This is a genomic window from Thermocrispum agreste DSM 44070, from assembly GCF_000427905.1.
Taxonomy (GTDB): Bacteria; Actinomycetota; Actinomycetes; order Mycobacteriales; family Pseudonocardiaceae; genus Thermocrispum; species Thermocrispum agreste.
Genome location: NZ_KE386604.1, coordinates 114,330 through 227,354 on the forward strand (window position 1 = coordinate 114,330; position 113,025 = coordinate 227,354).

General features: G+C 69.0%; 105 protein-coding genes, 3 tRNA genes, 3 pseudogenes and 1 riboswitch (2 of these 112 running past the window's edge). Of the genes and pseudogenes, 57 read left to right on the forward strand and 54 right to left on the reverse strand.

The window, feature by feature from the left end:
* Nucleotides 1-10, reverse strand: partial view of a DUF6541 family protein gene (locus tag YWY_RS22260; protein WP_051310318.1) — the 5' end (the start) only. Its footprint begins 1,970 nt before the window's first position; only the first 10 of its 1,980 coding nucleotides appear in the window; it begins with the start codon at nt 8-10; its stop codon lies off the left edge, out of view.
* Between the two features lie 224 nt (nt 11-234).
* On the opposite strand from YWY_RS22260, the gene YWY_RS0115260 reads away from it, so the two are divergent.
* Complete coding sequence (locus YWY_RS0115260) at nt 235-1,065, forward strand: SGNH/GDSL hydrolase family protein (protein ID WP_211227607.1); 831 nt, start codon at nt 235-237, stop codon at nt 1,063-1,065.
* Between the two features lie 89 nt (nt 1,066-1,154).
* Complete coding sequence (locus tag YWY_RS0115265; RefSeq protein WP_028848325.1) at nt 1,155-1,892, forward strand: lysophospholipid acyltransferase family protein; 738 nt, start codon at nt 1,155-1,157, stop codon at nt 1,890-1,892.
* A 623-nt stretch (nt 1,893-2,515) separates the two neighbouring features.
* Here YWY_RS0115265 and YWY_RS0115270 read toward each other — a convergent pair.
* On the reverse strand, nt 2,516-3,328 hold the full coding sequence (locus YWY_RS0115270; protein ID WP_028848326.1) for an HAD family hydrolase: 813 nt from the start codon (nt 3,326-3,328) through the stop codon (nt 2,516-2,518).
* A gap of 116 nt (nt 3,329-3,444) precedes the next feature.
* Here YWY_RS0115270 and YWY_RS0115275 point away from each other — a divergent pair, with 116 nt between their 5' ends.
* A complete protein-coding gene (locus tag YWY_RS0115275) occupies nt 3,445-4,335 on the forward strand; it encodes an LLM class flavin-dependent oxidoreductase (protein ID WP_028848327.1) in 891 nt (296 codons plus the stop codon).
* A 5-nt stretch (nt 4,336-4,340) separates the two neighbouring features.
* Nucleotides 4,341-5,210 carry an alpha/beta fold hydrolase gene (locus YWY_RS22265; protein ID WP_245566741.1) on the forward strand — a complete coding sequence of 290 codons (870 nt, stop codon included), beginning with the start codon at nt 4,341-4,343 and terminating at the stop codon, nt 5,208-5,210.
* A gap of 28 nt (nt 5,211-5,238) precedes the next feature.
* Here the strand turns inward: YWY_RS22265 and YWY_RS0115285 are convergent, their stop codons facing one another.
* Complete coding sequence (locus YWY_RS0115285; protein WP_038045430.1) at nt 5,239-7,161, reverse strand: DUF6541 family protein; 1,923 nt, start codon at nt 7,159-7,161, stop codon at nt 5,239-5,241.
* A gap of 6 nt (nt 7,162-7,167) precedes the next feature.
* Nucleotides 7,168-9,150, reverse strand: a complete 1,983-nt coding sequence (locus YWY_RS0115290) for a DUF6541 family protein (protein WP_028848329.1) — start codon at nt 9,148-9,150, stop codon at nt 7,168-7,170.
* Between the two features lie 313 nt (nt 9,151-9,463).
* Between YWY_RS0115290 and YWY_RS0115295 the strand changes: the two genes are divergently transcribed.
* Nucleotides 9,464-10,000, forward strand: coding sequence for a phosphatase PAP2 family protein (locus YWY_RS0115295; protein WP_028848330.1), 537 nt, complete (start codon nt 9,464-9,466; stop codon nt 9,998-10,000).
* 4 nt (nt 10,001-10,004) lie between these two features.
* Complete coding sequence (locus YWY_RS0115300) at nt 10,005-10,901, forward strand: decaprenyl-phosphate phosphoribosyltransferase (protein ID WP_051310435.1); 897 nt, start codon at nt 10,005-10,007, stop codon at nt 10,899-10,901.
* Nucleotides 10,902-11,025: 124 nt separating this feature from the next.
* On the opposite strand, the gene dprE2 is transcribed toward YWY_RS0115300, so the two are convergent.
* Both dprE2 and dprE1 read right to left on the reverse strand, forming a co-directional pair.
* Nucleotides 11,026-11,781 (reverse strand): decaprenylphospho-beta-D-erythro-pentofuranosid-2-ulose 2-reductase, encoded by a 756-nt coding sequence (gene dprE2 / locus YWY_RS0115305; RefSeq protein ID WP_028848332.1) that lies wholly within the window; start codon nt 11,779-11,781, stop codon nt 11,026-11,028.
* 52 nt (nt 11,782-11,833) lie between these two features.
* Nucleotides 11,834-13,195 (reverse strand): decaprenylphosphoryl-beta-D-ribose oxidase, encoded by a 1,362-nt coding sequence (gene dprE1, locus YWY_RS0115310; RefSeq protein WP_028848333.1) that lies wholly within the window; start codon nt 13,193-13,195, stop codon nt 11,834-11,836.
* A gap of 43 nt (nt 13,196-13,238) precedes the next feature.
* On the opposite strand from dprE1, the gene YWY_RS0115315 reads away from it, so the two are divergent.
* Nucleotides 13,239-13,673, forward strand: coding sequence for a GtrA family protein (locus YWY_RS0115315; RefSeq protein WP_028848334.1), 435 nt, complete (start codon nt 13,239-13,241; stop codon nt 13,671-13,673).
* Nucleotides 13,674-13,798: 125 nt separating this feature from the next.
* Here YWY_RS0115315 and YWY_RS0115320 read toward each other — a convergent pair whose 3' ends face one another.
* The 8 genes and pseudogenes from YWY_RS0115320 to YWY_RS25050 form a co-directional block, all read right to left on the reverse strand.
* Nucleotides 13,799-14,770, reverse strand: coding sequence for a Rieske (2Fe-2S) protein (locus tag YWY_RS0115320; protein WP_028848335.1), 972 nt, complete (start codon nt 14,768-14,770; stop codon nt 13,799-13,801).
* A gap of 217 nt (nt 14,771-14,987) precedes the next feature.
* Complete coding sequence (locus YWY_RS23365) at nt 14,988-15,668, reverse strand: TetR/AcrR family transcriptional regulator (RefSeq protein ID WP_169725259.1); 681 nt, start codon at nt 15,666-15,668, stop codon at nt 14,988-14,990.
* Between the two features lie 71 nt (nt 15,669-15,739).
* Nucleotides 15,740-17,386, reverse strand: coding sequence for a carboxylesterase/lipase family protein (locus tag YWY_RS0115330; protein WP_028848336.1), 1,647 nt, complete (start codon nt 17,384-17,386; stop codon nt 15,740-15,742).
* A gap of 9 nt (nt 17,387-17,395) precedes the next feature.
* A complete protein-coding gene (locus YWY_RS22275) occupies nt 17,396-18,775 on the reverse strand; it encodes an MFS transporter (protein WP_038045432.1) in 1,380 nt (459 codons plus the stop codon).
* 724 nt (nt 18,776-19,499) lie between these two features.
* The gene (locus YWY_RS0115340) at nt 19,500-20,096 is read right to left on the reverse strand and encodes a hypothetical protein (protein WP_028848337.1); all 597 of its coding nucleotides are present in this window, start codon (nt 20,094-20,096) and stop codon (nt 19,500-19,502) included.
* Between the two features lie 111 nt (nt 20,097-20,207).
* A complete protein-coding gene (locus YWY_RS0115345; RefSeq protein ID WP_156899287.1) occupies nt 20,208-20,510 on the reverse strand; it encodes a DUF2510 domain-containing protein in 303 nt (100 codons plus the stop codon).
* A 536-nt stretch (nt 20,511-21,046) separates the two neighbouring features.
* Nucleotides 21,047-21,895 (reverse strand): hypothetical protein, encoded by an 849-nt coding sequence (locus YWY_RS23810; protein ID WP_245566693.1) that lies wholly within the window; start codon nt 21,893-21,895, stop codon nt 21,047-21,049.
* A gap of 15 nt (nt 21,896-21,910) precedes the next feature.
* Nucleotides 21,911-22,132: pseudogene (locus YWY_RS25050) on the reverse strand (DUF2510 domain-containing protein); the annotation flags it as partial.
* An 845-nt stretch (nt 22,133-22,977) separates the two neighbouring features.
* On the opposite strand from YWY_RS25050, the gene YWY_RS24185 reads away from it, so the two are divergent.
* Nucleotides 22,978-23,757 (forward strand): hypothetical protein, encoded by a 780-nt coding sequence (locus YWY_RS24185; RefSeq protein WP_156899289.1) that lies wholly within the window; start codon nt 22,978-22,980, stop codon nt 23,755-23,757.
* Between the two features lie 252 nt (nt 23,758-24,009).
* On the forward strand, nt 24,010-24,438 hold the full coding sequence (locus tag YWY_RS23815; protein ID WP_245566694.1) for a tyrosine-type recombinase/integrase: 429 nt from the start codon (nt 24,010-24,012) through the stop codon (nt 24,436-24,438).
* 69 nt (nt 24,439-24,507) lie between these two features.
* Here YWY_RS23815 and YWY_RS0115360 read toward each other — a convergent pair.
* Nucleotides 24,508-24,583: transfer RNA gene (locus YWY_RS0115360), tRNA-Lys, on the reverse strand.
* Nucleotides 24,584-24,705: 122 nt separating this feature from the next.
* Here YWY_RS0115360 and YWY_RS0115365 point away from each other — a divergent pair.
* From YWY_RS0115365 to YWY_RS0115395, 7 genes are all read left to right on the forward strand, one after another.
* Nucleotides 24,706-25,164 carry an SRPBCC family protein gene (locus YWY_RS0115365; protein ID WP_084609309.1) on the forward strand — a complete coding sequence of 153 codons (459 nt, stop codon included), beginning with the start codon at nt 24,706-24,708 and terminating at the stop codon, nt 25,162-25,164.
* 282 nt (nt 25,165-25,446) lie between these two features.
* On the forward strand, nt 25,447-27,117 hold the full coding sequence (locus tag YWY_RS22285; RefSeq protein WP_211227609.1) for an amidohydrolase family protein: 1,671 nt from the start codon (nt 25,447-25,449) through the stop codon (nt 27,115-27,117).
* A 268-nt stretch (nt 27,118-27,385) separates the two neighbouring features.
* A complete protein-coding gene (locus YWY_RS0115375) occupies nt 27,386-27,616 on the forward strand; it encodes a hypothetical protein (protein ID WP_028848342.1) in 231 nt (76 codons plus the stop codon).
* Nucleotides 27,617-27,690: 74 nt separating this feature from the next.
* The gene (locus YWY_RS0115380; protein WP_245566695.1) at nt 27,691-28,155 is read left to right on the forward strand and encodes a DUF6879 family protein; all 465 of its coding nucleotides are present in this window, start codon (nt 27,691-27,693) and stop codon (nt 28,153-28,155) included.
* Nucleotides 28,118-29,005: a helix-turn-helix domain-containing protein gene (locus YWY_RS0115385; protein ID WP_038045435.1), complete on the forward strand. Its 888-nt coding sequence runs from the start codon at nt 28,118-28,120 to the stop codon at nt 29,003-29,005. The genes YWY_RS0115380 and YWY_RS0115385 overlap by 38 nt, the downstream gene beginning before the upstream one ends.
* 119 nt (nt 29,006-29,124) lie before the next feature.
* Nucleotides 29,125-29,400, forward strand: coding sequence for a hypothetical protein (locus YWY_RS0115390; protein WP_028848345.1), 276 nt, complete (start codon nt 29,125-29,127; stop codon nt 29,398-29,400).
* Entirely contained in the window at nt 29,381-29,800 is a 420-nt protein-coding gene (locus YWY_RS0115395; RefSeq protein WP_169725260.1) for a hypothetical protein, read from the forward strand. The genes YWY_RS0115390 and YWY_RS0115395 overlap by 20 nt, the downstream gene beginning before the upstream one ends.
* Nucleotides 29,801-29,927: 127 nt before the next feature.
* On the opposite strand, the gene YWY_RS0115400 is transcribed toward YWY_RS0115395, so the two are convergent.
* Complete coding sequence (locus YWY_RS0115400; RefSeq protein WP_051310322.1) at nt 29,928-31,454, reverse strand: aldehyde dehydrogenase family protein; 1,527 nt, start codon at nt 31,452-31,454, stop codon at nt 29,928-29,930.
* A gap of 128 nt (nt 31,455-31,582) precedes the next feature.
* On the opposite strand from YWY_RS0115400, the gene YWY_RS0115405 reads away from it, so the two are divergent.
* A complete protein-coding gene (locus tag YWY_RS0115405; protein WP_028848348.1) occupies nt 31,583-32,617 on the forward strand; it encodes a metallophosphoesterase in 1,035 nt (344 codons plus the stop codon).
* Between the two features lie 111 nt (nt 32,618-32,728).
* Nucleotides 32,729-33,340: a TetR/AcrR family transcriptional regulator gene (locus YWY_RS0115410; protein WP_028848349.1), complete on the forward strand. Its 612-nt coding sequence runs from the start codon at nt 32,729-32,731 to the stop codon at nt 33,338-33,340.
* Nucleotides 33,341-33,354: 14 nt separating this feature from the next.
* Here the strand turns inward: YWY_RS0115410 and YWY_RS0115415 are convergent, their stop codons facing one another.
* Nucleotides 33,355-34,131: an ABC transporter permease gene (locus tag YWY_RS0115415; protein ID WP_051310324.1), complete on the reverse strand. Its 777-nt coding sequence runs from the start codon at nt 34,129-34,131 to the stop codon at nt 33,355-33,357.
* A 56-nt stretch (nt 34,132-34,187) separates the two neighbouring features.
* Complete coding sequence (locus YWY_RS0115420; RefSeq protein ID WP_051310325.1) at nt 34,188-35,180, reverse strand: ATP-binding cassette domain-containing protein; 993 nt, start codon at nt 35,178-35,180, stop codon at nt 34,188-34,190.
* A gap of 63 nt (nt 35,181-35,243) precedes the next feature.
* On the opposite strand from YWY_RS0115420, the gene YWY_RS0115425 reads away from it, so the two are divergent.
* Nucleotides 35,244-35,990: a TetR/AcrR family transcriptional regulator gene (locus YWY_RS0115425; RefSeq protein WP_028848352.1), complete on the forward strand. Its 747-nt coding sequence runs from the start codon at nt 35,244-35,246 to the stop codon at nt 35,988-35,990.
* Nucleotides 35,991-36,146: 156 nt separating this feature from the next.
* Here the strand turns inward: YWY_RS0115425 and wzt are convergent, their stop codons facing one another.
* On the reverse strand, nt 36,147-36,935 hold the full coding sequence (gene wzt / locus YWY_RS0115430) for a galactan export ABC transporter ATP-binding subunit Wzt/RfbE (protein WP_028848353.1): 789 nt from the start codon (nt 36,933-36,935) through the stop codon (nt 36,147-36,149).
* A 7-nt stretch (nt 36,936-36,942) separates the two neighbouring features.
* Nucleotides 36,943-37,863: a galactan export ABC transporter permease subunit Wzm/RfbD gene (wzm, locus tag YWY_RS0115435; RefSeq protein WP_245566696.1), complete on the reverse strand. Its 921-nt coding sequence runs from the start codon at nt 37,861-37,863 to the stop codon at nt 36,943-36,945.
* Between the two features lie 110 nt (nt 37,864-37,973).
* On the opposite strand from wzm, the gene YWY_RS22290 reads away from it, so the two are divergent.
* Nucleotides 37,974-39,707, forward strand: a complete 1,734-nt coding sequence (locus tag YWY_RS22290; protein WP_051310326.1) for an acyl-CoA dehydrogenase family protein — start codon at nt 37,974-37,976, stop codon at nt 39,705-39,707.
* Between the two features lie 107 nt (nt 39,708-39,814).
* On the opposite strand, the gene YWY_RS0115445 is transcribed toward YWY_RS22290, so the two are convergent.
* Nucleotides 39,815-40,402 carry a bacterial proteasome activator family protein gene (locus YWY_RS0115445; RefSeq protein ID WP_028848355.1) on the reverse strand — a complete coding sequence of 196 codons (588 nt, stop codon included), beginning with the start codon at nt 40,400-40,402 and terminating at the stop codon, nt 39,815-39,817.
* Nucleotides 40,403-40,573: 171 nt separating this feature from the next.
* On the opposite strand from YWY_RS0115445, the gene YWY_RS0115450 reads away from it, so the two are divergent.
* Complete coding sequence (locus YWY_RS0115450) at nt 40,574-41,773, forward strand: cysteine desulfurase-like protein (protein WP_028848356.1); 1,200 nt, start codon at nt 40,574-40,576, stop codon at nt 41,771-41,773.
* 158 nt (nt 41,774-41,931) lie between these two features.
* Nucleotides 41,932-42,789, forward strand: coding sequence for an EamA family transporter (locus YWY_RS0115455; RefSeq protein WP_028848357.1), 858 nt, complete (start codon nt 41,932-41,934; stop codon nt 42,787-42,789).
* Between the two features lie 6 nt (nt 42,790-42,795).
* On the opposite strand, the gene YWY_RS0115460 is transcribed toward YWY_RS0115455, so the two are convergent.
* A complete protein-coding gene (locus YWY_RS0115460; protein WP_028848358.1) occupies nt 42,796-43,767 on the reverse strand; it encodes an NAD(P)H-quinone oxidoreductase in 972 nt (323 codons plus the stop codon).
* Nucleotides 43,768-43,821: 54 nt separating this feature from the next.
* On the opposite strand from YWY_RS0115460, the gene YWY_RS0115465 reads away from it, so the two are divergent.
* Nucleotides 43,822-44,484, forward strand: coding sequence for a GNAT family N-acetyltransferase (locus tag YWY_RS0115465; protein ID WP_038045438.1), 663 nt, complete (start codon nt 43,822-43,824; stop codon nt 44,482-44,484).
* 104 nt (nt 44,485-44,588) lie between these two features.
* On the forward strand, nt 44,589-46,127 hold the full coding sequence (locus YWY_RS0115470) for a M28 family metallopeptidase (RefSeq protein WP_028848360.1): 1,539 nt from the start codon (nt 44,589-44,591) through the stop codon (nt 46,125-46,127).
* A 482-nt stretch (nt 46,128-46,609) separates the two neighbouring features.
* On the opposite strand, the gene ypfJ is transcribed toward YWY_RS0115470, so the two are convergent.
* The gene (gene ypfJ / locus YWY_RS0115475) at nt 46,610-47,545 is read right to left on the reverse strand and encodes a KPN_02809 family neutral zinc metallopeptidase (protein ID WP_028848361.1); all 936 of its coding nucleotides are present in this window, start codon (nt 47,543-47,545) and stop codon (nt 46,610-46,612) included.
* 515 nt (nt 47,546-48,060) lie between these two features.
* Here ypfJ and YWY_RS0115480 point away from each other — a divergent pair.
* Nucleotides 48,061-48,147: transfer RNA gene (locus YWY_RS0115480), tRNA-Ser, on the forward strand.
* Nucleotides 48,148-48,260: 113 nt separating this feature from the next.
* On the opposite strand, the gene YWY_RS0115485 is transcribed toward YWY_RS0115480, so the two are convergent.
* A complete protein-coding gene (locus tag YWY_RS0115485) occupies nt 48,261-48,734 on the reverse strand; it encodes a nitroreductase family deazaflavin-dependent oxidoreductase (protein WP_211227611.1) in 474 nt (157 codons plus the stop codon).
* 176 nt (nt 48,735-48,910) lie between these two features.
* Here YWY_RS0115485 and YWY_RS22295 point away from each other — a divergent pair, with 176 nt between their 5' ends.
* The 5 genes from YWY_RS22295 to YWY_RS0115510 all read left to right on the forward strand — a co-directional run bounded on the left by YWY_RS22295 (nt 48,911) and on the right by YWY_RS0115510 (nt 54,713).
* On the forward strand, nt 48,911-50,152 hold the full coding sequence (locus YWY_RS22295; protein ID WP_051310328.1) for a glycosyltransferase 87 family protein: 1,242 nt from the start codon (nt 48,911-48,913) through the stop codon (nt 50,150-50,152).
* On the forward strand, nt 50,133-50,786 hold the full coding sequence (locus YWY_RS0115495; protein WP_028848363.1) for a response regulator transcription factor: 654 nt from the start codon (nt 50,133-50,135) through the stop codon (nt 50,784-50,786). Before YWY_RS22295 ends, YWY_RS0115495 begins: the two co-directional genes overlap by 20 nt.
* Before the next feature lie 244 nt (nt 50,787-51,030).
* Entirely contained in the window at nt 51,031-52,368 is a 1,338-nt protein-coding gene (locus YWY_RS0115500; RefSeq protein ID WP_028848364.1) for an Nramp family divalent metal transporter, read from the forward strand.
* A 66-nt stretch (nt 52,369-52,434) separates the two neighbouring features.
* Nucleotides 52,435-53,793, forward strand: coding sequence for a sensor histidine kinase (locus YWY_RS0115505; RefSeq protein WP_245566697.1), 1,359 nt, complete (start codon nt 52,435-52,437; stop codon nt 53,791-53,793).
* The gene (locus YWY_RS0115510; protein ID WP_028848366.1) at nt 53,790-54,713 is read left to right on the forward strand and encodes a TAXI family TRAP transporter solute-binding subunit; all 924 of its coding nucleotides are present in this window, start codon (nt 53,790-53,792) and stop codon (nt 54,711-54,713) included. The genes YWY_RS0115505 and YWY_RS0115510 overlap by 4 nt, the downstream gene beginning before the upstream one ends.
* A gap of 73 nt (nt 54,714-54,786) precedes the next feature.
* Here the strand turns inward: YWY_RS0115510 and YWY_RS22300 are convergent, their stop codons facing one another.
* The 3 genes from YWY_RS22300 to YWY_RS0115525 all read right to left on the reverse strand — a co-directional run bounded on the left by YWY_RS22300 (nt 54,787) and on the right by YWY_RS0115525 (nt 56,367).
* Nucleotides 54,787-55,242, reverse strand: a complete 456-nt coding sequence (locus tag YWY_RS22300; RefSeq protein ID WP_051310329.1) for an acyl-CoA thioesterase — start codon at nt 55,240-55,242, stop codon at nt 54,787-54,789.
* 393 nt (nt 55,243-55,635) lie between these two features.
* Complete coding sequence (locus tag YWY_RS0115520) at nt 55,636-56,001, reverse strand: MmcQ/YjbR family DNA-binding protein (protein WP_028848367.1); 366 nt, start codon at nt 55,999-56,001, stop codon at nt 55,636-55,638.
* A 183-nt stretch (nt 56,002-56,184) separates the two neighbouring features.
* Nucleotides 56,185-56,367, reverse strand: coding sequence for a hypothetical protein (locus YWY_RS0115525; protein ID WP_028848368.1), 183 nt, complete (start codon nt 56,365-56,367; stop codon nt 56,185-56,187).
* Between the two features lie 221 nt (nt 56,368-56,588).
* On the opposite strand from YWY_RS0115525, the gene YWY_RS0115530 reads away from it, so the two are divergent.
* From YWY_RS0115530 to YWY_RS0115555, 6 genes are all read left to right on the forward strand, one after another.
* A complete protein-coding gene (locus tag YWY_RS0115530) occupies nt 56,589-56,792 on the forward strand; it encodes a heavy-metal-associated domain-containing protein (protein ID WP_028848369.1) in 204 nt (67 codons plus the stop codon).
* Nucleotides 56,789-57,751 (forward strand): hypothetical protein, encoded by a 963-nt coding sequence (locus tag YWY_RS0115535; RefSeq protein WP_028848370.1) that lies wholly within the window; start codon nt 56,789-56,791, stop codon nt 57,749-57,751. The genes YWY_RS0115530 and YWY_RS0115535 overlap by 4 nt, the downstream gene beginning before the upstream one ends.
* On the forward strand, nt 57,744-59,966 hold the full coding sequence (locus YWY_RS0115540) for a heavy metal translocating P-type ATPase (protein WP_028848371.1): 2,223 nt from the start codon (nt 57,744-57,746) through the stop codon (nt 59,964-59,966). Before YWY_RS0115535 ends, YWY_RS0115540 begins: the two co-directional genes overlap by 8 nt.
* Nucleotides 59,967-60,079: 113 nt before the next feature.
* On the forward strand, nt 60,080-60,559 hold the full coding sequence (locus tag YWY_RS0115545) for a hypothetical protein (RefSeq protein ID WP_028848372.1): 480 nt from the start codon (nt 60,080-60,082) through the stop codon (nt 60,557-60,559).
* Nucleotides 60,560-60,723: 164 nt separating this feature from the next.
* Nucleotides 60,724-61,314, forward strand: coding sequence for a hypothetical protein (locus tag YWY_RS0115550; protein WP_028848373.1), 591 nt, complete (start codon nt 60,724-60,726; stop codon nt 61,312-61,314).
* Between the two features lie 22 nt (nt 61,315-61,336).
* Nucleotides 61,337-62,035 (forward strand): nucleoside/nucleotide kinase family protein, encoded by a 699-nt coding sequence (locus YWY_RS0115555; protein WP_028848374.1) that lies wholly within the window; start codon nt 61,337-61,339, stop codon nt 62,033-62,035.
* Here YWY_RS0115555 and YWY_RS0115560 read toward each other — a convergent pair.
* The 5 genes from YWY_RS0115560 to YWY_RS0115580 form a co-directional block, all read right to left on the reverse strand.
* The gene (locus YWY_RS0115560) at nt 62,011-62,892 is read right to left on the reverse strand and encodes a PfkB family carbohydrate kinase (protein ID WP_038045442.1); all 882 of its coding nucleotides are present in this window, start codon (nt 62,890-62,892) and stop codon (nt 62,011-62,013) included. The two genes, YWY_RS0115555 and YWY_RS0115560, sit on opposite strands and share 25 nt — an antisense overlap.
* A 16-nt stretch (nt 62,893-62,908) precedes the next feature.
* Complete coding sequence (gene lpdA, locus YWY_RS0115565) at nt 62,909-64,303, reverse strand: dihydrolipoyl dehydrogenase (protein ID WP_028848376.1); 1,395 nt, start codon at nt 64,301-64,303, stop codon at nt 62,909-62,911.
* A 501-nt stretch (nt 64,304-64,804) separates the two neighbouring features.
* Nucleotides 64,805-65,614, reverse strand: coding sequence for a hypothetical protein (locus tag YWY_RS0115570; RefSeq protein ID WP_051310330.1), 810 nt, complete (start codon nt 65,612-65,614; stop codon nt 64,805-64,807).
* A 21-nt stretch (nt 65,615-65,635) separates the two neighbouring features.
* On the reverse strand, nt 65,636-66,523 hold the full coding sequence (locus YWY_RS23375) for a DUF4393 domain-containing protein (protein ID WP_051310331.1): 888 nt from the start codon (nt 66,521-66,523) through the stop codon (nt 65,636-65,638).
* A gap of 1 nt (nt 66,524) precedes the next feature.
* Complete coding sequence (locus YWY_RS0115580) at nt 66,525-67,859, reverse strand: DUF445 domain-containing protein (protein ID WP_245566698.1); 1,335 nt, start codon at nt 67,857-67,859, stop codon at nt 66,525-66,527.
* Nucleotides 67,860-68,089: 230 nt separating this feature from the next.
* Here YWY_RS0115580 and YWY_RS0115585 point away from each other — a divergent pair, with 230 nt between their 5' ends.
* Entirely contained in the window at nt 68,090-68,947 is an 858-nt protein-coding gene (locus tag YWY_RS0115585) for an exodeoxyribonuclease III (protein WP_028848379.1), read from the forward strand.
* A 64-nt stretch (nt 68,948-69,011) separates the two neighbouring features.
* On the opposite strand, the gene YWY_RS0115590 is transcribed toward YWY_RS0115585, so the two are convergent.
* Nucleotides 69,012-70,205: a Vgb family protein gene (locus YWY_RS0115590; protein WP_156899293.1), complete on the reverse strand. Its 1,194-nt coding sequence runs from the start codon at nt 70,203-70,205 to the stop codon at nt 69,012-69,014.
* Between the two features lie 183 nt (nt 70,206-70,388).
* Here YWY_RS0115590 and YWY_RS22310 point away from each other — a divergent pair, with 183 nt between their 5' ends.
* The 3 genes and pseudogenes from YWY_RS22310 to YWY_RS0115605 all read left to right on the forward strand — a co-directional run bounded on the left by YWY_RS22310 (nt 70,389) and on the right by YWY_RS0115605 (nt 72,827).
* Nucleotides 70,389-71,150, forward strand: coding sequence for a Clp protease N-terminal domain-containing protein (locus YWY_RS22310; protein ID WP_051310332.1), 762 nt, complete (start codon nt 70,389-70,391; stop codon nt 71,148-71,150).
* 141 nt (nt 71,151-71,291) lie between these two features.
* Nucleotides 71,292-72,377: pseudogene (locus tag YWY_RS22315) on the forward strand (aminotransferase class V-fold PLP-dependent enzyme); the annotation flags it as partial.
* A gap of 62 nt (nt 72,378-72,439) precedes the next feature.
* Nucleotides 72,440-72,502: riboswitch (guanidine-III (ykkC-III) riboswitch) on the forward strand.
* Nucleotides 72,503-72,512: 10 nt separating this feature from the next.
* Entirely contained in the window at nt 72,513-72,827 is a 315-nt protein-coding gene (locus YWY_RS0115605; protein ID WP_028848381.1) for a DMT family transporter, read from the forward strand.
* Nucleotides 72,828-72,831: 4 nt separating this feature from the next.
* Here the strand turns inward: YWY_RS0115605 and YWY_RS22320 are convergent, their stop codons facing one another.
* A complete protein-coding gene (locus tag YWY_RS22320) occupies nt 72,832-74,007 on the reverse strand; it encodes a TetR/AcrR family transcriptional regulator (protein ID WP_038045444.1) in 1,176 nt (391 codons plus the stop codon).
* A gap of 208 nt (nt 74,008-74,215) precedes the next feature.
* Here YWY_RS22320 and YWY_RS0115615 point away from each other — a divergent pair, with 208 nt between their 5' ends.
* From YWY_RS0115615 to YWY_RS0115625, 3 genes are all read left to right on the forward strand, one after another.
* Nucleotides 74,216-75,154: an NAD(P)H-dependent flavin oxidoreductase gene (locus YWY_RS0115615; RefSeq protein ID WP_028848382.1), complete on the forward strand. Its 939-nt coding sequence runs from the start codon at nt 74,216-74,218 to the stop codon at nt 75,152-75,154.
* A 35-nt stretch (nt 75,155-75,189) separates the two neighbouring features.
* Nucleotides 75,190-76,761 (forward strand): acyl-CoA synthetase, encoded by a 1,572-nt coding sequence (locus tag YWY_RS0115620; protein WP_028848383.1) that lies wholly within the window; start codon nt 75,190-75,192, stop codon nt 76,759-76,761.
* A gap of 79 nt (nt 76,762-76,840) precedes the next feature.
* Nucleotides 76,841-78,661, forward strand: coding sequence for a CocE/NonD family hydrolase (locus YWY_RS0115625; protein ID WP_028848384.1), 1,821 nt, complete (start codon nt 76,841-76,843; stop codon nt 78,659-78,661).
* 785 nt (nt 78,662-79,446) lie between these two features.
* Here the strand turns inward: YWY_RS0115625 and YWY_RS22325 are convergent.
* Together YWY_RS22325 and YWY_RS22330 are read right to left on the reverse strand one after the other, a co-directional pair.
* Complete coding sequence (locus tag YWY_RS22325; protein ID WP_051310334.1) at nt 79,447-79,869, reverse strand: SsgA family sporulation/cell division regulator; 423 nt, start codon at nt 79,867-79,869, stop codon at nt 79,447-79,449.
* A gap of 347 nt (nt 79,870-80,216) precedes the next feature.
* The gene (locus tag YWY_RS22330) at nt 80,217-81,371 is read right to left on the reverse strand and encodes a methyltransferase domain-containing protein (protein ID WP_156899295.1); all 1,155 of its coding nucleotides are present in this window, start codon (nt 81,369-81,371) and stop codon (nt 80,217-80,219) included.
* A 398-nt stretch (nt 81,372-81,769) separates the two neighbouring features.
* On the opposite strand from YWY_RS22330, the gene YWY_RS0115645 reads away from it, so the two are divergent.
* Nucleotides 81,770-81,859: transfer RNA gene (locus YWY_RS0115645), tRNA-Ser, on the forward strand.
* Nucleotides 81,860-82,477: a GNAT family N-acetyltransferase gene (locus YWY_RS22335; RefSeq protein WP_084609311.1), complete on the forward strand. Its 618-nt coding sequence runs from the start codon at nt 81,860-81,862 to the stop codon at nt 82,475-82,477.
* Between the two features lie 142 nt (nt 82,478-82,619).
* On the opposite strand, the gene YWY_RS0115655 is transcribed toward YWY_RS22335, so the two are convergent.
* The 4 genes from YWY_RS0115655 to ilvD all read right to left on the reverse strand — a co-directional run bounded on the left by YWY_RS0115655 (nt 82,620) and on the right by ilvD (nt 87,503).
* Nucleotides 82,620-83,198, reverse strand: coding sequence for a snapalysin family zinc-dependent metalloprotease (locus YWY_RS0115655; RefSeq protein WP_028848385.1), 579 nt, complete (start codon nt 83,196-83,198; stop codon nt 82,620-82,622).
* A gap of 227 nt (nt 83,199-83,425) precedes the next feature.
* The gene (locus YWY_RS24190; RefSeq protein ID WP_156899297.1) at nt 83,426-83,593 is read right to left on the reverse strand and encodes a hypothetical protein; all 168 of its coding nucleotides are present in this window, start codon (nt 83,591-83,593) and stop codon (nt 83,426-83,428) included.
* Between the two features lie 41 nt (nt 83,594-83,634).
* Nucleotides 83,635-85,488: an endonuclease/exonuclease/phosphatase family protein gene (locus YWY_RS0115665; RefSeq protein WP_051310336.1), complete on the reverse strand. Its 1,854-nt coding sequence runs from the start codon at nt 85,486-85,488 to the stop codon at nt 83,635-83,637.
* A 320-nt stretch (nt 85,489-85,808) separates the two neighbouring features.
* Nucleotides 85,809-87,503, reverse strand: coding sequence for a dihydroxy-acid dehydratase (gene ilvD, locus YWY_RS0115670; RefSeq protein WP_028848387.1), 1,695 nt, complete (start codon nt 87,501-87,503; stop codon nt 85,809-85,811).
* Nucleotides 87,504-87,713: 210 nt separating this feature from the next.
* Between ilvD and YWY_RS22340 the strand changes: the two are divergent.
* Nucleotides 87,714-88,211: pseudogene (locus tag YWY_RS22340) on the forward strand (N-acetyltransferase family protein); the annotation flags it as partial.
* A gap of 51 nt (nt 88,212-88,262) precedes the next feature.
* Here the strand turns inward: YWY_RS22340 and YWY_RS0115680 are convergent.
* On the reverse strand, nt 88,263-88,982 hold the full coding sequence (locus YWY_RS0115680; RefSeq protein WP_028848388.1) for a siderophore-interacting protein: 720 nt from the start codon (nt 88,980-88,982) through the stop codon (nt 88,263-88,265).
* A 41-nt stretch (nt 88,983-89,023) separates the two neighbouring features.
* Nucleotides 89,024-89,653, reverse strand: a complete 630-nt coding sequence (gene mftR, locus YWY_RS22345) for a mycofactocin system transcriptional regulator (RefSeq protein ID WP_038045446.1) — start codon at nt 89,651-89,653, stop codon at nt 89,024-89,026.
* Nucleotides 89,654-89,718: 65 nt separating this feature from the next.
* Here mftR and YWY_RS0115690 point away from each other — a divergent pair, with 65 nt between their 5' ends.
* On the forward strand, nt 89,719-90,522 hold the full coding sequence (locus YWY_RS0115690) for a mycofactocin-coupled SDR family oxidoreductase (RefSeq protein ID WP_028848389.1): 804 nt from the start codon (nt 89,719-89,721) through the stop codon (nt 90,520-90,522).
* The gene (gene mftE, locus YWY_RS0115695) at nt 90,519-91,199 is read left to right on the forward strand and encodes a mycofactocin biosynthesis peptidyl-dipeptidase MftE (protein WP_028848390.1); all 681 of its coding nucleotides are present in this window, start codon (nt 90,519-90,521) and stop codon (nt 91,197-91,199) included. The genes YWY_RS0115690 and mftE overlap by 4 nt, the downstream gene beginning before the upstream one ends.
* 162 nt (nt 91,200-91,361) lie before the next feature.
* Here the strand turns inward: mftE and mftF are convergent, their stop codons facing one another.
* The 8 genes from mftF to YWY_RS0115735 form a co-directional block, all read right to left on the reverse strand.
* A complete protein-coding gene (mftF, locus tag YWY_RS22350; protein ID WP_051310338.1) occupies nt 91,362-92,714 on the reverse strand; it encodes a mycofactocin biosynthesis glycosyltransferase MftF in 1,353 nt (450 codons plus the stop codon).
* Entirely contained in the window at nt 92,714-93,886 is a 1,173-nt protein-coding gene (mftD, locus tag YWY_RS0115705; RefSeq protein WP_028848391.1) for a pre-mycofactocin synthase MftD, read from the reverse strand. The genes mftF and mftD overlap by 1 nt, the downstream gene beginning before the upstream one ends.
* A complete protein-coding gene (gene mftC / locus YWY_RS0115710) occupies nt 93,886-95,103 on the reverse strand; it encodes a mycofactocin radical SAM maturase (RefSeq protein WP_028848392.1) in 1,218 nt (405 codons plus the stop codon). The genes mftD and mftC overlap by 1 nt, the downstream gene beginning before the upstream one ends.
* Nucleotides 95,100-95,393 carry a mycofactocin biosynthesis chaperone MftB gene (gene mftB / locus YWY_RS0115715; RefSeq protein ID WP_028848393.1) on the reverse strand — a complete coding sequence of 98 codons (294 nt, stop codon included), beginning with the start codon at nt 95,391-95,393 and terminating at the stop codon, nt 95,100-95,102. The genes mftC and mftB overlap by 4 nt, the downstream gene beginning before the upstream one ends.
* The gene (gene mftA, locus YWY_RS23820) at nt 95,383-95,517 is read right to left on the reverse strand and encodes a mycofactocin precursor MftA (RefSeq protein WP_084609313.1); all 135 of its coding nucleotides are present in this window, start codon (nt 95,515-95,517) and stop codon (nt 95,383-95,385) included. Before mftA ends, mftB begins: the two co-directional genes overlap by 11 nt.
* A gap of 717 nt (nt 95,518-96,234) precedes the next feature.
* Nucleotides 96,235-96,558, reverse strand: coding sequence for a ferredoxin (fdxA, locus tag YWY_RS0115725; protein ID WP_028848395.1), 324 nt, complete (start codon nt 96,556-96,558; stop codon nt 96,235-96,237).
* The gene (locus tag YWY_RS0115730) at nt 96,555-97,649 is read right to left on the reverse strand and encodes a 2-oxoacid:ferredoxin oxidoreductase subunit beta (RefSeq protein WP_028848396.1); all 1,095 of its coding nucleotides are present in this window, start codon (nt 97,647-97,649) and stop codon (nt 96,555-96,557) included. Before YWY_RS0115730 ends, fdxA begins: the two co-directional genes overlap by 4 nt.
* Nucleotides 97,646-99,580 (reverse strand): 2-oxoacid:acceptor oxidoreductase subunit alpha, encoded by a 1,935-nt coding sequence (locus tag YWY_RS0115735; protein WP_028848397.1) that lies wholly within the window; start codon nt 99,578-99,580, stop codon nt 97,646-97,648. Before YWY_RS0115735 ends, YWY_RS0115730 begins: the two co-directional genes overlap by 4 nt.
* Before the next feature lie 117 nt (nt 99,581-99,697).
* Between YWY_RS0115735 and YWY_RS0115740 the strand changes: the two genes are divergently transcribed.
* From YWY_RS0115740 to YWY_RS0115750, 3 genes are all read left to right on the forward strand, one after another.
* Complete coding sequence (locus tag YWY_RS0115740) at nt 99,698-101,275, forward strand: aldehyde dehydrogenase family protein (RefSeq protein WP_211227615.1); 1,578 nt, start codon at nt 99,698-99,700, stop codon at nt 101,273-101,275.
* 36 nt (nt 101,276-101,311) lie between these two features.
* Complete coding sequence (locus YWY_RS0115745) at nt 101,312-102,139, forward strand: SDR family oxidoreductase (protein ID WP_028848399.1); 828 nt, start codon at nt 101,312-101,314, stop codon at nt 102,137-102,139.
* A gap of 62 nt (nt 102,140-102,201) precedes the next feature.
* Entirely contained in the window at nt 102,202-103,245 is a 1,044-nt protein-coding gene (locus tag YWY_RS0115750) for an LLM class flavin-dependent oxidoreductase (RefSeq protein ID WP_028848400.1), read from the forward strand.
* Nucleotides 103,246-103,320: 75 nt separating this feature from the next.
* Here YWY_RS0115750 and YWY_RS0115755 read toward each other — a convergent pair whose 3' ends face one another.
* From YWY_RS0115755 to YWY_RS0115770, 4 genes are all read right to left on the reverse strand, one after another.
* A complete protein-coding gene (locus YWY_RS0115755) occupies nt 103,321-103,785 on the reverse strand; it encodes a MaoC family dehydratase (protein ID WP_028848401.1) in 465 nt (154 codons plus the stop codon).
* A 71-nt stretch (nt 103,786-103,856) separates the two neighbouring features.
* Entirely contained in the window at nt 103,857-105,122 is a 1,266-nt protein-coding gene (locus tag YWY_RS0115760; RefSeq protein ID WP_156899299.1) for an MFS transporter, read from the reverse strand.
* A 5-nt stretch (nt 105,123-105,127) separates the two neighbouring features.
* On the reverse strand, nt 105,128-106,300 hold the full coding sequence (locus YWY_RS22355) for an NAD(P)/FAD-dependent oxidoreductase (protein WP_051310339.1): 1,173 nt from the start codon (nt 106,298-106,300) through the stop codon (nt 105,128-105,130).
* Nucleotides 106,297-107,571, reverse strand: a complete 1,275-nt coding sequence (locus YWY_RS0115770) for a cytochrome P450 (protein WP_028848403.1) — start codon at nt 107,569-107,571, stop codon at nt 106,297-106,299. Before YWY_RS0115770 ends, YWY_RS22355 begins: the two co-directional genes overlap by 4 nt.
* Nucleotides 107,572-107,732: 161 nt before the next feature.
* On the opposite strand from YWY_RS0115770, the gene YWY_RS23825 reads away from it, so the two are divergent.
* The 6 genes from YWY_RS23825 to YWY_RS0115800 all read left to right on the forward strand — a co-directional run.
* Nucleotides 107,733-107,930: a ferredoxin gene (locus tag YWY_RS23825; protein WP_084609314.1), complete on the forward strand. Its 198-nt coding sequence runs from the start codon at nt 107,733-107,735 to the stop codon at nt 107,928-107,930.
* A 129-nt stretch (nt 107,931-108,059) separates the two neighbouring features.
* On the forward strand, nt 108,060-109,235 hold the full coding sequence (locus tag YWY_RS0115780; protein ID WP_028848404.1) for an MFS transporter: 1,176 nt from the start codon (nt 108,060-108,062) through the stop codon (nt 109,233-109,235).
* 62 nt (nt 109,236-109,297) lie between these two features.
* The gene (locus YWY_RS0115785) at nt 109,298-110,458 is read left to right on the forward strand and encodes an acyl-CoA dehydrogenase family protein (RefSeq protein WP_028848405.1); all 1,161 of its coding nucleotides are present in this window, start codon (nt 109,298-109,300) and stop codon (nt 110,456-110,458) included.
* Nucleotides 110,459-110,467: 9 nt separating this feature from the next.
* Nucleotides 110,468-110,980: a nuclear transport factor 2 family protein gene (locus YWY_RS0115790; protein ID WP_028848406.1), complete on the forward strand. Its 513-nt coding sequence runs from the start codon at nt 110,468-110,470 to the stop codon at nt 110,978-110,980.
* Nucleotides 110,977-111,543: a nuclear transport factor 2 family protein gene (locus YWY_RS0115795; RefSeq protein ID WP_028848407.1), complete on the forward strand. Its 567-nt coding sequence runs from the start codon at nt 110,977-110,979 to the stop codon at nt 111,541-111,543. Before YWY_RS0115790 ends, YWY_RS0115795 begins: the two co-directional genes overlap by 4 nt.
* Before the next feature lie 492 nt (nt 111,544-112,035).
* Nucleotides 112,036-113,025 carry the 5' portion of a flavin-containing monooxygenase gene (locus YWY_RS0115800; RefSeq protein WP_038045449.1) on the forward strand. Its footprint extends 762 nt past the window's final position, so 990 of the gene's 1,752 nt are visible here — the first part of the coding sequence; the start codon lies at nt 112,036-112,038; the stop codon falls past the right edge of the window.

A 113,025-nucleotide genomic window follows, 5' to 3' on the forward strand; every position in this document is an offset into this window, starting at 1 on the left:
GTGTCGGCATGGCGCCTTCTTCGCTCCCCCCAGGATCCGAGCGTCGGCGCCGCCTGCCAGCGCCGATGAAGCGATCACAGTCTGCCGTATGGCGCCTGTCTGGGAATCACCGGCCGCCGGCACTACCGGTTCGGACCTTGAGCGCCGCCCGGCGGTCCGTCATCCTCGACCCCGGGCCAGCGATCGACGTCACAAGGGTCCAGTTGTCCCAACTGGCCGGAGGGAGTGGTGGGTGTGGTCGCGCGAGCCGTTCGGGCAGTTGCCGCCAGCGTGTTCGCCGTGCTGTTCGCGGGGACGGCGGTGCTCGTCGGGGTGGGAGGTGCCGGAGTCGCCTACGCAGCGGGCGCGTACACGGCGCTTGGGGACTCCTACAGTTCCGGAGTCGGCACACGGCAGTACTACCCGGACAGCGGCGACTGCTATCGGTCGCCGAAGGCGTATCCGGTGCTGGTGGCGTCGGCGACCGGCGCGCAGCTGACCTTCGCCTCGTGCTCCGGGGCGAGAGTGGCCGACGTGCGCAGCAAGCAGCTGGGCAGCCTGAACGCGTCGACGTCGATGGTGACGGTGCAGGTCGGCGGTAACGACGCGGGATTCGCCAACGTGATCACGTCATGTGCGCGGCCGTGGCCGTGGACGTGCTGGGGTGACATCGACGAAGCGAATCGCATCATCCGTGACGTTCTGCCGGGGCGGCTGGATGCCCTGTACACCGACATCCGGAATCGGGCGCCGAATGCCAAGGTGGTCGTGGTCGGGTATCCGCGGCTGTTCAACGGCAAGGAATGCAATGCGCTGGCCAGGATCAGCCCGGAGGAACAGCAGCGGCTGAACCAGACCGCCGATCTGCTGGCGAGCACGATCAGTGCCAGGGCGAGCGCGCACGGGTTCACCTTCGTGGACGTGCGCAGTGCGTGGGTCGGGCACGCGGTGTGCGACAGAGTGGAGTGGGTGAACGGCCTGTCCAACCCGATCATGGAGTCCTACCACCCCAACGTGGCCGGACACCGTGATGGCTACGCGCCTGCCGTCCGGGCGCGGTTCTCGCTGGTGTCTGCCGCGGCGTAGCCGGGCCGGGGTCGGAGGTGACGGGGCCGACCGGGTGGTGCCGGTCGCGAAACCCGGCGCGACAACCTACGGTCCCGTAACCTTCGGTCATGGCAGAACTCCTCTACCCGCCGGTGGTCATGGCCGCCAAGGCGGCGTTCCGCGTCCTGGGGCTGCGGTTCGACATCACGGGCACCGAGCTCATCCCGGCCGCCGGGGGTGCGGTGATCGCCTGCACGCACGTCAGCTACCTGGACTTCATCTTCTGCGGCCTGGGTGCGCAGCCCGCCAAGCGGCTGGTGCGGTTCATGGCCAAGCGAGAGGTGTTCGACCACCCGATCTCCGGCCGGCTGATGCGCGGCATGAAGCACATCTCCGTCGACCGGTCGGCGGGTGCGGCCTCGTACCGGGAGGCCTTGCGGGCGTTGCGCAGCGGCGAGCTCGTCGGCGTGTTCCCCGAGGCGACCATCAGCCGCTCGTTCACCGTCAAGGAGTTGAAGTCCGGCGCGGTGCGGATGGCCGCGGAAGCGGACGTGCCGGTCGTGCCGATGGCGGTGTGGGGTTCGCAGCGGCTGTGGACCAAGGGCAGGCCGAAGAACCTCGTGCAGCGGCGGGTGCCGATCACGATCCGATGCGGCGAACCGCTCCGGCCGCGGCGCGGCGACGACTACCAGCAGCGCACGGCGGAGCTGCGGACCCGGCTGCAACGGCTGCTCGACGAGGCGCAAGCCGCCTATCCGGACCGCCCGAAGCCGGGGGAGGATCCGTGGTGGCTGCCCGCGCACCTGGGCGGTTCGGCGCCGACGCCGGAGGAAGCGGCCCAGCTGGACACCAAGCGGCCGGAGTAGCGGGCGTCGGCCACGCCATCTTCGGGCCGCGGGTTGCGTGTGCCGTCACCCGGATGCACCGGTTCGAGGCGGGCAGAGCCCGGGCTGGAGGCGTGCCGGATCGCGGGTGCATGCGGCGGGTGTGCCGGGTCACGAGCGCATGCGACAGGGGGTGGGTCGCAGGGCGGACACACGCCACCGGGCGCGCCAGATCGCGGTCGGCTGCCGGGTGTGGCGGGTTTGGGCAGATGGCACTCCGATGGAGGTGCGGAGCGCGGCTTGGGCCGCGGGTGTGCCGGAACCTGGTTTGGCCATGCGTCACCGGGAACACCGGAGCGTGGACTTGCTGCTCGCACTTGGCCGTGCCGGAATCCGGGGTTCCACGCCGCCGTTGGACGCCCTGGAGCGTGGGCCGCAAGCGCGTGGCAGGTCATGACCCTGCTACGCGGGGCGCTCGCCGCTGCTTTCCGGGCCGCCCGTCCGTGGCAGGTCATGACTGGTAGGCCAGACCACGATGGCGTCGGCTTGTCTGCCTGAAACCACCCGCGCGGCCCGAGCCGCAGCTCCGGGACATCAAGCGCGCACGGTCGGCCCGCACGCGTCGATCCGCGCCGTCCGCTGCCGGAGCCTTGGCCAGTCCGGCATCAGAACCAGCGCTCGAGCACCTGCGCCACGCCGTCTTCGGCGTTGCTGGCTGTCACCTCGTCCGCCACTTCCAGCACCGCCGGGTGTGCGTTCGCCATCGCCACCCCGGTGCCCGCCCAGGCCAACATCTCCACGTCGTTCGGCATGTCCCCGAACGCGATCACCTTGTCCTGGGACACGTCCAGCCGCTCGGCCACCTCGGCCAGCCCGGTCGCCTTGGTGACGTCTTTCGCCGTGATCTCGATCAATCCGGAATTGCTCGAGTAGGTCACCGCGAACTGTTCGCCGATCAATTCCTTGGCCGCTTCGGCCATCTCCCCGGACGTCATGCGCGGGTCGCTGACCAACAACTTGATCGCGGGCCTGCCGAGCACTTCGGCCCGGCTGACGAACATCGCGTCCCCGTCCCCCCACGGATTGCGGAATTCCGATTCGCAGACATACGCCGGCGGACCGTCCTCCTGGCCGCCGGCGAGCACGCGCTCGGTGGCCAATCGCGCGCCCGGCAGCGCTTGGTCCATGGCATCCGCCAGGTCGTGCAGCTGCACCGGCTCCAGCCCGTGCACCGACACCACCTTGCCACGGCCCACGTCGTAGATCACCGCGCCGTTGGCGCACACCGCGTACCCGGTGAGCTCGGCCATCCTGGCCACCGGCAGGATCCAGCGCGGCGGTCGTCCGCTGACCAGAACGAACGGCACGTCGGCCGCGACCGCGCGCCGGATCACCGAAGAGGTACGCGGGGACATCCGTTCCAGCGGGGTGAGCAGCGTGCCGTCCACGTCGGAGGCGATCAAGTGCGGTTTGTCCACGCCCCCAGTGTGCTATGCCGTCTCGGGCAGCGTTCGTGTCGGCCAAGTGCACTAAATCGTTACCAATCAGTAGGGGGACTATCACCCTGCGGGGTTAAGACGATACGGTGCATCGCGTGCGCGTCGGCATTGTGATCTTGACAGAGGACAGGTGGTGGTCGGGCGAGCCCAAATGGCGGCAGGCGGAAGAACTCGGATTCGATCACGCCTGGACCTACGACCACCTCGCCTGGCGCAATCTTGCCGACGGTCCGTGGTTATCGGCCATCCCGACGCTCACCGCCGCGGCCACGGTGACCAGCAGGATCGCTCTCGGCACGCTGGTCACCGCGCCGAGTTACCGGCACCCGGTGCCGTTCATGCGCGATCTGATCACCCTGGACGACATTTCCGACGGCAGGCTGATCGCCGGGCTCGGATCCGGGATGGCCAGTGGGGGATTGCGGGACCGCGCCACCATCGGCGAGCCGGAACGCGGCAAAGCCGAGCTGGCCGCGCAGTTCGAGGAGTTCGTCGAGGTGCTCGACGGGCTGCTCACCACGGACAAGTTCGATCACCGCGGACGCTTCTACACCGTCAACGGTGCCCGGAACCTGCCGGGCAGCGTGCAGCGGCCGCGGGTGCCGTTCGCGATCGCGGCCAACGGGCCGAGGTCGCAGGCCGTGGCCGCCCGGTTCGGTCAGGGCTGGATCACCACGGGCAAGGGGGGAGATGACCAAGAGTCGTGGTGGCGCGGTGTCGCGCAGCTGTCCGAGCAGTTCACCTGGGCGCTCGACGCGCATGACCGTGACCCGGGATCGGTCGCGCGCTACCTGATGCTCGACAGCGGCCCGACCTACGCGCTGTCTTCGGTCGAGACGTTCACCGAGGCTGCGAACCGCGCACGCAGGCTGGGGTTCACCGACGTCATCGTGCACTGGCCGCGCGCCAACGAGCCGTACGCCGGTTCGGAGGCCGTGCTGGAGCGCGTAGCAGATGAGGCATTGGCGGAGGTCAAGCGGCTGTGAACAACATGAGCATGGCGCGGGAGAGCAGGATGAACGACTACCGGCTGCGGGCCCAGGTCTCCGGCACGCTGGAACGTTCCGACGGCGCCGTGCTGCGCTGGTGGCGCAGCGGTCGCGGGGAGCCCCTGGTGCTCGTGCACGGGTCGTTCGACGACCACAACGTGTGGACCCCCGTCCTGCCCATGCTCACCCGGCATGCCGACGTCATCACCTACGACCGCCGCGGCCACAGCCTCAGCTCGTGCCCGCGCGGCCGGGTCGGCGTGCGGCTGGACGCCGAGGACCTGCTGGCGCTGATCGACACGGTGACCGCCGGGCCGGTGCACCTGGTCGGGCACGGCTACGGCGCGTCGGTCGCCATGCTGGCCGCCACGATGCGCCGGGAGTCGGTGCGCAGCCTGGTGGTGTTCGAGCCGCCGCTGTTCGAACTGCTGCAGGACGACCCGATCGCCAAGGTGCTGTTCGCCGAGTACTCGGTCTGGCTCGGTCATGCCGCCGGGTTGATCCGCAGCGGGGACTTCGCCAGCGGCGCCCGGGTGTACGCGGAGAAGATCGGCTACGGCAAGGGGTCCTGGCACAACCTGTTCGACCGGGAACGCCGCGCCACGATGATCTCCAACGCCGCCGTGTGGCTGGACCAGCACGGCGACCCGACCGCCTACGGGGTGGACGTCGCCACGTTGTCCTGGGCGCGTTTCCCGGTGACCCAGCTGGTGGGGGAGCACAGCCAGCAGCTGCACCAGATGGTCGCCGAGGAGCTGGAGAAGCGCTTGCCGTTCCTGCGGACCGTCCGGCTGGCCGGTGCGGGCCACGCCGCCCACCTGACCCACCCGAACGACTACGCCGGCGCCATCGTCGGCCACCTGCGCGTCTGAGCGACCCGGCCGGTTCCCCACCAGCACGTCACGGGACGAGCTCGTAGACTCGGGCGTCCTCGTTGCGGTAGATCAGGCGGACGAAGTCCGCGTTCTCCAGGCCCTGCACCCCTGGGTCGGGGAGCACGCGCGGGAAGCGTGAGCCGTCGCCGACGAACACGTGCTTGATGTTCAGCCGCCGGACGGCTGCCCGTACCTCCGGATCGGTGCGGTACTCGCGGAAGTGTTGTTCTAGGTAGGCGGCGTCCTTCGGGGGGACGTTCTCGTCGTAGTGCGCCGCGACCGTCTTCACCCCGGTGAGTGCGTACATCCACACCGAGCCGTCGTTGCGGTCGTTCATCACCCGCTCGTCCGGCTCGGCCAGCGCGGCCAGCACCCGCATCGCCTTGATCTCCCCCTCGCTGACCGGCAACGTCTCGCGGGTGTCGTCCGGTCCGTTGTGATACAGCCGCGCGGTGGTGTCGACGTTGCCGGGCACACCGAACGCGAGGGTGCCGGCGCCGAACAGGACGGCCACCGCGGCGGCCGCCATCGGTGCGGGCCGCGGACGCAGTCGCCGGCGAACCCGGTCGTAGACCAGCGCAAGCCCGTGCCCGGCGATGATGCACAGCGGGAGGACGGCCAGCGCGATGATCCTGGGCCGGTCGTTCCACCACGGCCGGGATATCGCCGCGACCCAGTCCACGCCGCCGAAGCTGGCCACCAGCAGCCACAGCACCCCGAACAGCACCGCGGCGCCGCCGATCCACCGCAGCTCGCCGAGCCGCCGGTACCCGATCAGCCCGATCACCACCAGCGCGGTGAGTGCCAGCTGCGGCTCCGGCCGAGCGTGCTGGAAAGCCACCAAGTTGAACAGCGCGCCCCAGATCGGCTGATCGGAGGCCCACGGCCGGTAGCCGTAGGCGCCGGAGGCCTGGTCGAGCGCGCCGAGCAGGTGTGGCGCGGTGAGCGCCATCGTCGGCGCCGCCACCAGCAGCAGCCGCTTGACGTCCCGCCACACCCGGTCGCGGTGCCGCCACCAGCGATGCAGCAGCAGCGGCAGCGACAGCAACACGATGGCGAACAGTGCGCTGGAATGCACCGCGAGCATGCCCGCACACACCAGGCTCAGCACGACCGCGGTGTCCGCGCCCGGGCGCCGCACGAACCGCAGGACGGCGAGCGGCCCCAGCGGGGTCATGGCGATCGACAACGCGAACGGCAGCAGTCCGTTGGAGATCGACTCGTACACCCCGCTGGCCGCCACGGCCGACACCACGGCGGTGGCGCCCGCGAAAGCCGCCCGGCCCCCGCATTCGCGCACCAGCGCGGCCATGCTCAGCGCGTAGATCCCGCCCAGCGGCATGATCATCGCGGTCATCACCAGCGGAACGGAGCCACCGGTGATCAGGTAGACCAGCGAGCCTGCCAGGTGGTAGGCGTTGGGGTAGAACTGAGAGCCTTCCGGTCCGTAGCGGTTGACGCTGCTGACGCCGTAGAGGCCGCCGTCGCCGGTTTCGGCGATGTAGCGGATGCCGTTGGCGTGGAACACCGGGTCCCACCGCTGCAACACCGCGTTCAACTCGCCGCGCGCGGCCAGCACCACCACGACGATCGACAGCACGAAGGCCAGCGCCACGCAGCAGGCAACAGCCACGTTGTCACGCCTGCTCCACCGCCGGGTGGCTTGCGGGTCGGGAAGCGAGGCCGGGATCGCGTACACGACGACGGCCGTCAGGAGGACGCCGACGACGGCGGAACCGATCGCGGTGAGCACGGTGAACGGCAGGCCCATCAAATGCAGCCACGGGCCGGCGATGCCCAGCACCGCGTAGCCGAGCAGCGGCGCGAGCGCCACCAGCAGCCATCCGCGCAGCCGGCACACCAGCCCGATCGCGGTGCCGGGCACGGCCAGCACCGCCAGATAGGTGGCTACCGCGGCGACGCTGAGCCAGATCGGTTCGTCAGGCATCGGTGATCAATCGCGGGGAATGATCTCGTAGATGGTGGCGTCCGGGTTCTGGTAGACCACGCGCACGAAGTCCGCCTTCTCCAGGCCGACCAGTCCCATGTCCGGCTCCACGCGCGGATAGCGCGAGCCGTCGCCGACGAAGACGTGTTTGATGTTCAGCCGTTTCACTGCGGCGCGCACCTCGGGATTGGTCTCGTACTCGCGGAAATGATCGCCGAGCAGCTCGGCGTCCTTGGGCGGGACGTTGTCGTCGTAGTGTGCGGCGACCGTCTTCACCCCGGTGAGCGCGTAGATCCACACCGAGCCGTCGTTGCGGTCGTTCATCACTCGCTCGTCCGGCTCGGCGATCTCGGCCAGTTTGTACATGGCCTCTTCCTCCAGCGGGGTCACCGCGATCGGGCCCATCTTGCCCGCCCGGTCGAGCTGGCTCTTGTGGTACGCGTGCGCCACGACCTCCTTGTTCGCCGGCGCGTAGAAGCCGAGGCTGGCCACGCCGATCACCACCAGCAGCGCGGCGGCCGACCCCAGCCGGGCCGCGCTCCTGCGCCGGGAGAAGCCGGGTATCCGTTCGGTGGCCACCTTGGCCAGCCACTTCTGCGTTTCCGCCATGCCGTGCGCGACCAGCAGGCTGAACGGGATCATGGCCAGCGCGATCATCCGGAAGTGGTCGTTCCACCACGGGCGGGACAGCGCGACCACCCAGCTCACCCCGCCGTAGCAGGCGACGAGCACGAACAGCACGCCGAAGATGAGCCCGGCTCCGGTCATCCAGCGCAGCCCGTTCATCCTCCGGTAGGTGAGCACCCCGACGACCAAGAACATCGTCAGCACGTACTGCGGGTACGGGGCGGTGTTCTGGAACATGAACAGGTGCCACAGCGCCTCGCGAATCGGCTTGGCCATGCTCCACGGCCGGTAGCCGTAGGCGCCGGAGGCCTGGTCGATGGCGCCGAGCAGTTGCGCCGACGTGAGCACCGCGCCCACGCCCGCGATCGGCAGCAGGTGCTTGATGTCCTGGCCGATGGTGGAGTGCTCGGTCCACCATCGGTGCAGCAGCATCGGCACCGCGAACACCAGTCCGGCGAACAGCGCCGACGAGTGCACCACCAGCAGTCCGGCGGCGGCCAGCACCAGCACCATGCCGTTGGTGACGTTGGGCCGGACCAGGTACCGGTGCATGATCATCGGCGCCAGCGGGGTGAACGCGGTGGACAGCGCAAACGGCACCAGTCCGTTGGAGATCGACTCGTAGACCCCGCTGTTGACCGCCGCCGCGACCAGCGCCGCCGACCCGGCGAACACCGCCCGGCCCCCGCACTCGCGCACCAACGCGGCCATGGCCAGCCCGAACAGGCCGGCCAGCGGCAGCGTCATCGCGTTGATCACCGTCGGCACGGTCGCGCCGGTCATCATGTACACCAGCGAGCCGGCCAGGTGGTAGGCGTTGGGGTAGAACTGGGAGCCTTCCGGTCCGTAGCGGTTGACGCTGCTGACGCCGTAGAGGCCGCCGTCGCCGGTTTCGGCGATGTAGCGGATGCCGTTGGCGTGGAACACCGGGTCCCACCGCTGCGGGATGGCGTCCAGCTCGCCTTCCGCGGCGGCGATCAGCACGACGGACGAGACGACGAACGCGATCCCGATGCAGGCGGCGACGCCCAGGTGCGCGTTGCGGCCCCAGTTGGGCAGCAGCCCTTGCGCTGGCCGTTCGCGCTCCGGCCAGCGGCTTTCGACGAACCGGCGGATGGCGTAGACCACCGCGGCGAACAGCACGGTGCCCGCCAGCGCCGTCCAGATGGTGAACGGGATGTCCAAGCCGGCCATCCACGGCCCGGTCAGCCCGTGCACGGTGTAGCCGAACAGCGGGGCCAGACCGGCCAGCGTCCAGCCGCGCAGCCCGGCCGTCAAGCCCACCGCCAGCCCGGGCACCAGCAGCACGACGAAGTAGGCGACGACCGCGGCGGTGAACAGCCAGATCGAGTCTGAGGGCATCGGTTGTGTCTATTCCTCGAGGTGGTCGCACTTTCCGGACCCGGCCGCCCGCCTGCGTGCCCCACGCTTGCGACCACGTCGGTGGCCGAACAGCGGTGCGAGCCCGGTCGAGCACGTCGCACCCGGTACCCTGGGCGCCCGTGAGCTCGCTGACGAACTTGCCACAGGATACTGAAGGCGAGTTCGGCGGCCCCTGGTGATCGCAGCCGATGCTCTGCGGCGCGGCTGCACGATCGTGCCGAGCACGCCGACCCGGTCGGTGACGCCGGTGTCGCGGCGAGCCGGAGCGGGACCCGCCTGAGAGGTGTCAGGAATGCTGAAGAAGGATCGTGGCCGTCGGCCGCGCGAACTGGCGCTGCTGGCAGGCATTCAGCGTGCGCTGGACAAGCCGGGCGTGGTGCGTGCCGCCCGCGGGCTGTCGCACTTCGGCGAGCACAGCATCGGCTGGTTCGCGGCGGGCCTGGTGGGTGCCGCGGTGGATCGCAAGCGCCGCAAGGAGTGGCTGACCTCGGCCGCCGGCGTGGTGGCCGCGCACGCGGCGTCCATCGTGGTCAAGCGGGTCGTCCGGCGTCGACGCCCGGAGGACGAGAGCGTCAAGGTGCTGGTCGGCACGCCGAGCAAGCTGAGCTTCCCGTCGTCGCACGCGGCGTCCACGACCGCGGCGGCGGTGGTGTATTCCGAGCTGACCGGTCGCAGGCTGGAGCCGGTGCTGGTGCCGCCGATGCTGGCCTCCCGCCTGGTGCTCGGCGTGCACTACCCCAGCGACGTACTGGCCGGGGCGGCGCTGGGCGGCCTGGTCGGTGCCGTGGTGCGCCGCAAGGTGAGGAGCAGCAGTGACCGAGCAGGCTGAAGACGTGAGCACTCGACCTGGCAAGTCGGCGGGCGGGCTGGCCGGCGGTCTGCTGCGGGCCGCCCGGCCCAAGCAGTGGGTGAAGAACGTCCTGGTGCTGGCCGCGCCGTTCACCGCGAGCAGGCTGGCCGACGTCGCCGTGCTCCGCGACGCCGGGCTGGCGTTCGTGGCGTTCTCGCTGGTCGCGTCGTCGGTGTATCTGATCAACGACGCGATCGACGTGGAGGCCGACCGCGCGCATCCGACCAAGCGGAACCGGCCGATCGCGGCAGGCATCGTGCCCGTCCCGGTGGCCTACGTCGCGGCGGGCGTGCTCCTGCTGGCCGGGGCTGCCGTGGGGTGGGCGGCCAGCTGGCAGCTGCTGGTCGTGCTCGGCGTGTACTGGTGCATCCAGCTCGGCTACTGCCTGGGCTGGAAGCACCAGCCCGTGATCGACCTGTGCATCGTGGCCTCCGGCTTCCTGCTGCGTGCCATCGCCGGTGGCGCGGGCACCGGGATTCCGCTGTCCCAGTGGTTCCTGCTGGTCACCGGGTTCGGCTCGCTGTTCATGGTGGCGGGCAAGCGGTACGCGGAGATCATCCTGTTCGAGAACACCGGCGCCGAGATCCGCTCGTCGCTGCGCAAGTACTCGGCGAGCTACCTGCGGTTCGTGTGGGCCACGTCGGCGGGCGTGATGATCATGTCCTACGCGTTGTGGGCGTGGGACGTCCGCCCGGTCCTGGGCGACTCGGTCTGGACGGTGGTGTCGATCGTGCCGTTCGTGGTCGCGGTGCTGCGGTACGCGGTCGACGTGGACCAGGGCAAGGCGGGCGAACCGGAGGAGATCGCGCTGCGCGACCGGGCGCTGCAGATCCTCGGCCTGGCCTGGGCCGGTTCGCTGTTCGCCGCGATCTACCTGTAGCCGAACGGGCCAGCGGGCCAGCGAGCGCAGCCGGGCGTGGCGCCGGGCTGCCTGCCTGCGGCAAGGCGCGTCGGTCGGGCTTCCCACCCGTGGCCGCGGGTAGGAAGCGGGCGCGTCCCGGCGATCAGATCGGCAGCTTGCGGAAGATCGGACGCGGCACGTGCCGCAGCGCCGACATGATGAACCGGAACTGCGGCGGCGCCCACACCAGCTCCTTGCCCTTGCGTGCGGCGGCGACCGCGATGTCGGCGACCTCCTCGGCGCTCACTGCCAGCGGCGCCTCGGCCATGCCCTCGGTCATCTTGGTGCGCACGAATCCGGGTCGCACCACGGTCACCCGCGGGCCGAACGGTCGCAGCGCCTCACCGAGGCCCAGGTAGAAGCCGTCGAAGCCGGCCTTGGTCGATCCGTAGACGAAGTTGGACCGGCGCACCCGTTCCCCGGCGACCGAGGACAGCGCGATGATCCGGCCGTGTCCCTGGTTCTTCAGCCGCTCGGCCAGCGGCACGCCCACGGAGACCGCGGCGGTGTAGTTGACGTGCGCCAGCTGCACGGCGGTGGCGTGGTCCTGCCATGCGCGCTCGGCGTCGCCGAGCAGGCCGAAGGCCACCACGGTCACGTCGATGTCCCCGTCGGCGAACGCCCGCGCGATGACGTCCGGGTGCGAGTCGGTGTCCTCGGCGTCGAAGTCCAGCTCGACGACGTCGTTGCCCGCCTCGGCCAGGCGCTTGGCCGCCGCCGTGCGGCGTTCGGTCGGCCGGGCGGCCAGCACGATGCGCAGCGGCCGGGCCGACGCGTACTTCTCCGCGATCGCCAGTGCGATGTCCGAGGTGCCGCCGAGCAGCAGCAGCGACTGGGGGTTGCCAACGGCGTCGATCACGGTGGTCCTTCCGTCGATGGTGTCTTGCAAGCCTAGAAGGGGCCGGGTGCGGTCACAGGCCGAGCCTGCGGGCCTGGTCGGACATGAACACGCCCTCCGGATCCACGGCCTGGCGGACCTTGCGCCACTGGTCCAGCCGCGGATACATGCGGGCGAACGTCTCCGCGGACAGCCGCGAGTCCTTGGCCAGGTAGAGCCTGCCGCCCATGGCCAGCACCCGTTCGTCGAGTTCGGCGCACAGCCGGTCCAGGCCGTCCTTGATCGGGAAGTCGACGGTGATGGTCCAGCCCGGCATGGGGAACGACAGCGGCGCCCGGTTGCCTTCGCCGAACCGCTTGAACACGTTGAGGAACGAGACGTGGCCGGACTCGGCGATGTGCCGCACGATGGCGCGCAGCTCGTCCTCCTGGCCGAACGGCACGATGAACTGGTACTGCAGGAACCCGCGCGGGCCGTAGGCGCGGTTCCACTCCCCGATCAGGTCCAGCGGGTGGTAGAACTGCGTCAGGTTCTGGATCAGCCCTCGTCCGCGCTTGGGCGTCTTGCGGTAGTACAGCTCGCCGATCGCGCTGAACGTCAGCTTGTTGGCCAGCCCGGGCGGGAAGATGTCGGGCAGCGTGAACAGCTGGGGGGCGTCGAACTTCAGCGGGTTGCGGCGCAGCTTCTTGGGCAGCTGGTCGACGGTGGCCAGGCTGCCGCGGCCGAATGCCGCCCGGCCCAGCCGGTGGTCGGTGGAAATGGAGTCGAACCAGGCCGACGAGTAGTCGTAGGTGTCGTCCGAGCCGTCGGAGAACAGCTCGATCGTCTCGTCCAGGTTCTCGGTGCGGTCGGTGTCGGCGATGAAGTACGCCGTCTCGGTGTGCTTCATCGCGATGGTGGCCCGCAGGATGATCCCGGTCAGGCCCATGCCGCCGACGGTGGCCCAGAACAGCTCGGAGTCCGGGCCGTCCGGGGTGAGCGTGCGGACCTCGCCGTCGGCGGTGAGCAGCTCCATGGACACGACGTGGTTGCCGAAGCTGCCCGCCGAGTGGTGGTTCTTGCCGTGGATGTCCGAGGCGATGGCACCGCCGATGGTGACCTGCCGGGTGCCGGGCAGCACGGGCACCCACAGGCCGAACGGGAGCGCGGTCCGCATCAGCGTGTCCAGGCTGACACCGGCGTCCAGCACCACGTGGCCGGAACTGGCGTCGATGGAGTGGATGCGGTTGAGCCGGGTCATGTCCACCACGACCCCGCCCGCGTTCTGCGCCGGGTCGCCGTAGCTGCGGCCGAGGCCGCGGGCGATGACGCCGCGCGGACCCGCTTGCTTGACCGCCTTGATCACCACGTCCGGGTTGTCGGCGGGGACGACCTCGGCCACCGTCGGGGCGGTGCGCGCCCAGCCTCTCAGCGGCTTGCGTTCTGCGGACTCCACGCCCGCCAAGGGTAGTGAAGCTGCGGAGCCTAGACTGCACGACGTGGCGTTGGCGGTACCGGGCAAGGAGCGGCTGCCGGGGCAGTTGCTCCGGTTCGTGCTGGTCGGCGGCTTCTGCGCGCTGCTGGACTACGGCTCCTACCAGCTGCTGCTGGCGCTCGGCATGGACGGGCCGGGGCTGGCCGACCTGGCCCGCGCGATCAGCTTCGTCATCGGCACCAGCACCGCCTATGTGCTGAACAAGCGGTTCACGTTCAACGCCACCGGCGGCCTGAAGCAGGTGAGCAGCTTCATCCTGTTGTACGGCACCACGTTCTTCATCGCGGTCGGGGTGAACCGGCTGATGCTGCTGGCGTTGCCGGACACCTCGTGGCGGAGCACGCTGGCGTGGGTGGTGTCCCAGGGCGCCGCGACCACGATCAACTTCGTGATGCTGAAGCTGGTCGTCTTCCGGGAGAAGCGCGACTCGGCGGAGTAGCCATGCTTGCGGCCGCAGAGTGCTCGGCGGGGTGGCCATGCTTGCGGCCGCAGAGTGGCCGCGGCGTCCTGTTGCCCGCCCGCACCGGATCCCGGCAGCGGCAAGTCCTGCCGGAGCAGTCGCCGCTACGTGGGGGGAATGGCCGCCGTGAGGGTGCCCTGGCGGTGCACCAGCGCCGTGCCGCCGTCGACGTTCTTGATCAGCACCTTGACGCGGAAAGTGCGACTGCAGCCGTTCCCGGTTGCGACCGGCACGCTCCCGGAGTGGAACACCACCACGTGGTGGATGTCCCTGGTGATGTTGGTCTTGCGGCCGCTCTTGCTGGGGAAGTAGTGCAGCGCGCAGTACCCGGAGCCGTCGAGCCGTAGCTGGCCGACCACCATCCGGCTGTTGATGATCGTGCCGTAGATCTTGGTGTGGCCGGTGCACAGGTACTCGCCGGTGACCGGGTCGAAGCTGCCGCCGACCGACGTGCAGGTGGTGACGTAGGCGTCGCCGGACGCGCTGAACGAGCGCACCCCGGGCGGCGCGGTCCAGGTGAGCACGTTCTCGTCCGTGGCCTTGCCGGGAAAGAGCAGGTGCGAAGGCTGATCCGGCTGGAAATGTTGCGCGGATGCCGGGTGCAGGGGCTCGGTGACCTGCAGGAAGGAGTTCCAGCCGACCTTGAGGATGTTCGACGTCGTGTTCGTGCCGGACGGCCGTGGCCGCCCGGTGCCCACCCACAGCAGGCAGCGGTGCTGGCCGGGCTGCCTCGCGGTGTACGTCCAGCGCGGCTTCTGCACGTAGGTCTGGCCGCGCAGGATGTTGCGCACACCGTAGACCTGCTCGTACTGCTTCTCGTCCACGTCGACCGGGCCGCACTTGATCGCGTGCCTGCCGACGATCATCACGTCGGAGGCGCTTTTCGGCACGATGAACTCGAGCTGGCCGCGCAGGCGACGCTGCTCACCGGGCAGGGTCGTGGTGAAGCGGACCTCGAAGATCGAACCGGAGTCGTTCCGGTAGGCCAGGTAGGTGCGTGAGCGGCCGGCGAACTTGTCATGGACGTCGATGTCGTAGGCGAGGGCGGACGGTGCGGGCAGCAGGCCCAGGCCCATCAGGCAGCACGTGACGATGCCGAGTGCACGACGCGATACGCGGCGAAAACCTCTCACGCCCGCCTAGTCGTTGCCGCCAAATGGATCATTACCGACCCGGCCGAAAAGACGGAAACTCTCGCCTGTTCGGGCAATCACCGCTGGTCAGGTGCGTGGGTCGGCGCATGCCGGGTGCGATCGTGAGCATTCGCGCCGACGGCTGGCAACGCGGGTCCGTTCAGCTGCCGAGTTCCTCGCGGGCCTCGTCGCGCAGCGCGGTCAGCGCGCGTCGCACCTTGGGGGAGTCCGGCAGCACGGCGAGGATCAGCGGGCTTGCCGTGTTCGGGTCGCCGGCCAGCAGCTGCCGCACCCAGTCCAGTCCCTGCCGCAATTCGCCGAGCGCGTCCGTCTTGCCGTCGCTGCGGGCGAAATTGCTCAGGGCCGACCGGTGCATCGCGTCGATCAACGACGACAGCGCCATCGGCAGAAACGGTGGCGAGTCCTTCGGCAGGTGCTTCCGCAGATACGCCCTGGTCAGGGAGACGTAGCGCTCGTTCTCCAGCACTTCCCGCTTGCGCAGTTCCGGTACCACCCTGGTCAGCCGGTAGCGGCGCAGCACCAGCTCGGGATGCTGCAGGAAGTCCAGCATCACCGCTTCGGTCGCCGCCATCACCACTTCCACCGGTGACCGGCTGGCCGTCGGCTCGACCAGGTGCCTGCTCAGCAGCTTCAGCCGCTCGGTGTGGTCGGGGAAGGCCAGTTCGTCCTTGCCGTCGAAGTACCGGAAGACGGTGCGCCGGGAAACCTGGGACGCGTCCGCGACGGCTTCGACGGTGACGCATTCGTATCCCTGTTCCAGGAACAGGGCCATGGCGGTTTCGGCAATGCGGTACTTGGTCTCCAGGGCGCGCGAGGCCACCACTACCGCATCACCTCCCCAGTGGTCGTCCGTCGGTCGTGCCTCGAGTTTATGGCCCCGCGCGCCCCGGGTTACCGTCCGTGAACCTCCGTTTCGACCGAACCGGGCACCGCCGTGGCGTGGTCGTCGTCGGCGTCGAGCACCATGCTGTGCGGCCATGGCCGCCACTGCGCGCCGAGGCCGCGGTGCTGCGGTGTTCCGGTGCGGATGAACGAGCGGATGCTGTCGGTTATCAGGTTCGCCAGCTCGATCCGGCCGGGTGCGTTCTTCTTGCTGAACGCGAACCGGAAGAAGCCGTCGTCGAACGTGTGGAAGACGAACGGCAGGTCGATGGCGTGCACCGAGCCGTACACCTGGTCGAACGGCGCGGGCTGTTGGTTCCAGCCGAACTGGTAGTAGTACAGCCGCCGGTGGCCTGCGGCCCGCAAGGTGTTCATCGAGTCGTGGATGATCCCGGTGAAGATGAGGTCGGTCAGGCCCTGAGCCGCGTCGTTCCATCCGCCGGGCTTGTCGACCGGCAAGAACTCGTCGTTGATGAAGTCCCGCACGGTCAGCTCCGACGGCCGGTCCGGGTCGAACTGGTATTGCATGGTGAACCGGTCGTAGTCGCTGGGCCGGAAGGCGTTGATCAACCCGCCGAAGAGCTTGCCTTCCTCGAACGTGTTCCCGGCGAGCACCGGGACCTTGCGGTAGTGGCCCGCGGCGACGGCGGCGTGGTAGTCCTCCGGCAGCACCGTGCCGTCCGCGATCACCTTCGGCGGATCGCCGATGCGCGCCCCGAGCCGGACCTGTGCCCGGATCAGGTCGTCGGCAGGCATGGATCGCAGCCGCTGGGCGACCTCGCGGTCATCGCCGTAGACGGGGCCAAGGGCTTCCCGGACGAATTCGTCGGCGTAGTCGCGCGCCTGCTCGGGGGTGGCGAACTGGAAGCCGCCGCTGAGCGGAATGGCCTTGTGAATCAGGCCTTTGGTGAGCGGTGAGACGAGCAGCGCCCACACGTTGACCGCGCCCGCCGATTCGCCCATCACCGTGACGTTGTGCGGATTCCCGCCGAAGGCCCGGGCGTTGTGGTGGACGAAGCGCAGGGCTTCGATCTGGTCCAGCGTGCCGAAGTTCCCGGAGTCGTCGTCCGGCCGGCCGGTCTGCAAGCCGGGCAGGTCGAGCCAGCCGAAGACCCCGACCCGGTAGTTGATCGTGACCACGACGGCATCGGCCTTGCGGGCCAGCGCTCGGCCGTCGTACATCGGGTCGGCCGAGTAGCCGACCATGTTGCTGCCGCCGTGGATGAAGACGATCACCGGGAGGTTCGTGCGGTTGGTCGCCGGGCGGTAGACGTTCAGCGTCAGGCAGTCTTCCGCGCCGACCGGCTTCTTCAGGCCGTCGCGGATGTCGAGGTCGTAGTGCGGGCCGTTCGGCGACGGGCTGAACATCCGGCCCTCTTGGATGCAACCGTCACCGAAGTGGCGCGCCTGCCGGACGCCCGGCCACGGGCGGTGCGGTACCGGGGCGCGCCAGCGCAGCTTGCCTACCGGGGGCTCGGCGTAGGGGATGCCGAGCCAGGAGTAGGTGCCGGTGGTCGTGCTTTCGTCTATGCCGGCGACCAGCCCGAGCGTGGTCATGCGGACCACCGGTGAGGCGTGTGCCTGCGCAGGCAACGCGAGCGTTGTCGTGCCGAGGAGCAGGAGCCCCAGCAGAACGGTGAGAACCTTGCTGCGCATGGATCCCCCTCACTCGGTTGCGGCAACTGTGGCGGTCTCGCGCTGGGCCGCTTCGCGTGCGGCCTTCGCGTCCTCTTTGTGCACGGCGACCTTCAGGACCGGCAGGAGAAGCAAGCCGAGCACCGCGCTGCCGATGAGGACGGCGGAGGTTCCGGCCGCACTGCCGTGTTCCTCGGCGAAGCCGTAGAGGTAGGGGCCGACGAACCCGCCGAGCAGGCCGAGCGTGTTGATCAGCGCGAGCCCGGCGGCGGCCATCAGCCCGGCCATCCGCTGCATGGCCACCGACCAGTACAGCGGCAGGATGCCGATCAGCAGCAACATCGCCAGGTCGATGAGCAGGATGCGGGCCACCGCGCTTTCGGAGAGCGTGTAGGCGACGGCGACGACGACGGTGGCGGCGGTGACGTAGGTGAGCAGGCGCAGTTCGTTGCGCATGCGGCGCTGGAGCCACGGGATGACCAGGACGCCGATGAACGCGCCGATGCCCACGCTGCCGCTGACCAGGCCGATCAGGAACCGCCCTTCGACGTGCACGCTCTCCACGATGGACGGGAAGTTGTACTGGATGACCACGCTGTTGATCTGGTTGGCGAAGTAGATCAGCGACAGCGCGATGATGAAGGGACGGCCGAAGGCGATCTTCATGTTGCCGCGCAGCCTGTTGTGGGCCGGGGCGGTGCGCACCACGGCGCGCTCGTTGAGCAGCTGGGCCTCCCGCTCGGTCAGCCACGGTGCGTCGTCCGGCTTGTCCGGCACCAGCCGGTAGACGAAGTAGGCGACGACCACGGTCAGCGCGCCCTCCACCAGGAACATCCACTGCCAGCCGTACATCCCGGCCAGGCCGTCGAGTTCCATCAGCGCGCCGCCCATCGGGCCGCCCAGGGTGAGCCCGGCGCAGACGGCGAAGTAGATGATCCCGACGATGGTGGCCCGCTGCTGCTGGGCGAACCAGACGGTGACGACGTACATCAGCGCGGGGTAGAGGCCGGCTTCCGCCGCGCCGAGCAGGAAGCGGACGATGTAGAAGGTGATGTCGTCCTGCACGAACATCATGCAGGCGCACAGCGTGCCCCAGGTGACCGCGATCCTGGTGATCCACCGGCGCGGGCCGACCCGGTGCATGATCAGGTTGCTGGGCACCTCGAGGAACGCGTAGCTGAGGAAGAAGATGCCCGCGCCCGCGCCGAACGCCGCGGCGCTGATCCCGACGTCGGCTTCCAGCGAGGTCTTGGCCAGGCCGACGTTGGTGCGGTCGACGAAGGCCATGAAGTAGACCAGGCACAGGATCGGCAGCAGCCGCCATGCGGCCTTGCGGCTCGCCGCGGCGTGCTCGACGTCTTCGGGGCTGGGGTCGGTGTTCGTGGCTGTTGGTGCGTGCTGGGGGTCCACCGTCGCCTCCCGGTTTGGCACTTGATGACAGCTAGATGGCACTCAGTGCCATGCACTGTGGCACACGTCACCGGGTCACCGCAAGGGGTGATTGCGGGAAGTGTGTGCGGGGTGACGCAAGCAGCTCTCCACGGCTTCGCCGGTGTCCGCCTGCCGCGCCAGCCCACCGCTTTCCAGCTGGCGCACCCCACCACGTGGCAGACGATGCGGCGCAGGCACCCCAACCGCTGGCGGCCCCGATTTTGCGGTTGCCGGTCGCCGTGGACCTGACTCTCACCGTCTCGGCAACGAGTGATGTATTGCTGACTCCCTGGGTATGCCCGCCCACCCAGTCACGGCGTCGTCCGCCCGGGCGTGGATAGCCACAAGCTCCCTCGGTACGTGCGGCCCTCGACAGGCGCCGCCCGCCCGAGCCTGGATAGCCACCTCGACCCATCGCAGCTCGGCCCGCTTGAGGGGCGTCGCCCGCGCGGGCATGGATAGCCAGCCTGCCGTTGCCCGCCAGCGGCCACAGGTGGCAGCGACCGTTGCTGAACCGCCTGACGAGCGGTCTGTTGGCCGTCGTCAGTAGGCCGTTGCTGGCGACGTTGGTCGCCCACCGGGTGCCTTGCGGCGGCGGACTTGGTTGCGGCCGGTCGGATGGCTGGCTGCGGGCATGCCCATCAGCACGCTCGGTCGGGCGACGCTGTCGTCCTGGTGGCTGGAGCCGATGCGTACCGGCCCTTCAGCGCCGCAACGATCGGGAGAGGGCGGGGTCGACGTTCATCGTCAAATCCACGGCGATCGGCAATGTGGCGAGCATGGTCGCCAGCGGCTCGGGTGCCCGCGTGGCGAGGTCGACGACATAGCGGCCGGCCGCCTTGCTGGGCCGGGCGAACGGACGCCAGTTGTGGTAGGAGCCGATCTTGATCAGCCGTCCGATCTGCGTGCCGCGCGGGTCGTTGATGGCGAACTGGGTCGCCCGCATGTCGGCCGCTCGCACCTGGGCGATGGGGTTGCCCTGGGCGGAGATGCTGAGCCTGACCTTTCCGACGATGTTCTCCTGGTGCACCTGACCGATTTCGAATCCGTTCATGGCGGTCACGGTGACGACGCTTTTGGTGCTCTTGCGGTGCGTCAACCGGCCCCAGCGATTGCCCTGCGCATCGTGCAAGTCGATGAAGTCCGTGGCGTTGTGTCGCATGGCCTCGCGGGTCGAGGCGGTCGCTGACGGCGGGGAGATGTCCTCGACGCAGACGGCCAGAAGGCGACCGCTGGAGGAGTAGATCTCGTACCGGTAGCCGGTCACGTGGTCGTCCGATGTCTGCTCGGTGACGAGCACGGGCTCGCCGGTCAGCGTGCCGTCACCAGGGCGGGGCGGGACCTGTGCCTCGGCCAGCAGTGCGTGCAGCGCATTGAGATCAACCTGGTGAGCATTCGCGCCGCCGGTGGCTTACATGGCGGCGTGGGGACCGTTCGGCGCGGACGGCGTCAGCCCTGAGGCGGAGATGGTGGCTTGTGGAGCGTATGCGTTCTGCGGGCCCGATGCGGTGTGCGTGACCTGGGGATTCGATGCTGCGTGCTGTTGGGCGGAGGGTGTCGTGGCTCCTGCGGGCTCACCTTGTCCGGCTTGCGGCGATGCCTCGTTGCCCACCACGCCGTTGTTGGCGATGTGGGTGGTCCACTGGTTGCCGTCCCAGTAGCGGAGTTGGTTGCGTCCGGTCGGGTCCTGGTACCAGCCCGGCTGCGGTTGCATGGCGCCCACCTCGATGATGTGCGTCGGCTGGCAACCTAGTCAGGATTGCACTCCGGTATCCGCTGTGTGCTCGAAGCGTCACAAGCCGTTGGTCCGCTGTGTGGGTGGAGCCGGGTCGAGTGGCGGAGGGAAGTCCACCGCGTTCGCGTTGGTCCGTTGTGTGGGGTGGAGCCGGTTCGACTGGGGCGATGCCTACAGATCTCCTCTAGATACGGCCGCTGAGGCGCAACCGGGATTCGCGGGGCGTGCTGTGGTGCCTGGAAGGTGCTGCCCGAATAAGCGGAGGGTTCGCGGGGCTGCCAGACGAACTGGATTGCTGCGTCCGGGTGGTGTGTGGGCCTCGTTGCTCGTCACGCCGTTGGCGGCGATGCGGGTGTCCACTGGGTGCGGTCCCAGTAGCGGTGTTGGTTGCGTCCGGTCGGGTCCCGGCGCCTGCCAGCGGTTGAACCGCCGCCCTCGTTGGTGTGCGTCGGCTGGCAGCCTGCCGGGCTTCGTGCCCGTCCGCTGTGTGCCACATACCGGAAGCGGCACGGGCGCTAGACGGATGGGTCGGCCTCCAGCGACAGGTCGACGACGATCGGAAGGATGGGAATGACGCTGGCCAGCGGCTCGGGCTGACGCTGCGGCAGGTCCACCACGTACGGGCCGGCAGCCTTGGTACTACGGCCGAAGAGGCGGACGTTGGCGTCTGGGCCGACCCTGATCATTTTGGCCAGCTTGTTCTCCTTGGCGTCCACGATCCAGAACAACCTCGCCCGGCGCTCCGGGGAGTACAGCATGGCGACGGTCTTCTCGCCCGCCACGATGTGGAAGATGAATCGTCCGTAGGCATTCTTCTGCTGGACCTGCGCGATCTCGGTGCCGTTCTGGCCGACGAGGGAGAAGAAGCCTTCGAGGGGTTGCGGCCTTCGGTGGATCAGCCGCCCCAGGAGGTTGCCGTTGGGGCCGCGCAGCTGGAAATGATCGGTGCGGCCGCGCTGGCTCGAGGCGTTGGCGTCGGTGGCGCCCTCCGTGGCACACACCGCCAGGAGTTGACCTGATGCGGAGCAAATGTGGTACCGGTAGGCGGACTTCTCGTCGGCTGTTCGAGCAACGACGAGAACGGGTTCGCCCGTGAGTGTGCCGTCTCCGGAGCGGGGCTGGACCTCCGCCTTGGCGAGACTGTCCTTGAGCAAGGTGGGGTCGATGCCCGCTACCCGGCTCGTGCTGGGTTGAGCTCCCAGGGCAGCCGAGAAGCCGCCAGCTTGGGCAGGCGGCTGGCCCTGACCGGCGTCGGCCGACGGCTGCGTGGCAGAGCCACCGGATTCGTACGGCTGGTGTGTGGACGTGCCGGCCGTCGCGTAACTCGCCGGTGGCGCCTGCGGCTGAGCGGCCTCATCGGCCATTACGCCGTTGTTGGAGACGTGGGTGGTCCATTGACTGCCGTCCCAGTAGCGGAGCTGATTGCGGCCCGTCGGGTCCTGGTACCAGCCGGCTTGCGGTTGCATCGTGCCCCCATCCACGGTGTGCGATCGCAGCAGCTGGCAGCCTAGCCAAGGACCTGTGAGCGCGCCGCTCGGCAGCAGGCAGCACCACACACGCGGATCGCGACGACGACGAGTGGACCGTGATGCGGTTGCCATAGCGGACGCACGTAGTGGCCGTGTGCCTCGGATGTGGCCGCGCGACTCTCGTGCATCCGGTTGCCCGGTGCTGAGTGCTCAACGAGTGGGGCTAGTACCGCATCCGGCTTCGCATACTTGGCCGGGCTGGCGACGGAGTTCCGTACCGCACGCGGCTGCCAGTGGGCCGGGGTTCGTGTTCGGCAAAGGTGAAGTTCGGCGGCCGCCGCTATGGCTCGCTGTCCCTCTGAACTGGAGTTTTGTTGGGTTGCCCGGGTCTCGACCCCGGAACCTGCGGATTCTCTGGCCGCACTTGCGAACGTTTGCCGTTCACTGTCGAAACCTGCCCTGACCTGGCCTGACTCCGTTGTGTGCTTCGCGTCCGTTCCTGCTATCTGCCGTCCTCTGCCGTCATATTCTGTGGGAATCCTGTGGGACTAGCCTTAGCTCCTGAGTGTGCAACGAGGTGCGCTAGCGCCGCGGTGGCCACGACTCGGGCAGGGCAAGCGTTGCTTCAGTGACTAAGTACAGCGGTTTCGGGTCGTAGCGAGTGTCAACTATGGCTGCCGGGCCCTTCGTTGGTACGAGACCTAGCGTCCAGAGTTCCTCGCGAGTTAGCAGAAACGGCGGAGCTTCCCGCGAGCGGTAGCACGGGATGCCCGTCTCGGTCCATTTGTACGGTTGGTGGCTCATGGAGCTGACGTTAGCGTGTCGGTCTGACACCACGTGGTTCAGAGAATCGCCATTGGCGGCGCTTTCGAGGCTTGAAGAGGCCCTCGCCGCGCGGTGCTGTATCGAGATGGAAACCAGTTAGGTGATTCCTGTAACAAGCGATTCCTGTGCGCGATGTACGTAGCATGGCAAACGTGGATCGGCTAAACGAGCGGCGCGCGCGAGAGATCGTTTCCCAGACGTTGAATGCTGAAGTCCTTCATCACGACGACAATTCTCAGGATAGTATGTTCGACGCTCTGATCAGATACAAGGACGGCAGTTGCGGAGCGCTGGAAATCGTTGGCGATCACGATGAATCATATTTGGCCTTAGTCAAGGCATTGCAGAAACACGGAGACTCACTTACTGATGCACGACTGAATCGTGGATGGATCGTGTACATAGAACACGATGCCGACGTGCGAGCCGTCCGGCAGCGGATGCCAGCGCAGATCGTCCAGATGGAAAGACTGGGTTGTGTGTGTCTTGACGAGGCGCCAGGCCGGACTTCGGCACTGGCTGAGTCTCTACGCGTTGTTGATGTTCGATCGGTTGATCACATTTCCTCGGGAACTATCCAGCTGCGTCCGATCGGATGGTCCGGAGTTATACAACAAGCCGCGTTGGGCGATTGGGCTATCTCTGTGCTTGAACAGAACAAGGATGTAGTGGAGAAGCTGCGTCGCGCCGAAGGCGTCGTGGATCGTCACGCGTTTATCTGGTCGACGATGGGAAGCGATTTCTCAGTCCAGTCTCTCCTGGAGCACGGTAAATCGCTTGACAACCAGCTACCTCCCGAGCTTCCGACAGGAATCGACGTCCTTTGGATCGCTGGATCTATGACCTCCCAAGGCGTGGTGTACTGGACACAATCGAAAGGTTGGGTTCGCGCGCCATGGGTTCACCCGCCCCGTGAGGCGCTGACTACTTGACCCGTTCCCATCGCCCCTGCCACTTCTAGCGTCGTGGCGCTGCCGTCAAGGGCAGGCGTAACCCATCGCCTCGCGTCGCCGTAGGCGCCCTTGATGGCAGCGACTCGGCGTTAGACGATCACCAGGCGAGAAGGGGACTTCCCGGGTAACGCGCACATGCCAGGTAGATTGACAGAGTAAGTGCGCCGCCTGAGCGGTGGCGGCGCGTCAGCGCCGCTCCTTGACCGGGCTGCGGTCGACATCAGGTACACCGTGGTTCGTGTCAAGGGGCAGGGGCTGATCCGGAAGCCTACGTCAGCGGCCGGAGAGCGTACATTGCCGCTCCCGACATGGACGGTTGCGATGCTTCGAGATCGGCGGAAGGAAGCCGAAGCCAATGGGCTTTCCGGCGAAGCGCCCGTACTTCCCTCAGCGGAGGGCGGGTTGCATGATCCGTCGAACACGATGAAAATGCTTCGCGAGGCTCGCGGGTCCGAAGACTTCACTTGGGTCACGTCGCATGTCTTTCGAAAGACGGCGGCGACTGTACTCGACGAGGCGGGGTTGAGCGCGCGGCTGATCGCGGACCTGTTGAGCCACTCCAAGCCGTCGATGACGCAAGACGTCTACCTGGCTCGCAAGGTCGTTAGTCCGGCCACTGCGGTGGCCCTGGAGAGCCTGCTGGATAACGAGTCCGCGTGAGTTTTCTGCGGGTTTCATGTGGGGATGATCTTGCGGACGGTCTCGTGCAACCCCCTGACCTGGGGGTTTTGGTGGGTCGCCCGGGGCTCGAACCCGGAACCTACGGATTAAAAGTCCGCAGCTCTACCAATTGAGCTAACGACCCTCATCAGTCAGCGTACCGGCACCAGCCGCGCTGGTAGAGAGCCTACCGGCTGTCAAGGTGCGATCTTCACCCTGGTCACGTACCCTGCCCCGGCCAGGGTTCGCAGAACGAGGGGGTGCGTGATGAACGCAGCAGAACCGATGGTGGCGTTGGCGGTGGAGCGGACCTTCGCGGCCGACCCGGAAGCCGTTTTTGACTGGATCACCGACGGCAACAACCTCATGACCGCGCGGCTGGTGCTGCGGGTGCGGCGCACTCGCGACGGCGAGGGATACGTGTGGGGGAAGGGCGCTCGGCGGGAAGTCCTGGCGGTCGGGGCATGGTTCCGTGAGGACATCGTCGAGTGCGACCGCCCCTACCGCTACGGCTACCAGATCGTTCAGTCGTTCCCGCCCATGCGGCACCTCGGCGGCTTGATCACCGTGACGCCGGTCGACGGTGGCGGTTCGCGCGCCCGATGGGAGTGCAGCTTCGACCTGCCGCCGACTTCCGGTGGCAGCTTCGTCGCCCGGCTGACGAAGGGCATGTTCGCCAGCACGTTCAACCAGATCTTCGACGCCGCCAAGCGTCAGCTTGGCTGAGACGGCCGAAGACGTCGCCGGGGCTGCCGATCCAGGTAGTCCCCGGCGCCAGGTAGTCCCACGGCGTTGCCGGCTACGACCTGCTGCGTCGGCGGGAACGGGCCGTGGGCCGGACTGGCATCCGGTGACGTCCATCGGCGATCCCGCATGCTCTCCTCCGGCCTGACCCAACGGGCTCGACGATACGGCGAAAGGTGGAAACTTCTCCCTCGGCTCTGGCCGCGCAAAAAATCATGAACTAATCTCACGTTTCCCTGCTGCCGGCCTGTTGCGAGGTGCGCCGTGTCCGTTCGCCTGATCTCCGGTCTTCGGGTCGCCGCCGCTCTCACCTTCACCGCCGTCCTGCTCGGCGGGTGGAGCCTGAGCCAGGAAACACAGCGTGCGGCGACGGCCAGCGACCAGCCAGAGGCGGAGGTCAACGTCGAAGGCTTCGCGTTCGACGACAACGAACTGGGCAAACCCGTCCACGGGCTGTTCCAGTCACACAACCACCACTGGTCGTACAAGGGCTTCGGCCAGGGTCCGTTCTGCGGCAAGACCTTCGACGTCGAGGGCATCACCAAGGCCATGGTCGACTGCCCGGAGCACGAGCCGTTCGGCATACCGGCGTGGTTCGAGCAGCTGGCCAGCGGGCAGTCGCTGCTCACCCCGCACAGCACCACCGGATGGCCGACGTTCACCGACTGGCCGCGTCCCGACTCGGCGACCCACAACGCCACCTACTACAAGGGCATCGAACGCGCCTGGCGCGCGGGCGTGCGGCTCTACGTCGACCACCTGGTGACCAACCGCGGGCTTTGCATGATTTACACGCCGCGCCGCGCATCGTGCGACGAGATGGACGCCATCCGCGCGCAGGCGCAAGAGGCGCGCGCCTTCGAGGCCTACGTCGACGCCAAGTCGGGCGGTCCGGGCAAGGGCTGGTACCGCATCGTGGGGAGCCCGCAGGAGGCCCGCGAGGTCATCGCAGAAGGCAAGATGGCCGTCATTCTGGGCATCGAAACCTCCGAGCCCTTCGGCTGCTCGCGCAAGCTCGGCAAGCCGCAGTGCACCAAGGAAGACATCGACCGCGGCTTGGACGAGGTCTACGACCTCGGCGTGCGCAGCATGTTCCTGTGCCACAAGTACGACAATGCGCTGTGCGGTGTCCGCTTCGACTCCGGCACCAACGGCGTCGTGGTCAACCTCGGCAACTTCATCACCACCGGCCAGTTCTGGCAGGCCGAGACCTGCACGGGGCCGCACCACGACAACACCATCCCGCCCGCCGACGCCGGCGTGCTCGCGCTGCTGTGGAGCAAGCTGCAGGGCGTGGTGGACCCGGTGACGTTGCCGATCTATCCGAAGGCACCGCACTGCAACAAGCTCGGCCTGACCGAACTGGGCAAGTACGCCCTGGAAGGCATGATGAAGCGCGGCATGATCGTCGAGCTGGACCACCAGAGCGTGAAAGCCGCCGACGAGACGCTGAAAGTGCTGGAGGAGCACAACTACAGCGGCGTCATCTCCGGCCACGACTGGATGGACCAGGGCTACTACGAGCGAGTCGCCAAGCTCGGCGGCATGATCACGCCGATCGTCGAGCCGCACGGCCACACGGCGGACATCTGGCGCAAGGTCAAGGCCGTCGCCGACCCGCGCTACCAGTTCGGCTTCGGCTTCGGGCTGGACCAGAACGGTTTGCACCTGAGCCTGCCCAAGGCCGGCGAAAGCCCGCGCATCGAGTACCCGTTCACTTCCTATGACGGCAAAGCGAAGCTGCACAAGCAGATCTGGGGCAAGCGGGCCTGGGACTTCAACACCGACGGCCTGGCGCACGAAGGGCTGACGCCGGATTGGTTGGAGGCCGTGCGGCTGGAGGCCGGCGCCGACGCCGAGGAATTCGTCGCCGACATGGTCAACGGCGCGGAGGCCTACCTGCAGATGTGGGAGCGCGCCCAGCAAGGGCGCTGATCCGGCGAGCGTTCCGCCAAGGTCGCCGCGGTTGCAAGGAGGCGGCAGTCCGTCGGCTGCTGGGCCGTCGTCGCCGTCGACGCCGGTGTCGGCTGCGTCGTACCAGCGTGAGGGCATGTCCGGAACTCACATCGCGTCAACGGGTGTGCCGGCATCCCGACTCGTGCACTCGGCCTGTGACGTTCGGCCATCGCCCATCCGGGGAGTTGACGCTCGACACCCCGCGCGCGAAGCTGGCAAGAATAGTCGCGAATATTCGAGGAGATGCATGAGAGTACGGTTCTTGGGGAAAGATCCGGAGTCCACTGTCGGGACTTCTCCCACGTTGTTCGCCACCGATCGGACTGATCGCAGGACGTACATCGTCCAAGGCTGGGTGGTGAGGGATCCGGAAGTCTTGCGTGACGTCGGGCCCGTACCCGAGGGTGAGACCCTCGTCGAGGTGCCGGAAGAAGTGCTGAAGTTCTACACGCGGCGCGACCACGGGGAGGAGAGCTGAGCCGTCGCATTCATCCCGGTTCGGAGCTCAGGGAGCTCTTCCGGCAGTTCGAGCACACCGCATTTCGTCTGGAGGTGCGCTCCGCGTATGCGGTGTCGATCGAAGAAGAGGCATTTCGAAAGTTCCTTGCCGGTGAGCCGTACGACCTGTCTTGGATGGACGACTGGCTCGAGACAGTGCGAGCGGCGACCAGTGAAGGCAAGCAGTTCCAACGTGTGCGGGTCGTCGACGAACCCATGAGCGACTACGCCAGGTGGAGCTTGGAAGTAGCGCAGCACAACAATGCGGCAGGGGAGGACATTCGCTACCTGCAGAGGGAACGGGCGCGTGCGGCCGGATTGCCGAACCATGACTATTGGCTGTTCGATTCGCGGCTTCTGGTGCGCATGGACTACGACGATTGCGATCAGTTCTTAGGCGGTACAATCATCGAAGATCCAGCCGAAGTCGTGCAACACAACTACTGGCGCGATGTCGCATGGCATCACGCCGTGAGACGGGATGAGTTTGCCGCCGACGAACGGTCCGGTCACACCTGACATCCATGCGGCGCGTGCCGCCTTGGGCAAGCGGCTCCGCGAGCTGCGCCGTGCCGCCGGCCTCACCGGCACGCAGCTCGCGGAAGTGTTGTCGTGGACGCAGTCCAAGGTCTCCAAGTTGGAGACCGGCCGGCAAACCCCCAGTGCGGACGACATCCGAGCGTGGACTCGCGGGACCGGCGCCGAAGCGCGAACCGAAGAGCTACTGCTGGAGCTGCAGGTCCTCGAGGAGCGTCATGCGGACTGGCAGCGCGTCCTGCGGCCCGGCCTACGTCGGCATCAGCGTGAGATCCTCGAACTCGACGCCAAGACGCGCCTTTTTCGAGTCTTTGAATCTACCGTGGTCCCGGGACTGCTGCAGACTCCGGATTACGCCAAGTCCCAGCTGGCGCAGGGGGTCGTACTGCATGGTGCGGCCAACGACGTCAACCAAGCAGTACAGGCGCGGATGAAGCGGCAAGAACTGCTCTACCGCGAAGACAAGCGGTTCCACTTCATCATCACCGAGGCTGCGCTGCGGATTCGCTTGGTTCCGCGTCACGTGATGCTTGCTCAGTTGGACCGGCTCGTATCGCTGTCGACGCTACCCAATGTGCGATTCGGAATCATCGGCTTCGACGCCAGGTATGCGATAGGTCCTTGGCACGGCTTTTGGCTCCGTGACGACGAACGCGTCGTCGTGGAGACGTATTCCGCTGAACTGACGCTCGTGCAACCAGAAGAAATAGACCTCTACCGTAAGGTCTTTGATCATTTCGCGTCCCTCGCGCGCCATGGCCACCTGGCGCGAGAAATCATCGTGCGCGTCGCTGACGAGCTGGCTGCGACTGAAGAACCTGACGGCCAGTAGACAACGAGAGAATTTCCAAGTCTGCCAGGGAATATTGGCGAATATTCCTAGTCGGGTAGCCGTCCGTTCCCTACCTTCTCGGGGCGTGTCGACAGACGTCCGATGATGAGGAGGCTTCGGTGCTGGTCAGCAGCGCGAGCAGGGACGCGGGACAGCCCAGCACGTACTCGCGCGAGTTCTTGCAGGCTGTCGCCGCGGATCGTCGACTTTTCGAACGGATCGCGCAGGTGCGGCCGGGGATCATTCGCGCCCTGCTGATCCTCCTCGGCGATCTGGAAGACCTGCTCGATCTGCCTACAGGTGTGCAGAAGGCGCTCGGCGAACGCATCCGCCGCATCGGCGAGACGGTGATGGCCCGCGCCGACCGTGCTTCCGGTGATGCCGATGCCGAGTAGCTTCTTCGGGGCGTCGAGTACCTGGCGCGGCAAGCACTGGCACGCTTACATGGTTCTCGACTCGGTCGACGATCCTGTGTCGCGGTGGCGGCGGTTGCAGCGAGAGCCTGACACGGTTCTGGACAACCCGTTTGCGGTCGCGGAATGGATCGAGCAACGAATGCTCAATCTCGGGGCACGCCGTGCGGTGTCCGCTGTCGCCGATCACGAATGGGTCGAGATCAAAGACGCCGAAGACTTGGCCCATCTGTACGGCGAGCACATGTTGATTGCTTCGCGCGGTGATTCGGTCTATGTCGACGTCTACCACCCACCGCGTCGTGTTGAGCTGTTCGTGGAAGCAGTGAGTCGTCGTCAATGCGAGCACCATATGACGACCGCGAGCACTCAAGGCGGCTGACGCAGTCACTGCCACGGTAGGGACATCGTCCTGCGGTTGGCGAGCACCCACGCACCAAGCTCAGTGCACGGCGGAACTACTGCATGTGCGCGAACGCGGGGCGTGATGTCGACTCGGCGGTGGGGACTCACCGCCCCCGGCCGTGCAGCAGCCGCACGACCCACATCACCAGTTTCATGTGCCGCGGCTTCCGCGCGAACGACAGCAACGGCAACGGCATGCGGTACTTCTGCCGCGCGATGGACTTGGCCGCCGCGAACTCGCGCAGGCCGTCCGGTCCGTGAATGCGCCCGAAACCGGAGTCCCCGAGCCCACCGAACGGCAACGCGCCGACCATGGCGTACGTCTGCACCGAGTTGATCGACGTCATTCCGCTGCGCAGCCGGCGGGCGATCTCCATTGCCTTCGACGTCGAGCGCGTATACACCGCCGAACCCAGGCCGTAGCGGGTGGCGTTCGCCTTGGCCACCGCCTCCTCGAGGTCGCGCACCCGGTTGATGGTGATGGTCGGCCCGAACGTCTCCTCGGTCATCGCCGCGGAGTCCTCCGGCACGTCGGTCAGCACCACCGGATGCACGAACGGCGGCCGGACCGACTCGGGCCCGCCGACCACCGCCTTCCCGCCACGCTCCACGGCATCCGTGATGTGCTTGCGGATGATCTCCACCTGGCTCGGCATGGTGATCGGCCCGAGCTGCGCATCCTCCTGCGCGCCGACCCGGATGCCCGCGGCGATCGTGGCGACCCGGTCCACGAAGGCGTCGAAGACCTTCTCGGTGACGTAGGCGCGCTCGATCCCCACGCACGTCTGACCGGCGTTGCCCATGGCGCCGAACGCCACAGCCTCCGCCGCGGCTTCGATGTCCGCGTCGTCGGCCACGATGACCGCGTCCTTGCCGCCTGCCTCCACGATCACCGGCGTGAGCGTTTCCGCGCAGGTGGCCATCACCTTCTTGCCGGTGGCCGTCGACCCGGTGAACGCCACCTTGTCGACCCCGCTCCGGCACAGCGCCGCCCCTGTCGGCCCGAACCCGGTGACGACCTGCAACACCGGCTCCTCCGGTACGGCCTCGGCGAACGTCTCGGCGATCCAGGCCCCCACCCCCGGCGAGTGCTCGCTCGGCTTGAACACCACCGCGTTGCCCGCGGCCAGCGCATACGCGATCGAGCCGACCGGCGTCAGGATCGGGTAGTTCCACGGCCCGATCACGCCGATGACGCCCAGCGGCTGGTACTGCACGCTCGCGGCGAGGTTCATGGCCAGCGGCCCGGTGCGCACCTTGCGTGGGCCCAGCACCTTGCGCGCGTGCTTGGCCGCCCAGTCGATGTGCTCGATGGCGCCGATGGTCTCCAACCGCGCGTCGTCGGTCGGCTTGCCCGTCTCCGCATGCATCAGCCGGGCGAGCTCGTCGATGCGCCGGACGATGGTGCGTTTCCAGGCCAGCAGCCGGTTCTTGCGCTCGTCGAACCCGAGCCCCGACCACCAGCGCGCGGCCTTCCTGGCCCGCGCGACAGCCTCCGCCACCGCCTCCTCGTCGTGCACCGGATACGTCCCGACGACCTCACCGGTCGCGGGGTTGAGCGATTCCAGTACCTCGCCCGCGGGCGCGCTCGACATGGACTGCGTGGACTCCGTGGACGCCGTGACCGACATGGGACCTCCCAGGTGACCGGAGGTCCATCTTCACTCGGACAACTGACCAAGTCAACGGCGATCCGCTGGACCAGCGCCGCTCGGCACGGCAAGATTCCCGCCAGCTTCGCCCAGTCCGGAGGTCGGTCATGACGGAGTTCAGCAGGCGCAGTGCCCTCGTAGGAGCCGCCGCCGCAGGCGCCCTGTTGGTGCCCGGTGTGGCTCGGGCGACCACGGTCACCAAGTTCCCGTTCCCCACGACGCCGGAACTCACCGTGCTGGTCACCGGCGACGCAGGCACCGGCAATGCGTCGCAGTACGCGGTCACCGCGGCCGCACGGCAGGTACTGGCCGGCGAGCGGCTGTCGCTGGCGCTCGGGCTCGGCGACAACATCTACGAGAACGGGCCGGAGACCCCGGACGACGACGAGTTCGCGGACAAATTCGAGGTGCCCAACACCGGGCTGGACGTGCCGTGGCTGATGGCCTTGGGCAACCACGACAACAGCCTGCTCATCCCCGGTGACGGCAGCTGGCTGCTGCGCGGCAACAACGAAGTCGGCTATCACGAGCGCTCCCCGCGCTGGTGGATGCCGTCCCGCTACTACTCGGTCGCGGTGCCCGACCACGACCCGGTGGCCGAATTCTTCGTGCTCGACCTCAACCCGCTCACCGCCTACCTGCCGAAGTTGCTCTACTGGGCGCCCTACGGCCCCTACATGCGCAAACAGCGCGAATGGTTGAAGCAACGGCTGGCCACCTCGCGGGCGAAGTGGAAGTTCGTCTGCAACCACTACCCGTATCTGAGCAACGGCTCACACGGGAATGCCGGCGCCTACGACGGAGTACCGCCGCTGCTTCCGCACGCCAACGGCGCCTACGTGAAGAAGTTCTTCGAGGACCTCGTGCTCGGCCGGGCCCAGTTCATGCTCGCCGGCCACGACCACACCCTCCAGGTGCTCAAGCCGACCCCGGCCACGAAGGGCACGATCCAGCTGGTCAGCGGCGCGGCGGGGAAGACGTCCGGGCATGGTGGCGGCGACAATCCCGCCTACTTCCAGCGGTTCGACACCCTCGGGTTCATGCTGCTGGACATCACCAGCAGTTCCGTCGGCGTCCGCGTCTACACCGTCGATCCGGCCACCCAGCGCGCTGAGCTGGCGTACCAGCGGCAGCTGGCCTGACCGCGATTGACGTCGACGCCCCTCTATGGCCCCGATCTGGGCCGGGCGGAGCAGCCGGATGCGGCGTGTTGGACGCTTGACGCACTACCGGGGCTGCGTAGCGTAATGCGCATGTCCAGGGTCCCGGTCGACGTGCGTCGTCGTGATCTCGTCGACGCGGCGATCACGGTGATGGCCCGGGATGGCGTCGCGAAGGCCACCACCCGCGCCATCGTCAACGAGGCAGGTGTCCACCTCGGGCTGTTCCACTACTGCTTCAAGTCCAAAGAGGACATGCTGCTGCAGGTCATCGAGACGCTGCACGAGCGGCATCTGCGCGCGGTGCTGGACAGCGTGGATCCGCGGGCAGGGTTCGAGGACATGGTGCGCGCGGGCATCCGCGAGTACTGGGATCGCGTGGAGCGGTTTCCCACCGAGTACCAGCTGAGCTACGAGCTGACCCAGTACGCCTTGCGAAATCCCGCGCTGGCCCGGGTGGCGCGGCGGCAGTACGAGTTGCACCTGGAGTACGCGCGGGCGTTCCTGACTGCCGTCGCCCAGGCTGCCGGGGTGCGTTGGAGAGTGCCGTTGGACGTGCTGGCTCGCAAGGTGCAGAGCGCGGTCGACGGGGTGACGCTGGCGTGGATCGTCGATCGCGACACCGAAGCGACCCTTGCGGTGCTGGATCTCTACGTCGAGCAGCTGGTGGCCCTCGCCGAGCAGAACGTCACCCAGCGCGCCTAGCTCCGTCACCGCGCTCACCGGACGCGCCGGTGGAACAGCACCCGTGCCAGCAGCACGGACACCACGAAGATCCCGCCGCACCACGCCGCGGCCAGCAGGGCGTTCGAGCCGGCGGGACCGCCCAGCAGCAGTGCGCGCAGCGTTTCGATGACCGGCGTGACGGGCTGATTCTCGGCGAAACCCTGCACCCACCCCGGCAAGGTGTCGACCGGGACGAAAGCACTACTCGGGTACGGCAGGAAGGTCATGAAGAACGTGAATCCGCTGGCACCCTCCTGGGTGCGGGCCAGCAGGCCGATCACCGCCGATACCGCGGAGATGGCCAACACGAACATGACCACGACACCGGCGGCCAGCAACCACTCCCGAAGCCCGGCGACGGGCCGGAAACCGATGGCGAACGCCACCGCCAGCACCAGGGCGGTGGACACGACGTTGCGGGCGAGGCTGGCGGTCACGTGCCCGGTCAGCACCGCCGCGCCGGAGACGTCCATGGACCGGAACCGATCGATGGCGCCGGACGACATGTCGGTGCTGACCGTTTGCGCGGTGAGGGATGCGCCGAATCCCGCGCAGAGCAGCAGGACGCCGGGAACGACGTAGGTGACATACGCCGTGCCGGTGTCGATCGCGCCGCCGAACAGGTAGACGAACAGCAGCATCAGGATGACCGGCAGCGTCAGCGAGATCAGCAGCGCCTCCGCGTTGCGGCTGGTCAGCCGCAGGCTCCTGGCGGCCATGGTGATCAGGTCGCCGACGCGTGACGGGGCAGGTGCGATGTGCTCTGGCATGGGAGTTCCTTCGAGGTGTTGCGCGCCTTGATGCGTGCGAGATGCGACGGCGGAGCTCAGGCGTGGGCGGGTTCCTTCGGGCGTTCCTGCGCCGGGCGGCCGGTCAGGGCCAGGAAGACGTCGTCGAGCGAGGCGGTACGGGTGCGGAAGTGCGCGATCGTCGTCCGGCTCGGATCGATGTCGTCCAGCAGCGACCGGACATGGGCGGCGCTGCCGTCGGTGACGGTCGCCAGCCGCAGCTCCTCCGGCTCGGCCGACACCACCGCGTCGCCGAGCTTGGCCGATGCCGCCCGAAAGCTCGCTCGGTCGACGAACGTGATGTCCAGCCGGGTGTCGGCCACCTTCTGTTTGAGTTCCGCGGCCGTGCCTTCCGCGACGATCGTGCCGTGGTCGAGCACCGCGATGCGGTCGGCGAGCTCGTCGGCTTCCTCCAGGTACTGCGTGGTCAGCACGACGGTGACGCCACGAGCGACCAGGTCCTTGATCGCCTGCCACAGGGCCAGCCTGCTGCGCGGATCCAAGCCGGTGGTCGGCTCGTCCAGGAACAGCACCGCGGGCTCGGTCACCAGGCTGGCTGCCAGGTCCAGGCGCCGCCGCATGCCGCCGGAGTAGGTGCCGACGCGCCGGCCGGCGGCCTCGGTCAGGTCGAAGCGCTCCAGAAGCTCCGCGGCCCGGGCGCGCGCCGCTGCCCGCCGGAAGCCGCGCAGTCGCGCCATCATGACCAGGTTCTCGGTGCCGGTCTGATCCTCGTCGACGGCGGCGTACTGTCCGGTGAGGCTGATCCTGCGGCGCACTTTCGTGCGCTCCCGCACGACGTCGTACCCCGCCACCCGCGCGGTCCCGACGTCCGGTGGCAGCAGTGTCGACAGGATCCGCACCGTCGTGGTCTTGCCCGCGCCGTTCGGCCCCAGCAAGGCGAAGACGCTGCCCCGTTCGACGTGCAGGTCGACACCGCGCAGGACGTGCACGTTTCCGTACGACTTCTCCAGTCCGTGGGCCGCCACGGCCAGTTCTTCGGTCACCGCAAGCTCCTTGACTGCGTACGCCATACGCTGTTGCGTACACCATACGCAGTTTTAGGATGAGGAGCAACTGCGACAGGTCGGAGGCACATGGCGGAGCGCCCGGAACTTCCCTCGAGCCTCGAGCTCGCCTGGGGCCGACGCGCGCCGTCGGGGCGCGGACCTCGGCCGGCATTGAACGCCGAGCGCATCGTGGCCGCCGCGGTGCGGGTGGCGAACGCCGAAGGCCTGGAAGCGGTCTCCATGAATCGCGTGGCCGCGGAGCTCGGCTCGTCACCGATGGCGCTGTATCGCCACGTGGCGTCCAAGGACGAGCTGCTGATGCTGATGTTCGACCTGCCGTTGGAGAAGCCGCCCCGGTTCCCGGACGACGCAGGCTGGCGAGAGCGACTGATCATGTGGGCCCAGGCGCACCGCGAGGTGTTCCAGCGTTACCCGTGGATGGTCCGGATGCCGATCAGCGGACCGCCGATCACGCCGAACCACATGGCGTGGTTCGACGCCGGGTTGGCCGCACTTGCCGACACGGCGTTGACCGAGGGCGAAAAAGTCGGCGCGGTCCTGTTGGTCAGCATGCACGTGCGCAGCAACGTTCAGCTGAACGCGGACATCGAGGCGGCGGAAGCCAACACGGACCAGGCCATGGTGCTCGCCCACTACGGCGCCTACCTGCGCCAACTGATCAATGCCGAGGATCATCCGGCGGTCTGGCGCGCCCTGCAGGCCGGGGTGTTCGCGGCCGAAGCCATCGAGGCCGACGACGACTTCGAGTTCGGCTTGGAGACGATCATCGCCGGGCTGGAGGCGCTGATGCAGCGCCGCGAGCGGTCCGCGTAGCGTCACTTCGCCCGCCCGGGCGCCGGCCGCGGTCGCACCGGTGCTGCCTGCCGACGTCAGTGTTGCCTAACCGGGCGCCGGTGCTGCCTAACCGGGCGCCGGTGCCGTCTGCCCGGCGCCAGTGCTGTTTGCCGAGCGTCGGTGCGGTCTGGCGCGTCAGTGGACGCCGAGCCGCTCCGCCGTCTCCGCGGGCATGGTCTCGAACGGATCCCTGCCCTTGTAGGCGGTGATCACCTCGCGCAGCGGGCCCTGCTGCTTGATCCGGCCGCCTTCCATCCACACCGCCGACGTGCACAGCTCGAGCAGCAGGTCGTCCTGGTGGGAGGCGAACACCAGCAGGCCGGAACGGCGGACCAGGTCGACCAGCCGGTCCCGCGCCTTGTTCATGAACGCCGCATCCACCGCGCCGATGCCCTCGTCCAGCAGCAGGATCTCCGGGTCGATCGAGGTCACCACGCCCAGCGCCAGCCGCACCCGCATGCCGGTCGAGTAGGTGCGCAGCGGCATCTGCAGGTAGTCGCCGAGCTCGGTGAACTCGGCGATGTCGTCGATCCGCTTCTCCATCTGCCGCCGAGACATGCCGAGGAACAGCCCGCGGATGATGATGTTCTCGTAGCCGGAGATCTCCGGGTCCATGCCGATGCCCAGGTCGAACACCGGCGCCACCCGGCCGACGATGCGCGAGCTGCCCCTGGTCGGCTCGTAGATCCCGGCAAGCAGCCGCAGCAAGGTCGACTTGCCCGCGCCGTTGTGCCCGACCAGGCCCACCCGGTCGCCTTCGGACAGCGACAGCGTGATGTCCTGCAGGGCCTCGATGACCGGGACCTTGGTGTCGGTGCCGATGTTCCCGCCGACCTTGCCGAGCACCCGCTTCTTCAGCGACCGCGACTTGGCGTCGAAGATCGGGAAATCGACGTACGCCCGCTCGAGTTCGATGCTCACCATGTGTCGCTCACACCCAGTACGAGACGCGGGAACGGTAGTTGCGCATGGCCACCAGCGTCAGGCCCCATCCGACGACGGTGATGATGCCGACCACCAGCCAGTGCGTCCACGACTGCTGGTTGCCGATCATCGGGGCACGCAGCAGCTCGACGAAGTGGTACAGCGGATTGAGGTCGGTCACCAGCGCCCGCCAGCCTGCCACGTTGCCGAACTTCTGGTACAGGATGTCCGCCGACCACACGATCGGGGTCATGAAGAACATCAGGCTGGACAGCGCCACGATGAGCTGCGGAATGTCCCGGAACCGGGTCGAGACGATGCCGAACAGCAGCGTCACCCACGCGCCGTTGATCACCAGCATGGCGAACGCCGGGACGGCCAGCACCGCGGTCCAGCTCAATCCGGGGTGCCACCACTCGAAGTCCCCCGGCTGCGCCTCGATGATCTGGTACGGCTGCGCCAGGTCGTCGAAGAAGATGACCAGGATGATCGCGTAGACGATCAGGTTGTGGGCGAACATGATCGTCAGCCGGTACACCGTGCGCAGCGCGTACACCGACAGCGGCGCGGGCAGGTGCTTGATCAGCGCCTCGTTGTGGATGAACGTCTCGGCGCCCTCGGTCATGCAGCCGATGATGAAGTTCCAGACGATGAAACCGACCGTCAGATACGGCAGGAACGTGCCGATCTCCGCGCCGAACAGCTGCGAGTAGAGCAAGCCGAGGCCGATGGCGGTCACGCCCATGCTGAGCGTGATCCACAGCGGGCCCAGCACCGAACGGCGGTAGCGCTGCTTGATGTCCTGCCAGGCCAGGTGGCTCCACAGCTCCCGGTCACGCAAGCCGTCGCGGATGTCCGCGATCGCGCGAGCCCAGCTGCGCCGCGTGGCCACCGGAGCGTCCGGCTGGGCGGGAGTTGACACCTGCACGGAGCACGAGCGTACCCGGCAGGTTCGCGCGGCTTGAGCCGACCGTGGGCGGAGGTCGTCCGTTCGTTCTTCGGCGCGCGGAATCGCGCCGCTTCCGGTTCAATGAAGTGATGACCGACCGCCCGCAGCCCGACGGCGGGGCGCAGCCCAGCCCCTCGTCGTTCACCAAAGCCATGTTCTCCGGAGTGCTGCTCGACGAGCTGGTGTTCCCGTACCCGCAGTTGAGCCGCGAGGAGGCCAAGAAGGTGCACGAGCTGATCGGCACCGCGCGGGAATTCCTCGGCGAGCACTACGACCCGTGGCGGGTCGAGCGGGAGCGCTGGGTGGGCGACGACATCATCCGCGGCCTGGGTGAACGTGGCCTGCTCGGGCTGTACGTCTCGCCCGAGTACGGCGGGCAGGGGCTGTCGCAGACCGGCTACTGCCGGGTGATGGAGGAGTTCGGCGGCATCGACGCCACGCTGTCGGTGGTCATGGGCGTGCACCAGTCCATCGGCATGAAGCCCATCCACATGTTCGGCACCGAGGAGCAGAAGGCCCGGTTTCTCCCGGACCTCGCGGCCGGGCGGAAGCTGGCCGGCTTCGGGCTGACCGAACCGAACGCCGGATCGGACGCCTACCACGTGCAGTCCTACGCGGAACGGCAGGCGGACGGCTCGTTCGTGCTGAACGGGGAGAAGCGCTGGATCGGCAACGGCGCCAAGGACGTGGTGTGCGTGTTCGCCCGGTGCGAGAACGGCCACGTCGCGCTGATCCTGGAGAAGGGCATGGACGGGTTCGACGCGCCGCACCGCTTCGACACCCTCGGCCTGCGCGGCAACGACCTGCGCAAGCTGACGTTCACCGACGTGCGGGTGCCCAAGGAGAACGTGCTCGGCGAACCCGGTGACGGCTTCCGCATCGCCATGGCCACGCTGAACAACGGCCGGATGTCGCTGGGCACCGGGGTGGTGGGCGGCACGAAGGCCCTGATCGAGCAGGCGATCGAGCACACGAGCGAGCGCGAGCAGTTCGGCGTCCCGTTGGCCGACTTCGAGCTGGTCGAGGACAAGATCGCCTGGATGGTCAGCTACCTGTACGGGCTGGAGTCGCTGGCCTACCTGACCACCGGCCTGGTCGATGCCGGGGTGGCGGACTACTCGCTGGAGTCGGCGATGTCGAAGGTCGCGGCCACCGAGTTCAACTGGTACGCGGTCAACCGGGTCTTCCAGCTGCTGGGCGGTGCGGCGTTCATGGCCGATTCGCCGATCGCCAAGTCGCTGCGCGACACGCGGATCTTTCCGATCTTCGAAGGCGCCAACGACGTGCTCCGCGCGTTCATCGCGCTCAACGGGCTGAAAGTCGTCGCCGAGGAGTACGACGACCTGCGCGGCATCAACCTCAGCGACCCGATCAGGACCATCGGCACCATCGCCGAGTTCGTGCGCGGGCAGATCACCCGCAGGCTCCGGCCCGCCGGGCTCGAATCGGTGCACCCGGCCTTGGCCAAGCAAGCCGACGCGGTGTCGGACCAGACCAAGAAGCTGCGCGCCGCGGTGGAGTCGCTGTTGCGCCGGTACGGCAAGGACGTGCGATCGCGGCAGCGGCACCAGAAACGGCTGGCCGACGCGGCGACCGACATCTACGCCCAGGTCGCGACGCTGTCCCGGACGAGCGCGCTGTTCGAGGACCAAGGGGTCGAGGCGTCCGGGCAGGAGAAGTTCATTGCGCACTCGTTCTGCGACCGGGCTGCGGCGCGGGTGGAATCCCAGCTGCGGCTGATCGACCACAACGACGACGACGCGATGCATTCCATCGCGCGGCTCGCCTACAACCACGGAGGGTACGGGCCCCGGCTGCATTGAGCCGGTGACGACCACGGTGGAGCGGGCCCGGCTGCATCGAGCTCGGCCGCTGTGCGCCGGGTGTCCCAGCTCGCGCAGCCGGCCCGCTCGTCACCGCCAGTCGGACGTCACAGGTACTGGCCGGTGCCGTGGCTGTCGCCGGGGCCGGAGCTGTGCCCGGTGGAGTGGTGGCCGCCGGTGGGCAGCCCGCGGCGCATCTGCTCCAGCTGCACCCTGGCCGCCATCTGCTGCGCGAACAGCGCCGTCTGGATGCCGTGGAACAGGCCCTCCAGCCAGCCGACGAGCTGGGCCTGCGCCACCCGCAGCTCGGCGTCGGACGGCGTGGTGGACTCGGTGAACGGGGCCATCAGCCGTTCCATCTCTTCCCGCAGCTCCGGGGCGAGCGCGTCCTCCAGCTCCTTGATCGAGGTCTCATGGATCTCGCGCAGCCGGTTGCGGCTGGCGTCGTCCAGCGGAGCGGCCCGCACCTCCTCCAGCAGCTGCTTGATCATCGTGCCGATCCGCATCACCTTGCCGGGCTCTTCGATCAGCTCGCCGACGTTGCCGTTGTCGTCGTCGGACGACTCGGCAGGGATCTTCGCGGCACCCACCGGAGAGCCGTCGGGACCGACAACCACCACGTGGTGTGACGCTTCCTGCTCGGCGTTACCTGCTGTGCCGGATTCTGGGGTGTTCGGCTCGGACATGTGCTCCATCCGTGTGGTCGACGGTGAACGCGGCCGGGCCGGCCGCGATGGCCCACTCTCGAGAGTAGTCGCTACCTGGGCAATCGAGCCCGCAGAGGGCACCCCGGACCGTCCCACCTCTGGCAGCGTCCGTACGGTGTGTTGTCGTGGGGGGACGGGGGGCACTTTGCGGAGGTGAGGATGCCATTCGACATCGCCCGCATCCGTGGCCTGATGCCGGCCCTCGGCGATGGGTGGGTGCACCTCGAGGGCGCTGCGGGAATGCTGGTTCCCGAACAGGTCGCCTCCGCGGTCGCCACGGCGATGCGGGCACCGGTGTCCAGCCCGGGTGGCGTCTTCCCGGCGTCCCAGCGTGCCGACAGCATCGTGGCGGCGGCGCGCCGGGCGATAGCCGACCTGACCGGAGCGGATCCGGAAGGCGTCGTGCTGGGCCCCAGCAGCGCGGTGCTGCTCTGGCGCCTGGCCACCGCGCTGGGTGACGTGTGGACGCTCGGCGACGAGGTGGTCGTCTCCCGGCTGGACGAGCCGGCGAACCAGATTCCGTGGGTGGAGGCGGCGCGGCGGGTCGGCGGCGTGGTCCGCTGGGGCGAAGTGGACATCGAGACCTGTGAACTGCCCGCGTGGCAGTACGAGACGCTGGTGACGCCGCGGACCAAGCTGGTCGCGCTCACTGCCGCCTCCGGCACGGTCGGCACCCGGCCGGACGTGGCCACGGTGGCGGAGTTCGCGCGCCGAGTCGGTGCGCTCATGGTGGTCGACGCCTCCTTCGCCGCCCCGTTCGTCCCTTTGGACATTCACGCCTCGGGCGCCGACGTCATGGTGGTGTCCGCGCTGTCGTGGGGCGGCCCGGCGGTGGGGGCGCTGGTGTTCCGGGACCCGGGGTTGCTGAACCGCATCCACTCGGTGTCGCTGGACCAGGCCGCGCGCGGCCCGGCCCGGCTCGAGGTGGGGGCCCATGCGTACGCGCTGCTGGCCGGCATGGTGGCTTCGGTGGACTTCCTGGCCGGTTTGGACGACACGGCTGCCGGGTCGCGGCGCGAGCGGCTGCTGGCGTCGATCGCCGCGGCCCGGCACCACACCTCCGAACTGCTCGCCCTGCTCACGTCCGAGCTGCGGGCGATGCGCCACGTGATGCTCATCGGCGACGCCATGCGGCGCATCCCGGCGCTGGCTTTCACCGTGGTCGACCACAAGGCCGCGGAAGTCGTGCAATACCTGGCGTCGCGGGGGATCTGCGCGTTCGCCGACGACGGCACGACGGGATTGTTCGCCGCGCTCGGGGTGGGCGAGGTCGGCGGGGCGGTGCGGATCGGCCTGGCCCACTACACCAGCAGGTTCGAGGTCAACGAGCTCATCAGGGCCCTGCGCGATCTGGCGTGACGCCGAGCGGGCCAGGCGTGTGCTGCCGCCGCATGGCGGCTCGTGCCGTGATCCGGCCCATTGGCGGGCGAGCCGGTGTGCGGCATGATCCATCGCCGATGACGTCGAGTCGGTGACGGGACGCGTGGCGAGGGCGGCGCGCGGAGACGGGTGAGGGCGTGGGCGTACTTCTGGCGCTGGGGTCTGCGTTCAACTACGGCTTGTCGGACTACGTGGGTGGCGTCGCGTCGCGGCGGGCGTCGTTCCTGCGCATCGCGATGCTTGGGCAGATCGGCGCGCTCGTGGTGGTCGGGCTGGCCGCTCCGGTGGTCTCGCCGGAGATTCCCGCCCTGGCCGACCTGGCGTGGGGCGGGCTGTCCGGGGTCGGCACCGCCATCGGGATGACGTTCTTGTTCCGCGGCATGGGGCGCGGTGCGGTGTCCATCGTGGTGCCCACCAGCGCGGTCGGCGGGGTCGTGCTGCCGGTGCTGGTCGGTGTGCTGGTGCTCGGCGAGCGGCCGGAACCGCTCGCGTGGCTGGGCATCGTGATCACGCTGCCCGCGTTGTGGGTCATCTCGCGCGGCAACGGCGACGACGCCCACGCCGCCAGAATGTCGGTGCTGGACGGGCTCGTCGCCAGCGTCGGGATCGCACTGCAGTACCTGGCGCTGGCGCAGGCAGGACCGGACTCCGGGATCTGGGCGGTGGCGTCCGGTCGGGTCACGTCGATCGTCACGGTCCTCGTGCTGGGCATGATCGTGCCTGCGCAGCACATCGACGCGATCGCCGGCGACGGCGAAGCGCGGCGCGCGACGGCCGGAGGCCTGCTGGCCGGAGTGCTCGCCGGCGCCGCGCTGGTGTGTTACCTCTACGCCACGCGGGTCGAACTGATCACGGTCGCGGTCGTGGTGGCGTCGCTGTACCCGGTGGTTCCGGTGATCCTGGGCGTCACCGTCCTGCGCGAACGACTCAGCCGAGGGCAGAGTGCCGGCTTGGTGGCCGCGATGGCGGCCACCGTCATGATCGCGTCGGCCTGAGACGGCTCACCCGACGGTGAGCAGTACCTTGCCGAAGACCTGGCCGCCCTCGAGCGCGCGGTGCGCCTCCGCCGCGTTCGACATCGGCACGGTCTGCCCGATGACCGGCCGGACGGCCCCTTCCTCGATCAGCGGCCACAGGTGCTCCCGCACCGCGGCGACGATGGTCCCCTTGTCGTCCACCGGGCGCCCGCGCAGGTTGGTCGCCGTCACCGAGCCGCGCTTGCTGAGCAGCTTGCCGATGTTCAGTTCGGCTTTCGTGCCGCCCTGCATGCCGATGATCACCAGGCGGCCCTCGGTGGCCAGCGCGTCGACGTTGCGGTCGAGATACTTCGCGCCCATCACGTCGAGGATGACGTTCGCGCCGCCTTCGGCCTTGACGACCTCGACGAAGTCGTCCTCGCGGTAGTTGATCGCGATGTCGGCGCCCAGCTCGCGGCACCTGTCCACCCGCTCCTGGGAGCCCGCGGTGATCGCGACGCGCGCGCCGAGCGCCTTGCCGACCTGGATCGCGTGCGTTCCGATACCGCCTGCTCCGCCGTGCACCAGCAGCAGCTCACCGGCCTGCAGCCGGGCCACCATGACGACGTTGGACCACACCGTGCAGGCGACCTCCGGCAGCGCGGCGGCCTCGACCAGGTCGACGCCGCCCGGGACCGGTAGCAGCTGGGCGGCGGGCACCGCCACGCGCTCCGCGTAACCGCCACCCGCCAGCAACGCGCACACCTCGTCGCCGACCGACCAGCCGTCGACCCCTTCGCCGACCTCGACGATCCGGCCGGAACACTCCAGTCCCGGGTACTCCGGCGCCCCGGGCGGCGGCGGGTAGTAACCCTGGCGCTGCAACACGTCGGCCCGGTTGACCGCCGAGGCCACCACCTCGAGCAGCACCTCGCCCGCGCCCGGCCGCGGATCGGGCACCTCGGTCCACTGCAGCTTTTCGGGTCCGCCTGGTTCGCTGATCGTTACCGCACGCATGCGCCAACCGTATAACCAGTGGCGGCCCGTGCCCGGAGACCGCACGATGTGCCCATGACCGCTGACCCGTGGCCGTTGCGTCATCTCGTGCTCCGCACGCCCAGACTGGAACTGCGCCCGGACGACGACGACGGGTTGTTCGAGCTGATCGAGGTCGCCCGGGCCGGGATCCACCCGCCGGAGGAGATGCCGTTCGCGTTTCCGTGGACCGACGCCGGACCGGAAGCGCTCGGCCCGAACACGGTGCGGCATCACTGGGAACGGCGCGCATCGATCGTGGGCGGGTCGTTCGTGGTGAACTTCCTGGTGCGGCTGGACGGCAAGGTCATCGGCGAGCAAGGATTGGTGGCCGAGGACTTCCCGATCACCAGGGAAGTGTCCACCGGGTCGTGGCTGGGCAGGGCCTGTCAAGGGCAGGGCTTCGGTACCGAGATGCGGGCGGCCGTGCTGATGTTCGCGTTCGATCACCTGGGCGCCGAGACGGCCCGGTCGTCGGCGCTGGACGGCAACGAGGCTTCGGCCGCGGTCAGCCGGAAGCTGGGGTACCGGCCGGACGGCACACGGCTGCTCGTGGTGCGCGGCCGACGGCGGGTCGAGCGGCGATTCCTGCTCACGGCGCAGGATTTCGTTCGTCCGAAGTGGACACTCTATACCGAGGGTGCGGATGCTTGTGTGCCCTTTTTAGCCAGTGGCCAGATTCCGCCGGTGAAACCTTGACGTATCGGGCAATCCGCATAGGGTCATGGCGCTATCGGGGCGCAGCGGCCGGCGGGGCGGCCCGCGCCACGGTGGACCCTTTCCACGAAACCGGGAGTTCGGTTATGCCATCGGTGAGAAAGAAGCTCGCCGCCGTTACCGCGGTCGCGGCGGGCGCTGCTTTGGTGCTCGGCGCGCCAGGTGCCGGCGCCGCTCCGAAAGCGGATCAGAATCTGCCGAAGAAGCTGGTCAAAGCGGTCAATCCGGACAAGGTGCAGAAGCACCTGATCGCGTTCCAGCGTTACGCCGACCAGAACGACGGGAATCGAGCCGCCGGGACGGAAGGACACAACAAGTCCGCCGAGTACGTCGCCTCGAAACTGGAAGCCGCGGGCTTCGACGTCACGCGTCAGGAATTCGAGTTCGTCTACGACGAGACGGTGACCGAGACGCTGACCGTGGGCGGCGAGGACATCCCGGTCATCCGCATGGCCTACAGCGCCAACAGCCCGGAAGGTGGGGTGACCGCGCCGCTGATCGCCATCCCGGAGGACGAGACGCCGGGCTGTGAGGTCAGCGACTACAGCGCGGACGTCGAGGGCAAGATCGCGGTCATCCAGCGCGGTGCGTGCACCTTCGCCGAGAAGCAGACCGCCGCGGCCGAAGCGGGCGCCGTCGGCGCGATCATCTACAACAACGTCGACGGCGCGCTCAACGGGACCCTGGGCGACCCGGAGGTCGGCGCGATCCCGACCGGTGGCGTGACCCAGGAGGACGGCGCCAAGCTGGTCGCGGCCGCGGGCCAGGAAGCGACTCTGGACCTGCAGGGCATCACCGAGCAGCGCACCACCAAGAACATCATCGCCGAGACCAAGACCGGTCGGCACGACAACGTGGTGATGGCCGGTGCGCACCTGGACGGTGTGCCCGACGGCCCGGGCATCAACGACAACGGCTCCGGTTCGGCCGCGCTGCTGACCACGGCGCTGGAGCTGGGCGCCACCCCGAAGGTGAACAACGCGGTGCGGTTCGCCTGGTGGAGCGCCGAGGAGCTGGGTCTGGTCGGCTCGGAGTACTACGTGTCGCAGCTGTCGGAGTCCGAGCAGTTCGACATCGCGCTGTACTTGAACTTCGACATGATCGGCTCGCCGAACGCGGCCTACTTCGTCTACGACGGCGACGACTCCGACGGCGTGGGTGCGCCGGAAGGCCCGTACGGCTCGGCCGACATCGAGAAGACCTTCGTCGACTTCATCAAGAAGCAGTACAAGATCACCACGCAGGGCACTGACTTCGACGGCCGGTCCGACTACGGTCCGTTCATCGAGGTCGGCATCCCGTCGGGTGGTCTGTTCACCGGCGCCGAAGGGATCAAGACCGAAGAGCAGGCCAAGCTGTGGGGCGGCAAGGCCGGTGTCGCGTACGACCCGTGCTACCACGCCAAGTGCGACAACCTCGGCAACCTCGACCGCAAGGCGCTCGAGGTCAACAGCGACGCCATGGCGTGGGCGATCGCCAACTACGCGCTGAGCACCGAGAAGGTCAACGGCATCAAGCCGGGTGGCAAGAAGTCGAAGGCCGCCATCGCCAAGCTGCGGGCGGGCGAGCGTGTCCTGCCGAAGGTGGCCAACAGCCACGCGCACGAGCACGCCGCGGTGAGCTGAGGCAGCTCGATACTCCTCTGACGCGGGCGGTTCCTCGAGCGGGAGCCGCCCGCGTTGCTTTGTCCGCGGCCTGTCGGGGATACGTCAGCCGGGCCGCGCACCTGAGCGCGGAAGCTACGGCAGCGCAACAGGATCGCGGTTGTCCGGCTGGCCGCGAGCACGCCACTCGGTGTGTGGCCTCGCTGGCACCTGCCGGAATCCCAGTGGCTGCGTCAAGGTGGTCGACCAGTTCTCGCCGCCTTGCGCGGCCGCCCTTCGTTCCAGTGAGGTGACGAGCTGGGAGAAGCCGCGCGGGGTCGTGGTGGTGGGATGACGGCGGGCAGCTGGCCGGCTCGTGGTGGCGGGCGAGCTGCGGTGGGCGGCTTGCGCGGGTTGTGGTTTGTGGTGCGTGGCGGTGGGCTGTTTGCGGGGTTGTGGCGACGGTGGGCAGCCGGCGCTGGTTCGCGGTGACCGGTGTGTCACGCGCCGCGCCGATGGACAGGTCAGCCGAGGTCGTTGGTGTTGAACGTGTCGCAGGCCGCCGGGTCACCCGTGTTCAGGCCGGTGAGCAGCCATTTCTCCCGCTGCGCCGACGTGCCGTGGCTGAACTGGGACTCGTCCACCCGGCCGCCACCGAACTCGCGCTGCAGGTAGTCGTCGCCGATGTGCTGCGCCGCATCGAGGGCCTGCCTGATGTCTTCCTGCGTGATGTTGGTGATCAGCGGTTCGCCGCTCTCGGTCGGTGTGGTGGCGGCGTTGTGCGCCCACACTCCCGCGTAGCAGTCGGCCTGCAGTTCCAGGCGCACCAGGCCCGAAGTCGGCCCGGTCTCGTTGTGGTTGATCCGGGACGAGCGGCCCAGCAGGTTCTGCACGTGGTGCCCGTACTCGTGGGCGAGCACGTACGCCTCGGCGAACAGTCCGCCCTCGGCCCCGAACCGGCGCTGCAGCACGTCTTCGAAGAAGGACAGATTCAGGTACACGCCCTCGTCGGCCGGGCAGTAGAACGGGCCGATGCTGGAGTCGGCCGCCCCGCAGGCGGTCTCGACGCGGTCGGTGAAGAAGGTCGTGGTGGCTGGGCGATACGTCGTGCCGGAGCGAGCGAACGCGTTGCTCCAGTAGTCCTGGATCGAGTTGACGATGGCGACGATGGCGCAATCGTGGTTGCGCTTGGCGTCGGCGCCGGTGCGACATTCGGAGCTCAGGTCGCTGTTGGTGACCTGCTGACCGGAGCCGAGGCCAGCCAGCCCGCGGTCCAGCCCGAACCCGCCGCCGAGATTGCCGAAACCGCCCCCGAACTGCGACAACAGCAGGTAGATGATCACGCCGACGATGCCGAGCCCGCCGCCGCCTGCGACGACCCGGCCCCCGATGCCTCCTGTGACACCCCGCAGGTCGCGAATCTCACCTGCGTCGAGGTCGGCTCCTTCGTTGAAGTCCACGTCGCACTCCTCACTGCGCCGTGTGAAGCGTAACCAAGCTGCGCCGTCGATCCGCGCCGTGGACAAGCCTGGGCGCGGTCGCCCGCGCTGTCCAAACGGGCACCGCGCCCAGGGTGAGAGGTTGTTGGGGCGATTGGCCGCACCGCGGGCCGGCGGCTAGCACTGCTGGCCGATATGGACACCTGGCCGAGGCAGGCTGGAACACCGTCGAGATACGCGACCATGTGCGCGCATTCGGAGGACACCCGCGTCTGACGACCGCTCTCGTCCTCGCCGGAATCGGGTCAGGCCGCTCCAAACGAGGGGGCACAGTCGGCGGCCAACCGCGAAGAATCATTCGACACTGCACCACCTGCCCTTCCCGGGAGGGCCGGCCCGCCGCTGTTCGCCGCGGAACGCCATGGGCCGTGACCATCCGTACACCCAGCATGCGCCTGTCGTGCTGATGAGACAAGGCCGTTCACCTTTCCCGGTCGCTCCGTGCGGGGGAGGTGTCGCTACCCTTTGGGCATCGAGGAGGCGTGGCAGAGCGGCCGAATGCAGTCGCCTTGAAAGCGACCGTCGGGTGAAACCGACCGGGGGTTCAAATCCCTCCGCCTCCGCGTGACGATCGACGACGGGCCGAGCCGGGCAGCTCGGCCCGTCGTCTTCGGAGGGCTACGCCGGACAGTTCGTATGCCGCTGTCTGAGCAGACGCAGCGAAGGGCCGGAAGCGTCATCGAGGACGGAAAGCCAACGCTTTGACGGTGGCGGCCACTTCCGGCCATCGCGGGTCGTCCGGGTCGGCGGGGAAGCCGAGCAGTGGCGCGAGGCGCCGCCAGGCGCGGGGATGCTTGCGCTGGTAGGTGCGGAGCGCGCGGAGCGTTTCGTCCGGCTCGAGGCGCCGGTGTTCCGGGTTCAGCCAGCGATCCCTGCCGATGCGGACCTCCACGGCCGGGGCGGCTTGCAGGTTGCGATACCAATCCGGGTTCGGGCCCCATGCCGCCACGACTACGGCCTCGGGAAGGTCGGGCCGGAAGTCGACGACTTCGACGACCACCTCGCGCCGGGCCCCGGTGCGCCGTCCGCGATGAACCAGGTAGAGCAGCCGCCGCCGGAAAACCCATCCGAGGTGTGCGCGATACAGCCAGATCGGCGCGCGCAGCAGGGCGCGGAGCACTCCCCGTGGTTTGCGATCCGTCAAAGCCATCGTCATGCCACCGTATGCCGTCGGAAAGCCGTCCGCTTGCCGCCCCGGTGTCGTCGGCGTTCCTCGCCCTGTGCACCGCTTGCCCGATATCGGCCGGGCAAGTACCGGCAAGGGGTTGGCGCGTTGCCGGTGGTGATCGGTAACCTCGCGGCGATTGGATACAGGGGGCCGCAGGCATGTACGTCACCACGGGGAATTCTGTGGAGGCGTCGCGCCAACGCCGCGGCTGGCGGGTGGAGCCGGCGGTGGCTTTGGTCGCGATCGCGTTGATCGGTGTCGTCGGGTACGACGTCGTGCGCTCCTGGGGCGGTGAACTCCTCGACGTGAACGTCTACCGCCAGGGCGCACAACAGTGGCTGACCGGCCAGGACGTCTACGCGACGAGCGGGTTGGACATCAACCTGCCTTTTCTTTATCCGCCGCTGGCCGCGGTGTTGTTCAGCTCGCTGGCGGTCGTGAGTGCCGAAACCGCCGGTGTCGTGATGACGGTTCTGTCTTTCGCGGCCCTTGTGCTCGCGGCGGTGGTGCTGGCTCGCAGATTGCCCGAGCGAACCGGTCCGTGGCCGCTGGTTGCCGCCGGAATGGTGGCACTGTGCCTGCAATTCGAGCCGGTCAGGCACACGTTCGGATTCGGCCAGATCAATCTCCTTCTTCTTGCGCTCGTCGTCGTCGATTGTTTGGTCGACCTTCGGTGGTTGCCGCGCGGGGTGCTTGTCGGGCTCGCCGCCGCCATCAAGCTCACGCCCTTGGTGTTCCTGGTGTATTTCCTGCTACGACGGGACACACGTGCAGTCGTGGCGACGGTCAGCTCTTTCGTCGGGTGCATGGCCCTGGGCTTCCTTCTTGCGCCACAGGCCTCCATCTCGTATTGGACCGACGTCGTCTTCGACACCGCAGAACGGGTCGGCAACGAGTATGCGGGCAATCAGTCGATTTACGGTGTGCTGTCCAGGGCCGGGTTCGACGAAGGCGGGTTGATCGTGCTGTGGCTGCTCGTCGCGATCGCGGTCACCGCGATCGGCGCCGTGGCCATGCGCCGCGCGCTGCGCCTGGGCTCCGAACTGACCGCGGTCGCGATCTGCGGTGTCGTCGGCGTGATGGTCTCGCCCATTTCGTGGAGTCATCACTGGGTGTGGGTGTTGCCTGCGCTGGCTGCCACGCTGGAAATCATGTCGTGGCGCGTGCTGCTGCCTGCGGTCGTGGTCGCGGCGATCTTCGTGCTGGCGCCGCACTGGTTGGTGCCGAACAACGACGGCCTCGAGTATGGGTGGACGGCCGGCGAGTGGCTGCTCGGCAACGCCTATCTGCTCACCGCGGCCGTCGTTCTGGTGATCGTGGCGGTGGCCGGTTTCCGGCGGCGGGTGGCGGAGTCGCACCCACGCGGCATCATGTCTGCCGATGCGGATATTGGTGGTTGAGGACGACGACGGCGTCGCGGGTGCGATTCTGGATGCGCTCCGGGCCAGGGGACACGGTGTCTTCCGGGCCGCAGTCGCGGCGGAAGTACCTGTGCTGCTGCCGGATGCCGAGCTGGTGCTGCTCGACCTCGGATTGCCGGACGGCGACGGCTTCGAGGTGCTGCGCACCATCCGGCGCGCCTCCCCGGTCCCGGTGCTGGTGATCACCGCCCGGTCCGCGGAGCGCGACGTGGTCCGTGCCCTCCACCTCGGTGCCGACGATTACCTGGTGAAACCGGTCAGGCTCAAGGAATTGTTGGCGCGGGTGGATGCCGTCGTGCGGCGCGCGCGAGCGCAGACCGCTGATCCGGTTGCCGAAATCGGCGATCTCCGCGTCGACCTCGCGGCCCGGCGGGTCACCGTCGGCGGCGCAGAACTGCGCCTGACCGGCAAGGAGTACGACATCCTGGCTGCTCTGGCGCGGCGGCCGGGTGTCGCGGTCAGCCGCGACGAACTCCTGCTGCAGGTGTGGGGCCATGTCGACAAATCGGTTTCGCGCGCCCTGGACGTGCACCTGGCGGCGCTGCGCGCCAAGATCAACCGGCCCGGGCTGCTGACCACTGTTCGCGGTTTCGGCTTCCGGCTCGGCGACTGACCGGTGAAGCGCACCGGTGCGCTTGGTCGGTTGTTGGTGGCCGGGGGTGTTGTGGTGGCGGGGGTGTCTCGGTGCGTTCGGTCGGTTGTTGGTGGCCGGGGATGTTGCGGTGGCAGGAAGCGTCCCGGTGCCCGGTCCGTTATCGATTCTGTTCTTAAGAACGTGTGAAGCTGGCCCGTCCGCCCATGGCCTGCGCCGTATCGTGCTCGCCGACATTCTCCGGCGCAACGAAGGGCAGGAGGTCATGAGCAGCGATTCCTCCAGCACGAAGACGGCATCCGCAGAGGTGCCGACCGGAAAGGCCAAGCTCCGCTGGCTCGGGCCGGGACTGGTGGCCGCGGCGACCGGTGTCGGCGCAGGCGACCTGGTCGCGACGATGGTGGCGGGCGCCCAGTACGGCACGATGCTGCTGTGGGCGGCGATCGTGGGCACGATCCTCAAGCTGGCACTCGGTGAGGGGGTCGGTCGCTGGCACGTGGCCTCCGGCACCACCCTGCTGGACGGCTGGCGCCGACTCGGCTACTGGGCCACGGTCTTCTTCGGCGTCTACATGATCCTGTGGGGCTTCGTCTACGGCGCGACCGCGATGTCGGCGACCGCGTTGCCGCTGAACGCGCTGTTCGGCGGGCTGTCGGTGCGTTACTGGGCGATGATCGCCGGGGTCGTGGGCTTGATCCTGGTCTGGCTGCAGCGCTACCGGGCGTTCGAGAAGGTCATGACCGCCCTGGTGCTGGTCGCGTTCGTGTCGGTGATCCTGATCGCCGTCCTGGTCTCGCCCAACCTGGGCGAGGTGTTCGGCGGTCTGGCGCCCCGCCTGCCGGACGGCTCGGTGGTGTACGTGCTCGGTCTGATCGGCGGGGTCGGCGGCACCATCACCATGGCCGCATACGGCTACTGGGCATTCGCCAAGGGGTGGAAGGGGCCGCGCTGGCTGTCCATGATGCGGCTGGACAACGCGGTCGGCTACATCATGACCGGCATCTTCGTCGTGGCGATGCTGATCGTGGGCTCGACCTTGCTGCTCGGTCAGCAGCTGACCGAGAGCGACACCGGCCTGCTGGTGCTGGGCGAGGAGCTGGGTGAGCAGTACGGCCAGTGGGCCCGCATCGTCTTCCTGATCGGCTTCTTCGCGGTTTCGGCGACCTCGCTGCTGGGCGTGTGGAACGGCGTGAGCCTGCTGTTCACCGACTGGACCCGCACCATTCGCCTGCCGCACGGCAGGAAGGCCGAAGCCGCGATGGCCGAAGCCGCGGTCGGCGAGCAGGCGGAAGGCGGCGAGCCGGTGGCGTACCAGGCGGCGGCCGCCGAACGATCCCTGCCGTTCCGTGCCTACCTGCTGTGGCTGACGTTCCCGCCGATGCTGCTGCTGTTCCTGGACAAGCCGTTCGGGGTGACGCTGGCCTACGGCGTGCTCGGCTCGGCGTTCATGCCGTTCCTGGCGATTTCGCTGATGCTGCTGCTCAACTCGCGGCGCATTGGGCAGGAAGGCCGCTCCGGGTGGCTGTCCAACGTCCTGCTGACCGCGTGCGCGGCGCTGTTCCTGACGCTGCTGGTCACCGACATCGCCGGGCGGCTGTCCTAGCCTGCACACCGTGACGGCGAGTAGCACGGGACGGCGGGCGGACTGATGCGCCGCAGGCTGCTCCTCGTGCTGCTCGCCTTCGCGGTCGTCGCCGTGGCGGGGTTCGCCGTCCCGCTGTTGCTCAGCACCGCGGAGAGCCGCACCAACGAGTTCATCCTGTCGCGCTCGGCCGACGCGGCCCGGTTCGCCGCGATGGCCCAGACCGCGTTGGCGGAGAACAACACCGATCAGCTGCGTGACGAGGTGGCCGCCCACAGCCGGGTATTCGGCGACGGGGTGTTGATCGTCGATGCTCGGCGCACTGTCGTCGTGGCGGAGGGGTTGCCGGCCGACGACCCGCGCGCGGTGTCTGCAGCGGAAGCCGCGTTGCGCAATCAAACCCAGCCGAGGCCCGCGGATCTGCGGCCGTGGTCCTCCGGAGACGTGCTGGTCAGCCACGCCGTCGGCACCGGGGTGCGGGTGAGCGGCGCGGTGGTGCTGCGCACCTCGGTCGAGCCTGCGGTGGCGGACATCCGGGTCTGGTGGGGCGGGATCCTGCTGGGTGCGCTGCTCGCGCTGGTGGTCGCGGTGTTGCTGGTGCTGCGGATCGCGCGGTGGGTGCTGCGGCCGATCGATCAGCTGGCGGCCGGCATGCACCGCATGACCCAAGGCCGGGGGGACACGCATGTCGAGGTGGTGTCGGGGCCGCCGGAGCTGCGGGGGCTGGCGCAGAAGTTCAATCGGATGTCCGATGCGCTGGCCGAGTCGGCCGAGCGGCAGCGCGCCCTGGTCGCCGATGTGTCGCACCAGCTGCGGAATCCGATGGCGGCCCTGCGGCTGCGTCTGGACGGAATCGCGGATCGGCAAGGCAGCGGGCACGAGCACGACGTCCGGCAGATGCAGGTCGAGCTGGCACGCCTGGAAGACCTGCTGGACGGGATGCTCGCGCTGGCTTCGGCGGACAGCACCGCCACCGACCTGGCCGCCTCCGACGAGCCGCAGGCGCAGTGCGATGCGGCCACGGTGTTGGCCGAGCGGGTCGAGGCATGGCACGACGCGGCATCCGAGGCAGGAGTGCGGCTCGCCGGCGCCATGCTGTCCGAGTTGCGAGTCGGGTGTTCCGAGAGCGAGCTTGCGCAGGTGTTCGACGTCGTCCTGGACAACGCCATCAAGTACGCCGGTGACGGCGCGACGGTGACGTGGTCGGGCGAACGCCACGACGACTACGTGGTCGTGTGCATAACCGATGACGGCCCGGGGGTGGCGGAGCAGGACCTGCCACGGTTGACCCAACGGTTCTGGAGGGGGAGCAGCGGGCCGGGTTCGGGCCTGGGGCTGGCCATCGCCGAGCGGCTGGTGACGGCTCGGGGTGGACGGTTCGAGCTGTATCACGTTCAGCCGCACGGCCTGGGTGTGCGGCTGCGGCTCCCGGCGGTGACCACATGAAGCGGCGGACAGCACTGGTCATGGCGCTGGGGGTGGCCGCGGGGAGCATGGCGGGCGCGTGCACCCGGTCGGCGGAGCCGCCGCCCGGCCTGCGCATCGCCGCGGGGGAGCCCGGTGGGTTCTACGTGGAGTTCGCCCGGCTGCTGGCCAGGACGCTCGACGCCACGGTCGGCTACACGAACGGTTCGCATCAGAACATCGCCCAGGTGCATGTCGGCCGCGCCACCCTCGGCCTCAGCTTGGCCGACGTGGCCGAAGCGGCCGTCGCCGGGCGTGAGCCGTTCGGCGAGCCGCTGCCGTTGCGGGCGATCGGCCGGGTCTACGAGAACTACATGCAGCTGGTGGTCTCGGCGGACAGCGCGATCAGTTCTGTCGGCGATCTTGCCGGCCGCCGGATCTCGCTGGGCGCGGCGGGATCTGGCGCAGCGATCTTCGGTGAACGGTTGCTGGCCTCGGCAGGGGTGAATGCGCGGGTGGACCACAACGAGCTGTCGGTGGCGACGAAGCGGCTTGCCAGGGGAGAGATCGACGCGCTGTTGTGGTCCGGCGGCGTGCCGACGCCCGCGTTGACGGCGCTCAGCGGCTCGCATGCGGTCCGGCTGCTCGATCTCACCACCGTGTTGCCCGCCTTGCTGGAGGCGTACGACGCGCCGTATCACCGGGTGGTCATCCCGGCCGGGACATACGGCAACACTGGGCCGGTGGCCACGATCGGCGTGCCGAACTTGCTGCTGGCCAGCCGGACGCTCTCCGCGGATACGGCGGCGGCGGTGGCCCGTACCCTGGTCCAGCAGGCGCCGCGCCTGGTTCCGGCGTCCGCGCTGGGAACCCAGTACTTGGAGTTGCGCTCGTTGATCGCCACCGGAAGCGTCCCGCTGCACCCGGGGGCAGCAGACGCGTATCGAGAGCTCAGAGGGTAGGCCGACCGGAGGACTCGTGGGTTGGGGTCGCGGGCTGCGGAACGTGGTGACGCGACGGCTACTGGGCTGTGGATCAGCCGTCCGCTGCGGTGTGCCCCGACGGCTGTTCACCGGATGCGCCCGGCGCGAAGGGTTCGAACACGGCGCGAACCTCGGCCGGGGGTCTCTTCGGCCGAAGCTCCTTGGGGTCGACCCACACGTAGCGATTGGTCACCTCGGCGACGCGCTCGTCGCCGCGCATCATGTCGAACCGCAGGATGAGGGACGTGGTGCCGAGCTTGTCCACGAAGCAATCCACGCGCAGCTGGTCCTTGTAGTGGCACGGCGCACGGAACCGCACGTTGGCCTCGGCGACGACGAAGTCGACACCGAGGCCGAGCAGCTCGTCGTAGGAGCCGAAGAGCGTTTCGATGCACTCCATGCAGGCCATGTCGGCATACGCCAGGTAGTGCGCGTTGAACACCACGCCTTGCGCATCGCATTCGTGGTAGCGCACCCGCAGGGGCATGGACGTGATCACTTTGGCCATTCTGCGACGGTAACCGGTCGGCTCGGCCCCCGGCGAGGCGTGACTCCGGTCGACGCGTCAATGGCGGGGCTGGGCGGTGGCGGTGTGGGCAGCTGATCACTTCAGTGGCAGGGGCTGGGCGGTGGCGGTGCGGGCAGCTGATCACTTCAGTGGCAGGGGCCGGACAGCGGCGATGCGGGCAGCTGATCACTGCGCCGTGCGGGTGTGCATGCCGTTCGGTGTCGACCTGCGTTGTCGTGGTGAGGTCGGCGGCTCGGGTCGGCGCGCGGAAGCCGGTCGATCCACCAGCGAGCGGGATCATTGACGTTTGTCGGCGAGCAGAGGCTCGGACGCTGCTCGGCACGGCTACAGCGGCGAGCCGGCCGTGGCGCAGTCCGACGTCAGTCCATCCGGTCAGCCGTCGCCGGTGGCCAGCGTCGGCGGCTCCGGATGGGCGTCGATCAAGTCCTCCGGTGCGGACAACCGCCATGCCTCGTAGACCAGCTCGGTCAACTCGTCCGCATCGATGCCTGCCAGATACACCACCACCCAGCCGAAGGCGCCCGAGGTGAACTGCACCTCGAACACGTCCGGCCGCTCGGCGACCAGCGCCTTCTGCTCGTGCAGCAACTGCTTGAGGCCGACCGTCCGAGTGCGCGGCCAGTAGTACCCGAACCGCTTGCCGCGCACGCGGTAGGAGGTGTAGTCGCCGCCTTGGGTCTGCGTCACCTCGGGCAACGCGTCGATGATCCGGAGAAAGACAGTGCTGTCGACGGCCACCAGGGCATTGTGCGCACCAGCACCGTCAATGTGGTGAAGACGTGTTCGGCTGGCCGGCTCAGGGCCCGCGACCGGTGCGCTCGATGATTCGGACGCCGCTCCGGCGTGGTGCCGCGAGGCGCCTTTGTCCGGTGCTTCGACGGGCGGAACGGTCGGGCGACGGAGCCGACGCGTTCGCTGGGCTCAGCCGGGTGGTTCGGTACCGGAGTGGCCGCCTTCTTCCGCCGTCGTCTCCGAGGGGTCGATGGGGCGGTTCGCCTCGGCGCCTTCCTCGGGGTCGCGTCGTTGATCCTTGGTGTGGCCGAAGACCTTGCGCTCCAGGTCGTCGACGGCCTCTTGGGATTCCTTCGGCGTGCGCTCGGGCATCCTGCTCGCCTCCCGTCTGGTCGCGGGCCGTCCGCGTGCCCGGCCCCACGACCGCTGTAGCCGCGACGATAGCCGAAAGTCGGCAATTCGGCCGCTGCCTCGCGCCTGACGAACCACAAGCGACGCTGCGGCGTGGGGATCACGAGAACAACTGGCACCGCACGCGGGAGTGATACCCCCAGGGGGTATAGTCGGCCGTGAGCAGAGCGAGGAGGAGTGGCATGACCGAGACCACCTACACCGTGACCGGCATGACCTGCGGCCATTGCGCCAGCTCGGTCTCCGAGGAGATCGGCGCCATCGCCGGGGTCCGCGATGTGTCCGTGGACCTGGAGACCGGGAAGGTGACCGTGGTGAGCGACGCGGAGCTGAACGTCGCCGACGTGCGGGCCGCGGTCGAGGAGGCGGGGTACGCGCTGGCATGAAGACTCCCGCCAAACTCGTTGCTTTCGGTGCCGCTCTCGCCGTGGCTCTTGGCGGCGGCTGGGTGCTCGGCGCCACGGTCGGCCCGCAGAGTGAGCCGGACGTCGCGGATGGGGGCACCACAAGCGACGCGATGCACGGCAGCGGCTCCGGCGAGGATGGCGGCATGCCCGGCCACGGAGCCCAAGGCGGTGACGGTGGCCATGGCGGACATGCGGAGGACGGGCACGGCGGCGGTGGTCACGCGGCGGGCGTGCCCGCGGGGCTGAGCGCGTCCCAGGACGGCTACACCTTCGCGCCGCTGACGTCGACGTTGCGCGCGGACCGCACCGAGCGGTTCCGGTTCCGCATCCTGGGGCCGGACGGCCACCCGGTCACCCGCTTCGAGGTGGAGCACGAGAAGAAGCTGCACCTCATCCTCGTCCGGCGGGACTCGGCCGAATTCCAGCACCTGCACCCGGCGATGGCCGCCGACGGCACCTGGTCGGTGCCGCTGCGGCTGACCAAACCGGGCAGCTACCGCGCGTTCGCCGACTTCCGTCCCACCGACGGCCAAGCCATGACCCTCGGCGTCGACCTGGCTGTGCCCGGCACGTTCCAGCCGGAGACGTTCGCGCCGTCCCGGGTGGCGACGGTCGACGGCTACCAAGTCCGCCTGGACGGCGAGCTGAAGCCGGGCGAGACCTCGGACCTGACGCTGACGGTCACCCGCGGCGGCAAGCCGGTGACCGATCTCCAGCAGTACCTCGGGGCATCGGGGCACCTCGTCGCGCTGCGCCAGGGCGACCTTGCCTACTTGCACGTCCACCCGGTCGACCCGGAGACACGCGGGCCCGAGATCCGCTTCCAGGCGGAGGTGCCGTCCCCAGGAACGTACCGGCTGTATCTGGATTTCCAGCACCGCGGCACGGTCCGCACGGCGGAGTTCACGGTGCCTGCGGAGGGACACCACCATGGCTGACCAGGCCACCCGCACCATGGAGCTGTCCATCGGCGGCATGACCTGCGCGTCGTGCGCCAACCGGATCGAGCGCAAGCTCAACAAGCTCGACGGCGTGCAGGCCACGGTCAACTACGCCACCGAGAAGGCGACGGTCAGCCACCCGGAGACCATCCAGCCCGAGGACCTGATCGCCACCATCGAGCAGGCAGGCTACTCGGCCGAGCTCCCCGCACCGGCCACGCCGGAGGAGGACGGCCGGGCCGCGCGGGACGACGACCCCCAGCTGCGGGCGATGCGGGACCGTGCGGTGATCAGCATCGTGCTGGCGGTCCCGGTGATCGCCATGGCGATGATCACCCCGCTGCAGTTCACCTACTGGCAGTGGGTCTCGCTCGCCCTCGCGGCCCCGGTGGCGATCTGGGGCGCCTGGCCGTTTCACGTGGCCGCGGTGCGGAACGCCCGGCACGGCACGGCGACCATGGACACCCTGATCTCCCTGGGCGTGGCCGCCGCGTTCGGCTGGTCGCTGTACGCGTTGTTCTGGGGCGGTGCGGGTGTCCCCGGCATGCAGCATCCGTTCCGGTTCACCGTCGAGCCCGACGCGGGCCCCGCGATGTACCTGGAGGTCGCCGCGGGCGTCACTGCGTTCATCCTGCTCGGCCGGTACTTCGAGTTGCGGGCCAAGCGGCGCGCGGGCTCGGCCCTGCGCGCCTTGCTCGAGCTCGGCGCCAAGGACGTCGCCGTGCTGCGCGACGGCAAGGAGATCCGCGTCCCGATCGAGCAGCTCGCCGTCGGTGACACGTTCGTGGTGCGGCCGGGCGAGAAGATCGCCACCGACGGCGTGGTGATCGAGGGCAGCTCGGCGGTCGACGAGAGCATGCTGACCGGGGAGTCCGTCCCGGTCGATGTTCGCGAAGGGTCCCGGGTCGTCGGCGCGACGGTGAACGCGGGCGGCCGGCTGGTGGTGCGTGCCACCAGGGTCGGCGCCGACACCCAGCTGGCGCAGCTGGCCAAGCTGGTCGAGCAAGCCCAGGCGGGCAAGGCCCGGGTGCAGCGGTTGGCCGACCGCATCTCGGGCGTCTTCGTCCCCGCGGTCATCGCGCTGGCCGTCGGCACGCTGGGCTTCTGGCTCGGCAGCGGATCACCGGCGACGTCGGCGATCACCGCGGCGGTGGCCGTGCTGATCATCGCCTGCCCGTGCGCCCTCGGGCTGGCCACTCCCACGGCGTTGCTGGTCGGGTCCGGCCGCGGTGCGCAGCTGGGCATCCTGCTGAAGGGCCCGGAGGTGCTGGAGTCGACGAGGCGGGTCGACACCGTGGTGCTGGACAAGACCGGCACCGTGACCACCGGCGAGCTGTCGGTGATCGACTGGCACGGCGACGACGAGGTGCTGCGGCTGGCCGGGGCGGTGGAGAACGCCTCCGAACACCCCATTGCCCGCGCCATCGCCTCGGCGGCCTCGAACAAGGTGGGCGAGCTGCCTGCCGTGCGGGATTTCGCCAACGTCGAAGGCCTCGGCGTGCACGGCGTGGTCGACGGCCACGCGGTGGTGGTCGGCCGTCCCGCCCTGCTCGAGCAGTGGTCCATGCGGCTGACCGACGATCTCGTGGCATGGCAGCGCTCGGCGGAGGCCGAAGGCCGCACCGTGGTGGCGGTCGGCTGGGACGGCGCGGCCCGCGGGCTGATCGCGGTGGCCGACACGGTGAAGCCGACCTCCGCCGAGGCGGTGCGGCAGCTGCGCGAGCTCGGCCTGACCCCGGTGCTGCTGACCGGCGACAACAAGACGACCGCGGCGGCCGTGGCCGCGGAGGTCGGCATCGATGCGGGCAACGTGATCGCCGAAGTGCTGCCCGCGGACAAGGTCGACGTGGTCAAACGGCTGCAGGACGAGGGCAAGGTCGTCGCGATGGTCGGCGACGGGGTCAACGACGCGGCCGCGCTCGCCCAGGCCGATCTCGGCCTGGCCATGGGCACGGGCACGGACGTGGCCATCGAGGCCAGCGACCTGACCCTGGTCCGGGGTGACCTGCGGCTGGCGGCCGATGCCATCCGGCTGAGCCGCCGCACGCTCCGGGTCATCAAGAGCAACCTGGGCTGGGCGTTCGGCTACAACCTGGCGGCTTTGCCGTTGGCTGCGGCCGGTCTGCTCAACCCGATGATCGCCGGGGCCGCGATGGCGTTCAGCTCGGTGTCGGTGGTGCTGAACAGCCTGCGGCTGCGCCGATTCCGGTGAGGGCGTCGCGGCAGGGCCGGTCGTCGCCGAGCGCGCTTCGCTGAGCGACGGATCGTCGCCCGGGAACCCACGCTGAGTAGTGTCGTTCTCCCTCGCGTGGGGTACTCGCTGGCGTGAACACGAACTCGTACGTGCTGTTCCTGCTGATCGGCGCACTGCTGGTGGTGATCGACGGCCAGATCATCTACCGCAGCGGGCGCCGGATGCTGCGCCAGTCGTCCTCCGACGCGGGGTCGGCCGAGTCCCAGGTGAGCCTCGTGGTGGTGCTGTTCCACCTGGTTTCCTTCGGGGTCGTCGCGCTGGCGTCGACGATCGGCGAATGGAACACCGTGACCGGCGTGGTGGCGCGGTTGGGGCTGTTGCTGTTGTTCCTCGCCCTTGCGCACTGGGCTGCCACCACCGCGCTGGCGTCCCTGCGCGACCGGGAGAGCGCCCGGTCCCAGCGGCTGGCCCGGCATCGGGCGCGCGAGGTCGGCGGTGCGTCGCTCGGCGAGTCCCCGATCTCCCCGGTGCCCGGGCAGATGGACGCTTCCAGGGGTGCCGAGCCCTATGTGAGTCCGTCGATCGACGACACCGACCCCTACCCTCGGTGACCGGGCGACGGTGCTCGCGCCGCTCGGCCCGTCACGGCGTCTCCGGTGGTGAGAGCGCCTTTCAGTCGCTCTGGTCGGTGTGAACGGCACAGGCTCCTAGCCCGACCGGGGGACGCAGGTTCACATGAGGTAACGATTCTGCGTACTTCCGCGAGTCCCAAGGCATGGAGAACCATGCGGCCGAGGCAAACGAGCTCGAACTGGGCGAGTTGCTGCCCCGCGCGATGCGCCGCGACAGTGTCCTGGAGGGCACCGGCGCCGCGCCTTCGGCTCGCCCCCAGCACGTCGGCGGCCGGATCGTACTGGCCGTCACCACGTTGATCGTGGGCAACGCCGTGTTGTCCGCCGCCATCGCAGCCATTGCCGTGGTGGCGAAAAGCTCGGTGAGCCTGGCCTCCCCGCTGGACTTCTTCGCCGCGTTCGCGCTGACGTTCCCGCTGTCCGCGCTGGTCGCCGGCCTGGTGTGGATCGGGTCGACGCAGCGGCTGCCCGCGTTCGAGCTGGCCACGTTCTGGGTGGTCGGCGTCATCGGCGTCACTTACCTGGCCGGGCTGGTAGGAATCGACGACGCCGTCATGGCCGAGATGGTGGCTTCCGCGCAGTCGCTCGGGGACAGCTGGTTCACCCAGACCTTCGGCATCACCGGCGAATACCTCAGCTACTACACGTGGGTGCCGTTCCTCGGCGGCATCGTCACCGGCTACGTCACCGGCGCCATCTGCGTTCGCTTGGCCCGTGTCAACCGGGAGAGCTGACCGGGCTCGTAGCATCGTCCAGGTGGACGCTGGTGAGCCGACGAGCCTCGACGAGCTGGCGCAGCAGGTCGTCCGGCGCGCCGGTTCGCGCCCGTCAGCACGGTTCGTCCTCGGCATTGCCGGTCCACCGGGCGCGGGAAAGTCGACATTGGCCGCGCGGCTACGCCGCCGCATCGCGGACATCGCGGGCTCGGAAACGGTGGCGATCGCCCCGATGGACGGCTTCCACCTGACCAACGCCGAGCTCGCCCGGCGAGGGTGGACCGACCACAAGGGCGAGCCGCACACGTTCGATGTCGCCGCCTACGTCGCGACGTTGCGGCAGCTGCGGCGATCGACGGCAGCGCTCACGGTACCGATCTACGACCGCGCGCGGCACGAACCGCGGCCCGACGGGGCACGCTTCGGTCCCGAGACGTCGATCGTGATCACCGAAGGCAACTACCTGCTGCTGGACACCGACGGTTGGTCCCAGGTGCGGGACTGCCTGGACGAGGTGTGGTTTCTGCACGCAGAACGGGCCCTGCTGGCCGAGCGTCTCTTCGCCAGGCACGTCAGCGGCGGCAAGGCGGCGGAGGTGGCGCGGCGGAAGGTCGAGACCAGCGACCTCCGCAACGCGGACCTGGTGGCCTCCGGCCTGGACCGGGCCGACCTGGTGCTGGCCGACGACGACGGCGAGTATCGCCTGCTCGAATCCTATGGCCGGGCGCCCGGCCAGTGACGCATCCATTCCCTGGTGCCGAAGTACCGGCAGGAGAACGTGGCCACGCGAGCAGCGTTGGACAGGGCCTCGGGAAACGGCTGCCCGAGGTCACCGAAGTAGTAGCAGAACGCGCCGTGCAAAATGTCTCCCGCGCCGAGGGTGTCGATCACCTGCTCCCGGCCGACCGGCACCGCACAGGTGTCGTCGCCCCAGCGACAGCGGATCGGCGCCTCTCCCGCCGACACGGCCGCCGCGCTGACACCGGCATCAGCCAGGTAGTTCAGGACGTCTGCCGGATCGTCGGGCACGCCGGGGGGCCGGAACGCCGCCGAGCAGATGGCGACGTCGACCAGCGGCAGCAACTCGGCATGGACGTCCTTCCAGCGACCCGCGTCGAGCATCACCGTGATGCCGCGTGACCGGGCTTGCCTGGCCGCCTCCAGGCACAACGCTTCGTGGTGACCGTCGACGAGAACGATGCGCAGGTCGTCGGTGAACACCGTCGACCCGGCGGCAGGCGCGGAGATCCGGCTGCCGTCGAGCGAGACCAGCGTGCGGGTCCGGGCACGGCGCGCGACCACGATCGACGAGATGGGGAGCTGTTGCTGCTCGCCCGCGATGACGTCGACCGGCCGCACGCCGTGCTCGGTCAAGTCCGCCCTGGCGATCTCGGTGAGCTGATGCGACCCGAGTGCGGTGACCAGCGTCGGTCGCGATCCGGACAGAAAGGCGTACGTCACGGCGGCGTTGGCGGCTGGACCGCCCGCGCCCAGGAACTGATCCGACGCCTGGGTCTTGGTGTCCTCCACCGGGTAGTCGTCGACCAGGTAGGCCAGGTCGATCGTGGTCAGCCCGGCGAACAGGACGGCCGACATCGCGCCGACGACGGGGTCAGAAGTTGATCATGTGGCCGGCCAGCCCGTGGATGGCCTCCTTGACCGCCTCGCTCAGCGTCGGGTGGGCGTGCACGTTCCGCGCCGCCTCGTGGACCGTCAGGTCCCACTGCTGGGCCAAGGTCAGCTCGGGCAGCAGCTCGGTGACGTCCGGGCCGATCATGTGCCCGCCGAGCAGCTCGCCGTACTTGGCGTCGGCGATCAGCTTCACGAAGCCCTGCGCGTCGCCCAGCCCGTGCGCCTTGCCGTTGGCGGTGAACGGGAACTTGGCCACCTTGACGTCGAAGCCCTTCTCGCGGGCTTGCTCCTCGGTGTAGCCGAAGGAGGCGATCTGCGGCTGGCAGTAGGTCGCCCGCGGGATCATCGCGTAGTCCAGCGGCATCGTCTCCGCACCGGCGATGGTCTCCGCCGCGATGACGCCCATGGCCTCGGCGGTGTGCGCAAGCATCAGCTTGGCGGTGACGTCACCGATCGCGAAGATGTGGCCGACGCTGGTGCGGCAGTACTCGTCGACGTCGATGGCGCCGCGCTCGGTCAGCGCCACGCCGGTGTTCTCCAGGCCGTAGCCTTCCACCCGCGGCTGGAACCCGATGGCCTGCAGCACCTTGTCGGCTTCCAGTACCTCCTGCTGGTCGCCCTTGGTGACGGTGACCTTGACCTTCTCGCCACTGTCGTCGATGGCGTCCACGCGCGTGCTGGTGCGCACGTCGATGCCCAGCCGCTTGTACCGCTTGAGCAGTTCCTTGGAGACGTCGGCGTCCTCGGTCGGGACCATCCGGTCCATGAACTCGACGATGGTCACGTCGACGCCGTAGTTGTGCAGCACGTAGGCGAACTCCACGCCGATGGCGCCCGCACCGGCGATGATGATCGACCCCGGCAGCTCCTCGCTGAGGATCTGCTGCTCGTAGGTGACCACGCGCTCGGACAGCGACGTGCCGGGCAGCAGCCTGGTGGTGGCGCCCGCGGCGATGATGGCGTTGGTGAACGTCACCGTCTCCTCGGCGCCGTCGACCAGCCTGACGCGCATCGTGTTCGGGTCGGTGAACGTGCCCCACCCGGGGAACTGGGTGATCTTGTTCTTCTTCATCAGGTAGTGCACGCCCTTGACGCGGCCCTCCGCGACGTCCCGGCTCCGCTTGAAGGCCGCGCCGTAGTCGAAGGACACGTCACCGCTGATGCCGAAGGTCTCCTTTTCGTGGGTGAGCAGGTGCACCAGCTCGGCGTTGCGCAGCAGTGCCTTGGACGGGATGCAGCCCACGTTGAGGCAGACCCCGCCCCAGTACTTTTCCTCGACGATCGCGGTGGAAAGACCAAGCTGTGCTGCTCTGATCGCGGCGACGTACCCACCGGGCCCGGCCCCGAGCACGACCACGTCGAAGTGAGTTGCCATGGGCGCGAGCCTACTAGGACCGCGCCGGGCTGGTGCGCCGCTGTGGCAGGTTCGTGGGCCAGCTGACGCTCGCGCTGCCGCGGGCGGGGGATGTGGTTCGGAGACGGCGGTTCGATCGGGTGGGCGGTGGGCGGGTCAGTTGGTGCGCGGTGCTTGGTGGGGAGGGATGGTCCGGATGGGGTGGCTGCCCGGACAGGTGCCGTTTCCGGTGATGTGCACGGTGCTCCGGGGGTGACCTCGCGCCGGAACAGCCGCGTGGGCGGGCCTCCGGTCGGTGTTCGCCGGTCGCCGTCGTGCGGCGGTCGACCCTCATGGTGTGATCCGCTCGGTCGACGACCGCCCCACGCGAGTTCCCGGCCGGTGTTCTCCGGTGCCGTACCGGGTGCCGTCCGACCGCCGGGCCGGGCTTGCCTGTCGGCCGGATCCGGACCGTGCACCTGCCGACCGGCCTGCATCCGCGGCGGCGTCATGCCACGGTGCGGGGACCCGCACTAGTTCGCGTCAGCCGGCGGGGGCCCCGGTGGTGAACGTCATGACAGCGATGCTCTTGTCGTCGTGGCGCTTGGCACGCGGGAGCTCGCGGCCCTCCGGGTCGTGCTCCGCTTCCCACCTCTGGCACCGGCGCAGGATGGCGGCCAGCTGATCGGAATCGCAGCGGGCGACCTCGTCCCAGTCGTCGAGGCCGAGGTGCCGCATGGTCTCGTAGGCGCCGTCGGTGGCCAGCACGACCCACGGGACCGCAGACAGCGGCCGGGTGGCGGTGATCGCCTGGTAAGCGGCCTCCGGATCGGCCTCGGCGATCCAGTAGCCGCCCGGCCTGTTCCGGCGACGGGCGTGCTCGGCCTGGAGGCGGCGAAGCAGCGCGCGATGCTCCTCGTCGTAGCCACCGCCGTCGGCGAGTCGCTGCCGATAGCGGCGGCGAGCAGCCAGGTCGAGGTCGTCCATGCGGTAGTCGCGCAGCGTCTCGGCAGGCGTGATGATCTCGGTGTCACCGAGCACGAGCATGTCGAGGCCGTCCGCGGTGGCGCGGGCGATGGCCACGGTGCTGGTCGGCGAGGTGCCGGGGGTGAGCTGCAAGTCGGTACGCGTCTGCTCGATGGCACGGCTCAGCGTCTGTGGCAGGTCGGCGGCCGGGTCCGCGATCAGCGCATCCCGGATGTGCTGTCCGAGGACGTCGGCGTACCGGGCGGACGGCACCGGCACGGGCAGGAACGCGGATGCGCCGTCGAGCATGACGACGGCGTTCGGCGTGGTGAAGATCCGGTCGTCGCTGTCGCCGTTTCCGGCCAGTGTGGCGTGCTGGATGCGCATGTGATCACCCGTCGGGAGACGTCATGCGCCGGTCGAGCCGTCGGTGGGCGGCTCGTCGCCGAACAGGCACACCTTGCAGAACTCCCGCCCGAACGCGTTGAGCAGGATGCTGCGCCGCACGATCTTGGGTGCCCGCCCGGCCTGCTTCATCGCCTCCAGCACCCGCGGCTGGGCCTCGACCACCTGGTACCGGTTCGGATTGCGCACCGTCTCCTTGGAGAACTCGATCAGCCCGAGCCGGGACAGGTTGATCAAGTACGGCTGGATGCGGTCCAGGTGCCGCAGCCCGGCGTGCTCGCCGATCATGCTCAGCCCGCTGGCGACGAGCTCCGAGCCGATCCCGAACGGCCGGTTGGTCCGCACGTCGACGGCGGGCTGGGGACCTTCCCGGTACAGAAACCGCAGGATGCGGGCCTCGTCCGGGGTGATCTCGCTGAGGATGCGGGCGTAGGCGGGGTGTCCTTCCTCCGTGACGTCGACGTCGGCCGACCTGTTCAGCAGCTCCTGCCCGCGGGCGCGCAGTACCTCCATGGTGGGCACCTCGTCGGCATCGTTGTCCCGGGCCTGCGACCGAGCCGGGCCGAACGCACCGAGCAACCCGGTCACCGTGACGCCGCGGCCGTCGGGGCCGGCCGCCTGGCGGTTCAGCTCGTCCAGCCCAAGCGTGCGCCAGGCGAACTCGCGCAGCTCCGCGGTGGTTTCCTGCAGCACTTCGACTGGCCGCTCGCCGTCCAGCGTGCGTTCCACGGCGGTGCGGCCGGCGCGCACGGTCGCGGCCAGGGTGCGGTTCACCGTGCGCCACGACGTGGTCGCCGCGACCTTCAGCAGACCGCCGATGCCCTGCACGAGGTCGGTGTTGCCGACCACCGGGACCCCGCGCTTGACCGGTCGTTTCTGCACTTCGCCCATCTCACACCCCGAAGATCGCCAGGTGAGCCAGTCCGGCGACGATGCCGAGCGCACCGCCGTGCACGAACAGCAGCCACTCGTCCTGCTTGATCGCCGAACGCAGCATCTGCACGAAATCCGCTTCGCTCATCCGACGCATCTGGTTGGCGATGAAGTTCTCGATCTTCGCTCCCTGCCGCTTGTTGAACTCCGCGTCGGCGAACGCCGCCGGGGCGAACGCGCTGGCCCGCCTGGCCACCGACGCCCTGATGTTGTCGTACTCGTCCGTCCCGATGGCTACCCGCACCGCCGTCCTGGCGAACCCGACGGCGCGGTCGACCGCGGGTTTGAGGGTGTCCAGCAGCATGCGGTGGGTGCGGTCCGAACGTGGTCCGTGCAGCAGCTCGTGGCCGACGTTCTGCAGCGTGATGACGTTCTCCGCGATCAGCCGCGCGTATCCCTCGGTCACCTCGTCCTTGCGCTTGATGAACAGCCCCTGCCGCCACGGGATCCACCACGTGGGGCGCACCGGCTCGAAGATCATCGCGATGCCCAGCCAGTTGACCACCCAGCCGATGACCGCGCCGCCGATCGGCAGCACGTACCAGGGTGCCTCGGTGCCGAACACGTCCGGCCAGTAGTACAGCACGCCGAACAGCACCAGGCCCATGGGCAGCCCGAAGTAGAAGCCGAAGTTCTGCATGAACCGCAGCTCCTTGCGGCCGATGTCCTGGAAGATGCTGTTCAGCTTGGTCGGGTTCGCCCGCAGGTAGCGGATGACCATGAGCTTGGCGTCGATCAGCTGGTCGATGTTGGCGCCGATCTTGTCGGTCAGGTCCTTCACCACCGACGGCAACTGCTGCTCGACCCTGGCGAACACCAGCTCCTTCACCTGCGGCGGCAGGTCCTTCCACAGCTGCGGGTCCTCCCGCAGCATGATCTCCTCGACCACGTCGCGGATCTGTTCGGTGGCGATGGCCGTGAGGTGCTCGGCGATCCGGTCCGGTTCGAGCTCGCGGTAGAAGTCGCTGATGCTGCCGAGCTTGGCCAGCCCTTTGTCGACGGCGATGCTGGCCATCTTGTCCGCGCGCGACGGCACGATGCCCTGCCAGCCGATCCGCCCGTCGTACTGCAGCAGCGGCAGCACCTGCACCCGCCGCGGCATGAGCGGGAACAGCACCCGCAGCCCGGGCAGCCGGATGCCGTGGAACCGCAGCGGGTGGAACAGCATCACCACGCCGGTCCAGTTGGTGACGTAGCCGATGACGCCGGTGAACAGCGGGATCGAGATCAAGTGGACCCAGAACCGGGTGGCCGACCCCGGTTCGAGCTGCACCAAAGGAAGCCAGTCGACCATCAGCAGCTCCCTTCGGGCTTGGGGAGGAGCCAGGGCCCGGCAGCATGCCCGGCGCGGATCATCATCGTCTGCCGTATGGCGGATGTCCACCGGACGGCCGGGTGAGTGACCAGGGCGTCAGCCGGTGCCGGACAGCAAGACCGTGCCGGTCAGGGCCGCCGTCCGGGCCGCAGGTGCCGTCCGTCCGGACGCGACGGCGACCCGTCGGAGCCTGCGGCTACGGTGGTCGGGTGCGTGTCGCGACGTGGAATGTCAACTCGGTCAAGCAGCGCATGCCGCGGCTGCTGCCGTGGCTGGACGAGCGCAAGCCGGACGTGGTGTGTCTGCAGGAAACCAAACTCACCGACGAGGCGTTCGCTGAGTTGCTGAGCGAGCCGCTGGCCGAACGCGGCTACGAGTTCGCGCACCACGGCCAGGGCCGGTGGAACGGCGTGGCCATCCTGTCGCGCGTCGGCCTGGCGGAGGTGGAGCGCGGGTTCGCCGGGGAGCCGGGCTTTCCCGGCCCCGAGGCGCGGGCCATCTCCGCGACCTGCGGCGGGATCCGCGTCCACAGCTTGTACGTGCCGAACGGGCGGCAACCGGACTCCGACCACTACCACTACAAGCTGGCCTGGCTGGCGGCGCTGCGGGAGGTGATCGCCAAGGGGCCGGAGTCGGTGATCGTCAGCGGCGACATGAACATCGCGCCCACGGATGCCGACGTGTTCGATCCCGAGGCGTACGCCGGACACACCCACGTGACCGAACCGGAGCGAGCCGCGCTCGCCGCGCTCGGTGAGCTCGGGCTGCGAGACGTGGTCCGGGACCGGTGGCCGAACGAGCGCATCTTCACCTACTGGGACTACCGCGCGGGCATGTTCCACCAGGACCTCGGCATGCGGATCGACCTGGTGCTGGCCGGTGCCCCGGTGGCCGAGCGGGTGCGGGCCGCGTGGGTCGACCGGCAGGCGAGGAAGGGCACCGGTCCGAGCGACCACGCGCCGGTGATGGTGGATCTCGACGAGGCGCCGGACGGCGACATCGGCCCGGTCGTGCCGCCGCCGTCGCGGCCGGCGAAACGGAAGGTGACGCTGCCGCAGTCGAGGTGACGTACGGCAAGCACCGGGCCCGCCACTCGTGGCGGGCGGGCCCGGCGGTTCGGGGGACAGGTGACTACTGCGCTTCCGACGGGGCGGGCACGTCGATTCGTCCGATCTTCTGGGAGACGAGCTCGCCGAACCACAGCGTGCCGTCCTTGCCCGGGTTGATGTCGCACGGGTAGGAGACCGGGCTCGGCGTCGGCCACATGGTGGCTTCCCCGGTCCTCGGGTCGAACTTCAGCACCTGGTTGCCCAGCAGGGCCGGGCTGGCGAAGGCGACCATCGCATAGATGTTGCCGTCACGGCCCTCGACGACCGGGCCGAGCATCGGCAGCGGGTTGCCGATGCTGCCGATCTCCAGGTTCTTCATCACGCTGGTGAGCAGCCCGTCCGGCCCGAGCAGCGGGTACTCCTTGACCTTGCCGGTCTCCGGGAACACCTGGGCCAAGTTCATGCCGAGGCCCTGGCCGACCCAGATCGTGCCGTCGCGAGCGGTGCGGATGCCGGTCGGCCAGGACAGCGGGGTCGGCATCGTGTACTGCTTGATCTCCTTGGTGTCCACGTCGATGGTGCCGATCTTGTTCATCTGCGGCATGTTGAACACCACGGTGCGGCCGGGACCCGGCTTGATGATGCCGAACAACGAATGCACCTGGCCGCCGATCTCGCCGGGAACCTTGTACCGGGAGAAGGTCTCGGTCTCCGGGTCGAAACGGCCGATCGAGTTCAGCCCGCCCGCGGTGAACCACACGGCGCCGTCCGGGCCGATGGCCACGTCGTTGGACAGCACGGTGCCGACGTTCACCGGAGTCTTGCCGATGGTGGTGCTGAACGCGTTGTTCCACGGCAACGGGAACTGCTTGTACGTGCCCGTGTCGGTGCTGAACCTGATCAAGCTGTTGTTGGTGACGCCGGGCATCCAGTAGTTGCCCTTGTCGTCGATGTCCATCCCGCCGGGCACGGACAGCGGCTGCGGTGTCGGGAACGACTCGTACTCCCCGGTGGCGAGGTCGTACGACGTGATTTCGCTGCTGAGGTACTGCTCGATCCACAACTTGCCGTTGTGGTACTCCACCTCGCACACGCCACCGATCGGCAGGCTGGCGGGCACCGGGCCATACTCCACGATGGGGTTGTCGCCGGCCTGGGGTGCGGCTTCGGCGGCGGGCATGGCCGCCGCGGTGATCGCGCCGACCGCGGCCAGCGCCAGCACGCTCCGACGTGGCTTGGTCAGCAGGCGCTGCTTCGATCTCGTCCTCGAGCTCACAGCGGTTCCTCTCTGCGGTCCTTCCGGTGGCTGGTGCCACACTGGATTGGATCGGAACTCTAATACTAGATATTCGAATGAAGTGATATCGCGGACTGGAGTAATACCCGATCGGGCGAGGCGTGGGGCGAGAGGGTCAACCTGGAGTTGACGGCTGAATGTTCGTCAACTTACGGTTGACGAATGTCGGAAGGATTCCATGGACAACGACCGCACTCCGCGCAAGCGGGTGCCCCGATCGAACTCGACGACCTCGTCGAGCACATCGCGAACGAGCACGACGATCCGCTCGACCGGCTCGCTGCCGCTACCAGGATCTCGAAGGACCTGGAGGATCTCGGCGAACGCGTGGTCACGCACTTCCTGATCGAGGCCCGGCGCGCCGGGGCGTCGTGGCTGCGAATCGGCAAGGCCTTCGGAGTCTCCAAGCAGGCCGTGCAGAAGCGCTTCAAGGCGAAGCTGGCCTTGCAGGAAGCCAAGGCCGATCCGGAAGAGGAGTTCGAGGCGTTCACCCAGCGTGCCTGCAACGTGGTGGCCGCGAGCCGGAAGGCGGCGCGTCAGGCCGGTCATCGCGAGGTCGGCCTCCTGCACCTGGTCCTCGGCATGCTCGCCGAGCCCAAGGGACTGGCCGCGCAGTCCATCACCACCCAGGGCTTCGCGCTCGAGGCGGCCCGGCAGGCCGTGCAAGCCGCGTTGCCTGCGCCCCAGGCCGCCCAGCCACCGGAGCCGGTCCCGTTCTCCGAGCCGGTGCGAAAGATCCTGAAGCAGGCCGTGGAGCTGGCCGCGCCGGAAGCCGGCCTCGGCTATGTCGGGACCGAACACATCATGCTGGCGATGATCGAGCACGCGGCGGGTCAGCGCGTGCTGGTCGAGCTGGGCATCGACCCGCAGGCCGCGAAGACGTTCATCATCGACTACCACAACACCCCGGCGACGCCGAGCTGAGCGGCGGCCGGGCGTTGGAGGTCACAGGGTCCGAATCCGGCGAGCCGTGCCGTGGCGAGCGCTCAGGGTGGCCGGGAGGCGGCCGGGCGGCATGGGGCATTCGTCACCGGACCTCGGCGTCGCGGGGCCTATCGTGGCCGTGTGGCGATCTCACCGGAGTATCTGAACCAGTTCACCGAGCCCGTCGGATATTTGGACCACGCCAGGGTCGGGCCGCTGTCGAAGGCCGTCCGGACCACGGCGGCCAGCTTGCTGGAAGAGCTGGCCAAGCCGGGGCCCGGGACCGTGACCACCCTGCTGAACCGCGAGGCGTCGCGCGCGAAGCAAGCCGTGGCGCGAGCCTGCCGCACCGACGCCGACCACGTCGTGCTGGAGCCCAACACGAGCACCGCGCTGTTCCAGACGGCCTTCAACCTCGCGCGCGGCGAAGTGCTGGTCTCGACCGGTGAGTTCCCGGCGAATCTGTATCCGTGGGTGCGGGCGGAGCAGCTGGGGCTGGCCCGGGTGCGCTGGATGCCGCCCGGACCCGTCACACCGGAGCGGGTCCGGGCGGCCATCACGCCCGAGACGTCGGTGGTGTCGGTGAGCGCGGTCAGCTTCCGCACCGGTTACCGAGCGGATCTGGCGGCTCTGCGTGACGTGGTGGGCGACCGGCTGCTGGTGGTCGACGCCATCCAGGGTTTCGGGGTCGTCGACGAGCCGTGGGAGGTGGCGGACGTCCTGGTCAGCGGCGGGCAGAAGTGGCTGCGGGCCGGTCACGGCACCGGGTTCGCGGTGTTGTCCGACCGAGCGCTGGAGCGGATGCAGCCGGTGTTGTCCGGCTGGACCGGCGCGCGTGACGCCGACGTGTTCGACGACCGGGTGCACGAGCCGCTGCCGACGGCGCAGGCGTGGTCGTTGACCTACCTCAGCCCGGTGTCCGCGGGGATGCTGGCGACCGCTCTGGAGCTGGTCGAGCTCGCCGGGGTAGGCGCCATCGCGGCCCGAATCGAGGAGCGCTTGCGGGAGTTCGACAGTGTGCTCGAGGGCGCGGGAGCGCGCATCGTGTCGGAGCGAGAACGGCGCGCCGGGATCCTGGTGTTCGAGGTGCCTGGCCGTCCGGCACCGAAAGTCGCCGACGCGTTGGCGGCCGAGGGCATCACGGTGTCGGTACGTGGACCCCACGTCCGGTTGTCCGCGCACGCTTCGACCTCACCGGAGGCGGTGAAGATGGTCGAAGCGGCACTGAGCCGCGCCCGCTGAGATCGGGCCACCGCGTTCGGTGCGCCGTGGTCGTCGCTACCGTTGACGTACGGCCACGTCGTGGCCGCCGGACGAGGGAGCCGTACCCGGAGAGCGACAAGACGGCCGGTAGGAGCAGTCGTGGCGTGGTTGGTCCTCGTGCTGTCCGGCGCGCTGGAGTCCGTCTGGGCGGTCGCACTCGGCAAGTCCGCCGGGTTCAGCCGCTTGTGGCCGTCGGTGATCTTCGTCGTCGCACTGGCCGCCAGCATGGCGGGGCTCGCCTACGCGATGCGGTCGATCCCGACCGGAACGGCCTACGCCGTCTGGGTCTCCATCGGGGCGGCGCTGACCGTGATCTTCGGGATGATCACCGGGGACGAAAGCATCAGCTGGCTGCGGATCCTGCTGCTGTGCGGCCTGATCGGCTGCGTCGTCGGGCTCAAGCTCACCCACTGAACGTTCACGACCGCAGCATGACGGCGAGGGCCAGTTCCGGCAGCGCTCGGTCGATGTTCGACAGACCCCGCAGGTGGCTGGTGCGCGACACGTCGTTGACCGTGGTCAGTCCGCCGTGCACGAAGAACCGTGCCTCCGTCTCCGTCAGATCGAACCTGACCTGTTGCAGCAGCCGCACCCACTCGGCAACGTAGTCGCGCTGCAACCGGCGGATCTCGTGTCGCTGCTCGTCGGGGAGGTTCATCACCTCGGTCACCAGGGCGCCGAACAGCTCGTGGTGGCTGAGCGCGAGGTCCACGTAGGAACGCATCGCCAGGCGCATCGCCTCCTCGGCGTCGCCCGCCTGGGCGAGCGCGTGCGACATGCCGAGCTGCAACGTGCTCGCACCCCGGACGAGCGCGGCGACCAGCAGGTCCGACTTGACCGCGAAGTGGTTGTAGACGCTCGCGCTGGCGATCCCGACCGCGGCGCCGATGTCCTCGATGCTGACGTCGTGATAGCCGCGCTCGTGGAACAACCGGATGGCGGCGGCGAGCAGGGACTCCCGGCGGGAACCCGCCGCCAGTCCCGGCGCGGCCGGTGGCGCCGTGCCGACGTGTTCGTCCAGATCTGCCGCCGGGGTGTGGTCGACGACGGTGGTGGCCATGCGGTGCAGCAGCAGGCGGATTCGTTCCGGCTTGGCCGCCGTGGTGTGGTAGGAGAAGCTGGTCAGGACCGCCAGGGTGGCCCAGGCGAGCAGTTCGGCGGCCTGGGCGGACAGCTCCGGCCGGTCCTGCCGCAGCAGGGCGACCAGTCGCCGGATGACCGCGAAGCAGCGTTCGCGGATGGCGGCCCGTTGCTCGTCGCCGACGTGGCGGGATTCCCGTGTCCACAGCACGCCTGCGGGCCGTCGTTCCGTCCCGCTGCGGGCCAGCCGGGCGACGGCGTCCTCGATCGACTCGGCCTCGCCGACGTCGGCGGTGGCACGGTCGAAGACGTCGATGATCGCCGCCGCCAGCAGATCCTGCTTGCTGCGGAAGTGGCGATACAACGCCCCGGCCGTGATGCCCACGGCTGACGCTATCTGTGCTGTGCCGGCCCGGTGGAAGCCTTCCCGGTAGAAGACGTCGGCCGCGGCGGCGACGATCTGCGCCTTCCGGTTCCGGGGCCGCCGGCGGACGCCTTGGTGAGCCCTCGTCACATCTCGCCCCCTCCGACTTCAGCCGCCCGCGGCGTCCGGCGCGGCTGTCGACGTCGACGAGTCTGCCAGATCGACCGGAGATCACCCGAATGGTCGATCTGTTGTCCACGTCATACGACTCGTGATTTACTTATGACTCATCCTAGCACGTAAAAGTGATCGACTCGCTCCATTGAAGACGACCGACAAGTAGCTTGAGGAGTCGGGAATGGCGTTGCCGGCGGTGTTGCGGTCGGGGCTCGAGGTGCCGGTGATCGCCGCGCCCATGACCCGGGTGTCGGGTCCGGAACTGGTCGTCGCGGCCTGTCGAGCCGGCGTCATCGGTGCGTTCCCCACCCACAACGCGCGTGACGCCGACGAGCTGGACGCCTGGTTGCACCGGATCCGGCACGACGTGGCCGAGGGGTCGGGTGCCGCGGCTGCGTTCGCCGCCAACCTCGTGGTGCACCGCAGCAACCATCGCCTGGACGAAGACATGGCGTGCCTGATCCGCCACCGAGTGCCGGTGGTCATCACCAGCGTCGGCTCCCCGGTCCCGGTCGTGGGCCCGCTGCACGACGCCGGTTGCCTGGTGCTCGCCGACGTGGCGACCATGCGGCACGTCGAACGCGCGCTTGCGGCCGGTGTGGACGGACTGGTGCTGCTGACGGCCGGGGCGGGTGGACAGACGGGGTGGTTGAACCCGCTGGCGTTCGTGCGGGCGGTCCGGCGCGAGTTCGCCGGCCCGGTGGTGCTGGCCGGTGGGGTGACCGACGGTGCCACCGTGTTCGCGGCCGAGGTGCTGGGGGCGGACCTGTGTTACATGGGGACCGCCTTCATCGCGACCACCGAGAGCCGGGCGAGCGACGCGTATCGCAATGCCGTGGTCGCGGCAGGCATGGACGACGTCGTGCAGACCACGGCCGCCACCGGCCTGCCGGCCAACCTGCTGCGCTCGTGGTGGGAGCGCCACACGGACCATCTCGGCCGCAGCGACGGGGCGTCCGGCACCTTCACCTTTTCCTCCCTGCTCGGCGACCGCGAACCGTGGGCCGCCGGTCACAGCGTGGCCGGGGTCGACCGGGTGCGCCCGGTCGCCGCACTGGTGGAGAGCGTTCGCAAGGAATATCAGTCGGCCAGAGCCGCCGCGTTCGGCACGATGCCGTGACGCAGGCGGCTCCTCAACGGTGAGGAGTGGTTGTCGTGTCGACATGGGGCAACTTGACCCGGGTGTTCGATCGAGCGTGCGCGTACTACCCGGACCGGACGGCGGTCGTCGAAGGCGACCGGCGCATCACCTACCGGGAAATGAGGGACTGGACCAACCGCATCGCTCACGGACTCGCCGCGCTCGGGGTGGCGCACGGGGAACGGGTGGGCATGCTGCTGCCCAACTCGCTCGAGCTCGTCCCGACGCTGTTCGGCATCTGGCGCCGAGGGGCGACGTTGGTGCAGATGCCGGCTCGCTCCGGAATCGACGACTGGCGCTATTTCCTGCGCGAGTCGCACGCGTCCACGCTGATCTACCACGCCCAGTTCGACTACGCCATCAGCAAGATCAGGGCGGACCTACCCGAGTTGAAGCACCTCGTCCGGCTCGGTTCCCCGGAAGGCGACTCTGCCGTCGAGGCAGCCGACTACGACGACGTTTTCAGCAACCAGCCGACGGACGACTTCTCGGCCATGATCACCCCGGACGACATCGCGTACGTGGCATTCACGTCGGGCACGACCGGGGTGCCGAAAGGAATCATCCAATCGCACCGTTCCTGGTCGCATTACGTCATCACCGCCGGGTTGGAGATCGGCGACACCCGGCCGGGTGAAGTGTTCGCGCACGTCGCTCCGCTGACGCATTTCACTCAGATATTCCTGGTGCCCACGTTCATGCGCGGCGGCACGAACGTCGTCCTACCCGGTTTCGACATCGAGAAGTTCCTCACCACGATCCAGCAGGAAAAGGTCACGGCCACTGCGGTGGTGCCCACGATCCTGTACACGCTGCTGGACTACCCGCGGCTCGGCGACTTCGACCTGAGCTCGTTGCGAACTGTCGTCTACGCCGGCTCGCCCATGGCGCCCGAGCGGCTGCAGCAGGCGCTGGAGGTGTTCGGACCGATCTTCGTGCAGACCTACGCAGGCAGCGAACCGGGGTTCACCACGTGCCTGCGCAAGGAGGAGCACCGGGTCGACAGCGACGAGTGGATCAAGCGGCTCAGCTCCGCGGGCCGGCCGATGTTCCACGTGGACGTGTCGATCCAGGACGAACACGACAACATCCTGCCGCCGGGGGAGATCGGTGAGATCTGCGCGCGGCAGGAAGGCCAGATGGTCAGCTACCTGGACCCGGAGAAGAACGCGGAGGCGATGCGCGGTGGTTGGGTCCACTCCGGCGACATCGGCTACGTCGACGAGGACGGCTACGTCTACATCGTCGACCGCAAGAAGGACATGATCGTCACGGGTGGCATGAACGTCTTCCCCCGGCAGATCGAGGACATCCTGCAGGAGCACCCGGCGGTGGCTCAGTGCGCGGTGATCGGGGTGCCGCACGAGCAGTGGGGCGAAGCGGTCACCGCGTTCGTGGTCCGGCGCGACGGGGCCACGGTGACTGCTGACGAACTCGTCGCGATGGTGAAAGAACGCAAGGGCGGCGCCTGGGCGCCGAAGACCGTGAACTTCGTCGACCAGCTTCCACTCAACGCCTCCGGGAAGGTCGACAAGAAGAAATTGCGCGAGCCGTACTGGGTCGGCCGGACCAGGCAGGTTTCCTGACCGGTAAACCATTCTTTCGGTTCGATTGGCTCGTCATTTCATTTACCCACGGGGGGTATTTGTGTCCATTTTTCGTCGTATGAAACGGTTGGCAACGGCGGTTGCCATCGCCGTTCTCGCATGTGCCGGCACGGTGGCCGCGGTCCATCCTGCGGAAGCCGGTGTGGCGACCGAGGAATACGCCGGCGTCGCTCAATTCGAAACGGTGATCACCGACCGGGAGGGTGACAAACTCAAGGCCTACATCCTGCGGCCGGCGGACGCCCACGGAAAACCGGTCGACGGCAAGTTCCCGGTGATCATGCACTACACGTACTTCCCGGCGATCACCTGGGAACGCACCACCGCCCCGGTCATGCAGCCATTGTGGACGGTGCTCGGGTTCAACCTGGCCGAACGGTTCGACGAGTTCGTTCGCCGCGGTTACGTCGTGGCCCACGTGAGCATGCCCGGTGCTGGCGGTTCGCAGGGGCACTTCACCTGGGACAAGAAGCGGCTCGGCCGATCCGGATACGACGCCGTGGAATGGCTGGCCAAGCAGCCCTGGTCGACCGGGAAGGTCGGCATGTTCGGCGGTTCCGGCAACGGGATCGCCCAGCTGTGGACCGCGGCGGAGAAGCCGCCGCACCTGACCACGATCATCCCGGCGGTCGCGTTCCAGGACTTCTACCGCGACACGATGTACCGGGGAGGTATGCCGGCCGCCGGGGAGGCCGCCCTGATCGCCGGGCTCGCCGCAGGGATCTGGGCGTGGCAGGGCAACGGGATCCCCGACGACGTCGACGAGGCTAACTACCTGCTGGAGACCATGCTCAAGCGGGTCACCGAGCTCAAGGCGCCGCCGCCGTTCCTGCTCGAGTGGTACAGCCACCCCACCAAGGACTCCTACTGGGACAACTTCGTCTACGAGGTGAAGGACATCACCATCCCGGTGTGGTCGTGGGGCAACTGGGACGACCACTTCGTCCTGGGCAACGTGCGCCTGTTCCAGGAGGTCGGCTCGAAGCACAAGATGCTGACGCTGGGCGCCAACGGGCACAGCACCCAGCCCGGCTTCGACCCGATTCACCAGGCACTGCGCTGGTACGACTACTGGCTGAAGGGCAAGCGCGACAACGGCATCGCCGAGGAGATGGCCGGCGCGCCGGTCCGCTACTACGTCCGCGGTGCCAACGAATGGCGGACCGCCACCAGCTGGCCGCCGTCCGACGTGGACGTCAAGCGGCTCTACGCCGACGGCGGTGCGCCGCTGAAGCCGGCCACCGGGCGCCTGTCGGAACGGCCGCCGCAAGGCAACGGCGGGTCGGACAGCTACCTCTACACACCGGTGAGCAGCCGGCTCGGTGCGCAGAACGGGTTCCTCAACCAGCGGGTGCCGCTGCTGATGCCACGCAAGCCGATCACCGACGACACGTCCACGCTGCTGGCGTTCAACAATCCGACCGGTCAGATCGATCAGCGGTTGAACGCGGCCGACTCGGTCACCTACGTGGGTCCGGTTCTGGATCGGGACGTCGAGGTCACGGGCGAACCCAAGGTGACCCTGCGGGCGTCCAGCACGGCCACCGACACCGACTGGGTGGTGCGCTTGGTGGACGTCTACCCGGACGGGTCGGTGGTTCCGCAGCCGGGGTACTGGAACCTCGTCGAGACCGGCTGGTTGAAGGGCACGCACCGCAACGGACACCGCAATCCGGTTCCGATTCCCCCGGGCAAGACGGTGACGTATGAGATCGACGTCTGGCCGACGTCCTATCTGTTCAAGAAGGGGCACCGGATCGGCCTGCAGATCGCGTCCGCGGATCCGCGCACACTGCCGAACCTGACCCCCGCGCTCAACACCGTGCATCGCTCCGGCGCGTCGCCCACGTTCGTGGAGGTGCCGGTGCGGCCGCACTAGCCGGAGCGGTTGCCCGCCCTTCGACGGGTGGCGGTGCCGGCAAGGCGTTCGGTGCCCAGGGGTGCGGAAGGTCGCCCAGCCGGGGCCGGGTCGTCGGTGCGCGTCGACCCGGCCACCGGGCGGGTCGTGGTGCGGTCCGGTACGCCGGGCCACCCGCACTCGGGCGCCGAGCGCCTCGATCCGGACGACCGCCGACGCCGTCGGTCCGACGCGTCGACGGTGTCGGCGGTCGTGGTCCTGTTGCTAACGGCCGTGGTGTTGCGGGCCGGGGTGTCCGGGTGGTGTGTACGCCCGTCGACGGCGCCCGGGTCGGCATCACCTGCGGGGCGGGCAGGGCTTTCGTGGTCTGCCGTGGTGTTGCGGGCCGGAGTGTCCGGGTGGTGGTGCACGCTCGTCGTCTGCCGCGGCACCACGAACCGGGGCGACCGGCGTGCCCTTTGTCGGTGATGCCGAACGGGTGGCCCCACCGGTCGCCGTGCCGGTCGTTCCGCCGGGCGCCCGACTGGACGTCCATCGGCCGCGGCTCGGGAGCCGCTGATGGAGCCGAGCGCTGCCGACGTGGCGCACCCGGCTCGCCTGATGCTCGGGTTCGCCGGTGAGGCGGTGCCCCGTGGTGCCGTGAGCAAGGGTCAGCCCGGGCCTTGGCTGAGGGAGCGAACCAGGCCCGGGCTGGGGTCGAAGGATCATCACGAGCCTCGCGGAGCACGCGCGCGGGAGGGAGCGCTGTCGGGGGAAGTCGGTGGTGGAGGCTGCGGTCGTTGGGGCTGGGGCGTTCAGCCGGCTACCTAGCGCTGCGGCGTCCAGTCGGCCGAGGCCGACGAGGCGAAGATCTTGGCGAGAACGGCGTCCAGGTCGAGGTAGTCCGTCTCGGCGCCACGCGGGACCAAGGCGGTGCTACCGGCGGCGAAGGCCGCGACCTCGCTGCGGGGGAAGCGGATCTGCGCCCGGCCGTCGGGCGAGCTGATGTGGACGCACAGCTTGTTGTCCTCGCTGTGGATGTGGACGTCGCCTTTGCCGGACGGGACACCGTCCAAGGCGTCCAGCAGCAAGTCCCGCGCGAAGCACCACGTCTGGGTGGGGAACACCATCCACAGTGCGTACGGGTCTTCCGGGCTGTACCGGAACTGGACGTCCATGGGCCGCGGCGTGGACCCGTTGACCGTGACCTGCGCGTCGAGGGTTTTGCGGATGTCGTGCTCGAAGATCATTGGTGGCTCCGGACGAAGTCGTTGTCGGCGGCAGGGGTGCCGCACAAGACAAAGTTCGCGGATCGTTGTCAAGAAATCAGGCGTGCTGGCCCTTCGACTTCGCGTGCCATCCCGCTTGATGTGCGCGGGACTTCCCTCGGCCGCATGAGGGGATCCCCACCGGCGGAGGGTTTGCCCGGGTGCTCGGTACGGGTGTCGGAAGATCCTCCGTCGCAAGACTTTCCCCAGCTCAGCGGCCGTCGGTTGGGCGGACGGGAGTAGCTGATCGATCGGCGGGCTCGCCGGTAGGGATGTCCCCCGACGACCGATCGTTGGCCGTCGGCAGGCAGTGGAGGGCCGTGCTCGGGTCAGCTGTCGTCACGCTGGATCATGGGCGCCGTATGACGCGGCGCTGACGAACTCGGCAGCACCCATTGCTGCGGCGAAGCGGGGTCGTCGAGCCAGATCTTGTGAGTGCCGTCCGGTTCGACGGTGATGCCGTATCGCTCCGCGGCGGGGCGTCCTTTTCCTTCCCACCACCGGTAGGCATCGTCGACCTCGTCCCACAAGCGTCGCGGTCCGAACTGCTGCACACGCCACGGATGATGGTCGCGAAGCATCGTGACCCGCGCCCACGACCGTGTGCGGACATCGTGGAGCTCGATGTGCCGGCGGTTTGTGGAGACGTCTTCGACGGTGTAGTAGCAGTGGGGCACCCGCAGCCCGATAGTGAACGCTGCGTGCGTGAACTCCACCATCTCGAACAGCTCACGTGCCGTCCGTTCGGTCGACGACACGTGGGCGGAGGCCAGCTCTTCTTCGCTCGGGTCCACGAAATCGCGGCGTTGGCTGCGCACCCGCATGAAGGTCAGGTTGCGACCGCATCGGCCAACGGCTGACCCGTCGTCGCGCGTCGTCAGTCGGGTCAGGGCGTCGTCGCCGAAGTCGGTTCCCCATGGCGTGACGATGACGCCGCCCGGTCGTGTTTGCTGGATCCACATACGCGGGATCCGCGCCACGGAGGCGGTGCTGATGATGCGGTCGTACGGTGTTCCAGGCGAATAGCCGAGGGTTCCGTCGCCGACGATCACCTGCACCCGGTGGCCCGTTCTTCCGAGAGCTTGACAAGCGTGGTCAGCTACCGCAGGGTCGATCTCAATCGACGTGACTTTCCCGCGCTCGCCCACGCGTTCGGCCAAGAGCGCGGCGTTCCATCCGGTCCCGGTGCCGATCTCCAGCACGCGGTGGCCGGGGCGAACATCCAGCGCCTCAAGCATGGCGGCGACGATGGACGGCTGGCTGCACGAACTCGTCGGCCGCAATCCGACCTGCTCGGCTGTGGTCGCGCCGTCGTCCACCTGCGTGACGATGGGCACGTCGGAGTCGACCAGCGCTCGCCACTCAGACTCTGACTTTTCGCGCGCGATCGCAACGAATCCGTCGCTGCGGGGATCATCCACCCACACGAGCGACGGGACAAAAGCGTCACGCGGAACCGTAAGAACGTCGCGCCAGTCGCGCATCAGTCCCACCTACTTGTCGTTGGTGGACTCGTCGCCATTCTCATGCTTGTTCTGGTCGCATTTGTCGCCCCAATTCTCCCAGCGATCAGGCTGCGGGACACCGTGACCGTCACGGTCTTTGTCGTGTTTTCCCAACGACTTGTCTCCCCTCCAGTCGTCGAACACCGCGGGACGACCGTGTCGGCACCGCGGTCAGGTGGATCACCGGCGATGTGGCTTCGGCACTGAGTGAGACGCCGTCCGTAAGGAAACCAGCGGCCTGACGGCAGCCAGGTGTGAGTGCGAGGGCGGGTAGCCCGAGGGTGACGAGAGGAAGCAGTGCGGCCAGTCGGGACGGCCATCGTGCCGCCTCGGCCCCGGTGCGTCCCCAGATCCGCTGGTCAGGTACCCTCGTGCGCGGAGGATTGGCCGAGCGGCCTAAGGCGCACGATTGGAAATCGTGTTGGGTGTAACAGCCCTCACGGGTTCGAATCCCGTATCCTCCGCCAGTGGCCAGCACGAACGCCGGACAGCCCGGACGCGGGCGGTCCGGCGTTCGGCTTTCCGGGCTTGGCGCGACGCCAGCAGTCGTCGTTCGTCCCCGCAGGGACGATGACATCGGTCCGCTCGCAGACATCCTCGTCCGCGTACATGAACGGGATGGGTATCCGGTCGAAGGCGTCGATGATCCGATCGCGTGGTTGCGCGCCCCGAACGAGCTGGGCAGCTGGACGGCCGAGTGGGATGGTGTGCCGGTCGGGCACGTGATGCTCCTGCGCGCCATGGCGTCCGACGATGTGGTGCGATCGTGGCGCGGACGAACCGGTCGGGACATTTCCCGGCTGGCCATCCTGGCGCGGCTGTTCGTGGACCCGGCCGCCCGCAGGCTCGGTGCGGGCAGGCGGCTGGTGACTGACGTGCTGAGCCATGCGTCCGGGCTCGGTTGTTCCGTGGCGCTGGACGTCATGATGAAGGACCAAGCCGCAATCCGGCTCTACGAGAGTCTTGGTGCACAGCACTTGGGCGGCGTCTGCCACCACTACGGCGAGGGGCAGGCCGAGCCCGCTGCCGTCTACGCATGGCTGGACGGCGTACCGGGGAACCGGGCGCAGGCACGCCGCCCATGACGAAATGGCCCGTGCGTGCAGGTGCCGTCGGGGCGACACCCGATCTGCGGTCACCGGCGCCGCAAACGGCCCCTGCGTGCAGAGGCCGCCGGGGCGGGCTGTGTTCCCTGGCAGGCTGGGCTGGTAGCTCGACCGCGCAGGGTCAGCGGTCGACCAGGATCTTGCCTTTGTCGGCGTACCGGCGCTGCGCCGCGGAGGCGTAGTTCTCCTCGACCAGGGCGATCTCCTCGGCGTTCGGCACGGCGTTGGTGCAGTCGACACCGGCCGTGCTTCCGGACATCAGGCTCGAGCACGGGCCCGGCTTCATGTCCGGTAGGCCGAGGCTGTGGCCGAATTCGTGCGCTGCGATGCGGACGACGTGGTGCCCCTGGTCGACGGCTTCCTTGCCCATCCAGACCGTCAGGTGCTCGCCGGGCATCGCCGGGCCCAACTCGGCGCGCGGCCAGCCCGGGTCGGCAACGAACGTGACTTCCGCGTCGTCGCCCGGGTCCGCCTCGTCGATCTGCACGTTCTCCAGGTGTTCGTTCCAGATCGCGATGGCCCGGGTGATGGCGTCGTAGTACTCGGGGGCCCGGCTGGCGTCGTAGGTGATGGTGATCGGCGCGCGGGGGGTTGGCGCCTGGCCGGCCGGCGCGGCGGTGGCCGTGGGCGCGGTGGCCAGCAGCGGCAGGATCATGGCTGCCGCGGCGACGAGCGTGCGTATCGATGTGCGAGCGACCATGCCTTCCTCGCTTTCCCGGTGAGACGACTAGGCACGACAACCGACGGCAACCATCCCCTCCGGGGTAGCACCCGCACGATGCCGCCGACCACGTTCTTTCGTCGGGCAGTCCGCCCTGGCCGGTACGCATTGCGACATCAACCGCTCACGCGGGCAGCAACCGACTTCCGCCGGAAACGACGAAGCCGGAGCCCGCATGGTGCGAGCCCCGGCTTCGTCGTGACGCTCTACTCGTCGTCCGGCAGCGCGTGGTCGGCCTTTCCGGGGTTCGGGTCCCGGCTCAGGTCGATCAGCGGGTGGCGCTCCGCGCCTTCGGGCAGCGCGTGGTCCGCCACCCCGGGCGTGGGGTCACGGGTCAGATCGATGTGCTCGCGCCCGGTCGGCTTGTCGCTCATGAGCTCCCTCCAGTTCCGTCGACCACGGCAACCCTAGCCGCCTACTTCCTCCCGCCCGGCTTGAGGCGCACCACCGCCGGGTCGTGGTCGCTGGTCTGGTCGTGGAACTCGGCGTTGATGTGCACGATGTCGAACGCCACCGACTTGAACCCGCGCGAGGTCAGGATGTGGTCCAGCACCTGCGACTTGCCGTCGAAGACGTACGTGTAGCGCTCCTCCGGCGGCAGGATCTCCACCAGGTCGGTGAGGGCCCGGTCCTTGGTGAGCACCCGCAGGGTCGGCGAGAACGAGAAGTCGTTCAGATCGCCGGCGACCACGATGCTGGCGAACGGGTCACGCCGCTGGATCTCGTCCACGAATGCCCGCACCGCCTTCGCCTGCTCGATGCGCTGCTCTTCGGACACCCGCGCAGGTGGCTGGAAGCGTCCGTGCACCGGCTGGTCGCCGCCCTTGGAGGCGAAGTGATTGGCCACCACGAACACGGTCTTGCCCCGGAACCGGAACTCCCCGGCCAGCGGCTTGCGGCTGTCGGTGAACGCGGGGTTGTTCGGGTCGATCCGGCCGGGCGAGATCGACAGCCGTGGCTTCTTCCCGCCGACCACCCGCACCGGCGTGGTGGCGTCACCACCGGGCCGGTCGACGAACGTGACCCGCTTCGGGTTGAACAGGAACGCCACCCGGATGTTGCCGCCGGGCTCACCGCCGTCGGCCAGGTCCACCGGATCGATCTGCCGCCATGCGTACCGCGGGCCGCCTGCCGCCACGATGGCGTCGACGAACTTGTTCAACGTCTGGTCCGCGGCGACGACTCCGTCACCGACCCCCTGGGAACCGTTGTTGTCCTGGACTTCTTCCAGCGTCACGATGTCCGGCTCGGCCAGGTTCTCCACGATCCCCTTCGCCAGCGCGTCGAACTTGGCCTGGTCGTCGGACGGATCCAGGTTCTCCACGTTGTAGCTGGCCACCGCCAGCTCGTTGGGTCGCTGTTTGCGGGTGACTTCCCGCTGCAGGCCGCCCGGCTCGACCTCGCCCAGCTCGGTCGCCATCAGCGTGTAGCCGCCGAACTGGTCGTACTCGATCACCCCCGAGGTCTCCCCGGCGAGTGTGTCGCCGGTGTCGGCCTCGGGGAACGGCCGCTCGGCGAACGGGATCAGCGACTCGATCTTCAGCACCCCGGTCGGGTCGGCGTCGTAGCCGGTGTACCGGACCCCGCCGCGGGCGCTCCGGTACTTGTCGGGTTCGGTGGTGACGAACAACTCGTTGTACGCCGTGGTCGGCCCGACGATCGGCACGTCGAACACAGCGACCCGCATGCCCTCCCGGCTCTCCCAGAAGTCCAGGGCGTAGCGGTCGGGTCGCAGTGCGAACGGCTCGATCGAACCGCCCGGCTTCGCGGTCAGCGTGGCGGGCACGGTGCCCGGGGTGATCTTCTCCGCCTCCGGCAGGTCGTTGCCGGACGACGTGACCGTCCAGCTGGCGTCGACCAACTCGGTGGTCGACTGGAACGGCGAATCGCTCGGGTTCGTGGGATAGAACTCCTTCACTGTGCCGGACACCGTCACCGCGTCGCCGACTCGCACGTTCGGCGTGGCACTGCCGGTGAACACGAACAAGCCCTCGGACGTGCGGGGGTCGCCGTCGCCCGTGGGGTCCTGGAACCAGAATCCGCGTGCCGATCCGAACGAACGGATCGCGGTGACGATGCCGCTGACGCCGGTGACCTGTTTGCCGTCGAAGGGCGAAACCCGGGTGATGCCCTGGATCTCCGCGATCGTGGCCTGGGTCGGCTGGGTAGCCGCCGTCGCGGGTACGGCCACCCCGATCGCGGTCAGGGCGACGAGCGAGGCGGCGGACAGCGCCACGATCCGTGCGCGCCTACGTCCGGTGAGAGTCACGGTGATCCCCTGTTCGTCATGCCGATGTGACGGCGTGATCGTCCCCCAAAAGGTTGATCAAGGGAAGACCGTGACGCCCTCGCGCGGGGGATCGGCCAGCACGCAGCGGCCCACCCGGATCGGCGCGCAGGCGGCTGGCTGCCCGGGATTGGCTCGCAGGTGGCCGGTTATCCGGGGATTGGCTCGCGGGTGGCTGGCTGCCCGGGGCCAGCTCCCGGTGGCTGGTTATCCGGGATCAGTCCGCAGGCCGTCGGCCGCCCGGGGTCAGCCCGCACACCGCCGACCCACGGCGGGTCCCGCGAAGGATCGACTCCCGATGGTCAGCCGCAGACGGCGCCGTCGGCGGCCGAGCCGACCAGCTTGGCGTACTTGGCCAGCACGCCGGAGGTGTAGCGCGGCTTGCGCGGCTGCCAGTTCGCCTTGCGGCGGGCCAGCTCCTCCTCGTCCACCAGCACGTCCAGCGTGCGGGCGTCGAGGTCCAGCCGGATCCGGTCGCCGTCCTGCACCAGCGCGATCGGGCCGCCGTGCGCGGCTTCCGGGGCGACGTGGCCTATGCACGGGCCGTGCGTGGCGCCGGAGAACCGGCCGTCGGTGATCAACAGCACGTCCGCGCCCAGGCCGGCGCCCTTGATGGCCGCGGTGACCGCAAGCATCTCGCGCATGCCGGGCCCGCCTGCCGGGCCCTCGTAGCGGATGACCACCGCGTCGCCCGGCTTGATCTGGCCGGCTTCCAACGCGGGCATCACGTCGGCTTCGTCGTCGAACACGCGCGCGGTGCCTTCCATGACCCGCGCGGGCAGCGACGCGCTCTTCACGACCGCGCCCTCCGGGGCGAGCGAGCCGCGCAGGATGGTCAGGCCGCCCGTGCTGGCCAGCGGCTTCGACATGGCCGCGATGATCTTGCCGTCCGGGTCCGGCGGGTCGATGTCGGCCAGGTTCTCGGCCATCGTCTTGCCGGTCACGGTCAGCGTGTCGCCGTGCAGCAGGCCGGCGTCCAGCAGCGCCTTCATCACGACCGGCAGGCCGCCGATCTTGTCGATGTCGCTCATCACGTACCGGCCGAACGGCTTGACGTCGGCCAGCAACGGGGTGCGCTCACCGATCCGGTTGAAGTCGTCGATGGACAGGTCGACCTCGGCCTCGCGGGCGATGGCGAGCAGGTGCAGCACGGCGTTGGTCGACCCGCCGAGCGCGGTGACCACGGTGATGGCGTTCTCGAACGCCTCGCGGGTCAGGATCTGCCGCGCGGTGATGCCCTTGCGGAGCATGCCCACGACCGCTTCACCGCTGCGCTTGGCGTATTCGTCGCGGCGCCGGTCCACCGCGGGCGGCGCCGCGCTGCCGGGCAGCGACATGCCCAGCGCCTCGGCCGCGGAAGCCATGGTGTTGGCGGTGAACATGCCACCGCAGGCGCCCTCGCCCGGGCAGGCGTGGCGCTCGATCTCGTCGAGCTCTTCCCGGGTGATCCGGCCGAGCGCGCACGCGCCGACGCCTTCGAAGGCGTCCTGGATGGTGATGTCGTTGCCGTTGAGGTTGCCGGGCAGGATCGATCCCGCGTACAGGAACACCGAAGCCAGGTCGAGCCGCGCGGCGGCCATCAGCATGCCGGGCAGCGACTTGTCGCAGCCGGCCAGCAGCACCGAGCCGTCCAGCCGTTCCGCGTGCATCACGCACTCCACCGAGTCGGCGATGATCTCCCGGCTGACCAGCGACGAGCGCATGCCCTCGTGGCCCATCGAGATGCCGTCGGAAACCGAGATGGTGCCGAACTCCAGCGGGAAGCCGCCCGCCGCGCGCACGCCTTCCTTGGCGCCCTTGGCGAGCCGCTGCAGGGACAGGTTGCACGGGGTGATCTCGTTCCACGAGGACGCGATGCCGATCTGCGGCTTGTCCCAGTCCTCGTCGGTCATGCCAACGGCGCGGAGCATGGCGCGCGCCGGCGCCCGCTCGTATCCGCTGGTGACCTCGTGGCTGCGTGGCTTGATGTTCACCTCTGGCTGGCCCTGCTCACCCATGCAGGTCATGGTCGCAAATCGGTCAGCAGCCGTGACAGCCAGGTCTGGCGAACATGGGCAGGCAGGCCCGTGGGGCCGGACGGTCACGCCGTCCCGGCAACCGCCCGGTCGCGCACGTCACCCGCTGCGCCGATTCTCGTCTGCCCGGCGATCGTCGACAATCCGACCATGGCGACGAACGTTCCCGCGCCGCGACGAGGTCGTGCCGCCGATCTGCCCGTGGACATACAGGTGCGCGGCCTGCGGGACGAGGACTGGCCCGCCGTGCTTCGCATCTACGGAGAAGGCATCGCCACGGGGATCGCGACGTTCGACACCGTGGTGCCCAGCAGGGCTTCGTTCGACGCACGCTGGCTTCCCGGGCACCGGTGGGTGGCCGAGATCGACGGCGAGGTCGCCGGCTGGGCCGTGTTGAGCCCGGTGTCGAGCCGCGAGTGCTACGCCGGTGTCGCCGAGAGCTCCGTCTACGTCGCCGAGGCTCACCGCGGGCGCGGGGTCGGCAAGACACTGATCGGACACCAGATGGCCGAGGCCGACCGGGCGGGCCTGTGGACGCTGCAGGCCGCCATCATGGCGGCGAACAAGGCCAGCATCGCGCTGTACCACTCGGCGGGCTATCGAACCGTCGGCGTCCGGGAACGGATTGCGCAGCTGAACGGCGTCTGGCACGACACCGTGCTGCTGGAACGCCGATCCGGCGTCGTCTAGGTCAGCGGCGCGCAAGCACCTCGCGATCGTCCGGCAAGCCCGGATGAGCGGTCACGGGCGCCAGTAGCCCATGGCCGTGATGGCCTTGCGGTCCAGCTGGTACCGATCCCGCAGCACGCCGACCAGGCGGCGGGTGGTCTTGGTGTCGCAGGCGACCCAGGCGTGTCTGCCCCGCGCGCAGAAGGCTGCTTCCTCGACGGTCTTCACCAGCCCGGCACCGGCGTCGGTTCGCTGCACCCAGGTGACCTCGGTGCCCGGTGCGGCCGACACCGGCAGCTTCTGGTCGTCCTCGTGCTGCCATTCCAGCCAGACCCGCGCCGGAATCCCGTTCAGCTCCGCCAGCAGGCTGTTGATCGCGGGCAGGGACGCGGTGTCCCCGACGATCAGGTAACCGGACGGGTCGGGCTGGGGCCACGTGAACCTGGTGCCGAGCACCGTCGCGTCGATGGTGTCCCCCGGTTCGGCGGCCCTGGCCCACTCGGTGGCGGGACTGCCGTCGTGCAACGCGAACTCGATGTCCGTGGTGCGGGCGCGCGGATCGGGATCGACCAGGGTGAAGGCACGTTGCTGCAATTTCCTGCCGTTCGGGATCCACAAGCGCACCCACATCGTGGGGTGCACCGGCAGGTGGTCGAGCAGCTCGCCGGTGTCGAACGACAGCCGTAGGCAGTGGTCGGTGACGTACCGGCTGTCGCGCACGGTCAGCCGGTAGTCGCGGCCGCGCCAGGCCTTGACGACGAGGCCGTCGAATCCGCGGGAAGGCTTGGGCATGCAAGGAAGGTTAGGCTAACCTCACTTGTCCTGCCAAGGGGTCATCGTTCGGGCGTGGATGCTGCCACGCTCGCACCGAACCCCGCGGCCAGCTCGGCAAGCATGCGGCTCAGGACGTCGCAGAGGTCGGTGTCCGGATGCAACAGCCAGTGCTCGTAGGCGGCGATGCACACCCCGAGCGTCGCGTGGGAAATGGCCCTGGGCAGCAGCGCGTCCTGCTCCGTCCCGAGCCGCTGGGCCACGAACTCGGCGACGACGGCCCGCCAATCCGCGTAGCGGAGCGTCGAATGCGCCTGCAGCGCCGGGACCTTCAGGATCAGCTCCATGCGCCGCCGATGCCACGGCACGACCTGCGGGTCGAAGCGATTGAAGTCCACCACGACGTCCCGGATGGCCTCCATCAGCGGCTGATCGGGTGGGCAGGAGGCGAACCGGCTGCGCATCGACGCCAGTTGTTCGGTGAAGTTGCCCCAGACGACGTCGTTCTTCGAGCCGAAGTAGCGGAAGAACGTCCGGCGGCCGATGTTCGCGGCGGCGGCGATGTCGTCGATTGTGGTCGCGTCGAAGCCGCGCTCGGCGAACAGCTCGAACGCGACCCGCTCCAGCTCCGCGCGACTGGTGGCCGGGCGACGGCCGCGTCGTGCTCCGTTCCCGGACGTTCTTCGACCCATACTGCTTTCCTGTGGCACTCGTTGTCGCGAGCATCGTATTCCCGGCGGAGTGAGGGGCGACCGACGTGACCGACCAGCCAACGAGCGGCGAGCGGCGGGTTGCCGTCGTCACGGGTGCCGCGCGCGGTATCGGAGCCGCCACCGTCCGGCGGCTGGCCGGCAGCGGCTGGCGGGTGGTTGCGGTGGATCGCTGCGCGGACGACCCGCGGGTGCCGTATCCCTTGGCAACCCGCGCGGAGCTGGCAGCGCTTGCGGCCGAGTACCCGGACGCCGTCCTCGATGTCGTCGCCGATGTGCAGGACTTGGACGCGCTGCGTGACGCCGTCACGCTCGCCGAACAACGATTCGGCGGTGTCCACGCCGCGGTGGCGGCAGCCGGGGTCATCGTGGGCGGCCGCCCGCTGTGGGAGGCGCCCGAACACGAGTGGGACGCGCTTTTCGGGATCTGCGTCACCGGTGTGGCGAACTTGGCCCGCGCGGCGGTTCCTGCGCTTCTTCGGCAACCGGAACCGCGCAGCGGCCGGTTCGTGGCCATCGCCTCGAGCGCGGCGCATCGCGGACTGCTGCATCTGGCCGGCTACAACGCCGCGAAACATGCCGTCGTCGGCCTGGTGAAGGGGCTCGCCCACGACCTGGCAAGCACCGGGGTCTGTGTGACCGCCGTTTCTCCGGGCTCCACCCGCACGGCGATGCTGGACGCCTCCGCTCGGATCTACGACCTGCCCACGGTCGACGAGTTCGCCACCCACCAGCTCAACGGCTTGCTCGATCCCGACCAGGTGGCCGCCGCGGTGTGCTGGCTGTGTTCGCCGGACTCGTCGGCGCTCACCGGGACGGTGGTGCACGCGGACGGGGGCTTCACGGCATGAACCTCGGTGACCTCCGGTCGCCGCAACTGGTGGAACAGGCGGCGCGCACGCTGCTTGCCGTGCCGCTGGGCGCCACCGAGCAGCACGGCCCGCACCTGCCGTTGAGCACCGACACCGTGATCGCCGTCGAGCTGTGCCGACGGCTGGCCGAGCGGGTGCCGGACGTGGTGGTGGCACCGCCGGTTCCCTACGGCTCCAGCGGCGAACACGCGGGGTTCGCCGGGACCTTGTCCATCGGCCGGGCGATGCTGACCGGGCTGGTCGTCGAGCTGGTCCGCTCGGCCGACGACTTCGCCGGAGTGGTGCTGGTCAACGGGCACGGCGGCAACGCGGAGCCGTTGCGTGACGCCGTCCGGACTCTGCGGGCCGAGGGCCGGAACGTCCTGGCGTGGTCGCCGACCGGGCGCGCGGACGACACTCATGCCGGTCACATCGAGACCTCGGTGCTCCTCAGCCTCGCGCACCCTGGGGTCGACCTCGCCGCTGCGGAGCCGGGCGTGACCCTGCCGTTGCCTGACATCATCGACGACCTTCGTCGCGGCGGCCTGGCGGCGGTGAGCCCGAACGGCGTGTTGGGCGATCCGACACACGCGAACGCCGACGATGGCGCCGCGGTGCTCGACCGCTGGACGGACACGCTGGTCGCGGCCGTCACGGAGTGGGCCAGGCGGGATTAGCACGCTGGGGCTAGTGGCTGCCGGCGTCACCGGCGTGCAGGTGGAGGAGTGCGGACGGCGCAGGAAGGGATGGAGGGTTTCGGCATCGCAGGCGGCCAGCCCGAACGCTCTCTTGTGCTCGACCTGCTTGGTCGCGGCGGCCACCGAGTGGGCAGTGCGGGATCAGAACGTGCGGGGTGAGAAGCGGTACCGCCGGGGCAGGAGCGGATCGGGAGTCCGGTACCGCAGGCATCCGACCCACACCCCAACGCCGTAGGCAATATCGTCCGCGATGCGCAACGCTGCCCATCGGACGGACTTGGGGTGTTTCGCGGCTTCGAGCAGGCACGGCAGCAGGCTCGCCAGCAGAACGCGCCTGCCGCGCCGGGTCACCACGGCAAGGGGCCACCAGCCGCGCCGGACCGCCGCGGCCAGCATGCCCCCCGTGGCGGCGGATCCGCCGAGGACCAGCCTCCACGACTCGTCGCCGGGTATCCCGCGCCGACGCAGCCGAGCCGCGGTGCGCGTGGCATCGACCAGCGCGACCGCCGCCGCGGCCGGGGCGAATCCACTGGCAGCCAAACCCCATTCCAATGCGCTGGACAGCGTCAATTGCGCGCAGGTGAGCCGTCCCGGGTGCCGTTGCGCCAGTGGAGCGGCGGAGGTTCCGTAGTCGAACCGCTGGCGCAACCATGACCGCACATCCGGTCGCGGCAGGTGTGCCACGGTTGACGCCGGTTCGTAGCGAACGGTGTAGCCGGCGTCGATCAGCCGCCACACGAAATCGACATCTTCTCCGTAGCGGAGGTCCTCGTCGAACCCGCCGACGGCGGCCAGCGCAGACCGCCGGACGACCAAGGCCGCTGACGGGACATACCCGATCCGGCTCAGCGGCTGGACGCGCCCCGGCTCGGCGCCCATGTCCAGGCTGGAACGGTCCTCTTCATAGCGGGCGATCCCACCCTCACCCGGGAGGCTGCGCACGCGCGGCGCCACCGCGGCGACGCACGGGTCATCGAAATGCGGCAGCACTGCGTCGAGCCAATCCGCCGCCGGACGCGTGTCCGCATCCAAGAAGGCCACCAGTTCGGTGCGCGCGAGCCGCCAGCCCGCGTTACGCGCTGCCGCCGGTCCGCGCGGGCGCTCGTGCCGCACCGCGGCGGAGGGCAAGGGAACGGCCGAACCGTCGTCGACAACGATCCGGTCGGCGACGTTGCCGACGGCGTTCACGACTGCTGCCGCGCCCTCGGCGTCGTCCTTCACCGGGACCACGAGCGTGACGTCGGTGGCGGAGTAACGCCCGCCGACCGGCCGTGGGTGTGCCAGGCCGGCGTCGATCAGCCGCCTGGCCAGCCGCTGCTCACCCTGGTCGTCCCCGACTGGCTTGCCGGCCAGCCAGCCCCGGAGGTAGCCCGCGCCTGCCGGGCTGAGCCGGAGCAGACGCAGCGGTGCGCCGCCGAGCAGGATGCGGTCCCCGTGGAAGCGGCGTACCTGGGCATCCAGGATGAGCCTGGTGCCGGGCCGAACCGGCTGCACTACATGCCCCGAGTGAACCCGTCCGGCATGAGCACGTCGTCCGGCGTCAGGTCGTGCACGGACGCCTTGCCGAGTCCGTACAGGGTGGAGTCGATGCCCTGGCGCAGGATCTCCAGCACGTTGTGCACCCCGCGTTCCCCGTTGGCTGCCATGCCCCACAGGTACGCCCGGCCGATCATCACGGCGCGGGCACCGAGCGCGAGCGCCTTCACCACGTCGCTGCCGCGGCGGATCCCGCCGTCCAGCAGGATCTCGATCTGCCCGCCGACGGCTTTGGCGACGCTCGGCAAGGCGCGGATCGACGCCGGTGTGGTGTCCAGGTTGTTGCCGCCGTGGTTGGACACCGAGATGGCCGTGGCACCGATGTCGACGGCGCGCCGGGCGTCGTCCGGCCGATGCACGCCCTTGATCATGAACGGGCCGTCCCACTGCTCGCGCAACCACTGCAGGTCTGCCCAGGTCGGGGGAGGGGTTTGCATCCAGTCGCCGTAGGCGCCGAAGAACGTCGGGCCCTTCTGCCCCGGCTCGGCCAGGTTCGGTGTGGTCAGGTCCGGCAACCGGCGCGCGCGCAGGTAGCGCAGCAGCCAGCCGGGCCGCACCGACACCTGCGGGGCGAACGACAGCATCGTCTTGAAATCGAGCTTCTCCGGCAGCGGTGGGCTGCCCCAGTCGCGCTGGGTGGCGAACACCCAGTCCAACGTCACGATCAGGCCGACCGCGCCTGCCGACTTGGCCCGGTCCAGGCGTCGCAGGATGCTGTCCCGGTCGCCCTGCCAGTAGATCTGGAAGAACGTCTTCGGATTCGCCGCGACGACCTCCTCGATCGGCTTCGACGCGAACGAGGACAGCCCGATGGCGGTGCCGGACGTGGCGGCCGCTCTGGCCACGGCGACCTCGCCGTCCGGATGCACGGCCTGCACCCCGGTCGGCGAGCAGATCACCGGCAGCGAGATCTCCTGGCCGAGCACCGTGGTCGACAGCTCACGGGTGGCGGGCTGGTCGGCGATGTGCGGCCGCAGCCCGAGTTCGGCGAACGCCGCGGTGTTGTCCGACAGCGTCACGCCCGCTTCCGAGCCCGCCAGCAGCGCCAGGTAGACCGACTTGGGCAGCCGCTTCTTGGCGCGCTGCTGGGCTTCCGCGACGGTTTCGAACCAGTGCCTGGTGCTGGCCATCATGTCCTCCGAGGGTCGGGTAGCCGGAAGCCGGCGAGCGGGCTGGTGTCACACGCGCGATCGGGGATCCGGTCCTCCGGCGGGCCCCAGCCGATGGACACCGGCACGGCGGAACGACGACGTGGTGCGGTGCGGCGCGAGTGGTCCTTGTCCGGCTTCGGCGCCGCGCCCGCCCCGACCAGTTCCAGCGCCCGCTCGGCATTGCCTTTGACGCACTCCGGGTCCGGGCCGTCCAGCGGCAGCCCGGTGAAGAACTTCGCCGCCATGCACCCGCCGCGGCAGGAGTCGTAGGCGGAGCACGACGTGCACGCGCCACCGGTCTGCGGCTGCCGCAACTTCGCGAACAGCGGGGAGGTCCGCCACACCTCGGTGAAGCCGCCCGGGTCGCGGACGTTGCCCGCCAGGAATTCGTCGTGAATGGCGAACGGGCAGGCGTAGACGTCGCCGACCGGGTCGATCAGGCACACCACACGGCCCGCGCCGCACAGGTTGAGCCCGGGCAGCGCGGTCGAGCCCAGCGCGTTGAGGTGGAAGAACGAGTCGCCGGTCAGCACGTTCTCGCCGTGGGCCAGCAGCCACTCGTAGAGCTGGCGCTGCTGCTCCTGGGTCGGGTGCAGTTCGTCCCACACGTCCGCGCCGCGCCCGGACGGCCGCAGTCGGGTGATGCGCAGCTGGGCGCCGAAGTGGTCGGCGATCCGCTTGAATTCGTCGAGCTGGTCGACGTTGTGCCGGGTCATCACCACGCTGATCTTGAAGCCGGTGAACCCGGCAGCGGCGAGGTTCTCCATCGCCCGCCACGCGGTGTGGAACGAGCCGGGACCGCGCACCGCGTCGTTGACCTCCGGCGTGGCCCCGTCCAACGACACCTGGATGTCCACGTAATCCATGGCAGCCAGCTGTCGCGCGCGTTCCGGGGTGATGCGCACGCCGTTGGTGGAGAACTTCACCCCGACCTGGTGGTCGATGGCGTACTCCAGCAGCTCCCAGAAGTCCGATCGGACGGTGGGCTCGCCACCGCCGATGTTGACGTAGAAGACCTGCATGCGCTGCAGCTCGTCGATGACGCGCTTGCACTCCTCGGTGGACAGTTCGCGCGGGTCACGTCGTCCGGAAGACGACAGGCAGTGCGTGCACGCCAGATTGCAGGCGTAGGTGAGCTCCCACGTCAGGCAGATCGGCGCGTCCAGGCCGTACTGGAAGTGATCGACCAGTTTCATCGCGATCCCTCGTCTTCGGGCAGTGGGCGGATGGTGCCCGCCGCGAGCAGCTGGTCCAACGCCTTGACGTACTTGTCGTGCTCGGCGGCGGGCACTCCGGCGGCGGCCAGTGCGGTGTCGACGTCCGGATGCTTGTCCAGTTCCCGCACGACCCGCGTGAGTGCCGGTGTCTTCAGAAAGGACAGGCGGCGCGTGGCGAAGTCGTAGACCAGCGCGCCGAACGGCTCCGGGCGGATCGACACCGTCGGGCTGAGCCGATAAGGCCGCCGGGGATCCAGGTCAGTAGACACCGCACATGCCGTCGATCGACACGTCCTCGACCAGGACGTCTTCCTCGACCTCGGCGGTGTCCTCGACGACGACGGCGGTCTGCGTGTCCTCGTTGCTCATGGCGTCCTCCTCGACGTCGGTCACGTGCCTCCGAGAATATTGACACTTGGTGTCAAATGGAATACTGAATCGATAAGCGCCGCCTGGTGCTGCTCCATCTCCGCTGGTCACGGCGGGTTTCGGCGGGCGGCCAAGGCGAGCGGTCAGAAGCGTCGGCCGGCCAATGGCGCATGCCGGGAAGGGCCCGGGTGGCCGATGGGCAAGCCGCAGGTAGGGATCGGTGACGCAGCAGTGGTCGGCTTGCGGACGCCGGCGAGAAGACAGTTGTGGATGGCTTGGGTACCAGCCAACACGGCAGCGCCGCGCGCCAGCTGGGGGTGGGGTTCGCGTCGGTGAGCGTGGGCTGTGGCTCGTGCTGGCTGGGGGGTTCGCGCTGGTGAGCGTGGGTCGTGGCTCGTGCGACAGCACGAGTGGCGCAATCTGCCGTGTCACGGTGCCTGCGGCCGTTCTGTCGTGGTGTGCGCGGCCCGGCCTGTCATGGTGTGCGCGGCCGTTCTGTCGTGGTGTGCGCTTGCCTGTCCGTCGCGGTGGTGCTGCCTGTCGGTCACGGTGCAAACGGCCTGTGTCGTCACGGCGTCCGCGCTGGTGAGCCGGTCGCCGTCCCGTTGCGCGATGGCACAAGGGGCCAGCCTTCCTGGACAACCATCGTGTCCCTGCGGCACAGGGCCAGTCGTGTCTCTGCGACGCGAGACCAGTCGTGCTCCTGCGGCGCAAGGTCAATCGTGTCTCCGCGGCGGGAGATCAGTCGTGCTCCTGCGGCGGCAGGTCCTTGATCCACTGCGGGTCGTCGGCCACCTTGCCCACCTTCGTCGCACCGCCCGGCGAGCCCAGCTTGGCGAAGAAGTCCGCGTTGGCCTGGGTGTAGTCGGCCCATTCGTCGGGCACGTCGTCTTCGAAGAAGATCGCCTCGGCCGGGCACACGGGCTCGCACGCACCGCAGTCGACGCATTCGTCCGGGTGGATGTAGAGCATCCGCTCGCCCTCGTAGATGCAGTCCACCGGGCATTCGTCGACACAGGTGCGGTCTTTCAGGTCGACGCAAGGTTGCGCGATCACGTAAGTCATCGGTCTTCCTCCACGGTCCACACGTCGCCGCCGTCGATCAGTGCTTGCAGGTCGTCCAGATCGCGCCGTGTCGACGCTTGTGCCCGCACCTGGTCGTCGTACGTCGGGCGGACCACCTGGCGGAAGATCCCGATGGGCGTCTGGTCGAGAGAGCCGGTGTCGGTGAGCCTGCTGATGGCGAACGCCGTGGTCGGGTCGGGGTTGTGGGCGTCGTGGACGAGGATCGCCTCGTCCGGCACGTCGGCGGCAAATGCCGCGCGCACTCCGCCGGTGACCTCGTCGCGGACCAACACCTTGGTGCCGCGGCCGTCTTCGCCCGGCGGGCCGAAGCGGATCTGCTCGCCGTGCTCCAGCGGAATGACGGCGTCCGCCTTGCGATCGTTGTCCTTGAGCGCGTCGAAGGCGCCGTCGTTGAAGATAGGGCAGTTCTGGTAGATCTCCACCAGTGACGTGCCGCGATGTGCCGCGGCGGCGGACAGCACCCGGGTGAGGTGCTTGCGGTCGGAGTCGATGGTGCGCGCCACGAACGTCGCCTCCGCGCCCAGGGCCAGCGAGACCGGATTCACCGGCTGGTCCACCGAGCCCAGCGGTGTGGACTTGGTGACCTTGCCGGTCTCCGAGGTGGGGGAGTACTGGCCCTTGGTGAGCCCGTAGATCCGGTTGTTGAACAGCAGAATCGTCATGTTGACGTTCCGCCGCAGCGCGTGGACGAGGTGGTTCCCGCCGATCGACAAGGCGTCGCCGTCGCCGGTGACCACCCACACCAACAGGTCCTCGCGCGCCGTGGCGATGCCGGTGGCGATGGCGGGTGCCCTGCCGTGGATGGAGTGCATCCCGTACGTGTCGAGGTAGTACGGGAACCGGCTGGAGCAGCCGATGCCGCTGACGAAGACGATGTTCTCCCGGCGCAGCCCGAGCTGGGGAAGGAACCCCTGGACGGCCTTGAGTACGGCGTAGTCGCCGCAGCCGGGGCACCACCGCACCTCCTGGTCGCTGGTGAAGTCCTTGCCGGTGAGTACCTGCCCGTCCGGGAGGGTGGGCACGCCCGCGGTGCCCGGCGTGGGCAGCCCCAGGTCGATCCGGCTGGTCATCGCAGTGCCTCCTCGGTGACACGGGTGTCGGTCGAGCGATGGGACGTCTCGGCCACGCCGAGGTCGGCGAGCGCGTCGAGCAGGATGCCTTCCATCTCCTCGGCGCCGAACGGTGTGCCGCGAACACGGGTGCGTGACTCGGCGTCGACGAGGTACTTGGCGCGCAACAGCAGCGCGAGCTGGCCGAGGTTCATCTCGGGCACCACGACCTTGTCGTAGCGGGCGAGGATCTCGCCCAGGTTCCGCGGGAACGGGTTGAGATGCCGCAGGTGAACTTGCGCGACGTCCAACCCACGCTTGCGCACTCGCCGGACACCCGCGCCGATCGGCCCGTACGTCGAACCCCAGCCGATCACCAGCAACCGTGCGCGTCCGGAGGGGTCGTCGACGGTCACCTCGGGCAGGGTCTCGGCGATGCGATCCACCTTCGCCTGGCGGGTGCGGACCATGTGCTCGTGGTTGGCGGGGTCGTAGGAGATGTTGCCGCGGCCGTCGCTCTTCTCCAGACCGCCGATGCGGTGCTCCAGGCCGGGCGTTCCCGGCGGCGCCCATGGACGCGCCAGCGTCTCGGCGTCGCGCAGGTAGGGCCAGAATTCTTCGGCGCCGTCCGCCGTCGTGTGGTTCGGGCCGGTGGCGAAGTTCGGGTCGATCTTCGGCAGCGACTTGACGTCCGGCAGCCGCCACGGTTCGGAGCCGTTGGCCAAGTAGCCGTCGGAGAGCAAGACCACGGGCGTGCGGAACGTGACGGCGATCCGCACGGCCTCGATCGCCGCGTCGAAGCAATCGGCCGGGGACTGCGGTGCGATGACGGGGAGCGGGGCTTCCCCGTTGCGGCCGAACATCGCCTGCAGCAGATCGGCCTGCTCCGTCTTGGTCGGCAGACCCGTGGACGGGCCGCCGCGCTGGACGTCGACCACGACGAGGGGCAGCTCGAGCATGACCGCCAGGCCCAGGGCCTCCGATTTCAGCGTCATGCCCGGGCCGGACGTGCTGGTCACGCCGAGGTGGCCTGCATACGACGCGCCCAGGGCCGCCCCGATCGCGGCGATCTCGTCTTCGGCCTGGAACGTGGTGACGCCGAAGTCCTTGTGCTTGCTCAGCTCGTGCAGGATGTCCGAGGCCGGAGTGATCGGGTAGGCGCCGAGGAACACCGGCAGGTCCGCCAGCCGGCCCGCGGTGAGCAGGCCGTAGGACAGCGCGAGGTTGCCGGTGATGTTGCGGTAACGGCCCTTGGGCGCCGGGGCGGGCTTCACCTCGTAGGAGACCGCGAACACCTCGGTCGTCTCACCGAAGTGGTAGCCCGCCTTGAACGCCGCGACGTTGGCGTCGCGCAGGTTCGGCTTGGCAGCGAACTTCCTGGTGAGGTGGTCGATCGTGCTCTCGATGGGCCTGCCGTACAGCCACGACACCAGGCCGAGGGCGAACATGTTCTTCGACCGGCTGGCCTCTTTGCGGGTCAGGCCGAAGTCCTTGACCGCCTCGATGGTCATGCCCGTCAGGTCGACCGGGTGCACCTGGAAGCGGGCCAGCGAGTCGTCCTCGAGGGGGTTGCTCGCGTAGCCGGCCTTGCTCAGGTTGCGGGCGGTGAACTCGTGGCTGTCCACGATGATCACCGCGCCGGGCCGCAGATCGGCCACGTTGGCCTTGAGCGCGGCGGGATTCATCGCCACCAGCACGTCCGGGTGGTCACCGGGGGTGAGGATGTCGTGGCTGGCGAAATGCACCTGAAAGGACGACACCCCGGGGATCGTTCCCTGCGGGGAGCGGATCTCGGCCGGGAAGCTCGGGAACGTCGCGAGGTCGTTGCCGAAGACGGCGGTCTGCTGCGTGAACCGGTCTCCGGTGAGCTGCATGCCGTCGCCGGAATCCCCGGCGAACCGGATGATCACGCGATCGACCTGCTTGATCGGCTTCTCGGGTGTGACGGTCATGGCGCTCCGATGCTCGGTGGGAAGTCCCCGCGATAATTCGCTGCTATTGGTGATAATCAATCCTAGGAAAGGTGGGGAGATCGTCAAGCTCGAGGGTTCGCCGAACCCTTCTCAACCATGAACATCATTGCTATGGTCAGGGTGGCGCAGAGCGTGCTCCCCGGGGTAGCGCGAGGAGGCGAGGGAGTGGCCACCATGGCAGTGGAGAAGCGGGCGGCAAGCACCTACATCGACGGAGCCTGGGTCGACGGCGCTTCCGGCGAGTCGTACGTGTCGGTGAGCCCGTCCACCGAGCAGGTCCTCGGCGAGACGGTGACCAGCTCCACCGAGCAGGTCGATCAGGCCGTCGCCGCGGCGCGGAAAGCGTTCGCCGAATCGTCGGAGTGGCGGTCGTGGACGCCGCAGATGCGGGCGGACGCGCTGAACCGGTTCGCCGACATCCTCGAGCGCGAGCGCGAACCGCTGTCCCGGCTGATCGCCTCGGAAGTCGGCACGCCGATCGCCGCGTGCCGGTCGATGCAGGTCGGCGGGCCCATCGAGGTGCTGCGCTGGTACGCCCAGATGGCCGTGAAGGGGCCTCGGGGCGGCTACGAGCAGGCCCTTCCGCACTACCACAACCCGGTCGCCTCCGGCAGTCTGCTGTGCTACGAGCCGGTCGGCGTGGTCGCCTGCCTGCCCGCGTACAACTACCCGCTGAACCTGCTGGTGTGGAAGCTCGGCGGGGCCATCGCCGCCGGGTGCACCACCGTCGTGCTGCCCTCTCCGCAGGGTGCGTGGACCACGCTGCGGGTCTTCGAGCTGCTCGACGAGGTCGGATTGCCGCCCGGCGTGGTGAACCTGGTCGTGGGCGGCCCGGACATCGGCATTCACCTGACCAGCCACCCGGACGTGAACATGGTGTCGTTCACCGGGTCCGACGCCGTCGGCGCCCGGGTGATGTCGCAGGGCGCGCTCGGCTCCATCAGCAAGGCCGTGCTCGAACTCGGCGGAAAGAGCCCCAACATCATCCTGCCCAGCGCGGACCTGCCCGCCACAGTCGCCGCCTCGATCCTGCGGTTCGCCCGCAACGCCGGGCAGGGATGTGCGGCGTGGAGCCGGATCCTGGTGCCCGAGGATCGGATCGACGAGTTCTGCCGCCTGGCCGACGACTTCATCAAGACGATCAAGGTCGGCGATCCGCTGGAGGAGGACACGGTCGTCGGACCGGTCATCTCCGCGGCGCACCGGGCCAAGGTCGAGGGCTGGGTCGACGAGCTGCTCGGCCGTGGCGCGCGCTGGGGTGCGGGCGGCGGCCGACCGGAGGGCCTGACCACCGGGCACTACCTGCGCCCCGGCCTGCTGCGCGACGTCGACCCGGACGATCCGCTGGCGGACACCGAGTTCTTCGCGCCGATCGGCATGATCTTCGGCTACCGCGACGTCGACCACGCGGTCGAGCTTGCGAACAACACCCGCTACGGCCTGGCAGGCAATGTCTTCGGCCCGCTGGACGAGGCGATCGCGGTCGCTCGCCGGGTGCGGGCAGGCACGGTCACCGTCAACGGCGGGTCGGGCATGCGTCCCGACGCCCCGTGGGGCGGTCCCGGCCGGAGCGGCGTCGGCCGTGAGCTGGGTGAGGACGGCTTCGCCGAGTTCTTCGAGGTCAAGCACATCCAGTACGCCCTCGCCGGCATCACCCGCCCGCCGGGGACCTGAGCCAGTCGAAGGGCAGCAGCACAAGTGGGAGAAACCATGCGACGTTTCGAGGGCAAGACGGCCATCATCAGCGGCGGCGCCAGGGGGCAGGGCCGATCGCACGCGCTGCGCCTGGCGAAGGAGGGCGCGAACGTCGCGATCCTGGACATCGCGGATCAGATCGACACCGTCGTCTACCCCATGTCGACGCTCGAGGACCTGTCCAGGACCGAGCAGGAGCTGAAGGAACTCGGCGCCGAGGTCCTGGCGATCCAGTGCGACGTCCGGGACCAGGCGGCCGTCGAGGCGGCCGTGGCCGCGACCGAGGAGCGCTTCGGCGGTATCGACATCGTGCTCGCCAACGCGGGCATCATGGCCAGCTACGGCGAGCGCAAGCACGACATCCAGGCGTGGCACGACACCGTCGCGACCATGTTGAGCGGCGTCTACTACCTGCTCCGCGCGGTGACTCCCGGGCTCATCGAGCGCGGGCGCGGCGGCGCCATCTGCATCACCGGCTCCACCTCCAGCTTCCGCGGGGTCGCCTACAAGCCGGAGATGCTCAATCCCGGGCAGATGGGCTACGGCGCGGCCAAGCACGGCGTGCTCGCGCTGATGCGGAACTTCGCGATGGCGCTCGGCAAGTACGGCGTGCGGGTCAACACCGTCATCCCCGCCGGTGTGCGCACCAAGATGATCGACAACGAGTTCTTCGGCGCCGACCTGGCCGACGACGCGCCGGGTGGCTGGATGGCCAATGTCATGGACCATGGTCCGGTCGAGCCCGAGGACATCACCAACGCGGTGCTGTGGCTGTGCTCCGACGAGGCGCGCTTCGTGACCGGGCAGGCGCTCGCCGTGGACATGGGGACACTGCTGGTCTGACCGGGTGCAGTGAGCAGGCCCGCCCGTCCGGCCCGGTCGGGCGGGCCGGAAAGAGACGACAGATGGAATTCGGCATCCTGATGGGGGACCAGCCGGTCTCCACGCCTCCGGAGGAACACCTCGACCTGATGCTGCGCAAGGTGGAGGCCGCACAGAAGGCCGGCTTCACCTACCTGACCATCGGCCAGCACTTTCTCTACGACGGGTTTCGCTGGTTCCAGCCGGTGCCGCTGCTGGCGCGGCTGGCGGCGGAGCTGGACGACCACGTCAAGATCGGCACGACCGTGCTGATCGGCCCGCTGCACCACCCGGTGCAGCTGGCCGAGGACCTGGCCACCCTGGACGTGGTGACCCGCGGCAAGCTCGTGGTCGGCATCGGCACCGGCTACCTCGAGCACGAGTACGAGGTCTTCGGCAAGCCCTTCCAGCGGCGCTACGCGCTGCTGGAGGAACTCATCGAGGTGATGACGAAGGTCTGGACGCAGGACCGGGTCACCCACCACGGCACGTTCTTCCACATCGAGGACCGGCCGACCCACCTGCACCCGGTCCAGAAGCCGCGCCCGCCCATCTGGCTGGGGGCGATGAAGGAGACGGGAGTGCGCCGGGCCGCCCGGCACGGCGACGTCTGGACGATCACCCCGCAGCAGACGATCGATCAGGTCGAGGACCTGATCGGCGCGTACATCGACGAGCGCACGAAGTACGGCCTGCCGCTGACGAAGTTCCCGCTGCGCCGGGAGCTGCAGCTGGGCACCGACCCGGAGGACGCCCTGCACAAGTTCGCCGAGGTGGCGCGGGTCAAGTACGTTTCGTATGCGGGCCAGGGCATGCAGCTGCTGGACAAAGAACGGGTCGAGCGGGACTTCCTGGCGAACGTGCGGGAACACGTGCTGTTGGGCAACGGCGAGCAAGTCCGCGCGCAGATCAGGGAGATCGCCGGTCGGCTGCCGATCGGGCCGCTGCTGGTCCGCCCGCACTGGCCGGGAATGGACGCCGAGCAGACCGCCGCCTACCTGGAGGAGGTCGGCCGCGAGGTGGTCGAGCCGCTGAAGGACCTGCAGAGCATCGGGTTCGAGGAGCTGGCGGCGAAACAGCCTGCCTGATCTCGCTTCCCTCCGTGGTCAGGCACCACATGAGGGGCCCCGGGCCGATTCGGTGACCTGGGGCCCCTCGTGGTGTCAGGACTTCGCGTCGGTGGGGCGCTTGAGCATCAACCCGGCCCGGTGGGCGATGTGCACCAGCTCGTCGCGCTGGTTGTAGCCGCGGTGCTCGAAGTACACGATGCCGGCGTCGCTGCGGCTCTTCGACTCCCGCTTGCCCAGGATGGTGGTCTCGGCGCGCAGCGTGTCGCCGTGGAAGACCGGGTTGGGGAAGTCGAACTTGGTGTAGCCGAGGTTGCCCAGCGTCGTGCCCATGGTCAGGTCGTAGACGATCATCCCGCCGATCAGGCCCGCGGTGAACAGGCTGTTCACCAGCCGCTGGCCGTACGGCTGGGTCGCCATGTACTCGGCGTCCAGGTGGATCGGGGCCGGGTTCATGGTGAGCGAGGTGAACAGGATGTTGTCCGCCTCGGTCACCGTGCGGCGCCAGGGGTGCTTGAACTCCTGCCCCTCCTCGAACTCTTCGAACCACATGCCGGGCATGGCTGCTCCTCTCGTGCTCGTCCGCTGTCGCAGGAGACACCGCAATTTTAGGACAATGATGAATATTGTTTCTAGGAGAAGCTCGTGGTGGAGTGCGTTCGGCGTTCCGCGGGATGCATCCCGACGAGCAGCAGGATCCCGGCGGCGCTGACCGCGAAACACAGCCAGAAGCTCGGCCCGAGGCCGCCGGTCAGGTCGGAGAGCGCGCCCATCAGGAACGGGCTGGCGGCACCCGCGGTGAACGACAACAGCATGGACATCGCGCTGAGCCGGGTGGCGTCCTCCGGCGAGGTCGCCTCGTCCTGCACCGTGACCAGGGCCAGGCTGCTGGCTCCGCCGATACCGAACCCGGCCAGCAGGGCGCCGGGCAGGGCCCACGCGTGCGGTTGCAGGCTGAGCAGCAGCAGGCCGAGCGTGGCGGCGAGCATCACGGTCGCGAAGACCCCGCGGCGCTTGGGGGTGCGGTCGGTCAGCGGCGTGAGGGTCAGCATCGACACCAGCTGGACGCCCTGGAACAGCACGAGGTAGAACGCGGCGAGCCCGGAGCCGATGCCGTGCTCCATGAAGAGGCTGGGCAGCCAGGCGATCACCCCGAAGCCGAGGAACATCGGCACGCAGTAGACGGCCGAGACGAACCAGGCGCGCTTCTCTCGGAGCGGGAGCGAGACCCGGCGGCGCCTGCCGTCGGCGCGCGGCATCCCCCGTCCCGTGGCTCGCACCCCGATCATGGCTGCCACCAGGGCCAAGGCCGCCACGCCCCACACCGACAGCGCGACCCGCCAACCACCGAGGTGGTCGGTGACCGGTTGTGCCGTCCCGGCGGCCAGCCCGACGCCGAGCGCCATGGAGGTGGAGTAGATGCCGGTGGCCATGCCGCGCAGCCGGGGCAGGTAGTGCGCGATGAACGCGGGCACCAGGGTGGAGGTCGCGCCCAGCACCCCGCCGATGAGGCCGGCCGAGACGATCAGCGGCACCACCGCGTCCATCATCAGGCGGGAGAGTTCGGCGACGCCGAGCAAGGCGAGCAGGGCGATCATCGCGCGATCCGTGCCGAGCCGGGAGGTGAGCGCGTGCCCGAGGGGAGCGCAGACCGCCATGGCGAGGATCGGCACGGAGGTCAGCAAGCTCGCCTCGGTCGCACTGAGCGACAGCTCGTCGCTGATCACCGGCACCAGCGGCGGTGTCACGCCGAAGATGGCACGCAGGTTCACCCCGGTCGCGACGACCAGCGCCAGCGCCAGCCACGTCGACAGGCGCCGGGCCGGCTGGCGGACGGGGTGGGCCGGGGCGCCTGCCACGGTGGGGTCGGTGGCCATGCCTGCCTCGGGCCCACCCACCCGGATCACGCCAAGGCGGAGACCGGGCCGCCCACCGCGGTGCGGGCCTTGACCAGGTCCTTGCTGAGGTCGACCCCGAGCCAGGCGGTGAGCACCCCGTCCCGGCTCCACACCGCCCGCAGCAGCGAGCCGTCGTCGGCGGTGTCGACGGTCAGGTCGTCATTTGGGCCGTGGACGCCGACGTACTGCAGTTTGCGCCCGAACTGATCGGACCAGAAATAGGGGACCGGATCGTGCTCGGGGCCCTGCTCCCAGTCGAGCAAGCTGGCCGCTGCCGCGGTGGCGGCCGTGCTCGCTTCGTCCCAGTGCTCGACCAGTCGGTGGGTACCGGTGTGCGCGGTCCAGCGCTGCGCCACGTCACCGAGCGCAACCACACCCGGGACGGAGGTGCGGCAGCGGGTGTCGGTCAGGATCCCGCGATCGGTGGCGATGCCGGAATCGGCCAGCCAGCCCAGGTCGGGCCGCACACCGATGCCGGTGACGACGACGTCGGCCGCCAGGACGGTGCCGTCGGCGAGGTGCACGCCGTCCGCTTCGACCGACTGCACGGCGGTGGACGTGCGCAGATCGATGCCGTCCCACCACGGGCGCGTCGCCGCGCCGACCTCCTCGCCGAGCGCTCCGCCCAACGGCTGCGCACCGAGCTCGAGGCAGGTCACGTGGCAGCCGGCGGCCTTGGCGGCGGTGGCCACCTCGGCGCCGATCCAGCAAGCCCCGACGATCACCACACGCGCACCGGGCACCAGCTCCTTGCGCAGGGCGAGTGCGTCGCCGAGGGTGCGCAGGGTCCGTTGGGGTCCGTCGCCGGGCAACCGCAGCGGCGTCGCGCCGGTCGCGATCGCCAGCGCGTCGTAGGGCATCTCACCGGCCTCGGTGTGGACCGTGCGGGCGGTGGTGTCCAGCCCGACGGCCCGAGTGCCCAGGCGCAGGCCGACGCCCAGCTTCTCGGTGTCGAAGGGCAGTGGGGCGTCGTCGCGTTCGCCGGCCAGGACGGCCTTGGACAGCGGCGGCCGGTCGTACGGCGGAACCTCTTCGGCGCTGAGCACGGTGATGCGGCCGGTGAACTTCTTGCGGCGCAGGGCGGCGCAGAGCCGCGCGGCGGCCAGGCCGCCGCCGACCACCACGACGTTTCCGTTCTCCGGATCGAGTACCGCCTGGCCGTTGGCTCCGCCGCTCACTTGCCTGACCTGGTGTAGTGGTCGGGGAACAGCGGCTTGTCGCCGAGCAGCCGCTTGCCGGGCGTGAACGTCACCGGGATGCGGTGGTAGCCCGCGTTGGTTCCCTGGTCGGGGTAGGTGACGAGGTTGTCCATGTCGACGACGTAGTCACCCATGCGAGCCAGCACCTGGCGGATCATCTCCCGCGCCATGGCTTTGCCGAGGTGGGAGCCTGCGCAGCGGTGGATGCCGATCCCGAAGGCGACGTGCCGGTTCGGCCACCGGGTGATGTCGACCTTGTCGGGGTCCTTGAACTGCGCGGCGTCCCGGTTCGCCGACGCCCAGGACAGCAGCACGCGGTCGCCCTTGCGCATCGGGCAGCCGTGGAACTCGACGTCCTTCATGACCGTGCGGGCCAGCGCCTGGGTCGGGGAGAAGACCCGGAGGAATTCCTCGACCGCGATGTCGATCATCGACGGGTCGTCGATCAGGCGCTGCCGCTCGCCGGGGTTCTGGTACAGCCACACCAGCGCCTGGGTCACCAGCGACGCGGTGGTGCCGACCCCGCCGGAGATGACCAGCTCGAGGATCGAGTAGATCTCGTCGTCGGTCATCTTGCGGCCGTTGACCTCGGCGTTGATGAAGTGCGTGGTGGCGTCGTCCGCGGGGTGCTTGCGGCGGTAGGCGATGTGCTCGCGAACCGTCTTGTTCACCCACGGGACCGCCACCTCGGCGGCGTGCTGGTACTCCGGCGACCCGGGGGCGGCCGAGACCAGCGTGTGCATCGCGTCGACGTACTGCTGGTACTGCGCGGGATCCAAGCCCAGCCAGTCGATGGTCACCGCCGCGGGCACGCCTGCCACGACGGCCAGGTCGGCCTCGCCCTTCTCGATGATGGTGTCGATGAAGCCCGTGACGTAGTGCTTGATGGTGTCGTGCAGCTTCTCCACCGCTGCGGGCGCGGTGACCTGGTTGACCACCTTGCGGTACGGGCGGAACTCCGGCGGGTCGAGCTCGATCGGGATGTGGAACGCGGTGGGCGCCTTGGGAATGGTCACCGACAGGCCTGGGCCGCCGTACTCGTCGTGCCGCCCCGAGGAGAACGTGTCGTCGTCGCGTGAAGCCTCGAAGACCGCCTGGTAACTGGAGAGAACCCAAAAGCCGCCGTGGGCCTCGGTCCAGGCGACCGGGGTTTCCTCCCGGAGCTTGCGGTAGATGGCCACGTGGTCCTTGGCGTGTTCGGCCGAGTGGTGGTCGAACTGGACGACAGGGCAACGCTGCTGGTCGGACATCGAATCCATCCTTCTCGAGGCCAAGGGGTTCCCTGTGACGGGAACTACCATGATAATGGTTATACGCAGCCCGGCGTCAAGCGAAAGAGTGACGGCGACACGGCGTTGCTCCCGGGCGGTACGGACCGGCACCGTGGTGTGACGAGTCAGGAGGACCATTCATGAGAGTTATCGCCGACCTGGACAAATGTCAGGGTCACGGCCTGTGCCGGATGTCGGCGCCGGAGGTCTACGGCGTCACCGAGGACGAGGGACAGGTCATCGTCAAGTACGACGGCGACATCCCCGAGGATCTGGAGGACAAGGCCGCGCTCGGTGTCGAATCCTGTCCGGAGCTTGCGCTGCGTATCGAGGACTGACGGCGTCGGCCGTCGGTCGGCATGATCCGGCAGAGCTCCCGGGCACGGCGCCTGGGAGGCTCCGCCACGGCCCGTGGCCCTGGCCCTCGGGGGTCCCGGGGGTGGGCGGCGGGCCTGCTCGCGTTCGGGGTGCTCGCCACGGCGATCGCGGTCCCGACGTGTCTTGGTGTCCTGGCCGTCGACGTCACCGTCGACCTGAACCTGGGCGACGCCGGCTTGGGCCTGGTCGTCTCGGCCTTCTGGGCCGTGACGGCCGTGGCGGCGCCGGTGGCCGGAAGGTGGGTCGACCGGGTCGGCTGGCCGGCAGGCGTCCGGGTGGGTGCGCTGGTGACGGCGGCCTGTCTGGCGAGCTGTGCGCTGGTCGTCGACTCCTGGGTCGCCTTGCTGGTCGTGTTCGCGATCAGCGGTGTCGGCTACGGCCTCTGCTCGCCGACCAGCAACCTGGTCGTGGTCGAGCTCGTGCCGCCCGCGCGTCATGCCTCGGTGCTGGGGATGAAGCAGACGGCTCCGCCGCTGCTGATGGCCGCGGCCGGGGTCACGCTGCCCTGGCTGGCTCACCTGCTCGGCTGGCGCGCGGCCATGGCGGCCGTCCTGGTGCTGCCGGCTGTCGTGTTGCTGCTGGCGTGGCGCGGCGCTCGGGGGCACCGGGCCCGCTCGCGCTCCGTCTCCCGTTCGTCCCCGGTCGTCCGGCGCGCTGAGCGAAGTGTCATCGCGCCCATGGCCGTCGCCGCCGGGCTGGGTACCTTCTCGGTGGCGACGATCACCGGTTTCGCCGTCCTCACGCTGGTTTCCGCCGGACTGTCACCGGTCGTGGCGGCGGGTGTGGTGTCCGGCGGAAGCCTGCTCGCCGTCGTCGTCCGGGTGGCCGCCGGGCGGTTTCTCGACACGCGCCCGGCCTCCGACGTGACGCCGTTGCTGGCCGTGATGGCGCTCGCCGGGATCACGCTGGGGCTGGTGGCTGTCGGCGTCACCGGTCTCGATGCCGGCGAAGGGGCAGGTGCTCCGTGGCGGGCGGTGGTGGTCGCAGGCGTCGTACTCGCGCTCGTTGCCGCCTGGACATGGCCCGCCCTGCTGCTCATCACCGTGGTGCGCACGGTGTCCGCTCCCGGCGCGGCCAGCGGCACGGTCCAGCTGGGCAGCGGTATCGGATCCGCGGTGGGGCCGAGCGCCTTCGGTGCCTTGTCGGACGCCGGTGGCCGGGGCTGGGCGTGGGCGGCGATGGCCGTGGCCACGGTGGCCGCCATGGTCCTCGTCCGCCGGGGAGGGCGCCGTGCCGCCGCGCCGCGGTCGTCGCTCAGGGGGTGACGCGACCGCCACTTAGTGATAATAGTGATAATGAAATTCGGCTGGCGAGAGCGGGAGACGCCATGGACTTCGGCGTGAACGAGACCCACGAATCCATCCGGGAGGCGGTGCGAGCCATGTGTGCTCGCTTCGACGACGACTACTGGATGGAGAAGGACGTCAAGCACGAGTTCCCGTGGGAGTTCTACCAAGCGGTCGCGGATGCCGGCTGGCTCGGCCTGACCATCCCGGAGGAGTACGGCGGCGGTGGCCTCGGGGTCAGCGAGGCCGCGATCGTCGAGCGGGAGATCTCCGCGTCCGGAGCGGGCATGGCGGGCTGCTCCGCCGTGCACATCGGCATCTTCGGTTTCGAGCCGCTGATCAGGCACGGCAGCGAAGATCTCAAGAAGCGTTTCCTGCCCCGTGCGGCGGCCGGTGACCTGCACGTCTCGTTCGCCGTGACCGAGCCGGATGCGGGCACCGACACGCTCAACCTGACCACCCAGGCGCGCAAGGTCGACGGCGGCTGGCTGGTGTCGGGCAAGAAGGTGTGGATCACCAAGGCGCAGGAGGCGGAGCGGATGTTCCTGCTGGTCCGCACCTCGCCGCGGGAGGGCAAGGGGCATCGCGGCCTCACCCTGATGTTCGCGCCCATGGATCGGGAACGCGTCACCATTCGCGAGATCCCGAAGATGGGCAGGCACGCGGTGGACACCAACGAGCTGTTCATCGACGACCTGTTCGTCCCCGACGAGGACGTCATCGGCGAGGTCGGTGAGGGCTTCAAGGTGATCCTGAGCGGGCTGAACGCCGAGCGGGTGATCTCCGCCAATGCCGCGCTCGGCCTCGGCGAAGCGGCGTTGCGCCGGGCCGTGGCCTATGCCAACGAACGGGTCGTCTTCGGCCGTCCGATCGGCAAGAACCAGCTCATCTCCGGCCAGCTCGCGGAGGCCAGGATCCGGCTGGACGCCGCGACCGCCATCTGCGACAAGGCCGCCTGGATGATCGACAACGACATTCCGTGCGGGCGCGAGGCCAACGAAGCCAAGTTCCTGGCCAGCGAGGCGGGCTTCCACGCGGCCGACGTGGCGATCAACGTGCACGGCGGATACGGCTACGCCCGCGAGTACCACGTCGAGCGCTACTTCCGCGAGGCGCGGCTCAACCGCATCGCCCCGATCAGCCAGGAGATGGTGCTCAACTACATCGCCGAGCACGTGCTCGGGCTGCCGCGGAGCTACTAGGACGCCGGCATGGATCAGGCACTGCTGAAACGGCTCGAGGTGTTCCACGCCGCGGCCGAGTTGATGCACCGCTATCAGGCACTGGTCGACGCCAAGGACGTCGACGGGCTCGCCGGCCTGGTGACCGACGACGTGGAGCTGGTCAGGGTGCAGGGCAACCGGAAGGGGCGCGAGGCGTTCCTCGATCTCTACCGCGAGTTCGCGGCATCCGACGTCGAGCTCGCCCAGCACATGCTCACCAACCTGCAGGTCTCGCCGCTCGGTGGGGAGCGCTACCAGGTGGACGCGTGCTTCTGGGTGATCACCACACACCGCACGGGCGAGGCGCGCCAGGTGTGGGGCCGGTATCGCAACGACATCGTGCAAGCCGACGGCGAGTGGCGGATCGCGGCGAAGCGCATCTCGGTCACCGGCATCGCCATCGTGCCCGAGGACGCGTTGGTGCCCGCGGACGTCACTTCGTTCGGCCCGCTGCCGCGTCGCGTCACCACCACCGAGCACGGAGGGGAGCGAGTGCGATGAGCACGCAGCAGACCATCGAGCAGCGGCTGCGCCGGATCGAGGACCGGCTGGCCATTCACGACCTCGTGCACCTCTACGGGTTCGTGATGGACGAGCGCGACCTCACCGGGCTGGACAGCCTGTTCACCGAAGACGCTCACCTTGGCTCGGACGACGGCGTGTTCGACGCCACCGGCCTCGACGAGATCGCGCGGGTCTACCAGGCCAGGTTCGACGCGCTCGGTCCCACCCACCACTTCGTCCACTCGGTCATCCCGCGCTTCGACGACGGCGACCCCGATGTCGCGCGGGGTCTAGTCAGCGGGCACGCCGAGCTGGTCCGGCAGGGCGAAACCATGGTCGTGGCGCTCCGCTACCGCGACGTCTACCGGCGCACCGAGCGCGGCTGGCGGATCGCCGACCGGGTGATGGGCTACATGTACTACCTGCCCGTCACTCAGTACGCCGAGGTGTTGAAGACGGAGAACCGCAGCCTGGTCTACGGCGACCCGCGCCCGGCCGACTGGCCGTCCGTGCTGCACGGTCACGACCTGGACTGGCTGCGCGCGTTTTACACCGGCTAGGGGCAGCGGTGATCGCGCCGGGCGCAGCCCGGCGGGTTTCCTGTGTGGTTGGTCGTGGCCGTGGTTGTGTCCGGCGTCGTTGGGTGGCCGGGTGGTGTCCTGGGTCGTCGAGCGTGGTTTCGGCGGGTTTCCTGTGTGGTTGGTCGTGGCCGTGGTTGTGTCCGGCGTCGTTGGGTGGCCGGGTGGTGTCCTGGGTCGTCGAGCGTGGTTTCGGCGGGTTTCCTGTGTGGTTGGTCGTGGCCCTGGTGGCGTCCGGCATCGTTGAGCGGCCCGGCGGTTTCCCGCGTCGTCGAGCGAGGTCCGGCGCCGTCCCGTGCCGCTGAGCGCGAGCGGGCCACTCGGCATCGTCGCAGGTCAGGCGCTTGTGCGCGAGTGACCTGTAGGTCAGCCGTCGCAGCTCGAGCGTCCGAACGGAGTCTTGCCAGTGTTGATCGTGATTTGCTTCACTGCCCTCAATATTCATGATTACCGATATCAGGATTGGGGTCGACGGTGACGCTCGATCAGCAGGTCGTTCCGGACCTTGACGCCACAGTGCGTACGTGGCTCGACCGGTTGCAGAGTGCACTGCGTGACGGCGCGGCCGGCGCGACGGCGGAGCTGTTCCACTCGGATGCCTGGTGGCGAGACCTGCTCGCCTTCACCTGGGACTTGCGTACGGCGCACGGGCACCAGGCGTTGGCGGCCAGGATCACCGAGGCGCCTCGCATGGGCGACGTGACCTTCACCCTGCTCGACCGTCCGACGCTGGTGGAGGCCGGTGCGGAGCCGTGGGTGCAAGCCCTCTTCGAGTTCCGTACCACCGTCGCGCGAGGACGCGGGGTCCTCCGGCTCGTGGAGCGGGACGGCGCCTGGCGCGCGTGGACGCTGCTCACCGCGATGGACGAGCTGATCGGGCATGAGGAGCGGGTCGGCACACGGCGGCCGTTCGACGGCGTCGACGGGCAAGCAAGGACCTGGCCCGAGGCCCGCGAACGGCAGCGGGAGTTCACCGACGGCGACCCGGAGGTGGTGATCGTCGGGGCGGGCCACTCCGGCCTCGGCCTGGCGGCGCGGCTGGGTTGCCTCGGCGTCCCGACGCTGGTGATCGAGCGCCATCAGCGCGTCGGGGACGGGTGGCGCAACCGCTACGACTCCCTCGTTCTGCACGACCCGGTGTGGTACGACCACCTGCCGTACCTCCCGTTCCCGCCGAACTGGCCGGTCTACACGCCCAAGGACAAGCTCGCCGACTGGCTCGAGTTCTACGCGCACGCGATGGAACTCAACGTCTGGACCGGCTCCGAACTCACCGAAGCGGTGCGGGAGGGCGACAGCTGGACGCTGATCGTGCGGCGCGCCGACGGCAGTCAGCGCACCGTTCGCCCGCGGCACCTGGTGCTGGCCACCGGGGTGAGCGGCACCGAGCCGAACATGCCCGAGCTGCCGGGCGCGGACGAGTATCGCGGGTTCGTCTGCCATTCCAGCCAGTTCCCGCACGGC

What these genes read in the sequence shown, in the direction of transcription:
- YWY_RS0115265 (WP_028848325.1), top strand. Translation starts at nt 1,155, where the DNA reads ATGGCAGAACTCCTCTACCCGCCGGTGGTCATGGCCGCCAAGGCGGCG.
- YWY_RS22265 (WP_245566741.1), top strand. Translation starts at nt 4,341, where the DNA reads ATGAGCATGGCGCGGGAGAGCAGGATGAACGACTACCGGCTGCGGGCC.
- YWY_RS0115285 (WP_038045430.1), bottom strand. Translation starts at nt 7,161, where the DNA reads ATGCCTGACGAACCGATCTGGCTCAGCGTCGCCGCGGTAGCCACCTAT.
- YWY_RS0115290 (WP_028848329.1), bottom strand. Translation starts at nt 9,150, where the DNA reads ATGCCCTCAGACTCGATCTGGCTGTTCACCGCCGCGGTCGTCGCCTAC.
- YWY_RS0115295 (WP_028848330.1), top strand. Translation starts at nt 9,464, where the DNA reads ATGCTGAAGAAGGATCGTGGCCGTCGGCCGCGCGAACTGGCGCTGCTG.
- YWY_RS0115320 (WP_028848335.1), bottom strand. Translation starts at nt 14,770, where the DNA reads ATGGGCCTGGGCCTGCTGCCCGCACCGTCCGCCCTCGCCTACGACATC.
- YWY_RS0115330 (WP_028848336.1), bottom strand. Translation starts at nt 17,386, where the DNA reads ATGCGCAGCAAGGTTCTCACCGTTCTGCTGGGGCTCCTGCTCCTCGGC.
- YWY_RS0115345 (WP_156899287.1), bottom strand. Translation starts at nt 20,510, where the DNA reads ATGCAACCGCAGCCGGGCTGGTACCAGGACCCGACCGGACGCAACCAA.
- YWY_RS23810 (WP_245566693.1), bottom strand. Translation starts at nt 21,895, where the DNA reads ATGGCCGATGAGGCCGCTCAGCCGCAGGCGCCACCGGCGAGTTACGCG.
- YWY_RS0115365 (WP_084609309.1), top strand. Translation starts at nt 24,706, where the DNA reads ATGAACGCAGCAGAACCGATGGTGGCGTTGGCGGTGGAGCGGACCTTC.
- YWY_RS0115375 (WP_028848342.1), top strand. Translation starts at nt 27,386, where the DNA reads ATGAGAGTACGGTTCTTGGGGAAAGATCCGGAGTCCACTGTCGGGACT.
- YWY_RS0115385 (WP_038045435.1), top strand. Translation starts at nt 28,118, where the DNA reads ATGAGTTTGCCGCCGACGAACGGTCCGGTCACACCTGACATCCATGCG.
- YWY_RS0115400 (WP_051310322.1), bottom strand. Translation starts at nt 31,454, where the DNA reads ATGTCGGTCACGGCGTCCACGGAGTCCACGCAGTCCATGTCGAGCGCG.
- YWY_RS0115405 (WP_028848348.1), top strand. Translation starts at nt 31,583, where the DNA reads ATGACGGAGTTCAGCAGGCGCAGTGCCCTCGTAGGAGCCGCCGCCGCA.
- YWY_RS0115410 (WP_028848349.1), top strand. Translation starts at nt 32,729, where the DNA reads ATGTCCAGGGTCCCGGTCGACGTGCGTCGTCGTGATCTCGTCGACGCG.
- YWY_RS0115415 (WP_051310324.1), bottom strand. Translation starts at nt 34,131, where the DNA reads ATGCCAGAGCACATCGCACCTGCCCCGTCACGCGTCGGCGACCTGATC.
- YWY_RS0115420 (WP_051310325.1), bottom strand. Translation starts at nt 35,180, where the DNA reads ATGGCGTACGCAGTCAAGGAGCTTGCGGTGACCGAAGAACTGGCCGTG.
- YWY_RS0115425 (WP_028848352.1), top strand. Translation starts at nt 35,244, where the DNA reads ATGGCGGAGCGCCCGGAACTTCCCTCGAGCCTCGAGCTCGCCTGGGGC.
- wzt (WP_028848353.1), bottom strand. Translation starts at nt 36,935, where the DNA reads ATGGTGAGCATCGAACTCGAGCGGGCGTACGTCGATTTCCCGATCTTC.
- YWY_RS22290 (WP_051310326.1), top strand. Translation starts at nt 37,974, where the DNA reads ATGACCGACCGCCCGCAGCCCGACGGCGGGGCGCAGCCCAGCCCCTCG.
- YWY_RS0115445 (WP_028848355.1), bottom strand. Translation starts at nt 40,402, where the DNA reads ATGGAGCACATGTCCGAGCCGAACACCCCAGAATCCGGCACAGCAGGT.
- YWY_RS0115450 (WP_028848356.1), top strand. Translation starts at nt 40,574, where the DNA reads ATGCCATTCGACATCGCCCGCATCCGTGGCCTGATGCCGGCCCTCGGC.
- YWY_RS0115460 (WP_028848358.1), bottom strand. Translation starts at nt 43,767, where the DNA reads ATGCGTGCGGTAACGATCAGCGAACCAGGCGGACCCGAAAAGCTGCAG.
- YWY_RS0115465 (WP_038045438.1), top strand. Translation starts at nt 43,822, where the DNA reads ATGACCGCTGACCCGTGGCCGTTGCGTCATCTCGTGCTCCGCACGCCC.
- YWY_RS0115470 (WP_028848360.1), top strand. Translation starts at nt 44,589, where the DNA reads ATGCCATCGGTGAGAAAGAAGCTCGCCGCCGTTACCGCGGTCGCGGCG.
- YWY_RS0115485 (WP_211227611.1), bottom strand. Translation starts at nt 48,734, where the DNA reads ATGGCTTTGACGGATCGCAAACCACGGGGAGTGCTCCGCGCCCTGCTG.
- YWY_RS22295 (WP_051310328.1), top strand. Translation starts at nt 48,911, where the DNA reads ATGTACGTCACCACGGGGAATTCTGTGGAGGCGTCGCGCCAACGCCGC.
- YWY_RS0115495 (WP_028848363.1), top strand. Translation starts at nt 50,133, where the DNA reads ATGCGGATATTGGTGGTTGAGGACGACGACGGCGTCGCGGGTGCGATT.
- YWY_RS0115500 (WP_028848364.1), top strand. Translation starts at nt 51,031, where the DNA reads ATGAGCAGCGATTCCTCCAGCACGAAGACGGCATCCGCAGAGGTGCCG.
- YWY_RS0115510 (WP_028848366.1), top strand. Translation starts at nt 53,790, where the DNA reads ATGAAGCGGCGGACAGCACTGGTCATGGCGCTGGGGGTGGCCGCGGGG.
- YWY_RS22300 (WP_051310329.1), bottom strand. Translation starts at nt 55,242, where the DNA reads ATGGCCAAAGTGATCACGTCCATGCCCCTGCGGGTGCGCTACCACGAA.
- YWY_RS0115525 (WP_028848368.1), bottom strand. Translation starts at nt 56,367, where the DNA reads ATGCCCGAGCGCACGCCGAAGGAATCCCAAGAGGCCGTCGACGACCTG.
- YWY_RS0115530 (WP_028848369.1), top strand. Translation starts at nt 56,589, where the DNA reads ATGACCGAGACCACCTACACCGTGACCGGCATGACCTGCGGCCATTGC.
- YWY_RS0115535 (WP_028848370.1), top strand. Translation starts at nt 56,789, where the DNA reads ATGAAGACTCCCGCCAAACTCGTTGCTTTCGGTGCCGCTCTCGCCGTG.
- YWY_RS0115540 (WP_028848371.1), top strand. Translation starts at nt 57,744, where the DNA reads ATGGCTGACCAGGCCACCCGCACCATGGAGCTGTCCATCGGCGGCATG.
- YWY_RS0115550 (WP_028848373.1), top strand. Translation starts at nt 60,724, where the DNA reads ATGGAGAACCATGCGGCCGAGGCAAACGAGCTCGAACTGGGCGAGTTG.
- YWY_RS0115560 (WP_038045442.1), bottom strand. Translation starts at nt 62,892, where the DNA reads ATGTCGGCCGTCCTGTTCGCCGGGCTGACCACGATCGACCTGGCCTAC.
- lpdA (WP_028848376.1), bottom strand. Translation starts at nt 64,303, where the DNA reads ATGGCAACTCACTTCGACGTGGTCGTGCTCGGGGCCGGGCCCGGTGGG.
- YWY_RS0115570 (WP_051310330.1), bottom strand. Translation starts at nt 65,614, where the DNA reads ATGCGCATCCAGCACGCCACACTGGCCGGAAACGGCGACAGCGACGAC.
- YWY_RS23375 (WP_051310331.1), bottom strand. Translation starts at nt 66,523, where the DNA reads ATGGGCGAAGTGCAGAAACGACCGGTCAAGCGCGGGGTCCCGGTGGTC.
- YWY_RS0115580 (WP_245566698.1), bottom strand. Translation starts at nt 67,859, where the DNA reads ATGGTCGACTGGCTTCCTTTGGTGCAGCTCGAACCGGGGTCGGCCACC.
- YWY_RS22310 (WP_051310332.1), top strand. Translation starts at nt 70,389, where the DNA reads ATGTCGGAAGGATTCCATGGACAACGACCGCACTCCGCGCAAGCGGGT.
- YWY_RS0115615 (WP_028848382.1), top strand. Translation starts at nt 74,216, where the DNA reads ATGGCGTTGCCGGCGGTGTTGCGGTCGGGGCTCGAGGTGCCGGTGATC.
- YWY_RS0115625 (WP_028848384.1), top strand. Translation starts at nt 76,841, where the DNA reads ATGAAACGGTTGGCAACGGCGGTTGCCATCGCCGTTCTCGCATGTGCC.
- YWY_RS22325 (WP_051310334.1), bottom strand. Translation starts at nt 79,869, where the DNA reads ATGATCTTCGAGCACGACATCCGCAAAACCCTCGACGCGCAGGTCACG.
- YWY_RS22330 (WP_156899295.1), bottom strand. Translation starts at nt 81,371, where the DNA reads ATGCGCGACTGGCGCGACGTTCTTACGGTTCCGCGTGACGCTTTTGTC.
- YWY_RS0115655 (WP_028848385.1), bottom strand. Translation starts at nt 83,198, where the DNA reads ATGGTCGCTCGCACATCGATACGCACGCTCGTCGCCGCGGCAGCCATG.
- YWY_RS24190 (WP_156899297.1), bottom strand. Translation starts at nt 83,593, where the DNA reads ATGAGCGACAAGCCGACCGGGCGCGAGCACATCGATCTGACCCGTGAC.
- ilvD (WP_028848387.1), bottom strand. Translation starts at nt 87,503, where the DNA reads ATGGGTGAGCAGGGCCAGCCAGAGGTGAACATCAAGCCACGCAGCCAC.
- YWY_RS0115680 (WP_028848388.1), bottom strand. Translation starts at nt 88,982, where the DNA reads ATGCCCAAGCCTTCCCGCGGATTCGACGGCCTCGTCGTCAAGGCCTGG.
- mftR (WP_038045446.1), bottom strand. Translation starts at nt 89,653, where the DNA reads ATGGGTCGAAGAACGTCCGGGAACGGAGCACGACGCGGCCGTCGCCCG.
- mftE (WP_028848390.1), top strand. Translation starts at nt 90,519, where the DNA reads ATGAACCTCGGTGACCTCCGGTCGCCGCAACTGGTGGAACAGGCGGCG.
- mftD (WP_028848391.1), bottom strand. Translation starts at nt 93,886, where the DNA reads ATGGCCAGCACCAGGCACTGGTTCGAAACCGTCGCGGAAGCCCAGCAG.
- mftC (WP_028848392.1), bottom strand. Translation starts at nt 95,103, where the DNA reads ATGAAACTGGTCGATCACTTCCAGTACGGCCTGGACGCGCCGATCTGC.
- fdxA (WP_028848395.1), bottom strand. Translation starts at nt 96,558, where the DNA reads ATGACTTACGTGATCGCGCAACCTTGCGTCGACCTGAAAGACCGCACC.
- YWY_RS0115730 (WP_028848396.1), bottom strand. Translation starts at nt 97,649, where the DNA reads ATGACCAGCCGGATCGACCTGGGGCTGCCCACGCCGGGCACCGCGGGC.
- YWY_RS0115735 (WP_028848397.1), bottom strand. Translation starts at nt 99,580, where the DNA reads ATGACCGTCACACCCGAGAAGCCGATCAAGCAGGTCGATCGCGTGATC.
- YWY_RS0115740 (WP_211227615.1), top strand. Translation starts at nt 99,698, where the DNA reads ATGAACATCATTGCTATGGTCAGGGTGGCGCAGAGCGTGCTCCCCGGG.
- YWY_RS0115745 (WP_028848399.1), top strand. Translation starts at nt 101,312, where the DNA reads ATGCGACGTTTCGAGGGCAAGACGGCCATCATCAGCGGCGGCGCCAGG.
- YWY_RS0115750 (WP_028848400.1), top strand. Translation starts at nt 102,202, where the DNA reads ATGGAATTCGGCATCCTGATGGGGGACCAGCCGGTCTCCACGCCTCCG.
- YWY_RS0115755 (WP_028848401.1), bottom strand. Translation starts at nt 103,785, where the DNA reads ATGCCCGGCATGTGGTTCGAAGAGTTCGAGGAGGGGCAGGAGTTCAAG.
- YWY_RS0115770 (WP_028848403.1), bottom strand. Translation starts at nt 107,571, where the DNA reads ATGTCCGACCAGCAGCGTTGCCCTGTCGTCCAGTTCGACCACCACTCG.
- YWY_RS23825 (WP_084609314.1), top strand. Translation starts at nt 107,733, where the DNA reads ATGAGAGTTATCGCCGACCTGGACAAATGTCAGGGTCACGGCCTGTGC.
- YWY_RS0115785 (WP_028848405.1), top strand. Translation starts at nt 109,298, where the DNA reads ATGGACTTCGGCGTGAACGAGACCCACGAATCCATCCGGGAGGCGGTG.
- YWY_RS0115790 (WP_028848406.1), top strand. Translation starts at nt 110,468, where the DNA reads ATGGATCAGGCACTGCTGAAACGGCTCGAGGTGTTCCACGCCGCGGCC.
- YWY_RS0115795 (WP_028848407.1), top strand. Translation starts at nt 110,977, where the DNA reads ATGAGCACGCAGCAGACCATCGAGCAGCGGCTGCGCCGGATCGAGGAC.